This is a genomic window from Pacificoceanicola algae, from assembly GCF_049341065.1.
Taxonomy (GTDB): Bacteria; Pseudomonadota; Alphaproteobacteria; order Rhodobacterales; family Rhodobacteraceae; genus Pacificoceanicola.
The window spans coordinates 55,216-166,008 of sequence record NZ_JBMPIX010000008.1 but is presented as its reverse complement, the minus strand read 5'-3'; the positions used below and the strand labels follow the sequence as shown (position 1 = coordinate 166,008).

At 61.2% G+C, this 110,793-nt stretch carries 111 protein-coding genes and 1 tRNA gene (2 of these 112 cut by a window edge); 66 read left to right on the top strand and 46 right to left on the bottom strand.

All coding sequences use genetic code 11. From position 1 onward, the window contains the following. A protein-coding gene (locus ACOYQJ_RS13990; protein ID WP_422906646.1) for a Zn-dependent hydrolase crosses the window boundary here: on the top strand, positions 1-166 show its 3' end. The gene continues 1,037 nt to the left of window position 1, outside the view; the window shows 166 of its 1,203 coding nt (coding positions 1,038-1,203); its start codon lies off the left edge, out of view; it ends in the stop codon at positions 164-166. A gap of 64 nt (positions 167-230) precedes the next feature. Here the strand turns inward: ACOYQJ_RS13990 and ACOYQJ_RS13985 are convergent, their stop codons facing one another. The 4 genes from ACOYQJ_RS13985 to ACOYQJ_RS13970 form a co-directional block, all read right to left on the bottom strand. After that, a complete protein-coding gene (locus tag ACOYQJ_RS13985) occupies positions 231-926 on the bottom strand; it encodes a response regulator transcription factor (RefSeq protein WP_422906645.1) in 696 nt (231 codons plus the stop codon). Then, complete coding sequence (locus ACOYQJ_RS13980; RefSeq protein ID WP_422906644.1) at positions 923-2,809, bottom strand: PAS-domain containing protein; 1,887 nt, start codon at positions 2,807-2,809, stop codon at positions 923-925. Before ACOYQJ_RS13980 ends, ACOYQJ_RS13985 begins: the two co-directional genes overlap by 4 nt. 128 nt (positions 2,810-2,937) lie before the next feature. After that, on the bottom strand, positions 2,938-3,222 hold the full coding sequence (locus ACOYQJ_RS13975) for an NfeD family protein (protein ID WP_422906643.1): 285 nt from the start codon (positions 3,220-3,222) through the stop codon (positions 2,938-2,940). Further along, positions 3,219-4,058 carry an SPFH domain-containing protein gene (locus tag ACOYQJ_RS13970; protein WP_422906695.1) on the bottom strand — a complete coding sequence of 280 codons (840 nt, stop codon included), beginning with the start codon at positions 4,056-4,058 and terminating at the stop codon, positions 3,219-3,221. Before ACOYQJ_RS13970 ends, ACOYQJ_RS13975 begins: the two co-directional genes overlap by 4 nt. A gap of 323 nt (positions 4,059-4,381) precedes the next feature. Between ACOYQJ_RS13970 and ACOYQJ_RS13965 the strand changes: the two genes are divergently transcribed. From ACOYQJ_RS13965 to ACOYQJ_RS13935, 7 genes are all read left to right on the top strand, one after another. Continuing rightward, a complete protein-coding gene (locus ACOYQJ_RS13965; protein ID WP_422906694.1) occupies positions 4,382-6,346 on the top strand; it encodes an AMP-binding protein in 1,965 nt (654 codons plus the stop codon). A gap of 166 nt (positions 6,347-6,512) precedes the next feature. Beyond that, positions 6,513-7,268 carry an ABC transporter ATP-binding protein gene (locus ACOYQJ_RS13960; protein ID WP_422906693.1) on the top strand — a complete coding sequence of 252 codons (756 nt, stop codon included), beginning with the start codon at positions 6,513-6,515 and terminating at the stop codon, positions 7,266-7,268. A gap of 91 nt (positions 7,269-7,359) precedes the next feature. Continuing rightward, positions 7,360-8,313, top strand: a complete 954-nt coding sequence (locus ACOYQJ_RS13955; protein ID WP_422906642.1) for a branched-chain amino acid ABC transporter permease — start codon at positions 7,360-7,362, stop codon at positions 8,311-8,313. A gap of 110 nt (positions 8,314-8,423) precedes the next feature. Then, entirely contained in the window at positions 8,424-8,669 is a 246-nt protein-coding gene (locus ACOYQJ_RS13950; RefSeq protein ID WP_422906641.1) for a hypothetical protein, read from the top strand. 74 nt (positions 8,670-8,743) lie between these two features. Beyond that, on the top strand, positions 8,744-9,820 hold the full coding sequence (locus ACOYQJ_RS13945; RefSeq protein ID WP_422906640.1) for a branched-chain amino acid ABC transporter permease: 1,077 nt from the start codon (positions 8,744-8,746) through the stop codon (positions 9,818-9,820). Positions 9,821-9,878: 58 nt separating this feature from the next. Next, positions 9,879-11,171 carry an ABC transporter substrate-binding protein gene (locus ACOYQJ_RS13940; RefSeq protein ID WP_422906639.1) on the top strand — a complete coding sequence of 431 codons (1,293 nt, stop codon included), beginning with the start codon at positions 9,879-9,881 and terminating at the stop codon, positions 11,169-11,171. A 104-nt stretch (positions 11,172-11,275) separates the two neighbouring features. Then, positions 11,276-12,100, top strand: coding sequence for an ABC transporter ATP-binding protein (locus tag ACOYQJ_RS13935; protein WP_422906638.1), 825 nt, complete (start codon positions 11,276-11,278; stop codon positions 12,098-12,100). Between the two features lie 56 nt (positions 12,101-12,156). Here ACOYQJ_RS13935 and ACOYQJ_RS13930 read toward each other — a convergent pair whose 3' ends face one another. Next, positions 12,157-12,975: a hypothetical protein gene (locus ACOYQJ_RS13930; RefSeq protein ID WP_422906637.1), complete on the bottom strand. Its 819-nt coding sequence runs from the start codon at positions 12,973-12,975 to the stop codon at positions 12,157-12,159. Between the two features lie 104 nt (positions 12,976-13,079). Between ACOYQJ_RS13930 and ACOYQJ_RS13925 the strand changes: the two genes are divergently transcribed. Beyond that, a complete protein-coding gene (locus ACOYQJ_RS13925) occupies positions 13,080-14,252 on the top strand; it encodes a phenylacetate--CoA ligase family protein (RefSeq protein WP_422906636.1) in 1,173 nt (390 codons plus the stop codon). A 161-nt stretch (positions 14,253-14,413) separates the two neighbouring features. Next, a complete protein-coding gene (locus ACOYQJ_RS13920) occupies positions 14,414-16,093 on the top strand; it encodes a peptidoglycan-binding domain-containing protein (RefSeq protein WP_422906635.1) in 1,680 nt (559 codons plus the stop codon). A gap of 145 nt (positions 16,094-16,238) precedes the next feature. Here the strand turns inward: ACOYQJ_RS13920 and ykgO are convergent, their stop codons facing one another. After that, positions 16,239-16,364, bottom strand: coding sequence for a type B 50S ribosomal protein L36 (ykgO, locus tag ACOYQJ_RS13915; protein WP_007792261.1), 126 nt, complete (start codon positions 16,362-16,364; stop codon positions 16,239-16,241). Positions 16,365-16,457: 93 nt separating this feature from the next. Beyond that, positions 16,458-16,532 (bottom strand) — tRNA-Val (locus tag ACOYQJ_RS13910). 271 nt (positions 16,533-16,803) lie between these two features. Here ACOYQJ_RS13910 and ACOYQJ_RS13905 point away from each other — a divergent pair. Continuing rightward, positions 16,804-17,664 carry an N-formylglutamate amidohydrolase gene (locus ACOYQJ_RS13905; protein WP_422906634.1) on the top strand — a complete coding sequence of 287 codons (861 nt, stop codon included), beginning with the start codon at positions 16,804-16,806 and terminating at the stop codon, positions 17,662-17,664. Position 17,665: 1 nt separating this feature from the next. Here ACOYQJ_RS13905 and lpxK read toward each other — a convergent pair whose 3' ends face one another. The 7 genes from lpxK to rbfA all read right to left on the bottom strand — a co-directional run bounded on the left by lpxK (position 17,666) and on the right by rbfA (position 23,596). After that, positions 17,666-18,658, bottom strand: coding sequence for a tetraacyldisaccharide 4'-kinase (gene lpxK / locus ACOYQJ_RS13900; protein WP_422906633.1), 993 nt, complete (start codon positions 18,656-18,658; stop codon positions 17,666-17,668). Then, entirely contained in the window at positions 18,658-19,872 is a 1,215-nt protein-coding gene (locus ACOYQJ_RS13895; RefSeq protein WP_422906632.1) for a 3-deoxy-D-manno-octulosonic acid transferase, read from the bottom strand. The genes lpxK and ACOYQJ_RS13895 overlap by 1 nt, the downstream gene beginning before the upstream one ends. 3 nt (positions 19,873-19,875) lie before the next feature. After that, positions 19,876-20,115 (bottom strand): DUF4170 domain-containing protein, encoded by a 240-nt coding sequence (locus tag ACOYQJ_RS13890; RefSeq protein ID WP_422906631.1) that lies wholly within the window; start codon positions 20,113-20,115, stop codon positions 19,876-19,878. 91 nt (positions 20,116-20,206) lie between these two features. Then, complete coding sequence (locus ACOYQJ_RS13885) at positions 20,207-20,980, bottom strand: inositol monophosphatase family protein (protein ID WP_422906630.1); 774 nt, start codon at positions 20,978-20,980, stop codon at positions 20,207-20,209. Continuing rightward, positions 20,967-22,313 carry a TldD/PmbA family protein gene (locus ACOYQJ_RS13880; RefSeq protein ID WP_422906629.1) on the bottom strand — a complete coding sequence of 449 codons (1,347 nt, stop codon included), beginning with the start codon at positions 22,311-22,313 and terminating at the stop codon, positions 20,967-20,969. The genes ACOYQJ_RS13885 and ACOYQJ_RS13880 overlap by 14 nt, the downstream gene beginning before the upstream one ends. A 141-nt stretch (positions 22,314-22,454) precedes the next feature. Then, the gene (locus ACOYQJ_RS13875) at positions 22,455-23,201 is read right to left on the bottom strand and encodes a phosphodiester glycosidase family protein (RefSeq protein WP_422906628.1); all 747 of its coding nucleotides are present in this window, start codon (positions 23,199-23,201) and stop codon (positions 22,455-22,457) included. Beyond that, positions 23,201-23,596 (bottom strand): 30S ribosome-binding factor RbfA, encoded by a 396-nt coding sequence (gene rbfA, locus ACOYQJ_RS13870; protein WP_422906627.1) that lies wholly within the window; start codon positions 23,594-23,596, stop codon positions 23,201-23,203. The genes ACOYQJ_RS13875 and rbfA overlap by 1 nt, the downstream gene beginning before the upstream one ends. 88 nt (positions 23,597-23,684) lie before the next feature. Here rbfA and dapB point away from each other — a divergent pair, with 88 nt between their 5' ends. Beyond that, complete coding sequence (dapB, locus tag ACOYQJ_RS13865; protein ID WP_422906626.1) at positions 23,685-24,497, top strand: 4-hydroxy-tetrahydrodipicolinate reductase; 813 nt, start codon at positions 23,685-23,687, stop codon at positions 24,495-24,497. Positions 24,498-24,543: 46 nt separating this feature from the next. On the opposite strand, the gene ACOYQJ_RS13860 is transcribed toward dapB, so the two are convergent. After that, positions 24,544-24,726: a DUF1674 domain-containing protein gene (locus ACOYQJ_RS13860; protein WP_422906625.1), complete on the bottom strand. Its 183-nt coding sequence runs from the start codon at positions 24,724-24,726 to the stop codon at positions 24,544-24,546. An 87-nt stretch (positions 24,727-24,813) separates the two neighbouring features. Here ACOYQJ_RS13860 and ACOYQJ_RS13855 point away from each other — a divergent pair, with 87 nt between their 5' ends. The 8 genes from ACOYQJ_RS13855 (at position 24,814) to ACOYQJ_RS13820 (ending at position 34,751) form a co-directional block, all read left to right on the top strand. Further along, positions 24,814-26,067, top strand: a complete 1,254-nt coding sequence (locus ACOYQJ_RS13855) for an RsmB/NOP family class I SAM-dependent RNA methyltransferase (RefSeq protein WP_422906624.1) — start codon at positions 24,814-24,816, stop codon at positions 26,065-26,067. A 149-nt stretch (positions 26,068-26,216) separates the two neighbouring features. Further along, the gene (locus tag ACOYQJ_RS13850) at positions 26,217-27,965 is read left to right on the top strand and encodes a heparinase II/III family protein (RefSeq protein WP_422906623.1); all 1,749 of its coding nucleotides are present in this window, start codon (positions 26,217-26,219) and stop codon (positions 27,963-27,965) included. Positions 27,966-27,992: 27 nt separating this feature from the next. Beyond that, positions 27,993-29,582: a bifunctional phosphoribosylaminoimidazolecarboxamide formyltransferase/IMP cyclohydrolase gene (gene purH / locus ACOYQJ_RS13845; protein WP_422906622.1), complete on the top strand. Its 1,590-nt coding sequence runs from the start codon at positions 27,993-27,995 to the stop codon at positions 29,580-29,582. 66 nt (positions 29,583-29,648) lie between these two features. Further along, on the top strand, positions 29,649-30,806 hold the full coding sequence (locus ACOYQJ_RS13840; protein ID WP_422906621.1) for a serine hydrolase: 1,158 nt from the start codon (positions 29,649-29,651) through the stop codon (positions 30,804-30,806). Positions 30,807-30,925: 119 nt separating this feature from the next. Next, entirely contained in the window at positions 30,926-31,405 is a 480-nt protein-coding gene (gene lspA / locus ACOYQJ_RS13835; protein WP_422906692.1) for a signal peptidase II, read from the top strand. A 52-nt stretch (positions 31,406-31,457) separates the two neighbouring features. Continuing rightward, entirely contained in the window at positions 31,458-31,976 is a 519-nt protein-coding gene (locus ACOYQJ_RS13830; protein WP_422906620.1) for a DUF3035 domain-containing protein, read from the top strand. Positions 31,977-32,088: 112 nt separating this feature from the next. Further along, positions 32,089-33,438, top strand: a complete 1,350-nt coding sequence (locus ACOYQJ_RS13825) for a M16 family metallopeptidase (RefSeq protein WP_422906619.1) — start codon at positions 32,089-32,091, stop codon at positions 33,436-33,438. Continuing rightward, positions 33,435-34,751, top strand: a complete 1,317-nt coding sequence (locus ACOYQJ_RS13820) for a M16 family metallopeptidase (RefSeq protein ID WP_422906618.1) — start codon at positions 33,435-33,437, stop codon at positions 34,749-34,751. Before ACOYQJ_RS13825 ends, ACOYQJ_RS13820 begins: the two co-directional genes overlap by 4 nt. 85 nt (positions 34,752-34,836) lie before the next feature. On the opposite strand, the gene dapA is transcribed toward ACOYQJ_RS13820, so the two are convergent. Then, complete coding sequence (dapA, locus tag ACOYQJ_RS13815; RefSeq protein WP_422906617.1) at positions 34,837-35,712, bottom strand: 4-hydroxy-tetrahydrodipicolinate synthase; 876 nt, start codon at positions 35,710-35,712, stop codon at positions 34,837-34,839. 142 nt (positions 35,713-35,854) lie between these two features. On the opposite strand from dapA, the gene ACOYQJ_RS13810 reads away from it, so the two are divergent. Further along, entirely contained in the window at positions 35,855-37,819 is a 1,965-nt protein-coding gene (locus ACOYQJ_RS13810; RefSeq protein WP_422906616.1) for a lytic transglycosylase domain-containing protein, read from the top strand. Positions 37,820-37,823: 4 nt separating this feature from the next. Here ACOYQJ_RS13810 and ACOYQJ_RS13805 read toward each other — a convergent pair whose 3' ends face one another. After that, a complete protein-coding gene (locus tag ACOYQJ_RS13805) occupies positions 37,824-38,696 on the bottom strand; it encodes a DMT family transporter (protein WP_422906615.1) in 873 nt (290 codons plus the stop codon). A gap of 1 nt (position 38,697) precedes the next feature. Further along, positions 38,698-39,363: a tRNA (5-methylaminomethyl-2-thiouridine)(34)-methyltransferase MnmC2 gene (mnmC2, locus tag ACOYQJ_RS13800; protein ID WP_422906614.1), complete on the bottom strand. Its 666-nt coding sequence runs from the start codon at positions 39,361-39,363 to the stop codon at positions 38,698-38,700. Between the two features lie 49 nt (positions 39,364-39,412). Between mnmC2 and ACOYQJ_RS13795 the strand changes: the two genes are divergently transcribed. Beyond that, positions 39,413-40,456 (top strand): NAD(P)/FAD-dependent oxidoreductase, encoded by a 1,044-nt coding sequence (locus ACOYQJ_RS13795; RefSeq protein WP_422906613.1) that lies wholly within the window; start codon positions 39,413-39,415, stop codon positions 40,454-40,456. On the opposite strand, the gene uvrC is transcribed toward ACOYQJ_RS13795, so the two are convergent. The 10 genes from uvrC to ubiA all read right to left on the bottom strand — a co-directional run bounded on the left by uvrC (position 40,453) and on the right by ubiA (position 50,241). After that, positions 40,453-42,315, bottom strand: coding sequence for an excinuclease ABC subunit UvrC (gene uvrC, locus ACOYQJ_RS13790; RefSeq protein ID WP_422906612.1), 1,863 nt, complete (start codon positions 42,313-42,315; stop codon positions 40,453-40,455). The genes ACOYQJ_RS13795 and uvrC overlap by 4 nt on opposite strands. Positions 42,316-42,613: 298 nt before the next feature. Continuing rightward, a complete protein-coding gene (locus tag ACOYQJ_RS13785; RefSeq protein WP_422906611.1) occupies positions 42,614-43,405 on the bottom strand; it encodes an SDR family oxidoreductase in 792 nt (263 codons plus the stop codon). An 8-nt stretch (positions 43,406-43,413) separates the two neighbouring features. Then, on the bottom strand, positions 43,414-44,364 hold the full coding sequence (locus ACOYQJ_RS13780; protein WP_422906610.1) for a calcium/sodium antiporter: 951 nt from the start codon (positions 44,362-44,364) through the stop codon (positions 43,414-43,416). Between the two features lies 1 nt (position 44,365). Beyond that, positions 44,366-44,545: a hypothetical protein gene (locus ACOYQJ_RS13775; protein WP_422906609.1), complete on the bottom strand. Its 180-nt coding sequence runs from the start codon at positions 44,543-44,545 to the stop codon at positions 44,366-44,368. Position 44,546: 1 nt separating this feature from the next. Beyond that, positions 44,547-45,344, bottom strand: a complete 798-nt coding sequence (locus tag ACOYQJ_RS13770) for a S49 family peptidase (RefSeq protein ID WP_422906608.1) — start codon at positions 45,342-45,344, stop codon at positions 44,547-44,549. Positions 45,345-45,493: 149 nt separating this feature from the next. Next, complete coding sequence (locus tag ACOYQJ_RS13765) at positions 45,494-45,937, bottom strand: MaoC family dehydratase (protein ID WP_422906607.1); 444 nt, start codon at positions 45,935-45,937, stop codon at positions 45,494-45,496. A gap of 102 nt (positions 45,938-46,039) precedes the next feature. Further along, positions 46,040-46,912 carry a TIGR01459 family HAD-type hydrolase gene (locus tag ACOYQJ_RS13760; protein ID WP_422906606.1) on the bottom strand — a complete coding sequence of 291 codons (873 nt, stop codon included), beginning with the start codon at positions 46,910-46,912 and terminating at the stop codon, positions 46,040-46,042. An 82-nt stretch (positions 46,913-46,994) separates the two neighbouring features. Continuing rightward, on the bottom strand, positions 46,995-47,324 hold the full coding sequence (locus ACOYQJ_RS13755) for a hypothetical protein (RefSeq protein ID WP_422906605.1): 330 nt from the start codon (positions 47,322-47,324) through the stop codon (positions 46,995-46,997). After that, positions 47,317-49,215, bottom strand: a complete 1,899-nt coding sequence (locus ACOYQJ_RS13750; protein WP_422906604.1) for an OmpA family protein — start codon at positions 49,213-49,215, stop codon at positions 47,317-47,319. Before ACOYQJ_RS13750 ends, ACOYQJ_RS13755 begins: the two co-directional genes overlap by 8 nt. Positions 49,216-49,275: 60 nt before the next feature. Continuing rightward, positions 49,276-50,241, bottom strand: coding sequence for a 4-hydroxybenzoate octaprenyltransferase (gene ubiA, locus ACOYQJ_RS13745; protein WP_422906603.1), 966 nt, complete (start codon positions 50,239-50,241; stop codon positions 49,276-49,278). A gap of 12 nt (positions 50,242-50,253) precedes the next feature. On the opposite strand from ubiA, the gene ACOYQJ_RS13740 reads away from it, so the two are divergent. The 3 genes from ACOYQJ_RS13740 (at position 50,254) to ACOYQJ_RS13730 (ending at position 52,929) form a co-directional block, all read left to right on the top strand. Then, positions 50,254-50,973 (top strand): 16S rRNA (uracil(1498)-N(3))-methyltransferase, encoded by a 720-nt coding sequence (locus tag ACOYQJ_RS13740; protein WP_422906602.1) that lies wholly within the window; start codon positions 50,254-50,256, stop codon positions 50,971-50,973. Beyond that, positions 50,970-51,494, top strand: a complete 525-nt coding sequence (locus ACOYQJ_RS13735) for a hypothetical protein (protein ID WP_422906601.1) — start codon at positions 50,970-50,972, stop codon at positions 51,492-51,494. Before ACOYQJ_RS13740 ends, ACOYQJ_RS13735 begins: the two co-directional genes overlap by 4 nt. Positions 51,495-51,558: 64 nt before the next feature. Continuing rightward, positions 51,559-52,929, top strand: coding sequence for a glutamate--cysteine ligase (locus ACOYQJ_RS13730; protein ID WP_422906600.1), 1,371 nt, complete (start codon positions 51,559-51,561; stop codon positions 52,927-52,929). Here ACOYQJ_RS13730 and ACOYQJ_RS13725 read toward each other — a convergent pair. From ACOYQJ_RS13725 to ACOYQJ_RS13710, 4 genes are all read right to left on the bottom strand, one after another. After that, on the bottom strand, positions 52,926-53,486 hold the full coding sequence (locus tag ACOYQJ_RS13725) for a DUF805 domain-containing protein (protein WP_422906599.1): 561 nt from the start codon (positions 53,484-53,486) through the stop codon (positions 52,926-52,928). The two genes, ACOYQJ_RS13730 and ACOYQJ_RS13725, sit on opposite strands and share 4 nt — an antisense overlap. Positions 53,487-53,624: 138 nt before the next feature. Beyond that, a complete protein-coding gene (locus ACOYQJ_RS13720; protein WP_422906598.1) occupies positions 53,625-55,199 on the bottom strand; it encodes a gamma-glutamyltransferase family protein in 1,575 nt (524 codons plus the stop codon). Positions 55,200-55,743: 544 nt separating this feature from the next. Then, complete coding sequence (locus ACOYQJ_RS13715) at positions 55,744-56,199, bottom strand: ATP-binding protein (protein ID WP_422906597.1); 456 nt, start codon at positions 56,197-56,199, stop codon at positions 55,744-55,746. Between the two features lie 26 nt (positions 56,200-56,225). Further along, on the bottom strand, positions 56,226-56,561 hold the full coding sequence (locus ACOYQJ_RS13710) for an STAS domain-containing protein (RefSeq protein WP_422906596.1): 336 nt from the start codon (positions 56,559-56,561) through the stop codon (positions 56,226-56,228). A gap of 93 nt (positions 56,562-56,654) precedes the next feature. On the opposite strand from ACOYQJ_RS13710, the gene ACOYQJ_RS13705 reads away from it, so the two are divergent. From ACOYQJ_RS13705 to ACOYQJ_RS13675, 7 genes are all read left to right on the top strand, one after another. Further along, positions 56,655-57,827: an acetyl-CoA C-acyltransferase gene (locus tag ACOYQJ_RS13705; RefSeq protein ID WP_422906595.1), complete on the top strand. Its 1,173-nt coding sequence runs from the start codon at positions 56,655-56,657 to the stop codon at positions 57,825-57,827. 261 nt (positions 57,828-58,088) lie between these two features. Further along, the gene (locus ACOYQJ_RS13700) at positions 58,089-58,652 is read left to right on the top strand and encodes a helix-turn-helix domain-containing protein (protein WP_422906594.1); all 564 of its coding nucleotides are present in this window, start codon (positions 58,089-58,091) and stop codon (positions 58,650-58,652) included. A gap of 1 nt (position 58,653) precedes the next feature. Next, entirely contained in the window at positions 58,654-59,280 is a 627-nt protein-coding gene (locus tag ACOYQJ_RS13695; protein WP_422906593.1) for a LysE family translocator, read from the top strand. Then, positions 59,277-59,645, top strand: coding sequence for a GFA family protein (locus ACOYQJ_RS13690; protein WP_422906592.1), 369 nt, complete (start codon positions 59,277-59,279; stop codon positions 59,643-59,645). Before ACOYQJ_RS13695 ends, ACOYQJ_RS13690 begins: the two co-directional genes overlap by 4 nt. 2 nt (positions 59,646-59,647) lie before the next feature. Next, positions 59,648-60,547: a homocysteine S-methyltransferase family protein gene (locus ACOYQJ_RS13685; protein ID WP_422906591.1), complete on the top strand. Its 900-nt coding sequence runs from the start codon at positions 59,648-59,650 to the stop codon at positions 60,545-60,547. Between the two features lie 93 nt (positions 60,548-60,640). Beyond that, positions 60,641-63,088, top strand: coding sequence for a GcvT family protein (locus tag ACOYQJ_RS13680; RefSeq protein ID WP_422906590.1), 2,448 nt, complete (start codon positions 60,641-60,643; stop codon positions 63,086-63,088). A 47-nt stretch (positions 63,089-63,135) separates the two neighbouring features. Then, on the top strand, positions 63,136-63,783 hold the full coding sequence (locus ACOYQJ_RS13675; protein ID WP_422906589.1) for an RluA family pseudouridine synthase: 648 nt from the start codon (positions 63,136-63,138) through the stop codon (positions 63,781-63,783). A gap of 160 nt (positions 63,784-63,943) precedes the next feature. Here the strand turns inward: ACOYQJ_RS13675 and ACOYQJ_RS13670 are convergent, their stop codons facing one another. Next, positions 63,944-65,383 (bottom strand): aldehyde dehydrogenase family protein, encoded by a 1,440-nt coding sequence (locus ACOYQJ_RS13670; RefSeq protein WP_422906588.1) that lies wholly within the window; start codon positions 65,381-65,383, stop codon positions 63,944-63,946. Positions 65,384-65,562: 179 nt separating this feature from the next. Between ACOYQJ_RS13670 and ACOYQJ_RS13665 the strand changes: the two genes are divergently transcribed. From ACOYQJ_RS13665 to ACOYQJ_RS13640, 6 genes are all read left to right on the top strand, one after another. Further along, on the top strand, positions 65,563-66,216 hold the full coding sequence (locus ACOYQJ_RS13665; protein ID WP_422906587.1) for a peroxiredoxin: 654 nt from the start codon (positions 65,563-65,565) through the stop codon (positions 66,214-66,216). A gap of 147 nt (positions 66,217-66,363) precedes the next feature. After that, positions 66,364-67,401, top strand: a complete 1,038-nt coding sequence (locus ACOYQJ_RS13660) for a succinylglutamate desuccinylase/aspartoacylase family protein (RefSeq protein ID WP_422906586.1) — start codon at positions 66,364-66,366, stop codon at positions 67,399-67,401. 111 nt (positions 67,402-67,512) lie between these two features. After that, positions 67,513-68,301 (top strand): exodeoxyribonuclease III, encoded by a 789-nt coding sequence (locus tag ACOYQJ_RS13655; RefSeq protein ID WP_422906585.1) that lies wholly within the window; start codon positions 67,513-67,515, stop codon positions 68,299-68,301. Positions 68,302-68,478: 177 nt separating this feature from the next. Further along, on the top strand, positions 68,479-69,390 hold the full coding sequence (gene trxA, locus ACOYQJ_RS13650) for a thioredoxin (protein ID WP_422906584.1): 912 nt from the start codon (positions 68,479-68,481) through the stop codon (positions 69,388-69,390). A gap of 27 nt (positions 69,391-69,417) precedes the next feature. Beyond that, positions 69,418-70,059 carry an LON peptidase substrate-binding domain-containing protein gene (locus ACOYQJ_RS13645; protein WP_422906583.1) on the top strand — a complete coding sequence of 214 codons (642 nt, stop codon included), beginning with the start codon at positions 69,418-69,420 and terminating at the stop codon, positions 70,057-70,059. Next, positions 70,056-70,238, top strand: a complete 183-nt coding sequence (locus ACOYQJ_RS13640; protein WP_422906582.1) for a Trm112 family protein — start codon at positions 70,056-70,058, stop codon at positions 70,236-70,238. Before ACOYQJ_RS13645 ends, ACOYQJ_RS13640 begins: the two co-directional genes overlap by 4 nt. Before the next feature lie 144 nt (positions 70,239-70,382). Here the strand turns inward: ACOYQJ_RS13640 and ACOYQJ_RS13635 are convergent, their stop codons facing one another. Beyond that, positions 70,383-71,351, bottom strand: a complete 969-nt coding sequence (locus ACOYQJ_RS13635) for a threonine ammonia-lyase (protein WP_422906581.1) — start codon at positions 71,349-71,351, stop codon at positions 70,383-70,385. An 86-nt stretch (positions 71,352-71,437) separates the two neighbouring features. Here ACOYQJ_RS13635 and ACOYQJ_RS13630 point away from each other — a divergent pair, with 86 nt between their 5' ends. The 4 genes from ACOYQJ_RS13630 to rpsO all read left to right on the top strand — a co-directional run bounded on the left by ACOYQJ_RS13630 (position 71,438) and on the right by rpsO (position 73,950). Then, the gene (locus ACOYQJ_RS13630) at positions 71,438-71,959 is read left to right on the top strand and encodes a DUF1643 domain-containing protein (protein WP_422906580.1); all 522 of its coding nucleotides are present in this window, start codon (positions 71,438-71,440) and stop codon (positions 71,957-71,959) included. Next, positions 71,946-72,248 carry a DUF5665 domain-containing protein gene (locus tag ACOYQJ_RS13625; protein ID WP_422906579.1) on the top strand — a complete coding sequence of 101 codons (303 nt, stop codon included), beginning with the start codon at positions 71,946-71,948 and terminating at the stop codon, positions 72,246-72,248. The genes ACOYQJ_RS13630 and ACOYQJ_RS13625 overlap by 14 nt, the downstream gene beginning before the upstream one ends. Before the next feature lie 77 nt (positions 72,249-72,325). After that, positions 72,326-73,474, top strand: coding sequence for a calcium-binding protein (locus tag ACOYQJ_RS13620; RefSeq protein WP_422906578.1), 1,149 nt, complete (start codon positions 72,326-72,328; stop codon positions 73,472-73,474). 206 nt (positions 73,475-73,680) lie between these two features. Then, positions 73,681-73,950, top strand: coding sequence for a 30S ribosomal protein S15 (rpsO, locus tag ACOYQJ_RS13615; RefSeq protein ID WP_422906577.1), 270 nt, complete (start codon positions 73,681-73,683; stop codon positions 73,948-73,950). Between the two features lie 80 nt (positions 73,951-74,030). On the opposite strand, the gene ACOYQJ_RS13610 is transcribed toward rpsO, so the two are convergent. Both ACOYQJ_RS13610 and ACOYQJ_RS13605 read right to left on the bottom strand, forming a co-directional pair. Continuing rightward, a complete protein-coding gene (locus tag ACOYQJ_RS13610) occupies positions 74,031-74,489 on the bottom strand; it encodes a hypothetical protein (RefSeq protein WP_422906576.1) in 459 nt (152 codons plus the stop codon). A gap of 65 nt (positions 74,490-74,554) precedes the next feature. Further along, entirely contained in the window at positions 74,555-75,802 is a 1,248-nt protein-coding gene (locus ACOYQJ_RS13605) for a cation:proton antiporter (RefSeq protein ID WP_422906575.1), read from the bottom strand. Between the two features lie 362 nt (positions 75,803-76,164). Here ACOYQJ_RS13605 and pnp point away from each other — a divergent pair, with 362 nt between their 5' ends. Further along, positions 76,165-78,309, top strand: a complete 2,145-nt coding sequence (pnp, locus tag ACOYQJ_RS13600) for a polyribonucleotide nucleotidyltransferase (protein ID WP_422906574.1) — start codon at positions 76,165-76,167, stop codon at positions 78,307-78,309. 244 nt (positions 78,310-78,553) lie between these two features. Further along, complete coding sequence (locus ACOYQJ_RS13595) at positions 78,554-78,904, top strand: YigZ family protein (RefSeq protein WP_422906573.1); 351 nt, start codon at positions 78,554-78,556, stop codon at positions 78,902-78,904. Between the two features lie 286 nt (positions 78,905-79,190). Here the strand turns inward: ACOYQJ_RS13595 and ACOYQJ_RS13590 are convergent, their stop codons facing one another. Further along, positions 79,191-79,877, bottom strand: coding sequence for a response regulator transcription factor (locus tag ACOYQJ_RS13590; protein WP_422906572.1), 687 nt, complete (start codon positions 79,875-79,877; stop codon positions 79,191-79,193). A 146-nt stretch (positions 79,878-80,023) separates the two neighbouring features. Here ACOYQJ_RS13590 and ribA point away from each other — a divergent pair, with 146 nt between their 5' ends. Next, positions 80,024-81,106: a GTP cyclohydrolase II gene (gene ribA / locus ACOYQJ_RS13585; RefSeq protein ID WP_422906571.1), complete on the top strand. Its 1,083-nt coding sequence runs from the start codon at positions 80,024-80,026 to the stop codon at positions 81,104-81,106. Between the two features lie 11 nt (positions 81,107-81,117). Further along, the gene (locus ACOYQJ_RS13580) at positions 81,118-81,624 is read left to right on the top strand and encodes a L,D-transpeptidase family protein (RefSeq protein ID WP_422906570.1); all 507 of its coding nucleotides are present in this window, start codon (positions 81,118-81,120) and stop codon (positions 81,622-81,624) included. Between the two features lie 47 nt (positions 81,625-81,671). On the opposite strand, the gene ACOYQJ_RS13575 is transcribed toward ACOYQJ_RS13580, so the two are convergent. The 3 genes from ACOYQJ_RS13575 to ACOYQJ_RS13565 all read right to left on the bottom strand — a co-directional run bounded on the left by ACOYQJ_RS13575 (position 81,672) and on the right by ACOYQJ_RS13565 (position 84,742). Further along, a complete protein-coding gene (locus tag ACOYQJ_RS13575) occupies positions 81,672-82,316 on the bottom strand; it encodes a GntR family transcriptional regulator (RefSeq protein WP_422906569.1) in 645 nt (214 codons plus the stop codon). Continuing rightward, positions 82,313-83,473, bottom strand: coding sequence for an acetylornithine deacetylase (gene argE, locus ACOYQJ_RS13570; RefSeq protein WP_422906568.1), 1,161 nt, complete (start codon positions 83,471-83,473; stop codon positions 82,313-82,315). Before argE ends, ACOYQJ_RS13575 begins: the two co-directional genes overlap by 4 nt. A gap of 72 nt (positions 83,474-83,545) precedes the next feature. After that, on the bottom strand, positions 83,546-84,742 hold the full coding sequence (locus ACOYQJ_RS13565) for a M24 family metallopeptidase (protein ID WP_422906567.1): 1,197 nt from the start codon (positions 84,740-84,742) through the stop codon (positions 83,546-83,548). A 376-nt stretch (positions 84,743-85,118) separates the two neighbouring features. Here ACOYQJ_RS13565 and ACOYQJ_RS13560 point away from each other — a divergent pair, with 376 nt between their 5' ends. The 7 genes from ACOYQJ_RS13560 (at position 85,119) to ACOYQJ_RS13530 (ending at position 93,373) form a co-directional block, all read left to right on the top strand. After that, positions 85,119-86,219 (top strand): ABC transporter ATP-binding protein, encoded by a 1,101-nt coding sequence (locus ACOYQJ_RS13560; protein ID WP_422906566.1) that lies wholly within the window; start codon positions 85,119-85,121, stop codon positions 86,217-86,219. Between the two features lie 123 nt (positions 86,220-86,342). Next, entirely contained in the window at positions 86,343-87,458 is a 1,116-nt protein-coding gene (locus ACOYQJ_RS13555; protein ID WP_422906565.1) for an extracellular solute-binding protein, read from the top strand. Positions 87,459-87,554: 96 nt separating this feature from the next. Continuing rightward, entirely contained in the window at positions 87,555-87,842 is a 288-nt protein-coding gene (locus ACOYQJ_RS13550; RefSeq protein ID WP_422906564.1) for a DUF1330 domain-containing protein, read from the top strand. Positions 87,843-87,845: 3 nt separating this feature from the next. Further along, positions 87,846-89,480, top strand: a complete 1,635-nt coding sequence (locus ACOYQJ_RS13545) for an ABC transporter permease (RefSeq protein ID WP_422906563.1) — start codon at positions 87,846-87,848, stop codon at positions 89,478-89,480. A 4-nt stretch (positions 89,481-89,484) separates the two neighbouring features. Then, positions 89,485-90,669, top strand: a complete 1,185-nt coding sequence (locus ACOYQJ_RS13540) for an ABC transporter permease (protein WP_422906562.1) — start codon at positions 89,485-89,487, stop codon at positions 90,667-90,669. A 115-nt stretch (positions 90,670-90,784) separates the two neighbouring features. Continuing rightward, positions 90,785-92,035 carry a PAS domain-containing protein gene (locus tag ACOYQJ_RS13535; RefSeq protein ID WP_422906561.1) on the top strand — a complete coding sequence of 417 codons (1,251 nt, stop codon included), beginning with the start codon at positions 90,785-90,787 and terminating at the stop codon, positions 92,033-92,035. 90 nt (positions 92,036-92,125) lie between these two features. Then, complete coding sequence (locus ACOYQJ_RS13530) at positions 92,126-93,373, top strand: PAS domain-containing protein (protein ID WP_422906560.1); 1,248 nt, start codon at positions 92,126-92,128, stop codon at positions 93,371-93,373. 63 nt (positions 93,374-93,436) lie between these two features. On the opposite strand, the gene ACOYQJ_RS13525 is transcribed toward ACOYQJ_RS13530, so the two are convergent. Then, complete coding sequence (locus ACOYQJ_RS13525) at positions 93,437-94,309, bottom strand: branched-chain amino acid aminotransferase (protein ID WP_422906559.1); 873 nt, start codon at positions 94,307-94,309, stop codon at positions 93,437-93,439. A 157-nt stretch (positions 94,310-94,466) separates the two neighbouring features. Here ACOYQJ_RS13525 and ACOYQJ_RS13520 point away from each other — a divergent pair, with 157 nt between their 5' ends. The 6 genes from ACOYQJ_RS13520 to dxs all read left to right on the top strand — a co-directional run bounded on the left by ACOYQJ_RS13520 (position 94,467) and on the right by dxs (position 99,710). Then, positions 94,467-94,979: a MarR family winged helix-turn-helix transcriptional regulator gene (locus tag ACOYQJ_RS13520; RefSeq protein WP_422906558.1), complete on the top strand. Its 513-nt coding sequence runs from the start codon at positions 94,467-94,469 to the stop codon at positions 94,977-94,979. After that, positions 94,976-95,677, top strand: a complete 702-nt coding sequence (locus tag ACOYQJ_RS13515; RefSeq protein ID WP_422906557.1) for a response regulator — start codon at positions 94,976-94,978, stop codon at positions 95,675-95,677. The genes ACOYQJ_RS13520 and ACOYQJ_RS13515 overlap by 4 nt, the downstream gene beginning before the upstream one ends. 69 nt (positions 95,678-95,746) lie before the next feature. Beyond that, entirely contained in the window at positions 95,747-96,670 is a 924-nt protein-coding gene (locus ACOYQJ_RS13510; RefSeq protein ID WP_422906556.1) for a histone deacetylase family protein, read from the top strand. Continuing rightward, a complete protein-coding gene (locus tag ACOYQJ_RS13505; protein ID WP_422906555.1) occupies positions 96,667-96,909 on the top strand; it encodes an exodeoxyribonuclease VII small subunit in 243 nt (80 codons plus the stop codon). Before ACOYQJ_RS13510 ends, ACOYQJ_RS13505 begins: the two co-directional genes overlap by 4 nt. Beyond that, positions 96,863-97,768, top strand: a complete 906-nt coding sequence (locus tag ACOYQJ_RS13500; protein ID WP_422906554.1) for a polyprenyl synthetase family protein — start codon at positions 96,863-96,865, stop codon at positions 97,766-97,768. The genes ACOYQJ_RS13505 and ACOYQJ_RS13500 overlap by 47 nt, the downstream gene beginning before the upstream one ends. Positions 97,769-97,784: 16 nt before the next feature. Continuing rightward, a complete protein-coding gene (gene dxs, locus ACOYQJ_RS13495; protein WP_422906553.1) occupies positions 97,785-99,710 on the top strand; it encodes a 1-deoxy-D-xylulose-5-phosphate synthase in 1,926 nt (641 codons plus the stop codon). A 2-nt stretch (positions 99,711-99,712) separates the two neighbouring features. On the opposite strand, the gene ACOYQJ_RS13490 is transcribed toward dxs, so the two are convergent. Together ACOYQJ_RS13490 and ACOYQJ_RS13485 are read right to left on the bottom strand one after the other, a co-directional pair. Then, positions 99,713-100,315, bottom strand: coding sequence for an exopolysaccharide biosynthesis protein (locus ACOYQJ_RS13490; RefSeq protein ID WP_422906552.1), 603 nt, complete (start codon positions 100,313-100,315; stop codon positions 99,713-99,715). 7 nt (positions 100,316-100,322) lie between these two features. Then, positions 100,323-101,180, bottom strand: coding sequence for an SDR family oxidoreductase (locus ACOYQJ_RS13485; RefSeq protein WP_422906551.1), 858 nt, complete (start codon positions 101,178-101,180; stop codon positions 100,323-100,325). A gap of 90 nt (positions 101,181-101,270) precedes the next feature. Here ACOYQJ_RS13485 and ACOYQJ_RS13480 point away from each other — a divergent pair, with 90 nt between their 5' ends. Both ACOYQJ_RS13480 and ACOYQJ_RS13475 read left to right on the top strand, forming a co-directional pair. Further along, positions 101,271-101,897 carry a class I SAM-dependent DNA methyltransferase gene (locus tag ACOYQJ_RS13480; protein WP_422906550.1) on the top strand — a complete coding sequence of 209 codons (627 nt, stop codon included), beginning with the start codon at positions 101,271-101,273 and terminating at the stop codon, positions 101,895-101,897. A gap of 88 nt (positions 101,898-101,985) precedes the next feature. After that, positions 101,986-102,462: a transglycosylase SLT domain-containing protein gene (locus ACOYQJ_RS13475; RefSeq protein WP_422906549.1), complete on the top strand. Its 477-nt coding sequence runs from the start codon at positions 101,986-101,988 to the stop codon at positions 102,460-102,462. A gap of 2 nt (positions 102,463-102,464) precedes the next feature. Here the strand turns inward: ACOYQJ_RS13475 and ACOYQJ_RS13470 are convergent, their stop codons facing one another. After that, positions 102,465-103,223, bottom strand: a complete 759-nt coding sequence (locus ACOYQJ_RS13470) for a class II aldolase and adducin N-terminal domain-containing protein (RefSeq protein ID WP_422906548.1) — start codon at positions 103,221-103,223, stop codon at positions 102,465-102,467. Positions 103,224-103,330: 107 nt separating this feature from the next. On the opposite strand from ACOYQJ_RS13470, the gene ACOYQJ_RS13465 reads away from it, so the two are divergent. The 3 genes from ACOYQJ_RS13465 (at position 103,331) to ACOYQJ_RS13455 (ending at position 106,370) form a co-directional block, all read left to right on the top strand. Continuing rightward, positions 103,331-104,389: an Ldh family oxidoreductase gene (locus ACOYQJ_RS13465; protein ID WP_422906547.1), complete on the top strand. Its 1,059-nt coding sequence runs from the start codon at positions 103,331-103,333 to the stop codon at positions 104,387-104,389. Between the two features lie 110 nt (positions 104,390-104,499). Beyond that, the gene (locus ACOYQJ_RS13460; RefSeq protein ID WP_422906691.1) at positions 104,500-105,951 is read left to right on the top strand and encodes an AMP nucleosidase; all 1,452 of its coding nucleotides are present in this window, start codon (positions 104,500-104,502) and stop codon (positions 105,949-105,951) included. 131 nt (positions 105,952-106,082) lie between these two features. Next, positions 106,083-106,370 (top strand): HU family DNA-binding protein, encoded by a 288-nt coding sequence (locus tag ACOYQJ_RS13455; protein WP_422906546.1) that lies wholly within the window; start codon positions 106,083-106,085, stop codon positions 106,368-106,370. A 132-nt stretch (positions 106,371-106,502) separates the two neighbouring features. Here ACOYQJ_RS13455 and ACOYQJ_RS13450 read toward each other — a convergent pair whose 3' ends face one another. Both ACOYQJ_RS13450 and ACOYQJ_RS13445 read right to left on the bottom strand, forming a co-directional pair. After that, positions 106,503-107,201, bottom strand: a complete 699-nt coding sequence (locus ACOYQJ_RS13450; RefSeq protein WP_422906545.1) for a GNAT family N-acetyltransferase — start codon at positions 107,199-107,201, stop codon at positions 106,503-106,505. Next, on the bottom strand, positions 107,188-108,576 hold the full coding sequence (locus ACOYQJ_RS13445) for an aminotransferase family protein (RefSeq protein WP_422906544.1): 1,389 nt from the start codon (positions 108,574-108,576) through the stop codon (positions 107,188-107,190). Before ACOYQJ_RS13445 ends, ACOYQJ_RS13450 begins: the two co-directional genes overlap by 14 nt. 375 nt (positions 108,577-108,951) lie before the next feature. On the opposite strand from ACOYQJ_RS13445, the gene ACOYQJ_RS13440 reads away from it, so the two are divergent. Beyond that, on the top strand, positions 108,952-109,959 hold the full coding sequence (locus tag ACOYQJ_RS13440) for a taurine ABC transporter substrate-binding protein (RefSeq protein WP_422906543.1): 1,008 nt from the start codon (positions 108,952-108,954) through the stop codon (positions 109,957-109,959). Positions 109,960-110,065: 106 nt separating this feature from the next. Beyond that, positions 110,066-110,793 carry the 5' portion of a taurine ABC transporter ATP-binding protein gene (locus ACOYQJ_RS13435; RefSeq protein ID WP_422906542.1) on the top strand. Its footprint extends 79 nt past the window's final position, so only the first 728 of its 807 coding nucleotides appear in the window; its start codon is at positions 110,066-110,068; its stop codon lies off the right edge, out of view.

Below are 110,793 nucleotides of genomic sequence, written 5' to 3'. Positions count from 1 at the left end.
CGCGTTGCACGATGCGTCGAACATGGCCCGGCTGATGCCCGCGGCGATGCTCTTTGTACCCTCAATCGGCGGGATCAGCCACGACTTTGCCGAAGACACCGCGGAGCCTGATCTGGTGAGCGGCCTGAATGTTCTGGCGCGGGCGGTCGCGCGGATCGGCGCATGAAAACGCGGATTGATCCGAAGCGTCTTATCGGGCGCTGCTTGGCTGCACGGAAGGTTTTTGTCACTCAGATCCAGGCAACATCGCCCAGAAAGATATAGCCCGCGCCGTAGATGGTTTTGATCAGGCGCGGGTTCTTGGGGTCTTCGCGCAGCTTGGTGCGCAGGCGCGAGATCCGGACATCCATCGCCCGGTCAAAGCTTTCGCCCGCCGCGCCGCCCAGACTTTCCTGCATCTGGGCGCGGGTGATCAGACGTTTGGGACTTTCGAGGAACAGGCGCAGCACCTCGCCTTCGGCATGGCTGAACGGGGTTTCGGCGCCGGTCTCGTCCTCCAGCGCGTAGCGGTTGAAATGCGCGGTCCAGCCGTTGAAACGCGCAGTATTGCTGGTGGCCGCCTGTTTCGGGCCGCGCAGCCGGGCGCGGACACGGGCGACGACCTCGGCGGGATCGAAAGGTTTGATGATGTAGTCATCCGCGCCCAGTTCCAGCCCGGTCACCCGGTCCTGCACCTGCGCGCGCCCCGAGATGATGATCACCGTCGCGCCCTGTTCCAGCGCAAGCCGGTGCACAAGGCTCAGCCCGTCGCGGTCAGGCAGGCCCAGATCCACAAGGCAGACATCGGGGGTGGTGCGGCGCAGGGCGGCCTCGAATTCGGTCGCGCGGGCAAAGGTCAGGGTGCGAAAGCCGGCTTCGGTCAAGGCCTCTGAAAGCATCTCGCGGATTGCCGGTTCATCATCGAGGATGGTGACGAGGGCGCTCATTCGGGGGGCCTTTCTTGCCCCAAAAAGGCAGTAAGATCTTCTGTGGCAAAGGGTTTGGGCAGCACCGGCACGCGGGCGCGGGCAGCGGCGTGGTGCGGGTGGTCGGGCGGCAGCGAAGTCATCAGGCGCAGCGGGATGCCCTTGAGATGGTCGATCAGGTCCAACCCGGTTTCCTCGCCCTCAAGCGAGATGTCTGACAGCACAAGGGCAAGGTCAGGCAGCCCCTCGGCCAATGTACGGGCCTCGGTGACCGAGGCGGCCTCGACCACGGCAAAGCCCAGATCGATCAGCATTTCACGCACGCTGGCGCGCAGGTCGTCGCTGTCTTCGACCAGCAGGACTAGGCTGTTGTCTGGCAACTCGTCCGCGGGGCGCAGCGGCAGACGCAGAGTGACCCGAGCGCCCGCGGCGGTGTTCGACAGGCGCACCGAGCCGCCTGCGAGCTTGGTCATGTCATAGACCATGGCCAGCCCAAGGCCCGAGCCTTCGCCGCCTTTGGTGGTAAAGAACGGGTCCAGCCCGTGATCCAGCGCCTTGTCGGAAAAACCGGGGCCGGTATCGGTGACGGTGATTTGCAGCCACGTTGATTGCAGGTCTTGTGTGGACAGATGAATGGCGCCGGTCTCGCCGCAGGCATCGCGGGCGTTCAGGATCAGGTTCAGCAACGCGTCCTGAAGCAATCCGGCGTCTGCCATGAAGGCGCCCTCGGTGCGGTTGTCGATCGTCAGCTTGATGCCATCTGGCAGAGAAGGCGTAGCGAGAGTTGCAAGGTCGTGCAGGAAAGGGTCCAGCGCCACGGGTTTGGGTTGCCAACTGCGTTGGCTGGTGATGTCGGCGATCCGGTTCAGAAGGTCTCCTCCGCGCCGCGCGGCTTGCAAGGTGGCGCTGATCAGGGGCGCGGCATCGGTGCTGGGGGCCATCCGGGAGAGTTTTGACTGCATGCCCAGAATGATCGTCAGCAGGTTGGAAAAATCATGTGCCATGCCGCTGATAAGTTGCGCAGCCATCTCGCGACGGCGCGTCTGTTGCAGCGCGGCCCGGGTCTGGGTTTCCTCGGTGACGTCCTGGCTCATGATATAGACACCGGGTTCCAGCGGGTCGGGTGTAAAGGCCGCCCGGATGCGCCGCGAGGAGGATTCGTCGGTGAATTCAAAGGTGCTTTGCTGGCCTTTATAGGCCGCCTCAAGGTGCGGTTTGACCCGGGCATAGGCCTGCGGCCCCAGCGTTTCCGAGATATGCAGCCCAAGGATGTGCGACGGCCGCCCCGGCATCACCACCGACAGTCGCCGGTTTGAAAATGTATAGCGCCCCGTGGCATCGACGCGGGCGATGTGGGCGGGCATCATTTCGGTTGTGGTGCGGGTGCGGGCTTCGATCTCTTGCAGTTCGCGCCGGGCCTCTTTGAGGGCGGCGTTGGTGGCGGCGAGCTGGCGGTTGGTGGCCGAGAGTTCCTCGGAGCGCTTGAGCACCTCTTCGGAGAGCAGTTCCGAGCGGGTGCGCAGCAATTGCTCCTGCGTTTTCACATCGGTGATGTCGGTATAGACGGTGACCCAACCGCCCTGCGGCAGCGGCGCGCCTTCGACGCTGATGGTGCGGCCATTGGCACGCGTGCGCTCCATGTAATGTGGCTGGAAGGCACGGGCGATTTCGACGCGGTCGCGGACAAAGCTTTCCGGATCGTCGACGGGTCCGTATTCACCGCGGCTGGTGAGGTGCCGGATGGTGTCCTCGAAATGCGCGCCTGGGGTGGTGTGACTGGCGGGCAGGTCGAACATCTCGGCGAAACGGGCGTTGCAGACGGCGAGGCGCAGATCGCTGTCGTAGATGGTCAGCGCTTGCTGGATCAGGTTCAGGCCTGCTTGGGTCAGGGCGGTTGTGCTCATGGCGCGGAAAGTAAACGCGCCGAGACGGCTTTACCAGAGCACGGATCGTAAAGGGCCGGGGAGGGGCGTAGCTTGTCCTGACGGACGTCGCCCCGCCCGCCCCGGCCATCCCTTTGCGGATACTGACGTCAGTCGTTTATATCGCGGTCCCATATCTTCACCTGACCACGTCGCACGCCCACGGCCTTGCGCAGGATCAGCCAGCCGATCAGCGAAAGGACCGCGAAATAGACCAGCAAGCGTGGCAGGCTGGCGCCGAGCCAGACCGCAAACCCGCCGCCGAACAACAGCGTCAGCCCGGTCAGGCCCGCGCCCAGTGCAAATCCCAGAAACAGGAAGGCCGGCACCAGCATTTCCAGAATGCCCAAGGCCAGCGCAGCCGCGATCCAGACCCACCAGAGCGCCCACATCAACCGCGCCCCTTCAGCATACGGAAGGCATCGCCAAAGGCTTCGAGCGCCTGAGCCGGCACCACGATGGTGTGCTGGCCCGTCCCCGAACCCAGCGTGTTCAGCGCCTCGACCTGTTTGAGCGCAACCTGATACTGCGCCGCCTCTATGCCGTTTTCGGCAATCGCCTTGGCGACGACCCCAGTGGCATAGGCTTCGGCGTCGGCCTGAACGCGCCGCGCCTTGGCGGCCTGTTCGGCGGCATAAAGTTCGGCATCGGCGTTCAGTTCCACGGCGCGTTTGCTGCCCTCGGCACGTGTCACTTGCGCCCGCCGTTCGCGCTCTGCATTCAATTGCTGCAGCATCGCGTCGCGCGTGGCCTGGTCCAGGTTGACGTCGAGGATTTCCGCGCGTGTCACCTCGATCCCCCAATCATCCACGGCGTCCTCGACGCTGAGCTTGATGGTCTGGATCAATTGGGCGCGGTTGGCCTGTACCTCGTCCAGATCCATTTGGCCGATATTCGCACGCACGATCCCTGCCACCGTTGTTGCGATGGCCGCGTCTACATCCCGAATCCGGTAGACTGTCTTTTCCGGCTCGATGATCCTGTAGAAGACCGAGGTGTCCACCTGCACCAACACGTTGTCGCGGGTGATCGCGTCCTGCGAGGCGGTCGGCAACTGGCGTTCCAGGATCGAAATCTTGTGCGCCACCTTGTCAAGAAACGGCACGATGAAATTGATCCCCGGACCAAGCACCGAGCGCAGGCGCCCAAACCGTTCGACAACGTGTTTCTCCGACTGCGGTACGATCCGCACACCAAGCCAGATTGCCACCAGGATAAAGACCGCCAGCATAAGCGCCGGAAGGTTATCCTGACCAATCGACTGAATTATTTCCTCGAAATTCATAACCATACCTCTGAGACCTATTTTGTCAGCTTATGTCGGGGCGCGGGGGTGCGCAAATGGCAAGGAGGCCGCAGCGGTCTTCGCCCGGAGGAATGCGGTCTGTAACAATTCGTAAGAATTGGGAAATGTTCAGGAAAAAGTTGACCGCCAGCCTCGCGCTTGACCAAATAGGTGACAGAATCGCGAAACAGCGGTCAGGCCTCGTTTCAGAAGGCCAAACACAAGAAGATGTCGGCTTCCGGCATTTGGGAGGAAAAGCTTTGGCGCATATGTCCAAGGGCGTGGAGGGTCTACGCTCGATCCCTGCTTTGTTGCAGCGCAATGTCCGAGAATTCGGTGGCAGCCCGGCCTATCGGGAAAAGGAATATGGCATCTGGCAAAGCTGGAGATGGGCGGAGACGGAGCAAGAGATCGAAGCGCTGGCGCTGGGTCTGCTGAACCTTGGCGTGAACGAAGGCGATTACATCGCTATCATTGGTCGCAACCGCCCAACATTGTACTGGTCGATGGTCGCGGCGCAGATGTGCCGGGCGATCCCGGTGCCACTTTATCAGGACGCGGTCGCCGAAGAGATGGAGTATGTGCTGGGCCATTGCGGCGCACGCTTTGTCATCGCCGCGGATCAGGAGCAGGTCGACAAGGTCATCGAAATTCAGGACGATCTGCACCAGTTCGAACATATGATCTATGTCGATCCGCGCGGGATGCGGAAGTACGACCATTCGCATCTGCATCAGTACAGTCATGTTCAGGATCAGGGCCGCGCGGCAAGGGATGAGTTCAGCAAGGAACTGGAGCGCCGCCGCTCGGATCTGGATTACGATGATACCTGCGTGATGCTCTATACCTCGGGCACCACGGGCAAACCCAAAGGGGTGGTTCTGTCGAACCGCAACATCATCGAAAGCGCCAAGTCCGCGTCGGAGTTCGACAACCTGCAACTGGACGATGAGGTGCTGGCCTATCTGCCGATGGCCTGGGTCGGGGATTTCATTTTCTCTATCGGGCAAGCCTATTGGACAGGTTTCTGCGTGAATTGCCCCGAGAGCACCGAAACCCTTTTGACCGATTTGCGCGAGATCGCTCCGAGTTATTACTTTGCGCCGCCAAGGGTGTTCGAGACCCAGCTGACCTCGATCATGATCCGGATGGAGGATGCCAGCCCGCTCAAGCGGCGGCTGTTCAAGACCTTCATGGATCATGCGCGCCGCGTTGGCCCGGCCATTCTGGACGGCAAACCGGTGAGCTTCATGGACCGGATGAAATACGCGCTGGGCGAATTCATGGTTTATGGGCCGCTCAAGAATGCCATGGGCTTTTCCAAGGTGCGGGTGGGCTATACCGCTGGTGAGGCGATTGGCCCGGAGATCTTTGATTTCTACCGCTCGCTCGGGATCAATCTGAAGCAACTCTACGGCCAGACGGAGGCTTCGGTTTTCATCACGGTGCAGCCGGATGGCGAAGTTCGGTCCGACACGGTGGGTGTTCCTGCACCCGGCGTTGAGATCCGCATCGCCGAGAATGGTGAGGTGTTCTATCGCTCGCCCGGAACGTTCGTGGAGTACTACAAAAACCCCGAGTCGACGGCGGATACCAAGGATGCCGAGGGTTGGGTGGCGACCGGCGATGCCGGGTTCTTCGAGGAAAGCTCGGGGCACTTGCGGATCATCGACCGGGCCAAGGACGTCGGGCAGATGGCGGACGGGTCGATGTTCGCGCCCAAGTACGTTGAGAACAAACTGAAGTTCTATCCCAACATTCTTGAGGCGGTGGTGTTTGGCGCCGGGCGCGACCGCTGCGTCGCCTTCATCAACATTGACCTGACGGCGGTGGGCAACTGGGCTGAGCGAAACAACATCGCCTATGGCTCGTATCAGGAATTGGCGCAGCATCCGCAGGTGCTGGACACCATCCAGAGCCATATCGAAGAGGTGAACGAAAGCGTCGCGCAGGACGAGATCCTGTCGGGCTGCCAGATCCATCGGTTCCTTGTGTTGCACAAGGAGTTGGACGCCGATGACGGCGAGATGACGCGGACGCGGAAAGTGAAGCGCAAGGTGATCGCGGAGAAGTTCGAAGACCTTGTAACGGCGCTCTATGACGGGTCGGACAGCGTCTATACCGAGACGGAAGTGACCTATGAAGACGGGCGGAAGGGCGCGATCAAGGCAACGCTGGTGCTGCGCGATGCCAAAGTCTGGCCAATCGCACCGCGTGCGGTGGCTGCGGAATGACGGCTGCGCGGCGCTCGTTCTGCGAACATCGCCCCGCCCACCGTCCCATGGGGCGCGGTGGCAGTGCGTCGCAGCAAATTTTCAATGAGACCAAGATGGGGACAGGGGCGTGAAAGACACCGAAGGATATGTCACCGCCGACGGGCGCCAGATTGGCGGCGTTCTGATGGAGTTGAAGAATATCACTCTGAAATTCGGCGGGGTGACAGCGATCAGCGATATCTCGTTCGATATCCACGAGGGGGAAATCAGGGCGATCATCGGGCCAAACGGCGCGGGCAAGTCGTCCATGCTCAACATCATCAGCGGGTTTTACACGCCGACAATTGGGGAACTTTGGTACAAGGGCTCCAAGCGCCCGCCGATGAAGCCTTATGAGGTTGCCCGGATGGGGGTGGCGCGGACCTTTCAGAACATCGCCCTGTTCGAGGGGATGACGGTTCTGGACAACGTCATGACCGGGCGCCTGACTCATATGCACGCCGGAATCGCCGCCCAGGCCATGTGGTTTGGCAAGGCCCGCCGCGAAGAGATGGAGAACCGGGAGATCGTTGAAAAGGTCATTGATTTCCTTGAGATCCAGAGCATCCGCAAGACCCCGGTTGGACGGCTGCCCTATGGGTTGAAAAAACGGGTGGAACTGGCGCGGGCACTGGCCGCCGAGCCGAGCATCCTGCTGCTGGATGAACCCATGGCGGGGATGAACGTCGAGGAAAAAGAGGACATGAGCCGCTTTATCCTTGATGTAAACGACGAATTTGGCACGACGATCTGCCTGATCGAACACGACATGGGCGTGGTCATGGACCTGTCCGATCGCGTCGTGGTGATGGATTACGGCAAGAAGATCGGGGATGGCGCGCCCGATGAGGTACGCAACAACCAGGATGTCATCGACGCCTATCTGGGGGTGGCGCATTGAAACACTTTGACCAGCCCGTCGCGGGCCTGACCCGCGGCCTCCACGTCAACCATGAGGCCCCGGTTCAAGCCCGGGGCGGGGAGAGCAGGATATGCTGAACGACATCTTTATCGCGCCCTTTGTGGACATGTTCGCAGCGCCGGACTTTCTTTTGCAAGTTCTGTGGGAGGGGCTGGTTTCCGGCATCCTTTATGCGCTGATCGCGCTGGGGTTCGTGCTGATTTTCCGCTCGTCCCGGATTTTCAACTTTGCGCAGGGGATCATGGTGGTTTTTGCGGCGCTGACGCTTGTCGGGCTGCATGCCTACGGGGTTCCGGCGTGGATTTCCGTCGTGCTGACGCTGGGGGTGATGTTCCTTTTGGCGGTTTCGATCGAGCGGGTGGTCCTGCGGCCTTTGGTCGGCCAGCCCGATATCATCCTGTTCATGGCGACCATCGGGATCACGCTGTTCCTGATTGGTCTGGGCGAGATCATTTTCGGCGGCGAAAACAAGGTGATGATCACCGAAGAGCTGGGCATTCCCACGGGCAGCCTTGTGCTGGAGCCTTGGGGCGGTCTGCTGATCCTTGAGCAAAAGGACATGACGGCGGTGGCCGTGGCGGCGCTGCTGGTGGCCGGTCTGCTGTTGTTCCTGAACCGCACACGCATGGGCCGGGCGATCCGCGCCTTGGGCGACGATCATCAAGCGGCCTTGTCTGTCGGGATTTCCCTGCAAACCGTCTGGGTGCTGGTCTGGTTCATCGCCGGGATCATCGCGCTGGTCACGGGCATTGCCTGGGGCGCGCGGGCCGGGGTGTCCTTTGCGCTGGAAGTGATCGCCTACAAGGCTCTGCCGGTGCTGATGTTGGGCGGCCTGGAATCGATCACCGGCGCCATCATCGGTGGTCTGATGATCGGCATTCTGGAAAAACTGTTCGAGATCTACTGGGGACAGCCGCTGTTGGGCGGCAATACCGAGACATGGTTCGCCTTCGTGCTGGCGCTGATCGTGCTGCTGTTCCGTCCGCAAGGGCTGTTTGGGGAAAAGATCATCGAGAGAGTCTAGCGAGCCCGTCGGGGGCACTGGCCGAAACGGCCTAAGCCTTCGGCGGGGAGATTTGGGGCCCAAGGGAATACGAGGCGCGCAAGCAAGAGCGCTGGAGGGGAAAACGGAAAATGCCAAAGCTGATTGCGATACTGAACGTGGTGGCCTGGTCGGGCTTCTGGGCCTTTGGCTATCTCGCGCTGACCACAGACCCCGAGGCTTCGGGGCGGATGGTGACGGCATTGATCATGGCGGTGGTCGGGGCCGGGCTGGGACTTTGGGCCTGGTTCTGGATCGTGCGGCACAGTGAACAAATCGGCTATGCGCCGGCGCCCAAGCGCGCCCGGCCGGTCGAAGACGATGAGGTTGCAGGCTGAGGTCTGCCGAATAGTGGGACACGGCGCCAAGCGGGTGAAATTCCTGCCGCGCCCGAAAGGAAAGAAACCGACGGATGCTGTACAGGACTGCCGGACAATTCAAGACAAGCTATGAGGCGGATCAGGCGCTGTTCCCGGTCAAGCAGGATGCCTTTCTGCTGGGGGTGATCCTGTTGTTTGCTGTGGTGATCTTTCCGCTCACGGCGAGCGAGTTCACCTTTCAGACGCTGCTGATCCCGATCCTGATCTATTCGCTGACCGCTTTGGGGCTGAACATCCTGACTGGCTTTGCCGGGCAGCTTTCGCTGGGGACGGCGGCCTTTATGGGGGTCGGGGCCTATGCCTGCTACAAGATGATCACGCTGATGCCCTGGATGAACCCGGTGATCGCGATCCTTCTTTCCGGGATTTTCAGTGCCGGGGTTGGCGTTGCCTTTGGCATCCCTTCGCTGCGGATCAAGGGCTTTTATCTGGCGATTGCCACGCTGGCGGCGCAGTTCTTTCTGGTCTGGCTGTTCGAGAAATGGGCCTGGCTTTACAACTACAACGCGTCCGGCGCCATTCAGGTGCCGAACCTTGAGATGTTCGGCACCTATGTCGCCGGGCCGCAGGCGAACTCGATCGTGCAGTATTACGTGGTGTTGTTCATCGTGGCGCTTCTGACCTGGGTGTGCATCAACCTCACGCGCGGCACTTTGGGGCGGACGTGGAAGGCGACGCGCGATATGGACATCGCCGCCGAGCTGATCGGCATCAACCTGATGAAATCCAAGCTGACCGCCTTTGCCGTGTCGTCTTATGTCATCGGAGTGTCCGGCGCGCTGTTCGTCTTTATGTGGCGCGGCGCGGCCGAGCCCAACCTGTTCGACATCCCGCTGTCCTTCCGTATCCTGTTCATCGCCATCATCGGGGGGCTTGGGTCGATCCTTGGAAACTATCTGGGGGCGATCCTGATTGTCGGTCTGCCGGTGGTGCTGAACCTGTTGCCCGAAGCCTTGGGCATCCCCATCAGCTCGTCTCTTGTCGAGCATCTGAATATCATGATCGTTGGCTCTCTGATCGTCTTTTTCCTGATCGTCGAGCCGCATGGACTGGCGCAGCTTTGGCGGCTGATCCGCGAGAAACTGATTATCTGGCCGTTCCCGCACTAAGGCGCGGCCCAATACCAAGAACCCGAAGTGACACCGAAATTCTCAGGGAGGAGATAATATGAAACACTTCACTAAACTGGCAGCTGCCGCGATCGTGGCGGGTGTGACTGCCGGCGCCGCGATGGCGCAGGAGCTTTACACGCCGAACCTTGCCTACCGGACCGGCCCCTTTGCGGCCACGGGTATTCCGCTGATGAACGGTCAGGCTGACTATCTGAACATGCTGAACGCCCGCGATGGCGGTGTTGGCGGCATCCCGGTAAATGGCGAGGAATGCGAGACTGGCTATTCCACCGAAAAGGGCGTGGAATGCTATGAAAAGACCAAAGGTCGGTCGATCGTGACCCAGCCGTGGTCCACTGGCATCACGCTGCAGGTGCTGCCCAAGACCAACGTGGACATGATCCCGATCCTTGCGCCGGGCTATGGCTTTAGCCCGATGATGGACGGCAAGACCTTCCAGTGGGCCTATAATGCGCCTGCCGGGTACTGGGATGCCGCCGACATGATCATCCAGTACATCGAAGGTCAGGGCGACCTGAACGGCAAGAAGATTGCCTTCCTGCACCTTGACCACCCCTTCGGCAAGGAACCTCTGCCGGTTCTGGAAGCCGCTGCCGAAGCCAAGGGCTTTGAGCTGTTGCCGATCCCGGTTGGCCTGAAGGAAATGCAGAACCAGTCCGCGCAGTGGCTTCAGATCCGCCGCGAGCGTCCTGACTATGTCATCATGTGGGGCTGGGGCGCGATGAACGCCGGCGCCATCACCGAAGCCGTGAAGACCAAGTTCCCAATGGAAAACATGCTGGGTGTCTGGTGGTCCGGCCATGATGCCGACCTGAAGATCGTCGGCGACGCTGGCAAAGGCTACAAGTCGATCAGCTGGTCGTTCCCGAACATGGATGCGCCGGTCATGGCAGACATCAAGAAGCACGTTGTGGATGCCGGCAACTCCAAATCCAACGAGGAAGAGATGCAGGGCGTGTTCTACGGTCGCGGTATCGTGATTTCCGCGATCCTTGCCGAGGGCATCTCGGTTGCGCAGGCGCATTTCGACACCGCCGAGATCAACGCCGAACAACTGCGCTGGGGTCTGGAAAACATCAACATGACCGAGGCGCGGATTTCCGAGCTTGGTCTTGATGGCATGGTTCCGCCCTTCGCGACATCCTGCTCCAACCACACCGGCCACTCGGGCGGCTGGATGCTGGAATGGGATGGCTCCAAATTCGTCAAGGTCAGCGATCTTCTGACAGCGAATGTCGAGAGCTACAAAGCGCTCGCAGAGGCCAAGGCGGCTGAGTACGCCGAGGCCAATGCCCCTTGGCCGGTCAATGAGGCCTGCGACGGCTAAGCGCTGTATTCTTCACCGGCGGCGCGGGACGTCGCCGGTGGATTTTGGGTATTTGGAACAAGATGAAGACAGGGGCCCGGCGCCTCTGAGCCAAGGGAAACGCGATGCTGGATGCTGCCAAGAGTGATCAGACCTTGCTTGAGGTCAACAATGTCGAGGTGATCTACAACCACGTGATCCTTGTGTTGAAAGGTGTTTCGCTGTCGGTCAAACAGGGCGGGATCACCGCGCTGCTGGGCGGCAACGGGGCGGGCAAGACGACCACGTTGAAGGCGATTTCCAATCTGCTGCACTCCGAGCGTGGCGAGGTGACCAAAGGCTCGATCATGTACAAGGGCGAACGGGTGCAGGATCTCGATCCGGCATCGCTGGTCAAGAAAGGCGTCATTCAGGTCATGGAAGGGCGGCATTGCTTCGAGCATCTGACCGTCGAGGAAAACCTGATGACCGGCGCCTATACACGGCGCGATGGCAAGGGTGCCGTCGAGGCCGACCTTGAGATGGTATATAACTACTTTCCGCGCCTCAAAGAGCGCCGGAAAAGTCAGGCTGGCTATACCTCGGGCGGGGAACAGCAGATGTGCGCCATCGGGCGCGCCCTGATGAGCCGCCCGGAAATGGTTCTGCTGGACGAACCCAGCATGGGGCTTGCGCCGCAACTGGTCGAGCAGATTTTCGAGATCGTGAAATCAGTGAATGAGAACGAAGGCGTGTCCTTCCTTCTGGCCGAGCAGAACACCAACGTGGCACTGCGCTACGCCCACATGGGCTATATTCTGGAGAACGGCCGCGTCGTGATGGACGGACCGGCAGCCGAGCTGCGCGAGAACCCGGACGTCAAGGAATTCTATCTGGGCATGTCGGATGAAGGGCGAAAGTCGTTCCGCGACGTGCGCAGCTACCGGCGGCGGAAAAGATGGCTGGCGTGATCGCGGCGGGGCAGAGGGCAAACAGAATTTTCAGCGAAAACCCCGTTCACCTTGGCTCATGCCATCTGCAGCCGCATTTCTTCGATCCGGGCCAGGGCTTCTTCCCGCGTGTTGCGGATATTGGGCCGGAAGTCCTGAGTGCTGGCGCGGCGGCGGATTTCCTCTTCGGTTTCCGAGCCGGGGGCAAAGCGGACCGAGCCAAGCGAATGCGCGATGTTCAGCGTTTTGCCACGGTGGGCGTAGGCCACCCAAGCGGCGGGCTCGATTTGGCACCCATCGAGGTCGATCAGGAAAAACCATTTGTCCGCGCCGCTGTCGGCGATCCGAGTTTCGATGTGGTCGTAAAAATCGTTCACGTCGCGGGAATGGAAAAAGGTGAAATGCGAGAAATCCACCTCCATGATCTGCGCGACCTCGTCAAATCCGATGCGCCGAACGAAATCCGCCAACGTGTAGTTCGGATCGTGCTGCACTCTTTTGCGCCGCTTCGAGGGCAGGGTGCCAAGGCGCGCCAGTGCATCGCTGCGGTTGGTGAAAAGGTTCGGATCAAAGCGTTCGGTCCGCGCGTCGCGGGTGATTTGCGCCGCTGTTTCGGGCGAGGCGTCAAAGCGGACAGATCCCATGGAGTGCGCCATGTTCAGCGCCCGTCCCCGTCGGGCGTAATCGACCCAGGCGCTGGGGTCGATGCGCATTCCGTTCAGGTTCACCAGAAAGAACCATTGTTCTTCGCCGGTCTGGGCGATCTTGTCTTCGATCCGGTCGTAAAAGCGGTTGACGGTCGGGCTGTTCTCAAAGTGGAAGTCGGAAAAGTCGACCTCCATGATCTGGCTTTGGTCATCGAACCGAATGCGCGGATCGAATTCGCTAACTGGCATTGGGGGGCCTCCTATCCTCCGGCGTTGCGACAACCTATGCGGGCAAAAGCGCCCCGACCTTGTTTCAGATCAAAGCGCCTGCATTCAGGCGGACGGAGTGCGGTATGACGACCTATTTCGACGACTTGGAAACCCAAACCCAGGATGCCCGCGAGGCGGCGCAACTGGAGGGGCTGAACGCGCAATTGGCCAAGTATGGGCAGGATCCGGTCGAGACCCTCGCCGATCTGGCCGCTTTGCCGGTCTTGCGCAAGGCGGACCTGTCTCGGCGGCAGGCCGAACAGCCGCCCTTTGGCGGGTTGCCGGTGTCGAATATCGCGCATGTCTTCCAAAGCCCGGGGCCGATTTATGAGCCGGGCGGCTCCAGCCACGACTGGTGGCGCATGGGGCGGTTTCTGAATGCCTGCGGGATCGGACCGGGGGATATTGTCCAGAACTGCTTTGGCTATCATCTGACACCGGCCGGCATGATCTTTGAGAATGGCGCGCGGGCTGTCGGCGCAGCGGTCTTGCCAGCGGGCACCGGCCAGACCGAGCTTCAGGTGCGGGCGGCCAAGGACATTGGTGTCACGGCCTATGCGGGCACGCCGGATTATCTCAAGATCATCCTTGAGAAGGCCGATGAGATGGGCGTTGCGCTGGCCATCACCCGCGCGGCTGTGGGTGGAGGTGCGTTGTTCCCCAGCCTGCGCGCCTATTATCAAGAGCGCGGTATCGCCTGTCTGCAATGTTACGCCACCGCAGATCTGGGCAACATCGCCTATGAGACCCCGGCGATGGAAGGAATGATCGTCGATGAACACGTCATCGTCGAGATCGTCACCCCCGGCACCGGAGACCCCGTTGCCCCCGGCGAGGTGGGCGAGGTTGTGGTCACCACGCTGAACCCCGACTACCCGCTGATCCGCTTTGCCACCGGCGATCTGAGCGCGGTGATGGAGGGCACCAGCCCCTGCGGGCGCACCAACATGCGCATCAAGGGATGGATGGGGCGGGCCGATCAGACCACCAAGATCAAGGGTATGTTCGTGCGCCCAGAACAGGTTGCGCAATTGGTGGCCAAACACGACGGCATCTCGCGCGCCCGCGTCGTCGCCAGCCGCGAGGGTGAGATGGACGTGATGACCGTGCGAATCGAATCCGAAGCACAGGATGCATCACAGTTCGAAGGCCTGGTCGCCGAGGTTCTCAAGCTGAAGGGCCGGGTTGAACTGGTCCCGGTCGGCGGTTTGCCGCGCGATGGCTTGGTGATCGAGGACATGCGCAGTTACGACTGAGCTTTCCCCTTGTTCTGACAGGGTCTGTCCTTACGCTTTGCAGGCGCGATGCGATAACCACAGTCTGGTTTTCGGATAACATCGCGCGATATGGCAAAGACCCAAAGCGGCGCGCATCGCAAGGATGCGCCGACACGGCTTTGGTTCAAGGAGGACTTTGTATGCGGTTCATGTCTCTGGCTCTTGCAGGGCTTATGGTGGCGGCGGGCGGTGCCCAGGCGGCGGGCGATGCGCTGGTCATCGGAAATTCGCGCTATGGTGCCGTGCAAAGCTTTTTCGGAGCCAAACGGGTTATCGCGGCGGCTGACAATCTGCGCGACGCGGGGCTTGACGTGACCGAGGTCAGCGATGCGGATGCTCAGACAATGGACCGGGCCTTTGCCACGTTTGTCGATGGGCTCGCGCCCGGTGATAACCCGCTGATCGTGGTGCTGGCCGGGGCCTTTCTGCATGGCCCGGGGGGCGCATATCTTTTGCCGGTGGACAACAGGCCCAATACCGATGCGGCCAGCGTTTTGACACGCGCCTTTCCTCTGGATGCCGCGCTTGCGGTGCTGGCACAGGCGCCGGGGCGCGCCTTTCTGGTGCTGGGAGAGACAGCCAACGAGGTCGAGGCTGGCCCCTATCTGGAACCCGGTCTTGGCAATCTTCAGGTGCCGCAGGGGGTTACAGTCATCCGGGGTCTGGCGCCGGATGTGGCGGCCTATGCGACCCGCGACATGACCCGGCCAAATGCCAGGCTGGTACAGGCGGCTCAAGCCTATGAGTTGCAGATCGAAGGGTTTGATCCGCCTTGGCAGGTTGTCCTGCGCAACAGCGATATAAAGCCGCCCCAGCCCGGCAAGACGCCGGATCAGGACACTGCCCCCAGGGCGACCGAACAGGCCGACAACACCGCTTGGCGGCTTGCCCAGCAGGCAGACAGCGCCGAGGGCTACCAGACCTATCTTGAGGGCTTTCCCAAAGGGCTGCACGCCTCGGCGGCGCGGCAACGATTGGCGGCGATCCGGGCCGAACCCTATTATGCGGCGCGGCGCGACGAAGAGGCGCTGGGGCTGTCGCGCAATGCCCGCCGGGACATTCAACGCGATCTGTCGCTGCTGGGCTACAACACGCGCGGCATAGACGGCATCTTTGGCCCCGGGACACGCGGGGCGATCAAGCAGTGGCAGGGCGATCTTGGGCTGCCTGTCTCCAGCTATCTGGACCGGTCGCAAATTGGCCGGTTGGACGATGCTGCCCGCGCGAAGGCCGCAGAACTGGAGGCCGAGGCGGAAAGACGCGCGCTTGAGCTTGAGCGCCAGGACAATCAACTTTGGCGTCGCGTTAACGGGCAGGGGGACGAGACCGGGCTGCGCCGATACCTTGAGCAGTTCCCCGATGGCCTGCACTCGGATGAAGCGCGGCGTTTGATCGCCCAGATCGAAGAGCGTCGCGCCGGCTCTGCCGCCGTGCAGGACAGGCGGGCTTGGGACCGGGCGCGCGAGACTGACACCATCGCCGCCTATCGCCAGTACCTGTCCGAGCGCCCTGGTGGGGCCTTTGCCAATCAGGCAGCGGCCCGAATCGAAGATCTGAACCGCGAAGAATCGGAGGCGCGCGCTGTGGCCCGTGCCCGGGCCGAGGAAGAGGCGTTGAGCCTGAACCCGGTGGCGATGCGTCTGGCCGAGGCGCGGCTCAAGCAGTTGAAGCTGAAACCCGGAACAGTGGACGGAAAGTTCGACAAGAATACCCGCCGCGCGATTCGCGAATACCAACGTACCCGGGGGCTGCCAGTGACCGGTTACATGGATGAAAAGACCGTCGTGCGGCTGCTGGCTGACAGTATTCTGGGGCGGTAGCAACGTCGGGGGCTTTGCCCCCCCCGCAAGCCTTCCTTGGACGCGCTGTGTTCAGGGGGGCGGGTGTTGCGAAAATTCGGGTTGATTGAAAAGAAAAAGGCCACCCGTTGGGGTGGCCTTTTGAACAACTGTCGTTGCGCGGGTCTCAGCCCTGACGGGCTTTGAAACGGCGCTGCGTTTTGTTGATCACGTAAACGCGGCCCTTACGGCGCACAACGCGGCAATCGCGATGGCGCTTCTTGAGCGAGCGGAGTGAGTTAGCGACCTTCATGGTGGTCTCTCCTCTGTTCGTCGCGGCGCGCGAGCGCCATGCGGTTTGTTTGCCTTGCCTCCGGGCCTGACGACCCGGCGACGGTGAATTCCATGGTGGGCGATACTGGGATCGAACCAGTGACCCCTTCGATGTCAACGAAGTGCTCTACCGCTGAGCTAATCACCCATCTTATGGCCTGCGCTGCCCTTTACGCCCCCTTTTCGGTGAGGTCCACCAAAAAATGGGGCGCGGAAGACCGCGCCGGTGGACGGGTCTATAAAAGGAGTCGAAACGGGGATCAAGGGCTTTCGGCACACAATGAATCCCCATGACTGCACTTTGCGTTTGATTTGTCCCGGAACATGCTGCCTCATAGGGGGACGCGGCAGGTGGGCATCGGTTCAGGTGCTTCATACAAAACGAAAACTGCCGTTAAAAATTGCGACAAGGACCCTGAATGCCAAAGCTTTCCTTCCTCTTGAATGAGCCTGACGTGACGACCTCTTGTGTGGTCTTTGCCTCGCCGCATTCGGGGCGGGAGTATTCGTGGGATTTTCTGAGCAGCAGCGTTCTGGACGAACATGTGATCCGCTCGTCCGAGGATGCCTATGTGGATCGGCTGTTTGATTGCGCCCCGCAGTTCGGAGCCCCCTTGCTGAGGGCAGGCGCGCCGCGTGCCTATGTGGATCTCAATCGCGCGCTGGACGAACTGGACCCGGCCCTGATCGAAGGGGTGCGCCGGGGCGGGCACAACCCGCGTGTGGCAAGCGGCCTTGGCGTGGTGCCGCGCGTTGTGGCCGGGGGCCGGGCGATATACCGCGGCAAGCTGCCCAAGGCAGAAGCCGACAGGCGGTTGCAGCAGATCTGGAAGCCCTACCACGCGAGACTTCAGGGCCTGCTGGATTTCGCGCATGACAGTTTCGGCGAGGCGATTCTGATTGATTGCCACTCGATGCCGCGCGAGGCGTTGGATAGCACGGTGCGCGCCGGATCGCCGCGCCCCGAGATCGTCATCGGGGATCGTTTTGGCGCCTCGGCCAGTGGCGAGATCGTCGAGCGGGTCGAGGCGGCCTTTGCGGCAGCGGGTCTCAAGGTGGCGCGCAACGCACCCTTTGCCGGAGCCTTCACGACGCAGCACTATGGGCGTCCGTCACGCGGCCAGCACGCCATCCAGATCGAGATCGACCGTGCGATCTATATGGACGAAGCGACAATTCGTCCGAATCAGGATTTCAACACGTTCCGCAGGGTCCTGCGCGGGGTCATCGCGGAAATCGCCGCCATCGGCTATCGCGATCAGAGCATGGCAGCGGAGTAATCTAGCCAAAGATCCGATCCAAAGCGGCATTCAACGGGGCCGGGTCGGCGATCTCTAACCGGACAGGCAGCGTCAGCACCTTTTGCCGAAACTCGGGCGGCAGGCGCACCGCGTCCTTTTCGGTGGTGACCAGCTGCGCGCCAAGCGCCTTTGCATCGTTTTCCAGACGGGACAGCAGCGCCGGTGTCAGCGGCTGATGATCGTCCAGCGCCTCAAAACGTTTCAGATCGGCACCGAGGCCGCGCAGCGTGGCAAAGAACTTTTCCGGGTGGCCGATGCCCGCGAAGGCAAGCGTGGGAAGCCCCTCCCAATCCATCCCGGTTTGCAGCGGAGCAAGGTGCCCCGTCATGTGGGGCAGGGTGATCTGCGGGCTCCAGGCTTCGTAAAAGCGGCTTTGCGCGCTGTCCGGACCAATCGAGATCAACAGGTCGGCGCGGGCTAACCCAGTGCTGACAGGTTCGCGCAGCGGGCCAGCGGGCAGGCAGCGTCCGTTGCCGAACCCCGCCACCGCGTCGACAACGATCAGCGACAAAGCCTTGGGCAGCGAGGGGTTCTGAAACCCGTCGTCCATGATCAGGACGGTCGCACCTGCCGCTTCGGCGGCGCGAGCGCCTTCGGCCCGGTCCTTGGCGACCCAAGTGGGGGTGAAGGCGGCGATCAGCAACGGCTCGTCCCCGACATCTTCTGCACCATGGGCTTGCGGATCGACCTGTATGGGGCCGCTGATGCGCCCGCCATACCCGCGCGATATGACGTGCGGGGTGATGCCGCGCGCCATCAGCATCTGGACCAGAGCGATGACGGTGGGCGTTTTGCCGGTGCCGCCCGCGTTGATATTGCCAACGCAGATGACAGGTGCGCTGGGGGCGAAGCCGGGCGGCTGAGATACCCGGCGCGCGGTCGCCCAAGCGGTCAGCGACGCAAGAGGGGCCAGCAGTATTGCAAGCAGATCTGGCCGATCAGGCGGCGTGAACCAGAAGCGGGGCGGGCGCATCAGGGTGTCTCCTGCGCGTCGATCCGATCAAAGACCTCGGCGGTGACGGAATCGATCAGCTCGGCCCCGGATGACACGACATCCCAGCCCGCATGCGCCATCGTTGCCGCCTGATCCGGTGCGACAAGATGTGAAACCGCAGTTGCCAGCGAATCGGTGTCGCGGACGATGCGGGCGGCGCCTGCCTCGACCAGTTTGGAATAGGACGACAGGTGCCGCCCGACGTTTGGCCCGTAAAGGATTGCCGTGCCAAGCGCCGCAGCCTCGTAGGGATCGCTGCCGCCGTGGCCCGGGACGAGCGAGCCGCCAAGAAAGGCCAGCGGCGCAAGTCGATACCAAAGGCCCAGCTCCTCTGGCCCTTCGATCAACAGAACGTGGGTGTTTTCATCCGGCGACTCGCCGTTGTCCCATAGGCACAGGCGCATCTGTTCAGCCTTGGCGATGCTGGTGATGGTCTCAAAGTCTGCGGCGTCGTTTGGCACCAGAATCAGCAACAGGCGGTGGGCAAGGCGCATGGCGCGGCGATGGGCGCGCAACACGTCCGCCGCCTCTTCCGGGCGGGTCCTCGCCGAAAGCCAGACGGGCCGCCCCGCCAATGCGGCCGTCACCTCTTCGAGCTGCGGGTCAGGGCAGTCCAGCGGCGTGCCGGTGTCGAGGAAGGGGCCAGCCAATCGCAAACGATCCGCGCCGATCCCGTGACGCCGCAGCATGCGCCGCGTGCTTTCGCTGCGAATGTGGATCAGGTCGAACAGGGCCAACGTGGCATTTGTCGGATCGGGCAGCCAGCGCGGAACCCGGCTGCGCCAAGTGTCCTCGGGTGTTGTCAAGGCGATCATATAGGCGCCCGCATCGCTGACCGCGTGCAGCAAGGCCGGGCTCAGATCGGTCCCGGCCCAAAGGCAAAAGTCAGGGCGCAGATCTTGCGCGAACTTCTCGCACTCGGAGGCGCGTTCGGCTGGCAGCGTGACATGCGCCATTCCCGGCGATGGTTCGGCATCGCCGGACAGGATGAACTGGAGTTCCGGGCGTTGCTGCGCCATGCGGGCGAAAAGATGGGCCAATGCGCGTCCGGCGTCGCGGCCCTGCGCATGCCCCCAGACCAGCGGGCCGGGCCTGCGCTTGGGCCAGTCGTTGTCAGAGCCATTGCTGCCAAGGGCGGCGCTGCTGCGCGCATAGGCCATATAGGCCTGAAGGCTCAGCGCGCGGGGGGCCAAGGCCTAGCCGAGTTCTTCGGTCGAAGAAACCTCGGTCTCTTCGTCGCGAAGGCGATGCAGATGCGCGATGTAATAGCGCATATGGGCGTTATCCACGGTACGCTGCGCAGCCGCTTTCCACGCGTTGTAGGCCGCTTGGTAGTTGGGGAAGATGCCGACGATATCGAGGTCATCCACGTCGCGGAACACGGGTTTCGCCGGATCGACCAATTCGCCGCCGAAAACAAGGTGAAGTCTTTGCATTGTGGCTCCTTTTTCGTGCCAAAGCTGCGCCGCGCAGCCTAGCGGATGCGCCTGCGGGGTCAAGCATAGCCGCTGCCCTTTCAGGGCTGGTTTACAGCAGCTGGTCCAGCAGCGCGGCATGCAGTCGCGGATTGGCTGCCAGCACGCCATCGGTCTGCGGAACGGCGTTGTTGAAGCGCAAGGGCGCGCCGCGCCGGTCACTGACCCTGGCGCCCGCTTCGGCAAGGATCAGAGCGCCAGCGGCGATGTCCCATTCCCAAGACGGGCGAAAGGTGAACATGGCGTCATAGCGGCCCTCGGCCACAAGGCTCAGCCGGTAGGCCAGCGAGGGGCGATGGCTGCGTTTGAGATTGGGCACGCCACGCGGCCAATGCCGGGCGTCAAGGCTGGGGCGGGTGGCTAGCACGGTGGCCTTGCCCAGATCGGTGTGGCGCCCGACGCTGATCGGTTTGCCGTTCAGCCGCGCACCGCCGCCCTGCGACGCGCTGTACAGCTTGTCGCGTGCGGGCAGAAAGACCACGGCGGCCGTCACCTCGCGGTCTTGTACAACGGCAAGCGCATGCGCCCAGGTTTCCGAGCCTTCGATGAAGGAGCGGGTTCCGTCGATCGGATCGACGATGAACAAGGTTTCGCTGGTCACGCGATCGGCGCTGTCGGCGCTTTCCTCGGAGAGCCACCCATACTCCGGGCGGGCGCGGCGCAGACGGTCTTCGAGCAGGGCGTTAACGGCCAGATCGGCTTTGGTCACCGGGCCTGCGTTGTCGTCTTTGTGACGCACATCGAGATCGCCGCCGACATGGCTGAGGGCTTCCTTGCCAGCGGCCTTGGCAGCTTCGATCAGAAGCGTCAGATCACTCGCCGGCAAGGGTCAGACCTTCGACAAGCAACGAGGGCACAACGCGCGACAGCCAAGGGCGAGCGTCGTTGGCGGGGATCATGGACCTCAGCATATCCCGCAGGTTGCCCGCGATGGTCACGCCGGACACCGGGCCTTTGACTTCGCCGTTTTCGACCCAAAGGCCCGCGGCGCCGCGCGAATAATCCCCAGTGTTGGGGTTGATCGTGGCGCCGATCATCGAGGTGACCAGAAGACCGGTGCCCATGGCCTTGATCAGATCGTCGCGGCTTTGATCGCCTTGCGTCAGTTCAAGGTTCCAAGTGGTGGGCGACGGACCCAATCCGGCGCTGCGCGCGGCGTTGCCGGTGGGGGCGAGGCCCAGCTTGCGAGCGTTGGCAAGGTCCAGAGTCCAGCCGGTCAAAACGCCCTTGTCGATCACTGCGCGCCGCTGGGTCGGCAGGCCTTCGGCATCAAAGGGGCGCGAGGCGGCGGCGCGGGGGCGAAAGGGATCTTCGAGCAACGAGAGCGTTTCGGGCAGGATCTGCTCGCCCATCGCCTCGCGCAGCCAGCTTGCGCCGCGCGCCACGGCAGCGCCGTTCACAGCGGCCATCAGATGACCAATCAGAGAGGCCGCAATACGTTCGTCAAACAGCACCGGATAGGCGCCGGTCTTGGGTTTGGTGGGGTTCAGTCGGGCTAGCGCGCGGTCGGCTGCGCTTTGGCCGATCTCTTCGGGTGTGCGGAGTTCATCCTGAAAGGTGCGGCTGTCGCCATCGTAGTCGCGCTCCATCCCAAGGCCAGTGCCGGCGATGGCAACACAGGACGTGCTGCGCGAGGTGCGGGCATAGCCGCCCTCGAAACCGTTGGTCGCGGCCATCCAGACCTGCCGCGCGCTATAGGCGGCGCTAGCGGACTGGACCTGCGTGATGCCTGCTTTTGCCAAGGCCGCGGCCTCGGCGCGGCGGGCGTCGTCTTCGAGCGTGCCGGGGGCGGGTTCGGGCGCCGGGTCCGACAGTTCCAGCGCGTCGATGTCCCAGTTTTGCGCCAGTTGGCCGGGGGCCGCGATCCCGGCATAGGGATCCTCGGGGGCCTCTTTGGCCATCGCGACGGCGCGCGTTGCCATAGCCTCGATCGTGCTGTCGGAGGTGTCGGAGGCTGAAACGATGGCGCTGCGCTGTCCGACAAAGACCCGAAGGCCGATATCGCTGCCTTCGGCGCGTTCGGCCTGCTCCAACTGCCCGGCGCGCACGTCGATGGACAGGGCGGTGCCTGCAACGGCGATGGCGTCTGCGCTATCGGCCCCGGCCTTGCGGGCGGCGGTCAAAAGCGATTGGGTCAGGTCTTGCGGTGACTTGGGCATGGGCGCTCCGGGGCTTGGGTCGGTTTGTCCGAGGTAGGCCGCTCGGGCGTCTGGTGCAAGGGGCAGCCGGTGGCACGCAGGCCAAAACGTGGCCGCCAGGGATCAGTCCTTTGGAGTATTCGCGACAAGACGAAAGGCGCGTCAGGGTGTTTTCTCGACGACGGCGACGATGGGGCCCATCGGGCGGCCAAGGTCCGAGCGGCCAAGCTGGGCCGCATGAAGCCGTGAGACATTGCCGTCAAAGAAAAGCGCGTTGGGCAGGCCCAGCTCGTCGCGGAACAGACGGGCGAATTCGTGGAAGGTGACCGGGGTTTCCGAAATCACAAAAACCGCGCGTTTGCCATCCTCAGAGGTGCCAACACCGTTGCGGACATATCGCGAGGTGCTGTCCGGCAGAAACCGCGGGTGCAATTCGCCGTCGATCACCAGCATCGGGCCGGATTGCGTGGCGTACCGGCACTCCGGCCGCTGTTCGAGATAATCGCGGGTTTCGATCACAACTGCCGCGTCATCCTGAATGCAAAGCAGCCCGTTTGGCAGCAGCCCAAAGTTGCCGGGACCGGGGGTAGAGATCACCCGCATCTCTTCGGTGCCGTCCTCGATATAGTGGCCCACCGGCGAGCGGTCATCGTGGTACATGCCCGCGTTCATCGCAAAGGGCAGGGTCTTGCCCTGTGTCCCAAGCGCGGTTTCCAGCGCCGAAAAATGGCCGTAGGGCTGGCCGTTTTCGGCCCGCAGGAACAACCGCAGCTCCTCGGTTTCGGGATGTACCTCGCAGACCGTGTAACGGCTATCGTCAAAGCTGCGCGCTGCGCAGGTCACGGCCCGGGCCTCGGGCGCGATCAGCGCCAGACCCAAAGCCGTAAGGGCAAGGGCTGGCAGGCGCATCACTTGTCCAGATCGCGGCGCACCGCGTCTTGTGACATCAGGCGGCGATGTTCGTCCAGCTGATCAAAGGTGTCATCGAGGCGGAAATGCAGCTGCGGGGTATGCTTCAGTTTCATGCCCTTGGACAGCAGGTGCCGCAATTCGCCCCGGTGTTTGTGCAGCAGCTCGAACATGTCTTCTTCGCCCTTGCCGCCAAGCGGCACCACATAGGCTGTTGCAATGCGCAGGTCGGGCGAGACACGGACTTCGCCGACGGTGATCGTCATGCGGTTAAGATCCGGATCATGGATCTCAGCCCGCGAAAGGATTTCGGAGAGGCGCCTGCGGAGCAATTCGCCAACGCGAAGTTGTCGTTGCGATTGACCGGGGCCGTCTGGGATTCTGTTCTTTGCCATGGGGCAGATGTACGCCTTGCACTCTGCTTTGCCAAGCGGCGCGGGGCGGGTTATGGAAGCGGGAAATCGCAAGAATGGAGAAAAGCCGATGACCGATCAGCCGGGCGTTGTTGTCACAGGGGTTTCGGGCCGGATGGGCCAGATGCTGGTGAAAGAAATTTTAGCCAGTGATCGCCTGAAACTGGCGGGCGGTCTGGAGCGCGCCGGCCACGACTGGATCGGCCGCGATCTGGGCGAATGCATGGGCGGCGCGCCTTTGGGTGTTCTGGTCAGCGATGACCCGCTTGAGGCCTTTGCCCGCGCGCAGGCGGTGATTGATTTCACCGCGCCTGCGGCGACTGTGGGTTTTGCGGAACTGGCGGCGCAGGCACGGGCGGTGCATGTGATCGGCACCACCGGGCTGAGCGAGGATGATCTGGCCAAGATCCACAAGGCGGCGCATCACGCGGTGATCGTGCGCGCCGGCAACATGAGCCTTGGGGTCAACCTGTTGACCAAGGTGACACGGCAGGTTGCGGCGGCCTTGGACGAAGATTGGGACATCGAGATCGTCGAAGCGCACCACAATCAGAAGGTCGATGCGCCTTCGGGAACGGCCTTGATGCTGGGCGAAGCGGCCGCCGAAGGGCGCGGCGTCACGCTCGACGAGGTGTCGGACCGTGGCCGCGACGGGATCACCGGGGCGCGCAAGCGCGGCGACATCGGCTTTCACGCCATTCGCGGCGGTGATGTGGTCGGCGAACACGAGGTGATCTTTGCCAGCCCCGGCGAGCGGATCGTGATCAAGCATATCGCGTCAGACCGGGCCTTGTTTGCCAGGGGCGCGCTGCGGGCGGCGCTATGGGGGCAGGACAAGGCGCCGGGCGAATATGACATGCTCGATGTGCTCGGGTTGAACTGAGGCGCCCACGCCTGCAGCTTAACGCAATTGCGCAGCAGCGGGGCGCTTAAAAATCGATCGCGATGCCCTTTTTCTCCCAATCGCCATAGCGGGCGGGATCGGGGCCATCGCGGCCGCCAAGCTCTTTGGGCAGCGCTTTTGCCTCGGCTTCGGCCTTTTGGCGGCGCTCGTCCGCTTCGGCAAGGGCACGCTGGGCGGCAGGGGGCAGGTCTTTGATGCTCTCAGACATTGGCTTTTCCTTGATCTGAGGGGTTGATATACGCTTGCCCAGCCCCGGGGCAAGCTTTCGCCCCGCATCCCCGTCCCCGGAGACCCCATGACGCATGCTTTCAGCCCGGCCCGTAAGGGTGCTGTTCAAATTCTGACGCAGGTTTTGGGCGAAGCCCGCCCCTTGGGCGAGGCGGTCACCAAGCTGGATAGGCTGGAGCCCGCAGATCGGGCCGCCGCGCAACGGTTGGCCACCGAGGTGTTGCGCGGGCTGGAACGGGCGGACCGGGTGCTCAAGCCGCACTTGCGCAAGGCGCCGGGGCTGGTGGTGTTGAACACGCTGCGGCTGGGTACGGTCGAATTGTGCAGCGGCGGGGCGGCGCATGGGGTGGTGAACGATCTGGTCAATTTGGTTGGCGCGGGCAAGCGGACAGCGCAGTTCAAGGGGTTGGTCAACGCGGTGCTGCGCAAAGTGGCCGCCAATGGCCCAGAGGAATGGGCCAAGCTGCGCGTGCCGCGCCTGCCCAAATGGCTGCGCGCGCCGCTGGTCGAGGCCTGGGGGCCGCAACCCGTGGCAGCGATGGAGCGGGCGCAGTTCGCAGGGGCGCCGCTGGATCTGACGGCCAAGGGCGACGCTGCCGCGCTGGTCGAAGCGGTCGGCGGGGTGCTTTTGCCCACCGGGTCGGTACGTCTGCCGGGGGGGCAGGTCAGCGCGCTGGCGGGCTATGAGGCGGGCGATTTTTGGGTGCAGGACGCTGCGGCGGCACTGCCTGCCAGGCTTTTGGGTGATGTCGCCGGGCAAAAGGTGCTGGATATGTGCGCCGCGCCGGGGGGCAAGACGTTGCAACTGGCGGCGGCGGGGGCAGATGTAACCGCGCTGGATCTGTCGGCGGCTCGGTTGGAACGGGTTCAGGAAAATCTGACGCGGACCGGGCTGAAGGCGAAACTGGTCGAGGGCGATGCTTTGGAACATGAGGGGCAATATGACGCAATCTTGCTGGATGCGCCTTGCTCGGCCACCGGCACGATCCGCCGCCATCCGGATCTGCCGCACATCCACCACGGCGAAAAGATCGGCGAGCTGATTGGTCTGCAAGAGGCAATGTTGAGCCACGCCATCAGTCTGCTCAAACCCGGCGGGCGGCTGGTCTATGCCACCTGTTCGCTGATCCCGGATGAAGGCGAATGCCAGATCGATGAAGCGCTGAAAACGCTTGAGGGCATCGAGATTGTTGAACCGCAGGCCGATTGGATTGAAGACGGCTGGCGCTCGGACGAAGGCGGGCTGCGGTTGAGGCCGGATTTCTGGCCCGACCTCGGGGGTATGGACGGCTTTTACATGGCGCTTTTGCGCAAGTCTTAAGCCTGCAAGTCCGACTCAGGTGCCATTTCCCGCTTTCGGCGCACAAAGCAAGGTGACTTCGCCGCGCCTTCGCGGTATCTTTGCCTCCAAGAACAGCCCCAAAAGGGGCGTGACGCGGCCGAGCAGTCGCCAAAACATGAGGCAGTGAGATGTCCGAGGGGCGGAACTGGCGTGCCAAGCAGGCGCGCTTTCTCAATCGTTTGCATGCCCGGGTGGCGGCACGTGCACGTCCGGCGACGGGCTTTGTATCGCAACCAGAACCCCGGACCATTGGCTATTTCGCGCGCGGGCGGCAGATGATCGCCGGAAACCTGATGTTTTCGGGCCACCTGCTTGAGGTGCAGGGCGCGATGATTTGGGATCTCGACCTGCCCGACGAGGCCTTTGCCGAGGCGCTTCACGGCTTTGGCTGGCTTGACGATCTGGCAGCGGTGGGCGATGCCAAGGCCCGGGCGTTGGCGCAGGATTGGCTGTGGGGCTGGATCAAACGTTATGGCAATGGCACCGGGCCGGGCTGGTCGCCGGAATTGACCGGTCGGCGGGTGATCCGCTGGGTGCATCACGCGCTGTTCCTGCTGCGCGGCATGGGCGCCCCCGAAGCGGAGGCGTATTACAAGGCGCTGGCGGCGCAGACGACCTTTCTGTCACGGCGCTGGCAGGCGGCCAGTCCCGGTTTGCCCCGGTTCGAGGCGCTGACCGGGCTGCTGTATTGCGGGCTGTCGATCGAGGGGATGGAGGCGCGGGCGGAACCGGCGCGCATCGCCTTGGCCGCCGAATGCGCGCGGCAGGTGGACGAACAGGGCGGCATTCCCACCCGCAACCCCGAAGAATTGCTGGAAGTCTTCACTCTGCTCACATGGGCGCAGGCCGCCTTGGAAGAGGTGCACAAGACACCCGAGCCCGCGCATCTGGCGGCAATTGCCAAGATCGCGCCGACGCTGCGGGCGCTGCGCCATGCGGACGGTGGTTTGGCGCGGTTTCACGGCGGCGGGCGGGGGCTTGACGGGCGGTTGGATCAGGCGCTTGCGGCTTCGGGCAGCAAGAAGCGTCAGACCAAGGGGCTGGCCATGGGCTATGCCCGGATCTCGGCGGCGCGCAGCACGGTGATCGTTGACGCAGCGCCGCCGCCCGATGGCAAAGCCTCGGCGCAGGCGCATGCCTCGACCCTTGCATTCGAGCTGACCTCGGGACGCAGGCCATTGATCGTCAATTGCGGATCGGGTGCCGATTTCGGCGCTGACTGGCGGCGGGCAGGGCGGGCAACGCCTTCGCATTCGACGCTGTGCCTTCAGGGCTATTCCAGTTCGCGCCTCGCGCCGGGGCGCTGGATCGGCGCCTCGCGACGCGAGCTTTTGGAAGACACCCCGCGTCATGTGCCCGTTCAGATGGATCATCAGGCCAATTACATCAGGATGGAGGCGGGACACGATGGCTATGTCCGGCTTCAGGGCCTGACCCACGCGCGGTCCATCGAACTGAGCCTTGATGGGCGCGAAGTGAAGGGCGAAGATTATCTGGTGGCCTTGGACGGCGCCGCCAACAAGCGCTTTGATCGGGCGATGGATGCGGTCAAGTTGGGTGGTCTGCCGTATGACATCCGCTTTCATTTGCACCCCGAAGTCGATGTGGCGCTGGATATGGGCGGTAGCGCGGTGTCCATGGCGCTGCGGTCGGGCGAAATCTGGGTTTTCCGGTTTTCCGGCAAGGCAGAACTGGACATCGAACCTTCGGTTTACCTTGAAAAAGGGCGCATGCGACCACGCGCGACAAAACAAATCGTTTTATCCGGGCGCGCAATGGACTATGCGACCCGCATCCGCTGGTCCTTGGCCAAAGCGCAGGAGACGGCCACCGTCGTGCGCGATCTGGCGATGGACGAGGAAGAGATGTCGATTTGATCTAAACCCCAAGGGGACACTGCTGCTATGTCTGACCTTCATCCCGTGCGCCGCGCGCTGATTTCCGTTTCCGATAAGACCGGTCTGACCGATCTGGCCAAGGCCCTCGCCGATCGCGGCGTCGAGATTCTGTCCACCGGCGGGTCGGCCAAGGCAATCCGTGACGCGGGGATCGCCGTGCGCGATGTGGCCGATGTCACCGGTTTCCCCGAGATGATGGATGGCCGCGTCAAGACGCTGCACCCCAAGGTGCACGGTGGCCTTCTGGCGCTGCGCGACAACGACGAACATGTCGCGGCGATGCAGGAACACGGCATCGGCGAGATCGATTTGCTGGTGGTCAACCTTTACCCCTTCGAAGCGGCCTTGGCCCGCGGCGCCGACTACGATGAGATGATCGAGAACATCGACATCGGCGGCCCTGCAATGATCCGCGCGGCAGCCAAGAACCACGCTTTTGTCAGCACGGTGGTGGACGTCGAGGATTACGGCCCGCTTCTGGCGGAGCTGGACGCCAACGACGGCCAGACCTCATATGCCTTCCGCCAGCGACTGGCACAGATCGCCTATGCCCGTACCGGCGCTTATGATGCGGCGGTCAGCACATGGATGGCCAGCGCCATCGGTGAGACGACCCCGCGCCGCCGCGTCTTTGCCGGAACATTGGCGCAAAGCCTGCGCTACGGCGAAAACCCGCATCAGGGCGCCGCCTTCTATGTCGATGGGTCGGACCGTCCCGGCGTGGCCGTGGCGCAGCAGATTCAGGGCAAGGAACTGAGCTACAATAACATCAACGACACCGACGCCGCCTTCGAACTGGTGTCGGAGTTTTTGCCCGCCGATGGGTTTGCCTGCGCGATCATCAAGCACGCCAACCCCTGCGGCGTTGCCAAGGGCGCGACCTTGAAAGATGCCTACCAGAAGGCCTTTGATTGCGACCGCACCAGCGCCTTTGGTGGGATCGTGGCACTGAACAGCAAGCTGGATGTCGAAACCGCCGAGGCGATCTGCGAAATCTTCACCGAGGTGGTCATCGCCCCGGCAGCAGATGACGCCGCGCGCGATGTCTTTGCCAGGAAAAAGAACCTGCGCCTGCTGGTGGCGCCGGGCCTTGCCAATACTGCCGAGGCGGGGCTGGCCTATCGTCAGGTGTCCGGCGGGATGCTGGTGCAGGACAAGGACAACGGTCAGATGTCGCTGGACGATCTGAAGGTGGTGACAAAGAAAGCCCCTACGAAAGAGCAGATGCGCGACCTCCTGTTCGCGTGGAAAGTCGCCAAGCACGTCAAGTCCAACGCCATCGTCTACGTCAAGGATGGCGCCACCGTCGGCGTTGGTGCGGGCCAGATGAGCCGCGTGGACAGCGCGCTGATCGCTGCCAAAAAGGCCGAACGCATGGCCGAGGCACTTGAGTTGCCGGAACCGTTGACCATCGGCTCGGCCGTAGCCTCGGATGCCTTCTTTCCCTTCGCGGACGGCTTGATGGAGGCAGAGGCCGCCGGGGCGACCTGCGTGATCCAGCCCGGCGGATCAATGCGCGACGACGAGGTGATCAAGGCCGCCGACGAAGCTGGTTTGGCCATGGTTTTCACCGGTATGCGTCACTTCCGTCACTGACCGCATGCGCTTCGCTCTTGCAGGATGACTTCCCCAAGGTCATTCTGTCTAAAAAAGGGGCAAGGCATGTTTAGGCAGTTGAAGAGTCAGGCTATTGGGGCCGTTCTGGGCATTTGCCTGAGCGGTCCCGTGTTTGCACAAAACGCCGATGAAGTTCTGCGAAATCTCATTCTTGGCGGCGCCCATGCCCAGGATTTCGCCCCGACCTTTCTGGCGCAGATTCCCATCGAAAGCGTGCAGGATGTTATCGATCAGGTCCACGCCCTGATCGGCGAGCCGCTGGTGGTCGAGGCCTCGGATGGGCAGTTCTACATCGAAACCAAAACGCACCGCGCCGCTGGCAAGTTGATATTGGACGAAAACCAGAAGATTTCGACGCTGTGGTTCGACGCTCCGGAACCGATTCCGCAGGACATGGAAACGGCTCTGATGCAGTTCAATGACCTCGCCGACAAGGTCTCGTGGTTGGTGCTGCGCGATGGGCAGGTCCTGAGCGAACGTGCGGCGAACACACCTATGGCGGTGGCCTCGGCCTTTAAGCTGGGGGTGCTTTCGGTGCTGGCGCAAGACGTCAAGATGGGGGTGCGCAACTGGAATGATGTTGTGCAGCTTGAGGCGCGCCACAAATCCCTGCCGACCGGCGAGTTGCAGAACCTGCCCGATGGCTCGCCTGTCACCCTGCATACGGCGGCCGCGCTGATGATCTCGATCTCGGACAACACCGCCACCGATCTGCTGATCGACGTGCTTGGCCGGGATCGCGTCTCTGCTGCGCTTGGGCTTGAGACACTTTTGACCACACGCGAATTCTTTGCGCTCAAGCTGGACGAGGCCGCGCAGGCCGACTGGCTGGCCGCCGATACGCCCGAAGCCAAAGCCGAGATCGCCGCCAAGGCCGCGCAGAACCTGCCTGCCTCATCCGTCGTGCCGCCTTATGTGCCCGGTCTCGAGTGGGAGGTGCCTGTCAGTCACCTTTGCGCCTTGATCGGGCCATTGGCTGACCTGCCACTGATGGAAATGGGGCCGGGTTTGGCCGAGCCGGACAATTGGGCGCGAGTCGCCTACAAGGGCGGATCGGAACCGGGCGTCATCAATTTCACCACAGCCTTGCTGGACGATGTCGGGCGCGAGGTCTGCGTGTCCGTGACCTTGAACAACAACGGGTCCATCGACATGCTGGCCGCGGGCTCAGCCTATCGCGGGGTTCTGGCGGTTTTGCGCTAGGCTGTGCAATCAATTGACTGCCGCGCGCAGAAGGCCGGTTTTCAATTGCGATTCCGGGCTGTAAACCACGCTGAAGACTGAAAGCAGGCAAGGCGCAGGCAGTGGCAAAACGACAATCCATGCAGGGAATCGGGCTGGTCGGAGCTGTGGCCATTCTGGTGTTCCTGATCGATCAGGTCACAAAGATCTGGGTCGTGCATGTCATGGACCTTGCCACGCGCCTGACGATCGAAGTGTTTCCACCCTATCTGAACTTTCGCATGGCCTGGAACTATGGCGTCAACTTTGGCCTTTTGTCCGGCGAAGCCCCTGCGACGCGCTGGATCCTGATCTCTGTCGCACTGGGGATTGTACTTTTCGTATTGGTCTGGATGCGCCGTGATCCGCCGGGACGTATGGGCCTGATCTCGGCCGGGTTTTTGATTGGCGGGGCCTTAGGTAATGTCGTGGACCGTTTGCTGTACGGCGCGGTCGCCGATTTTCTGAACATGTCGTGTTGCGGTTTGAACAATCCCTTTGCCTTCAACGTCGCGGATGTCGCGATTTTTGTCGGGGCGCTTGGGCTGGTTCTGTTCCCAAACGATAAAAAGGGCGCGTGACGCCGCTGTTCATATGCGCTAAGGCTATGAACAATTGGACTTGGAGGTAGCGATGCGGGCTGCGCATCTTGTGGGATTACTGGCGCTTATCGGGCTTTCGGCCTGTGGATTGGGCAATCGGGACATCACCCTGCACAACCTCAAGACCAACAGTGGCAAACCCGAAGAGTTTGCCATCGTTCCGAACAAACCGCTTTCGGAACCAGAAAGCTATTCAGCGCTTCCCGCGCCGACGCCGGGCGGTGCGAACCGTACGGATCAGACGCCCTTGAAAGATGCCGTCGCCGCATTGGGTGGCCGCCCTGAGCGTCTGGATGTGGGCACCGGAGTACCCGCAGCCGACACCGCGATCATCAGCCGCGCCAGCCGTTTTGGCCGCGATGGCACCATTCGTCAGCAACTGGCCTCTGAAGATCTGGATTTCCGCAAGCGGCGCTCGCTTTTTACCTGGAGCATTGTGCCGACGGACGAATATTATCGCGCCTACCGGCGTCAGGCTCTGGACCCCTATGCTTGGCTTGAACGGTTCCGCCGCGCCGGTGCGCAAACACCCGCGGCCCCTCCTCAATAATTTGCGTTTCTGGCAAATCCGGGGCTTTGCCGATCACGGCATCGTCATGGAAGCTTGAACTTAATCAAATGCGTCGTAGGTTTCCCCTAACCATAACTCGAAGGGATCTGCGATGCCTCGGCTAGCCTTATCACTTGTATTGACGGTTTTCGCGGCTTTGCCTGTTTGGGCGCAAGACCTGCCGGATCAGGTCACGTCCTATACGCTGAAAAACGGCATGGACGTCGTCGTGATCGAAGACCACAGGGCCCCGGTTGCGGTGCAGATGGTCTGGTATCGTGCCGGATCGGCGGATGAGCCGCGCGGCCGGTCAGGCATTGCCCATTTTCTTGAACATCTGTTGTTCAAAGGCACGGAAAAGCTCGAACCTGGTGAATTTTCCAAGGTTGTCGCGGCCAATGGCGGCACCGACAACGCCTTTACCAGCAGCGATTATACTGCCTACTATCAACGTGTTGCGGTCGATCGCCTTGACCTGATGATGGAGATGGAGTCGGACCGGATGGTCAATCTCCAACTCTCGCCCGAGGATATCGCGACCGAACGCGAGGTGATCATCGAAGAGCGCAATCAACGCGTCGAAAACGATCCCGGCTCGCTTTTTCGCGAACAACGTCAGGCGGCGCTATACATGAACCACCCTTATGGCACGCCGATCATCGGTTGGCGCCACGAGATGGAAAGTCTGGAGCTGGAAGACGCGCTTGGCTATTACCGCCAGTTCTATGCGCCCAACAACGCGATCCTGATCGTCGCGGGCGATGTGCAGCCCGATGAGGTGCTGGCGCTGGCCAAAAAGCATTACGAGCCGATCCCCGCGAACCCCAATCTGGAACCGCGCATGCGGGCGCAAGAACCGCGCCATCTGGCCGAACAGCGCATGATCTTTCGCGACCCTCGCGTCGCGCAGCCCTATGTGATGCGCAGCTACCTCGCGCCCGAGCGCGATTCGGCGGCTCAGGAAAAGGCCGCGGCCCTTGTCATGCTGTCCGAGGTGCTGGGCGGTGGGCAAACTTCGGTTCTGACGCAAAAACTGCAATTCGACAGCCAGATCGCGGTCTATACCAGCGCGTTTTACGACGCGACCTCGCTTGATGACACCAGTTTTGGCCTGATCGTCGTGCCCGCCGAGGGGGTCAGCCTTGAAGAGGCCGAGGCCGCCATGGACAAGGCCATCGCCGAATTCATGCAAGAGGGGGTGGATGCTGACGCCTTGGCGCGGATCAAGTTCCAGTTGAAGGCGCAGCAGATCTACGAACGCGACAACGTCCAGCAACTGGCGCGCAAATACGGCGGGGCGCTGACCTCGGGATTGACGATCGAGGATGTGCAGGCCTGGCCTGACGTGCTGCAGGCGGTGACCGAAGAGGACATTCTGCAAGCTGCCCGCGAAGTGTTCGATCGCAAGAAATCAGTGACCGGTTATCTGATGGATGCCGAAGAAGGGGAGGTGACCCAATGAGCCGCCTGATCGCAATTCTGGCGTTGGTTTTCAGCGCGGTCACGGCTCAGGCCGAGGTCAACATCCAAGATGTGGAAAGCCCCGGGGGCTTCAAGGCCTGGTTGGTCGAAGAGCCGTCTATCCCCTTCGTGTCGATTGAGCTCAGCTTTCGCGGCGGGGCATCGTTGGACGCGCCGGGCAAGAGGGGCGCAACCAATCTGATGGTCGCCTTGCTCGAAGAGGGCGCGGGAGATCTGGATGCGCAGGGCTTTACCCAAGCGGCCGAAGGAATGGCCGCGCAGTTCGAATATGATGTCAGTGACGACGTGCTGACAGTGTCGGCCCGAATCCTGACGGAAAACCGCGATGAGGCCGTGGCACTGTTGCGCGAGTCGCTGATCAATCCGCGCTTTGACCCCGATGCGATTGAACGGGTGCGCGCGCAGGTGCTTTCCTCGATCCGGTCGGACCTGCGCGACCCCGATTCGATTTCCAGCGTGACCTGGGACAAGATGGTCTTTGGCGATCATCCTTATGGCTCGGCCTATGATGGCACGGTCGAAAGCGTTTCTGCGCTGACCCGCGAGGATATTCAGGCGGCCCATAAGGCAACGATGGCAAAGGACCGGGTCTTTGTCGCGGCGGCGGGCGATATCTCGGCCGAGGAATTGGGCGCCTTGATGGATACGCTGCTGTCCGATCTGCCGGACACCGGCGCCCCGCAACCCGAAGACGTACAGGTGCAAACCAAAGCGGGCGTCACCGTGGTGCCATTCGAGACACCGCAATCGGTGGCGATTTTCGGCCATGAGGGTATCGCACGCGATGATCCCGATTTCTTTGCGGCCTATGTGATGAACGTTGTTCTGGGGGGCGGCGGCTTTGAGGCGCGGCTGATGAACGAGGTGCGCGAAAAGCGCGGCCTGACCTACGGTGTGTATTCCTACCTTGTGCCCAAGGAACACGCGGCGCTTTATCTGGGGCGCGTTGCCTCGGCCAACAATCGCATTGCCGAGGCGGTGGATGTGATCCGCGATGTCTGGACCGGCGTGGCAGAACAGGGCGTGACGCAGGACGAACTGGACCGCGCCAAGACCTATCTGACCGGCGGCTACCCACTGCGGTTTGACGGGAATGGACGGATCGCCGGAATTTTGGTCGGGATGCAACTAGAGGGGCTGAGCCCGGACTACGTGAACACCCGCAACGCAAGCATCGAGGCGGTAACCCTGGAAGATGTGAAGCGTGTCGCAGCGCGTATTCTCAAGCCCGAGGCGCTGCACTTTGTGGTGGTCGGACAGCCCGAGGGGCTGGAGACGACGCTCGGCCAGTAGTTTTGGGCTGACTGGCGATCATAGAGAAAGGGCGGGATTTTCCCCGCCCTTTATTGTGTATGAACCCGCGTTTCCGCCAGACTGTTCAGTTCAAAAGCCCGGCGTGTCGCAACCCGGCATCCAGCAGCTCGCGCGTTGGCTGGGTCACTGGCATGAGCGGCAGGCGGGTGTCTTCGGAACACAGCCCCAGACGTGACATGGCGTATTTTGCACCATTCAACCCCGGCTCGGTAAAGATTGCGCTGTGCAGCGGCATCAGGCGGTCTTGCAGCGTCAACGCCTTGGCATAGTCGCCCTCAAGGCAGGCGAGCTGAAGCTCAGAGCACAGGCGCGGCGCGACGTTCGCGGTGACCGAGATGCAGCCAACCCCGCCTTGGGCGTTAAACCCGTGCGCCGTGGCATCTTCGCCCGAAAGCTGGATGAAATCCGGCCCGCAGGTGATGCGCTGGGCGCAGACACGCGCCAGATCGCCGGTGGCGTCCTTGACACCGATGATGCGCGGCAGCTTCGAAAGCTCGCCCATGGTGGCCGCGCTCATATCGACAACAGACCGGCCCGGAATGTTGTAGATGATGATCGGAATCTCGGCGCAGTCATGCACGGCCTTGAAATGCGCGATCAGCCCGGCCTGAGTCGGCTTGTTGTAATAGGGCGTCACAACCAGCGCCGCATCGGCACCAACCTTGGCGGCATATTGCGTGAAGCGCACGGCTTCGTCCGTGTTGTTCGACCCGGCCCCGGCGATCACCGGAATCCGGCCCGCGGCAGCCTCGACCACGCAGGCGATGACTGCCTCGTGTTCCTTGTGCGTCAGGGTCGGGCTTTCGCCGGTTGTGCCCACCGGAACCAACCCGTGCGAACCTTCGGTGACGTGCCACTCGACCAGGCGTTTGAGCGTGTCGAAATCCACCGCGCCGTCCTTGAACGGCGTGACCAGTGCAGGCATCGAACCCTTGAACATGACACGCTCTCCTATATTGGTTTCGTCACTTCGCAATTCAGAGGAAATCCGCCGACCCAAAGAGATTGTGAGTTGAAGGGGCCGCTGCGCGCGATATCCTCAAATCGCGTCTATTCCTTTTTAACACGGAAATTGCAAGCTCATGTCGCGCCTTCTGGCCTGCCTTCTCTTCCTTTTTACCTGCTTTTCCGCACCTGGCCCCGCTTTGGCTCAAGACAGCGGGCAGGCGTTGGCCCGTGCGCTGGTGGCCATGCGTGACGGGAATTGGGCCAAGGCCCGGATCGAAGCACGCGGCGACGGGCAAGAGGCACTGGATGTGATTCTGTGGCATGCGCTGCGGGCGGGGCGCGGCGATGTGGCCGAAGTGCTGGATTTTCTGAACCGCAATCCCGATTGGCCGGGTTTGCCCTATCTGCGCGAGAAAAGCGAAATCGCCATTTCCGAGGCTGACACTTCCGTGGTGCGTGCGTTTTTCGAAAATGACACGCCGCAGACCGGGTCTGGCGTTCTGGCGCTTGCACGCGCGCACATGCAAGACGGCGAAGAGGGCGCCGCCGAGGCGGACGTCGTGCTGGCTTGGCGCACCCTGCCGCTGAGCGCGGATGAGCGCCGCGTGTTTCTTGAAAACTGGCGCGTCCTGTTGATGGACCACCATGTGGCGCGTCTGGACATGGCGCTGTGGAAAGGCTGGAGCAGCAATGCCAGCGCCATGGTGCCCTTGGTCGATGAGGGCTGGCAAAAGCTGGCAGAGGCGCGATTGGCGCTGCGCGGCAGCGAAGCCGGGGTCGACGGCAAGATCGCCGCCGTACCGGAAGAGCTGGCCGATCATCCGGGGTTGGCCTTCGAACGCTTCCTCTGGCGGGTGCGCAAAGGCCGCGACGCCGAGGCGATCGACTTGCTTCTTGCGCAATCCACCAGTGCGGAAAAACTGGGTGAACCCTGGGCTTGGGCCCGGGCGCGCCGCGATCTTGCGCGCGAACGGATGCGCGACGGCGCGGTCCTTGAAGCCTATCGCATCGCCTCAAGTCATTTTCTGGTCGAGGGATCGGATTTCGCCGATCTCGAATGGCTCTCGGGCTATCTGGCGCTGCGCTATCTGCAACGCCCCGATCTGGCGGAAATCCACTTCAAACGCTTCCGCGAGGCCGTCTGGACCCCGATCTCGGTTGGCCGCGCCGGCTATTGGCTGGGCCGCACCTATGACGAATTGGGCAAGCCCGAGGAGGCCGCTGCAGCCTATGCCGAAGGTGCCAAGTACCAGACATCATTCTACGGTATTCTGGCTGCCGAGCGCGCTGGCATTGCGCCCGATCCGACCTTGGCAGGCACCGAGTCCTTTCCCGACTGGCAGACGGCAGAATTCACCAAGTCATCGGTTTTCCGGGCGGCTGTCTTGCTGATGGCCGCTGGCGAGGCCTCGTTGGCCGAGCGTTTCCTGACCCACCTCGCCGAAGGCCTGGACCGCGTCGGCATGGGGCAATTGGGCCAGATGCTGGACGAACTGAAACGGCCGCACATTCAGGTCATGCTGGGTAAGCGGGCGGCGCAATTCGGGATCGAATTGCCAGGGCCGTATTTCGCACTTCACCCCAAGATCGTGGACACCAATTTCCCGGTACCAAAGGAACTGGTCCTCGCCATCGCGCGGCGCGAGTCCGAGTTTGATCCGGGCGTGATTTCCGGCGCAGGGGCGCGCGGCTTCATGCAGCTGATGCCGGGGACAGCGCGCGATGTATCGGGCGTTCTGGATCTGGAGTATGACGCTGACAAGCTGCTGTCCGATCCGTCCTACAATGCAACACTGGGGGCCGCCTATCTGGCTGATATGGCCGGTCGGTTTGACGGTAACGCGGTGATGATGGCGGCGGGCTACAACGCCGGGCCGGGGCGTCCGAACCAATGGATGCAACGTTATGGAGATCCGCGCAAAGGCGAGGTGGATGTCATCGATTGGATCGAATTCATTCCCTTTGACGAAACCCGGAACTATGTCATGCGCGTCACCGAAAGCCTGCCCGTCTATCGCGCCCGGCTTGGCCTTCCGCCGCATCCTGTGCCTTTCAGCGAAGAGTTGACCGGCAGCACGTTGCAGGCGACCACCGACTGACCCGCTATCTGGCTTCGACCTGTCGCGCCCGCCAGAGGGTAAACAGCCCGGCCATTACGATCAGCGCAACGCCAAGCGCCACGTTCAAACGGATGCTTTCACCGAACACCACGATCCCCAGCGCGCTGGCAAAGACCAGTTGCAGATAAGCAAAGGGCTGTACCGCGCTGGCCTCGGCCACTTCGTAGACGCGGATCAGCGTATAGTGCCCTGCTGCCCCGGTCAGGCAAAGCAGTGCCATCCAGCCCCAGTCCGGCGCGCTCATCGGTTGCCAGAACCACATGCCGATGGCGGTCGAAATCACCATGCCCACCGTGCCCGTGTAAAAGAACGAGGTTGCCGCCGTATCGGACCGCGCCACATAGCGCGTCAAAAGCCCGTAAAGCGCGAACATGAAGGCCGCCAGCAGCGGGATGGCAGCATAAGGTGAAAACACCCCGCCCGAGGGTTGCAGGATAATGATCACTCCGACAAAGCCGATCCCGATGGCCGCCCACCGGCGCCAGCCGACCCTTTCACCCAGCACAGGGCCGGACAGGGCGGCGACAAGCAACGGGTAGCAGGCAAAGACCGCGTGGCTTTCGACCAAACCCAGAAACACGAAGCCGACCACCATGACGTTGATTTCCACCGCCAAAAGCGCACCGCGAAAGGCTTGCACCCATGGCATCCCGCTTTTCGCGGCGATCCGCAGACCTCCTGCTTGCCTTTTCGCGATGGCCATGACGAATGCGGCAAAGAACCAATAGCGGATCATCACCACCATCATGGTGTTGTATTCCCCGGCCAGATGGCGCGAAAGCCCGTCCTGCATTGCAAAGATGAAGGTTGTCAGCACCATCAGCCAAATCCCCAAGGGGATATTCTGCTCTTTCATCTCAGGCCTTCCGCGCTTGGGTCATGTGACGTTTGCGGCCATAGCCGGTCAGGCGGGTAACTTCAAACCCCGCCTCGGCCAGCGCCCGCCTGACGTGGCCTGCGGCGGTATAGGTGGCGGCGGTTCCCTGTGCGGCGGTGTGATCCGCAACCGCTTGCATCAAGTCCGGCGCCCACAGTTCGGGGTTCTTGGCCGGGGAAAAGCCGTCCAGAAACCATGCGTCAGCCAGACCTTCCCATGCGGGCAGAGTTGCGCGGGCATCGCCTTCGATCATCTGAAAGTGCAGATCCGGCAGTATGATTTCGCGGGCGTCCTTTTGCCAGTAGGGGGCCAGATCTTTGGCCACGCCCGCGACCTCGGGGAAGGCCGCTTGCGCGCGGATCATTTCCCCCGCGGCAAGGGGGAAAGCCTCAAAACTGGTAAAGCGCAGCTGCCCGGCAATCCCGGCGTCGCGCCACAGCTGCAGCGCCGCCAGCAGGTTCATCCCGGTTCCAAAGCCCAATTCGGCAATATGGAAACCATCGCGAAACCGGGCGGGCAGGTCATTGCCCTGCAAGAACACATGGCGCGTCTCGGCCAGACCGTTTTCCAACGAGAAATACGGGTCATCAAAACGGGTCGAGACGGGAACCTCTCCCCGCCACTCAAGCGTGCTCTGGTCTGCCATGGAGTTTTTCCTTAGGACATGGGCCAAGTGATGGCGGGAGGCTTCGGGAATGGCAAGCGTGGATGTGACGGTGCGCGGCGCGGGAGCCTTTGGCCTGTCGGTGGCCTGGGTCTGCGCGCAGGCGGGCGCTCGGGTGCGGGTGGTTGACCCTTTCGGACCGGGGGCCGGATCGTCAGGCGGGATCGTTGGCGCGTTGGCGCCGCACGTCCCGGAAAACTGGAACCCCAAGAAGGCCTTTCAGCTTGAGAGCCTGCTTTTGGCAGACAGCTTTTGGGCGGGGGTCGAAGCGGCGGGTGGCGTATCTGCCGGCTATGGCCGCCTTGGACGGTTGCAGCCGATCATGGACGACAACGGCCTTGCATTGGCCAAGGCGCGGGCGATCGGCGCCGAGCAGCTGTGGCAAGGCTGCGCTGTCTGGGAGGTGATCGAGGCGGGACAGGCGGGTGCTTTCGCCCCGTCCAGTCCGACCGGCTTGCTGGTCCGCGATACGCTGAGCGGCCGGATGCATCCGCGCCGCGCCTGCGCTGCTCTGGTGGCTGCCCTGACAGCCATCGGCGCCGAGATCACCACCGAGGCCCCGGATGAAGGCGCCGTGGTCTGGGCAACCGGATGGCGGGGGCTGTTGGACTTGAACGAGGCTTTTGGCCGCAAGGTTGGCGATGGCGTCAAAGGACAGGCGGTTCTGTTGCGCCATGAGGCACATGAGGCACCGCAGTTATTTGTCGGCGGGTTGCATATCGTGCCACATGCGGATGGCACCGTGGCCATCGGGTCGACCTCCGAGCGCGACTTCGACGATCCCACGGGCGTCGATGAGCAGGCCGACAGCCTGATCGAACGCGCCTGGCAGGCGCTGCCCGCGCTGCATGGCGCCGAGGTGATACAACGCTGGGCCGGGGTGCGCCCGCGCGCCAAAAGCCGCGCGCCTTTGCTGGGCGCATGGCCGGGGCGGGCCGGGCATTTCATCGCCAATGGCGGATTCAAGATCGGCTTTGGCATGGCACCCAAGGTGGCGCAGGTCATGGCGGATCTGGTGCTGGACGGGCGCGACGCCATCCCAGATGGCTTTCGCGTCGACGAATTGTTGGCCTAGCCCTTTTCGTGGAAAAAGGCATAGATCCGTTCGGCAAGCGACTCTGATACTCCGTCCACGGCCTTCAGGTCCGCCAGATTGGCACGGCCGACCGCCTTGGCCGAGCCGAAATGCGCGAGCAGCGCCCGTTTGCGCGCCCCGCCGACGCCGGAAATCTCGTCCAGTGGGTTCTTCATGTTGGACTTGGCGCGCTTGGCGCGGTGGGTGCCGATGGCAAAGCGGTGTGCCTCGTCGCGCAGGCGTTGCACGAAATAGAGCACCGGATCGTTGTGGCGCAGCGCAAAGGGGCGCTGGCCGCTGCGGTGAAATTCCTCTTTGCCCGCGTCCCGGTCGACGCCCTTTGCCACCCCGACAAATGGCAGATCGTCAATGCCGTGGTCAAGCATGATCTCGGCCACGGCCGAGATTTGCCCGGCGCCGCCATCGATCAGCATCAGGTCGGGCCAAAGCCCCTTGTCGCGATCCGGGTCTTCCTTGAGCAGACGTTTCAGGCGCCGGTTCAGCACCTCTTTCATCATGCCGAAATCGTCGCCCGGTGTCAGATCATCGCCCTTGATGTTGAACTTGCGGTACTGGTTTTTCATGAAGCCTTCGGGGCCAGCGCAGATCATCGCGCCGACGGCATTGGTGCCCTGAATGTGGCTGTTGTCATAGACTTCGATCCGCTGTGGCGGGGCGTCCAGATCAAAGGCTTCGGCCAGACCGCGCAGCAACTTGGCCTGTGTCGCGGTTTCCGACATCCGCCGGGCAAGGCTTTCGCGGGCATTGCGCGTCGCGCTGTCCACCAGTTCGGCCTTTTCCCCGCGCATAGGCACAGTGATGTCGACCTTGCGGCCAAGCTTGTCGCTGAGGGCCTGTACCATCAGGTCGTCATTCTCGATGCCGTGGGACAGCAGCAGCAGGCGCGGCGGTTCTTTCTGGTCGTAGAACTGGCCAATAAAGGCCTCCATGACCTCGGCTGCGCTGACATCTTCGCCGACACGCGGATAGAAATCCCGGTTGCCCCAGTTCTGGTTGGCCCGGATAAAAAAGACCTGCACGCAGGCCTGCCCATTTTCCAGATGCAGGGCGATGATATCGGCCTCGGCCACCGTTTGCGGGTTGATCCCCTGAGCGGTCTGGACCTGCGTCAATGCGCGGATGCGATCACGCAGCGCGGCGGCGCGTTCGAATTCCATCGCCTCCGAGGCTTCGGCCATCTGCGCGGCCAGAGTTTCCTGTATCTGGGTCGACTTGCCCGACAGAAACCGCTGGGCATCCTTCACATTGGCGGCGTAATCCTCTTCGCTGATCTTGCCGACACAGGGCGCGGTGCAGCGCTTGATCTGATGTTGTAGGCAGGGGCGCGTGCGGGTTTCGAACATCGAATCCGTGCAGTTGCGCAACTGGAACCCCTTTTGCAGCTGGCTCAGCACCCGATTCACCGCACCCGCGCTGGCGAAGGGGCCGTAATAGCTGCCGCCCTCTTTCTTGGCGCCGCGATGTTTCTTGATCTGCGGATAGGCGTGATCGGTCACCAGAATGTTGGGAAAGCTCTTGTCGTCGCGCAGCAGCACGTTGAATTTCGGCTTGAGCTGCTTGATCAGGTTCTGTTCCAGAAGCAGCGCTTCGGTTTCCGTCCGGGTGGTCAGAAACATCATCGAAACGGTTTCCGAGATCATCCGCTCGATCCGCCGCGAATGCCCCGAAGGGCGCGCGTAGTTGGACACCCGGTTGCGCAGATTGCGCGCCTTGCCGACGTACAGCACCCGCGATTGTTCATCCAGCATCCGGTAGACGCCGGGACTGCTGTCCAGCGTTTTCAGATAGTCCTGAATGACCTCGTGTCCCTTGCGGACGGGGGGCGTGGCGTCGTTCATAGGTGACCCTGGGTTACTTTCTGATTCTGGTTTCTGGCTGCAATGCGGGGCCTATCGAAGCAAGCTATATAACATCCACCGTTTCTGTGGATAACTCTGTAGGCAAATTCCGGGTATACCAAATTTTCTCTTGTTTATATGGCACTTCAGGAAATTGCACATTTTTTAGGCAATTCATTAAGTCGTTGAAACTAAGCAATAAAAAACTTAAAGCATCGCAAGTCATTGAGATTCTTAAGAATTTTGTAACGCTTTTGTAACCTTTCTTAAGGCGGTGCAAAACTTGCACGGGTAATGCCTATTCAACGCCGGAAACGTCCGGAGTTTCCCATGCCAGATGCTGCCCGCCATCGACGCATAGTAGTTGACCAGTGACTGCGGGGGCGTCCAGAAAGTAGCTCAGAGCGGCGGTGATATCCTCGGGGTTGGCGCCCCGTTCAAGGATAGTGGCCGCGCGCTGGCGCGAGAATTGATCATCATCCTGATGCGCCCCTTTCAGCGTTGGGCCGGGGCCGATTGCGTTGACCCGTGCACGGGGCGCGAGTGCCTGCGCGGCGGTTTGGGTCAGCGCCCAAAGACCCATCTTGGCAAGCGTGTAGCTGGAAAAATGGGGGGTCAGTTTGCGCACGCGTTGGTCGATCATATTGATCACGAGACCTTGGGCGAGGGGTTCATCGCGATCGTCGCATTCCGGCATGGGCAGCTGCGCGGCCAGGGCCTGGATCAGCACAAACGGCGCGCGCAGGTTGCTTTCCATGTGCCGGTCCCAACTGTCTCGCGTGGCGTTGTGTAGAGTGTCGCGCTCAAAGATCGAGGCGTTGTTGATCAACAAGGTGATCGGACCGCCAAGCGCTTTGGTCGCGCGTGGAAAAAGCGTCTGGGTTTGCGCTTCGTCCAGAAGGTCTGCCTGCAGGGCCACGGCCTTGCGACCCAGCGCCTCGATTTCGGCCACGGTGTCCTGCGCGGCGCCTTCGGATCCGGCATAATGCACGGCCACGTCATATCCACGCTCGGCCAGATACAGCGACATGGCGCGGCCTAGCCGCTTTGCGGCGCCGGTGACGAGGGCTCTTTTAGGAGAAAGGGTCATGGGGGTCCTCAGACGTTCAACACGACCAAGACATAGAGCACATAAAGCGCTGACAAGACCACGCCCCAGATACGGGTCAGATCGCGCCCCCAAAAGACGAAGGGGATCAGGATCACCGAGGACCCAAGCATCACCCAAAGGTCAAAGTGCAGGAAGGCCGCATCGACCGGCATGGGTTTGATCAGGGCAGCAACACCGATGATGGCCAGCAGGTTGAACAGGTTCGAGCCGATCACGTTGCCGATTGCCACGTCGGCCTGACGGCGGATCGCGGCCATGACGGTTGTGGCCAATTCAGGAAGCGAGGTGCCGATCGCCACTAATGTCAGGCCGATCACGGTGTCCGGCACGCCGTACATCAAGGCAATTTCGCGGGCGCTGTCGACCAGAAGGCTGGCACCGAGTGGCAGCCCGATCAGACCCAGCACCAAAAAGACGCCAATTTTCCACCACGGCATGTCCGGGTCAGCGCCTTCGGGTTCTTCCAGGTCCTCATCAATCACACCTTCGCGGCGGTGAGCCAGTGCGTCGCGCACGGCGACCCAAAGGAACCCCGCCAATACTGTCAGCAGAACCAGGGCGGCAAATCGGTCAAAGACCCCGCGAAACGCCAGCGCAATGAATAGCACGGTCGCGCCCAGCATCTGCACATAGCTTTTCTTGGTGTTGCACTCGGACGTGTGCATCACGGCGATCAGGGCGGGAATGCCAAGTACCAACAGCACGTTGGCGGTGTTCGATCCGACGACATTGCCAAGAGCAATGCCTGGAACACCCTCTAGCGCAGCCTGTATCGAGATCAGCAATTCGGGCGCCGAAGTGCCAAAGGCGACGATTGTCAGGCTGACGATCAACGCCGGGATGCCGACGCGCAGGCTCAGGTTCACGGCGCCTTTGACCAAGGCATCGCCGGCCAGAAGCAGTATCACCAATCCAAGGGTGGCATAAACAAAGACCATGTCAGCCCTTCTTGTTGCGTTTGTCTTTGCCACACGGGCAGGGGCCTTTGCCAATCCGGAAACGGCCGCAGGCGCTGCATCGCGCCTTGTCCAGACGATCCTGACCGGGCAGGCGCAATTTGCCAAACATTGCCAGAACGCCCATGAAGATCAGGAAGAGAAAGACGATTTTGACGATCACGTCACAGACCAAATCGCGCGAATTCCGCGCGTTCCTCAATCTCGCTCAGAGCGCCTTGGGCGACTGACATGCCAAAGCGCGGGAACAATGGTTTTTTCTGCTCAAAGCGGCGGAAATTCACCTTGTCGCCAAAGCGTTCTTTCATTTTCGGCACCAGATGGCCAACGCCATCTGCAAGGCCTTGATCGACGGCGTGGCGACCGATCCAGATTTCCCCGGTGAACAGGTCCGGATTTTCGGCGAGCTTGCCTTCGCGGACGGATTTCACATGGCCGATGAAGTTTTCATGCAACTGTCCCAGAAGCCTGTCGAGCCGCGCGACATCTTCCTCGGTTTCGGGTTTGAAAGGGTCCATCATCGACTTGGACTTACCCGCCGTATGAACCCGGCGTTCGATCCCCTGCCGTTGCAGAAAGACATGTGCGCCGAAACTGGCCGAAATCACTCCGATCGACCCCAGGATCGAGCTTTCGTCGGCCCAGATCTCATCCGCTGCCGAGGCCAGCCAATAGCCGCCCGACGCCGCAACGTCTTCGACAAAGGCAAAGACCGGAACCTCGTTTTCCTTGGCCAAGCGACGGATCCGCGCGCCGATCAAAGAAGATTGCACAGGCGAGCCACCGGGGGAGTTGATTTCCAACGCAACCGCGGCGGGTTTGCCTTTGGTGAACGCCTTTTCCAGCATCGAAGCAGTGTTTCGGTCGTTGATCGAGCCGCGCCCCCCCATGCCGATGGCGCCCTGCAGGCGCACAACGGAAACGGTCGGGTGGGATTTTACAAAGGGGATCCAGCGTTTCATGCAGCGTGATGTAGATTGCGTGGAGGGGTGGTACAAGGCCGCGCCGCAAAGAAGCTGTGCTTGTGGCGCAGCGGCACAGGATATGTGCACATGAAAAGGCCCGCCGGATCAACAGACCGGACGGGCCAAGCGCGGGAGTGGGGCGCTTTTCAGTCGAACTTGCGCGATGGGGCAAGAACTTTGGCCTCGCCAATCAGGACTTTCTTGCCATCGACCGAGCAATGGCAATCCAGCGTCACGCGGCGTTTGCCGTGGTCGATGTCGACCACCTTGACCTCGGCATAGACCATGTCGCCGGGGCGGACGGGGGCGAGGAACTTCAACGTCTGGCCCATGTAGACGGTGCCATGGCCGGGCAGTTGTTCGCCAATCACCGCCGAGATCAGGCCAGCGGTCAGCATCCCGTGGGCAATCCGACCTTCAAAGATCGTGTCTTGCGCGTAATCGTCATCAAGATGAACAGGGTTCCGGTCGGTCGAGATCTGCGCGAACATCTCGATATCCTGATCGGTCACCTGTTTGCGCAGGTGCCGCGTCATGCCCATTTCGATATCTTCGATGCAGATCGTGCCGCGTGGCAGATTGTCCAACATCTCGCCCTCCTTGATCTTTCGCGCGGTAATAAACGCACGCGAATCCGCGCTATTTGGTAATTTTATTACTTTGCAAGCGCAGAAAAATCAAGGGGAAAATACCTAGGCCAAAGTCCCCATTGCAAATGTCGGATTTATCATTTCCTTTTCGATATAACCGTTTAGCGCATCCGGGTCGGGTGCATGCGTCGTTTTGGTCTCGGAACGGGCCAGCCCGCCAGTGATGAAAAGGGAATCAATATCCTCGCCCATGGCGCCGCGAATGTCGGTCGCCGGGCCGTCACCGATGGCCAGAATGCCAGCGTCCTGCACGCCCTTGCGGTGTTCGGACAGGCGGCGACGGGCCAGGTCATAGATCGGCGGATAGGGCTTGCCGAAATACAGGCTTTCGCCGCCCATTTCCGTATACAGTTGCGCCACGGCGCCCGCGCAATATTCGCGGCGCTCGCCCCGGTCCACGACGATATCTGGGTTGGCGCAAAGCAGCTTGATACCCTTTTGCTTGGCATACAGAAACTGCGGGCGGTAGACATCCGGCGAGGCGTGCGGGTCTTCGGGGCCGCAGCAGATAATGCCCTCGGCCTCTTCAAAGGAAACTCGGGTAATGTCGACAGGGTTGTCCAGCAATTTCAGCGGCTCAAAGAAGGACAGGTCGTGCGGCTGGCCCATGAACCAGACCTTTTGCCCAACCGCCCCCTGAAACATCGCGGCGCGGGCGCTGTCGCCCGAGGTGGCAATATCGTCGTAGGCCTCTTTGGGTACCTCGAAATAATCCAGTTGCTTGGCCACCTCGTGGCGCGACCGCGGAGCGTTGGTGACAAGGATCACGGCACCGCCACGGGCGCGATAAGCGGCCAGCGCCTCGACCGCCGAGGGGATCGCCTTGACCCCGTTGTGCACGCAGCCCCAAAGGTCGACGAAAAGCGCCTCGTAGCGGTCCGAGATGTCAGCGAGTGCGTTGATGATCTGGGTCATGGCCGTCCTGTCCTGTCGTTTGCCCATCTATGAGCATAAGCGGGCAGGATTGGCCAGAGGTCCCTGGTTTGGGGTGCGGGCCTTAGCCGGCCTGGTTCATGCGCTCGACATACAGGCGCATTTCCTCGGCCTCCTGACGAGCTTCGCGCAGACCGTCCATCGCGGCGGAAAGCTCGGCTTCGGTCTGGGCAAGCTGGTTGGTCAGCTCGGCTTCGCGCTGTTGCAGGTAGGTGATCGCCTGATCGCGAGTTTCCTCGGCTTCGTGCAATTCCTGGCTCATGCGTTCCAGTTGATCGACGTCAGCCTGCGAAACCCGGCTGAACCGATGCACCAGCCAATTTGCGAACCAGCCAAGGCAGAACGCCACAAAGAGGATGATGGCAGTTGCAATGATGAATTCGGTTCTATTCATCCCCGGTTCCTTCTGCGGGCGCTGCTCCGGCGCCATTGTCTTGTTCCACCTGCTCGAGGGTGGTTGTGACTTCTTCGATCGGCTCCGGTCTCAGAAGCTTGAATTCAATACGGCGATTCGCCTCGCGGCCATCTTCGGTGCCATTGTCCGCAATCGGCTGCGTTTCGCCATAACCCTTTACGCTATAGGATGCCACAGGAACCAGACGTGTTCGCAGCGCTTCCAGAACCGATTGCGCGCGGTCACGGCTAAGCTCTTCGTTCATCGACTCGCGGCCCTGACTGTCAGTGTGACCGCCAACCTCGATCGGGATGTCGCCGCATTTCTTCAGCAGGTCGGCCAGTTCATCCAGGATATCCTTCGCCGAGGCGTCCAGCGTGGCGCTGCTGGGTTCAAAGGTAATCTTGCGATCACCGATGATTTCGACGATTTGCGCCTCGCACTCCTCCGGGGTGGGAATGCCCAGCGATGCGTCGTATTTCTTGAGGTATTCGACCTTGATATCAAAGGTCGCCTCGTCGCCCAGCTTGGCCGCCAGAAGGCGCGCGATTTCAGCGCTGGCCTCGGTGTTGCCGGTCTTGCCAGAGACTTTGACATTGTCGGGCGTCACGGTGACGACGCCATTGACCAGTTGCCCCAATACTTCGATCCCGGCCAAGGTCCGCACGGCCCAATCGCCGGGCAAGGTTTCGTCCACACGGGCCGCCGTATAAACCGAGTTCGATCCAAAACGCGCCCGGGCAAAGCTGTCGACGGTCTGCCGCGCGATTTCGCTCGAAAGGCGACCGCGCAGTTGCACTTCGCCTTCGGGGCTGAGGGTGGCGACAAATTCCGGTGGTCCCTGATCCGCGGCATCGGGTTTCTTTGGAAGGGTCGCATGCAAGGCAAACACTTCGGGCAGCGAGGATTCAACCTCGCCGACGATGCGGTCGAACAGGGTTTGATCGGTCCCTTCCAACGCGACAAGATTGATATCGGCATTGGTGATGGTCACAGAGCCGCCGCCCAATTCGTGCAGTTTGGAAATGACGATCTCTGCGGCATCGGCCCAGCGGCGCGATGGCACGCCAAGGCCAAGCGTGCAGGTCGATTTACCTTCGAGGCCGGTGCGGGCGGCTGCGCGCAGAATGCGATCGCGGGCCTCTTCGCTATCGGCCGAGCAGGCGTCAAAACGCGGCTCTCCGTTTTCGATGACGAAACGCAGGGTAAAAGGTGTAATCACCGGGCGCGGCGCCGTCAGTTCCAGTGCCAGCCGCAAGTCGTCCGGTTTGCGCCGGGCCAGCGCGGTTTCAAGCCGCTGTTTTGCCTCGCCGCTTTCGGTCATGGCCTTGATCGACACGCGTTCGGCATCCACCGAGATTTGCGACCGTGGCAGGTCGCGAAGCGCGGAGGTGGCATAACGCAGGGCAGCATCCCAGCCATCCGGCGCGGGATAATCCGCCGCATCCAGCAGGTCGGACACTTCGGTGGTGCCGGCGATTTCGCGGAACTGTGCCAGCAGATCTTCGCGGTCGGTCTCGGCGGGGATCAGGCCGATCACCGATATCCCCGCGTCATTGCGCAGAATCTCGACCGAGAAATAAGGCGGGGCGAAATCGTCAGCTTCTTCGATCAGCATCTGGTCGATGACGCGGGCGGCATCGACGACTCGTCCGGCGGTGCTGAGGGCCTGAAAGCGTGTCGCTTCGTCCGGCGCGGTGCCGATCAGAAAGACCTGAAGCCCGTTTGTGTCGACCTCGGCCCATGTCAGGCCTTCACGGTCCAATTCGTTCAGAACGCCCGACTTTGAGGCATTCTCGATCATTCCAACCGAGAAATTTGCAGTAATTAGGCTGATAAGCGCCGCAGCGAAAAACGTTCCGACGATCGTAAAAAGTGAGGAAAGGCGCATTGGCGCTTTGCATCCTTTGTTGATTATCAGTGTGATACGCAAGCAGGGCGGGATGCGCAATCACACCAATGCCGCGATGGCGAAAAACAGCACAGGGATCAGTCCGGCATCTCGGTTGGCGCGAAACAATTCCAATAAACGGTCGGCATCGTCCATCTTGAGGCGCCGCATTTGCCACAGCATATGCCAGCCCATCGCCCAAGGGCCGCAAAGCAGGATCACCAGTCGCAGGATTTCCCCATCCGGAATCGCCAGAACAATGGCCGCGCCCATGAGGGCGACACAGACAACCATGAACCGGGCCAGCCATTTGGGCGTGTCGTCCCCGAACAGGCGCGCGGTGGATTTCACGCCGATCAGCGCGTCGTCTTCCTTGTCTTGATGGGCGTAGATCGTGTCGTAGAACAGCGTCCAGGACATGCCCGCAAGGTATAGGGACACGGCAGGCAGGCCGAGACTGCCGGAATGCGCGGTCCAGACCAACAAGGCCCCCCAGTTGAAGGCGATGCCCAGAAAAATCTGCGGCCACCATGTGAACCGCTTGGCAAAGGGGTAGATCGCCACCGGAACCAGTGCCAGCACGCCAAGGGCGATCGCGGCGGGGGGAAAGGTGATCAATATGCAAAAAGCGATCAGGCATTGCACGACCGCCCATGCCAACGCCTGTTTCGTCGTGACTTGCCCCGAGGGGATCGGTCGCGAGGCGGTGCGGTCCACCGAGCCGTCGATATCGCGATCGGTGATGTCGTTCCACGTACAGCCCGCGCCGCGCATCAGAATCGCGCCAATCCCGCACCCGGCAAAGATCCAGGCGTCAAACAGGCTGGCCTGACCATCCGCGACCATCGCCAGAAACAACCCCCACCAGCACGGCAACAACAGCAGCCAAGTTCCGATAGGCCGGTCAGCGCGGCTGAGCCGCAGATAGGGGCGGGTCCATTCGGGTGCGCGATGGTCCACCCAGTTGCCGCGCACCGCGTCGCGAACTTGGCCTTGGGCCTCTGGTGTCTTGGATGTGCCAGTCATATGTTGCGCCTCATGAATGCAAAGGTCCGCCTTTATGTAGAGCACCCTCTGGGGGAGGGACAACCGCTGCCGCTGTCGCGGGAGCAGGCGCATTACCTTTTCGGCGTGATGCGGCTGACGCGGGGCGACGTCGTGGCACTGTTCAACGGCCGCGATGGCGAATGGCAGGCCGAAGTGACCGAGGCTGGCAAGAAGGGCGGGACTTTGACCTGTCTGCGCCAGTCGGCGCCGTTGATGCTTCCGCCCGATCTGTGGCTTTGCTTCGCGCCGATCAAAAAGGCCCGCACCGATTTCATCGTTGAAAAGGCGACCGAGATGGGCGCACGGCGGATTGTCCCGGTGGGAACCGAGTACACCAATTCCGAACGCATCCGGCAGGATCGCCTGCAAGCCCACGCCATCGAGGCCGCCGAACAATGCTGTGGCACCTTTGTGCCCGAGGTCGCCGATCTGACCCGGCTGGATCGCCTTCTGTCTGATTGGCCGGAAGACCGACAATTGATGTTCTGCGACGAAAGCGCCGTTGGGCAGACCCTTTCCCTGCAGGGGTCGGCAGGCCCTTGGGCGATTCTCATCGGTCCCGAGGGCGGCTTTAGCCCGGCGGAGCGTGAGCGCCTGCGCGCCTTGCCCTTTGCCCGCCCGGTGGCCCTTGGCCCGCGCATCTTGCGGGCGGATACGGCGGCGGTGGCCGCGCTGGCGTTGTGGCAAACCACCTTTGGAGACTGGGTATGATCCGCCCCGAAGCCACGGCCGTCATCGGCCGCTTCCGCGAGGCGCTGGTTGGCGCGGGGGTGCTGGTGGTTGGGGTCTACTGGGGGTTTTTCACCGGCGGCGGGCTGTTGCATTGGCTTGGCTACGCTGTCTGCCTGATCGGAGTGGCGCTGGTGATCACGGGTCTTCAACAGGCGCGTTTCCGACAGGGCAGCGGGGGGCCGGGAATCGTTCAGGTGATCGAGGGACGGATCACCTATTTCGGCCCGCTGTCCGGGGGCGTTGCGGACATCGACGCGCTGTCTGCCCTGACGTTGGACCCGTCGGCAAAACCTGCGCACTGGCGACTTGATCAACCGGGGCAGCCGCCGCTGATGATTCCGATCAATGCAGAAGGCTCCGAATCCCTGTTCGACGCCTTCGCGCATTTGCCGGGGATCCGCACGGAGTTCATGTTGCGCGAGCTTGAGCGAGGTCCTGCACATCCAGTTGTGATCTGGCGCGCAGGCTCTGCGCAGCCCTTGGGGCGCCGCTTGCATTGACACCCGGAAATTTTCCGACCAAGGCTTAATTCCCTACGCGTCAGGACTTTATCGGAGCAGCCACATGTCAATCCCCCAATCCGGCGGCGGGCCGATTGAAAGCCGTGATCAGATGATCGAATACCTCGCCTCGGGCTGCAAACCCAAAGAGGACTGGCGGATCGGCACCGAGCACGAGAAGTTCGGCTATTGCAAAGACACGCTGAAACCGCTGCCCTACGAAGGCGAGCGGTCCATCAAGGCGGTGCTTGAGGGGCTGCGCGACCGCTTTGGCTGGACGCCGGTTCTGGAAGGCGGCCATTTGATCGGGCTGGAAAAGGACGGTGCGAACGTCAGCCTTGAACCAGGCGGCGCGCTGGAACTTTCGGGTGCCCCGCTCGAGACCATCCACCAGACTTGCGACGAGGTGAATGAACACCTGCGCGAGGTCAAGGAAATCGCCGACAAGATCGGCGTGGGTTTCATCGGCCTTGGTGCTGCGCCAATCTGGAAGCATGAGGAAATGCCGCTCATGCCCAAGGGGCGATACCAGTTGATGAACGACTACATGCAAAAAGTCGGCACCATGGGCACCGCCATGATGCGCCGGACCTGTACGGTTCAGGTGAACCTCGATTTCGGGTCCGAGGCAGACATGGTGCAAAAGATGCGTGTTGCGCTGGCCTTGCAGCCGGTTGCGACAGCGCTGTTTGCCAATTCGCCGTTTTTCGAGGGCAAACCCAACGGCCACAAAAGCTGGCGTGCGCTGATCTGGCGCAATCTGGATGAGGCGCGCACCGGGATGCTGCCCTTTGTGTTCGACGAAGGCTTTGGGTTCGAGGCCTGGGTGGATTACGTGCTCGATGTGCCGATGTATTTCGTCTACCGGGATGGCAAGTATATCAATGCCTTGGGCATGTCGTTCCGCGATTTTCTGAAGGGCGAATTGCCCGCGCTGCCCGGTGAAACGCCGACCCTTTCGGACTGGGCGGACCATCTGACCACGGTCTTCCCCGAGGCGCGCTTGAAGAAATACATCGAGATGCGCGGCGCCGATGGTGGCCCGTGGCGGCGGTTGTGCGCCTTGCCTGCGCTTTGGGTCGGGCTGTGCTATGATCAGGGCGCTCTGGATGCCGCTTGGGATCTGGCCAAGGGGTGGGATGCCGAAACCCGCGAAGGTCTGCGGGTCGCGGCCTCGGTCGATGGGCTTCAGGCGCAGGTGAACGGGGTCAAGATGCACGACCTCGCGCGCGAGGTTGTGGCCATTGCGGAGCAGGGCCTGAAAGCCCGGGCCTGTCCGGGCGCCGGAGGCCTCGTGCCCGACGAGACCCACTTTCTGAACGCGCTCAAGGAAAGCGTCGAGACAGGCAAGGTAGCTGCGGACGAGTTGCTGGATCACTACAATGGCGATTGGGGCGGCGATTTGACCAAGATCTACGCCGCCTACAGCTATTAAGCGCCTTCGCCCAAAACGCGGCTGCGGTAATAATCGCTGATCTCTGCCCGGCGCTGTTCGACCATGGCGGGCGACGGTTCGGCATCGGCGTTCACAAGGTAAGCGTAGCTGGCAAAAGCGTTGTGCTTTTGCTTGCCCGGCGTTCCGTCCGGTGCAACCGAAACCATACGACCAGAGGGATGGCGCGGCTCACCCCATTTGTTCTTTTCCGGTTCGGAAGGCGCCACAAGGAAGTAGCCGAACATCGGCGCACCAACGACGGGCAGCATCAAGACGGCGATCTTGAACGACGACCGACCCGAATCGTGGAAGCGCCGCATGGTCAACGTCAGGGTGGGCACCGTGAGTAGAAATAACAGCCAAGGGGTCATCATCCCGGAGAAGCCGATTTCGTCAAAGCCGTGGACGTAAACGCTCCAGATATCCATGCTGATGCTGACGCAGTAGATCAGGAACTGGGCCAGAAATACCCACCAGTATTCTGCGCGAGTGGCGCGACCGGTGATGTTGAAGGCTCTGAAAATAAACGACTCAAAGGCTGCGATAGGTCCGAACATGTGCCTCTCCGGGTTTTGTTAACCAGAAGTTGTACGATGTCCGGGGCCAAAATGGGGCAGACGCGGGGCAAGCGTTGGGCGTTTGTCCGCGGGCCAAAAAAGACGCGCGGGCTTTTACTCAAATGGGTTTGGAACGGCTCAGTAACCGATGGCGCAACCATCCTTGCGCGGGTCAGAGGCGCCTTCCAACACGCCGTTTTCATGCAGAACAATGGCCTGAGCGCCGCCCAGCGGCGCATAGGGCGTTTCAATCTCGTGACCCATGTCGGCGAGCTTGGCCGCGACCTCGGGCGCATAGCCGCGTTCAAGCTGCAATTTGCCCTTCTCGGCAAAGCTGCGCGGGGCATCCAAGGCCTCTTGGGCGTGCATGCCGTAATCGGTCATATTGCTGACCACGCGGGCATGACCGTTGGGCTGGTACTGGCCGCCCATCACGCCAAAGGGCATGGTCACGCGTCCGCCATCACGCATCATCGCGGGGATGATGGTGTGCATCGGACGCTTGCCGCCTTGCATCTCGTTCGGATGGCCCTCGGACAGGCTGAACCCGGCGCCGCGGTTCTGGAACAGAATGCCGAATTTCTCGGAGGCAAGCCCCGAGCCAAAGCCGTGGAAGATCGAGTAGATCAGCGAAACTGACATGCGGTCCTTATCGACCACGGTGATATAGATCGTGTCCTTGTGGACCGCTTCCGAGATCTCGGTGGCCGAGGCCATGGCGCGATTCGGATTGATCAGCCCAGCCAACTTCTGCGCGGTTACCATGCTGGTCAAATACTCCAGCCGATCCATGCTATGCGGATCTGAAAGGAACCTGTAGCGCGCATCATAGGCAAGTTTGGCAGCCTCCGCCTCAAGGTGGGCGCGCTGAGCGCCAAAGGGCTCAAGGCTGGCCAGATCGAACTGCGACAGGATGTTGAGAAGCAGTTGCGCGATGATTCCCTGTCCGTTGGGCGGATGCTCCAGCAACTCGCGTCCGCGATAGTCGGAACTGACCGGATCGCCGATGGTGCAGGCGGTATCCGCGAAATCCTCAAGCGTGTGAAGACCGCCCTGGGCGCGCAACGAGGCGACCATGTCTTCGGCGACTTCGCCTTCGTAAAACCCGCTGCGCCCGTCGCGTGCGATGCGTTTCAGCGCTGCGGCCTGTGCGGGCAGGGCAAAAAGATCGCCGGGCATGGGAATGGCGCCGGGCTGGAAATGCTTGACGGCATGGCCTTGCAGAGTAGGCGCGTCCTTGGCCCAGTCGAAAGCCACGCGTGGGGCGATGGGCACTCCGCGCTCCATATAGTGAATCGCCGGGGCAAGGCTGTCCGCCAGACCCAGTTTGCCCCACCGCGCTGACATGGTGCAGAAGGCATCAATCGCGCCGGGGATGGTCACCGCGTCGGGCGTGTTCAGTGGAACGGTTTGCAACCCCTTGTCGCGCAAAGCTGCCGCGCTGGCTGCCTTTGGTGCGCGCCCCGAGCCGTTGACGGCGATGACATCGTCGCCTCCGGCGGGCGAGATCAGCGCAAAGCAGTCGCCGCCGATTCCGGTCATTTGCGGTTCGGCCAAGCCAAGCAGAACAGCGCCCGCAATAGCCGCATCCACCGCGTTTCCGCCCCGGCGCAGGATGTCCACGGCGGCATTCGCCGCCAGCGGATGCGAGGTTGCACAAATGCCATTGGTGGCAAAAACCGCCGAACGGCCGGGCTGGTGGAAATCACGCATGTATGGGGCTCCTCCCAAAGATTATGCAGCATGCAAAGGGCGATACGGATAACGTGTCGACCAATACGCTTCGCAATTTTTCCGGCAGGATAAGACTGGGCGCGGCGGCGTCAATGGGGTCGGCGATTTTGGGTAAAGTACCTCGGCGCCGCGCACTGGGTGGGGGCTATTAACGCGCGACGCCGAGGGAAGCTTTATGCAGCTACAGGATCATGATTGACGTCAGAAGGCGGCGGAAATGTGAAAGCTCAGAGGAAATTGCAGGGCTCTCCCGCAGTGCTTGGGATGGCCGCAGGGAAATGCGCAGCGGCGCAGGAAGCCTGTGCGATGCGATTGAAAAAACACGAGGGGAGGAAGTTCCTCGGCGCCACGCACTGGGTGGGGGCTGTTAGGACGTGACGCCGAGGGAAGCTATATGCAGCTACAAGGCCAGTTATGCTGATACTTTCTGGCCCGAATGTGGCGGGTTCTGGGTCTTTTGGAGATTGGCCGAAACGGCGGTGTTGGGAGATGGAACTGAAGCACTTGTCACGGCTTCCAGACGTCAGAGCCCTTCGCCGAGAGCCATGCTGAAGGTCAGATAATTCACGCCGTCCTTGCGCCGATAGCGCAAATCTTCCGTCATGCTGCGGATGAGGAACCAGCCGAATCCCCCCTCGGGCAGATCCTGAACGGGAACGTCCAGCTCGCCAAGTTTTCCATTTGGCAGGGAGCCGTTTGGCATTGTACGACCGCCATCTTCGATCTGCGCACTCAGACGCCCTTTGTCGAGAGACAGGCAGAGGCGGATTTCACCATCGCTGCGGTCTTCATAGGCGTGCTCGACAATATTGTTCAGCGCTTCAGCCAAAACCAGCTCGCAGAGCCCCAAGGCTTCGCAACTTGGACCCAGGCGCACCAAATCTTCGCGTGCCGCGGTCAAGGTGTCGCGCACAGCTTCAGGACGGCTGGCAAGGACGTAGCACAACGACGTGCCGCCCTGTCTATCGACCGGCTGCATCAGCAGGCCTCCAATCTCGGGCTGGGTCAGATGGCGCTTTGCGTGGCGCTTTCGACGCTGTCGTGAATCGCAAAGATCGAATCCATTCGCGTCATTCGGAACACTTTGTCCACAGTCGGCGTCAAGGCGGCAAGCTCAAGCTTGCGCCCGTCGGGCATCAGTTTCATCGCCGCGACGATTGCGCCCAGACCGCTGGAATCAATGAAATCCACCCGCGCAAGATTCAGCACGACCCGGCCGTCGGCATCCACCACGGCCTCTCGCATCTGATCCTTGAATTGAATGGCTACGGCTGCATCAATGCGATTTGCCTCGACGGTGATAACGTCGAGTGTTTCGCGGGAATCGGTTGTTAACTTCATGGCTGCCTCACACATGCTCTTTGACAGGCACCCTAGACGGCAATCCTTACCATTCTGTATGCAGGGGACAGGCAAGTTTTGAAGGGATACCTTATGAAAGACGTCGTCATCACCGGAGCGGCCCGCACCCCAATGGGGGGCTTCCAGGGCGTTTTCGAAAATGTGCCCGCCGCAACCCTGGGCGGGGCGTCTATTGCCGCAGCCTTGGAACAGGCGGGCAATCCGGCGGTAGACGAACTGCTCATGGGCTGCGTTCTGCCTGCGGGGCAGGGGCAGGCGCCAGCGCGGCAAGCCGGATTTGCTGCCGGGCTGGGCGAAGAGGTGCCTGCGACCACGCTGAACAAAATGTGCGGTTCGGGGATGAAAGCGGCGATGATGGCCTGGGACAGGCTTGCGCTGGGACAGGCGACCACGATGGTCGCGGGCGGCATGGAATCGATGACCGGCGCGCCTTATCTTTTGCCCAAGATGCGCGGCGGCGCCCGCATCGGGCACGGTCAGGTGATCGACCATATGTTCCTTGATGGTCTGGAGGACGCCTATGACAAAGGGCGCCTGATGGGCACCTTTGCCGAAGACTGCGCCGAGGCTTTCCAATTTACCCGCGAAGCTCAGGACCAATATGCGCTGGCCTCGCTCTCGAACGCGCTGGACGCCGAACGCTCGGGCGCTTTCGAGAATGAGATCTGCGCCGTCAGACTGCATACCCGCACCGGTGAGGAAATCATCACCCGCGATGAGCAGCCCGGCAAGGCGCGTCCGGAAAAGATACCGATGCTCAAGCCAGCGTTTCGCAAGAATGGAACGGTTACGGCGGCGAATTCTTCGTCCATCTCGGATGGCGCAGCGGCACTGGTCATGACCACGCTGGACGCGGCTGTGGCCTCCGGGGCGATCCCGCGGGCGCGTATTCTGGGGCACGCCAGCCATGCGCAAGCCCCTGCGTTGTTCCCCACGGCTCCGGTGCCCGCTGCGAAAAAGCTGTTGGCCAGCATCGGGTGGTCCAAATCCGACGTCGACCTTTGGGAAGTAAACGAAGCCTTTGCCGTTGTGCCCATGGCCTTCATGAAGGAAATGGGTCTGTCCCGCGATGTCATGAACGTCAACGGCGGCGCCTGTGCTTTGGGCCATCCGATCGGCGCTTCGGGCGCGCGTATCATCGTCACACTGCTGAACGCCCTCGAAAAGCGCGGTCTCAGGCGCGGTGTTGCGGCCATCTGCATCGGCGGCGGAGAAGGGACAGCCATCGCAATCGAGCGCCTGTAGCTCTGTTTGCCTGCCTTCGGATGCGGGGGCAGGCACGACGCCATCGCCGTCGGACCTTATCCTGTCGGTGCGAATGCACGGTCGACAGAGGACTTTGCGAGCGCTCCCTCAGGATGGGAAGCCCCGTTCTTTTTTGGATGGCTCCCGGAGCCAAACCCGAGCCGCCGAAAAATCATGCGGTCTGGTGAAAAAATCTCTTGAAATTTCACACATCTACGTCATCGTGAAAATCAGACGAAAATTTTCACCGTTGCGCGCCTCATGACCCAACCCGCTTCCAGAACCCTCGGCGCAGATCTGCGCGCCATCCGCCGGATGCGCGGCCTGACTCTTCAAGTTATGGCCGCGCGGCTGGACCGCTCTGTCGGCTGGCTCAGCCAGGTTGAGCGCGACCTTTCCGAGCCGTCGATCACCGACCTGCGCCACATCGCCGCCGCGCTGGATATTCCGGTCTCGTCACTGTTTGGCCGCGCCGAAACCCTGCCCGAAGAAGAAGGGCTGATCGTGCGCAAAACTGCCCGACGACCGATCGGATCCGGGCAGGCCGGGCTGGTCGAGGAACTTCTGTCGCCCGATCTGACCGATGATTTCGAAATGGTGCATTGTACCTTTGAGCCGCGCTCTCGCATCGGCGAGCCGGTTTCGCGTCCGACTCAAGAGGTTGGCTACATGATTTCGGGTCAGCTTGATCTGATCATCGCCGGGCGACACTTTGCCTTGGCGCCCGGCGACAGCTTTCGCATTCGCGGCGAGACCTTTGAATGGATCAACCCCCATGATGTGCCCGCGCAGGTGATCTGGGTCATCGCGCCCCCGGTGTACTGAGATGAGCATTGACGCCTGGATCATCTTTGCCAGTTTCTGGGTGCTCTTTGTCACCTCGCCGGGGCCGAACGCGGTGAATTGCATCCAGAACGGCATGAGTTTTGGCCTGCGCAGGGCGCTTTGGGGCGTGCTTGGTATCCTGACACAAGCGCTTTTGTTCCTGACCCTTTCGGCGGCAGGGATCACTGCTCTGATCGCGGCCTCGGCCACGGGGTTTTTGCTGGCCAAGATCGTTGGCGCGCTGGTTTTGATTTGGCTGGGGGTGCGCAACTGGCGCCGCGCCAAAATGGTGGTCCGCGAAGATCCGGCCCCCTCGCGCCACATCTATTCGCGCGCCTTCATGATCGCCACGATCAATCCCAAATCGGTCGCGGGGTACCTTGCCGCCTTTTCGCAATTCGTCCAGACCGACACGCCCATCGGCCCGCAAATGTGGGTGATCGTGCCGACCGCGCTGACCCTGACGGCAGCCAGTTACACCACCTATACCGCGCTGGGCGCAATCCTTGGCCGCGCCGCACTGTCGGCGGTCGCCAATACCACGATCCGCCGCGTGTTGGCGGCCTGTTTTATCCTCTATGGTCTGGCGCTGGCTGCCACGGCCCTGCCAAAAGGAACATTCGCATGAAGGGAAGCTGCGCCTGCGGCACAATCCGGTTTGATGTCCATGGCACGCCGCAAGGCGCCTCGTGCTGTCATTGTACGCAATGCCGCAAGATGTCGGGCCATGTCTGGGCTTCCGCCTATCTGCCACGGGATCAGATCTCGCTTCACGGTCCGGTCAAATGGGTGGCCCTTTCAGACAAGGCACAGCGCGGCATTTGCCCGGACTGCGGTGCTTTTCTGTTCTGGAAGGCGCATGACGAGGATACAGTCAGCTTTGCTCTTGGTGCCCTTGATGGCCCAACGGATCTGACCCTGACCAAACACATCTTTACCGCTGACAAAGGCGATTACTATGACATCGCCGACGGCCTGCCACAAAGGGACTGAACATGACGAAACCGCAGATTACCCTGCTTGATGGTGGCATGGGGCAAGAGCTTGTTCATCGCTCGGGCGATGCTGCCACGCCGCTTTGGTCGACGCAGGTGATGATAGATCATCCCGGCCTCGTGGCGCAGGTGCACACCGATTATTTTGACGCGGGCGCGACCGTTGCGACGACCAACACCTACGCCATCCTGCGCGACCGGCTGGACCGTGTCGGCCTTGAGGATCGCTTTGAAGATCTGCAGCTCGCCGCCCTGCAAGAAGCTCAGGCTGCCCGCAATGAATTCGGATCCGGGCGGATTGCCGGATCCATTGGTCCGCTGCGCGCCAGCTATCGCCCCGACATCCACCCGCCTGTTCAGGAGGCCATGCCGCTTTACGCCGAGATTGCCCGCCTGCAGGCGCCACATGTCGATCTGCTTCTGATCGAAACGGTATCCTCGCTGACCCACGCGCTGTCCGCGCTGAACGCCATCAAGGATATGGGCAAGCCGGTCTGGCTGTCAGTCACCCTCGATGATGAGGACGGCAGCCGCCTGCGCTCGGGCGAATTGGTCGAGGATATCCTGCCGATCGCCCAAGACGGCGCCGCCGCGCTGCTGGCCAATTGCTCTGCGCCCGAAGCCATGCCTGCCGCGCTGGAGATCTTTGCGCGCGGAACACTGCCCTTTGGCGCCTATGCCAATGCCTTCACCATGATCACCAATGACTTCCTCAAGGACGCCCCCACGGTCGACGCCCTGTCCGCGCGCAATGATCTTGGCCCCGACGCCTACGCGACCCAGGCCCTGAGCTGGATCGACATGGGCGCCACTATCCTTGGTGGTTGCTGCGAAACCGGCCCGGCTCATATCGCTGAAATCGCCCGGCGGCTCCGCGCTCAGGGCCATACGATTATCTGACCCGGCGTTTCACTGGTCCATAAATATCCCGGGGGAAGGCTCGCAGAGCCTTGGGGGCAGCGCCCCCACTACTCCAGCAGCAAAGGCACGACGATGACAGCTATTCCGAAACACGCCCGCGCCCTGATCATCGGTGGCGGAGTCATTGGCTGCTCGGTGGCCTATCACCTGACCAAGCTCGGTTGGAGCGAAGTGGTCCTGCTGGAACGCAAGCGTCTGACCTCGGGGACCACATGGCATGCCGCAGGTCTGATCGCGCAGCTTCGGGCCACAGCGAATATGACCAAGCTGGCGAAATACAGTCAGGAACTCTACGGCAACCTCGAAGAGGAAACCGGGCTGGCCACCGGCTTTCGCCGCACAGGCTCCATGACCGTTGCCCTTAGGGATGAGCGCCACGAGGAACTGCGCCGTCAAGCCGCCATGGCCCGCGCTTTTGGCGTCGAGATCGAAGAGATCGGCACCGACGAGATCATTTCCAAGTACCCCCACCTCAATCCCGATGGCGTTGTCGGTGGGGTCTATCTTCCCAAAGACGGGCAGGGCGATCCGGGCAATATAGCGCAGGCCATGGCCAAAGGCGCTCGCAATCGCGGCGCGGTGGTTCTGGAAGGGGTTCGGGCCACCCAAGCGGTCAAATCTGGCGGCCATGTCAGCGCTGTCCGCTACTCTACAGAAGCCGGTGAGCAGGGCACAATCACTTGCGATCACGTCGTCAATTGCGCGGGCATGTGGGGGCGAGATCTGGGCGAGATGCTCGGCGCGCCAGTGCCTTTGCAGGCCTGCGAACATTTCTACATCGTCTCAGAGCCGATTCCGGGTCTTCAGTCCCTTCCTGTGCTGCGTGTTCCGGATGAGTGCGCCTATTACAAAGAGGATGCGGGCAAGATCATGCTGGGCGCCTTTGAGCCAAAGGCCAAGCCATGGGCGCTAAACGGTATTCCTGCAGACTTCGAATTTGACCAACTGCCCGAGGATTTCGACCACTTCGAGCCGATCCTCGCCGCCGCCGTGAACCGGATGCCGATGCTTGAAAGCGCGGGCATCCACACGTTTTTCAATGGTCCCGAAAGCTTTACCCCCGACAACGCCTATTACCTTGGACTGGCGCCGGAAACAGCGAATGTCTGGGTCGCCGCCGGGTTCAACTCGATCGGGATTCAATCTGCGGGTGGCGCGGGCATGGCGCTGGCACAATGGATGCAGGACGGTGAAAAGCCCTTTGATCTGGGCGACGTGGATATTTCCCGCGCGCAGCCCTTCCAACGCAACCGCCGTTATCTGGCCGAACGCGCCAGCGAAACTTTGGGTCTGCTCTATGCCGATCACTTCCCCTATCGCCAGAAGGCGACAGCGCGCGGGGTCCGGCGGTCGCCCTTCCATGCGCAACTGGCGCAAAAGGGCGCGGTCTTTGGGGAACTGGCCGGATGGGAGCGCGCAAATTGGTTTGCCTCACCAGACCAGACGCCGGACTATGCCTACAGCTGGCGGCGCCAGAAATGGTTTGACAACCGGGCCGCAGAACACAAGGCGATCCGTGAAAATGTCGGGCTTTATGACATGTCCTCCTTCGGGAAGCTTCGGGTCGAAGGGCGTGATGCGGCGGCCTTCCTGAACTTTGTTTGCGGCAACGACGTAGACGTGGCGCCGGGGCGCATCGTCTACACCCAGTTCCTCAACGCGCGCGGCGGAATCGAGGCGGATGTGACCGTCACCCGCCTGTCGGAAACCGCCTATCTGGTCGTCACTCCCGCCGCGACGCGCGTCGCGGACGAGGCTTGGATGCGCCGCCTGATCGGCGATCAGGTCGTCGTCATCACCGATGTGACAGCAGGCGAAGGCGTTCTGGCCGTCATGGGCCCCAAAGCCCGCGCCTTGCTGCAAGCCGTCTCTCCCGCAGATTTTTCAAACGCGACAAACCCCTTTGGCACAGCCCAGGAGATTGAGATCGGTCTGGGCATTGCCCGCGTGCACCGTGTTTCCTACGTCGGAGAGCTGGGCTGGGAGATTTACGCCCCTGCCGATATGGCCGCCCATGTCTTTGAGACGCTGGCCGAGGCCGGGCAAGACTTTGGCCTGACCTATTGCGGGCTACACGCGATGGATTCCTGCCGCATCGAAAAAGCCTTTCGGCATTTCGGGCACGATATCACCTGCGAAGATCATGTGCTTGAAGCCGGGCTCGGATTTGCGGTCAAGACCGACAAAGCCGGTTTTCTGGGGCGCGACGCGGTACTTGCCAAACGTGACGCGGGGCTTGACCGCCGATTGGTGCAGTTCCTTCTGCAAGACCCAGAGCCGATGCTTTATCACAACGAGCCGATCCTGCGGGACGGGCAGATCGTTGGGCACCTGACCTCGGGCAGCTATGGTCATCATCTGGGCGCGGCCGTTGGGCTGGGCTATGTGCCCTGTTCGGGGGAAAGCGCGGCAGCGGTGCTGGCGTCCAGTTACGAGATCGACGTGGCGGGCACACGCGTTTCTGCCAAAGCCTCGCTTCAGCCACTCTATGATCCGAAGTCCGAGCGCGCCCGGGGCTAAGTGGACGCGCCCTTGCGGGCAGCGCGCGCTTCTGCGAAACCGCCCGGATGAGCGATACCTATTCCCCGCCGCAGGACGAGATTCCCGTCCTGCACGAAGACAGTGATCTTCTGATCGTCGATAAACCCGCAGGGCTATTGTCCGTGCCGGGCAAAGGGGAAGGGCTTGAGGATTGCTTGCTGACCCGTTTGGAGCGTGCCTTTCCAACGGTACGTCTGGTGCATCGTCTGGATCGTGACACTTCGGGGGTGATGGTCTTTGCTATGACGGCCCATGCACAAAAGCATCTCGGCCAGCAGTTCGAGGCGCGCAAGGTCAAGAAAACCTATCTTGCCCGTCTGGCAGGGCGGCTCGAACCGCAACAAGGTACCGTCGATCTGCCGCTGATCGTCGACTGGCCGAACCGGCCGCGCCAGATGGTCTGCCATGAGACGGGAAAACCGTCCATCACTGACTGGAAAGTGCTGAAGTCCTCAGAGGAAGAAACCCGTGTGCGGCTTTTCCCGCACACTGGGCGCAGTCATCAGCTGCGGGTGCACATGCTGGCGTTGGGCCACCCAATTCTGGGCGATGCGCTCTATGCGCCAGAAACCGCATCAGACTATCCCCGCATGATGCTGCACGCGGAAGAACTGCGCATCAACCACCCCGAGAACGGCCGTGGGATGAAGTTCCGGGCCAAGCCGCCATACTGACCGTCGATTAGGGGCGCTGCCCCCGCCGCCCTACGGGCGTCTCCCCCGGGATATTTGCAGACCAGTGAAGCACAGATCGCGCTTTTGACCTTTCACTGGTCCTTAAATATCCCGGGGGAGGCTCTTTTGAGCCGGGGGCAGCGCCCCCAGCTTCGGTTTGTCATTCTGCGGCCCAGCCCGAGACAGCCTTGACCTCGACAAAGTCATGGATGCCCCAGCCGCCAGCCTCGCGGCCATTGCCCGAGGCTTTCATCCCACCGAAAGGCGCGCCCGCGCCGCGGGACTCGCCGTTCATTTCAACCATGCCAGAGCGCAATTGCCGCGCAAGACGCACCCGCCGCGCGTCGTCCTGTGATTGAACGTAATTGGTCAGGCCATAGGGCGTGTCATTGGCGATCTGCACGGCCTCTTCTTCGGTATCGAACTTGAGGATCGAGAGGACGGGACCAAAGATTTCCTCGCGCGCGATGGTCATGTTATTGGTGACATCAGCAAAAACCGTGGGGCGCACGTAAAACCCCTTGTTCAATCCCTCAGGGCGGCCAAGTCCGCCTGCGACCAGACGGGCGCCTTCGTCGATGCCCTTCTGGATCAGGTCCTGGATCTTGTTCCATTGGGCTTCGTTCACCACAGGGCCGATGTGGCGGCCTTCTTCGGACGCGGGGCCGACGGTGACTTTCGCCGCCACGGCGGCAGCTTCTTCGACGGCGGCGTCGTAGCGCGGGGCTTCGACCAGCATCCGCGACGGGGCGTTACAGCTTTGGCCAGAGTTGTTCATCATGTGCAGGACGCCGCGTTTGACAGCTTTTTCATCGGCATCGGCAAAGACCAGATTGGCGCCCTTGCCGCCCAGCTCCAAGTGCACGCGCTTGAGCGTATCTGCAGCGGTCTTGGAGATCGCGGTGCCTGCGCGGGTGGATCCGGTGAAGCTGACCATATCCACGTCAGGATGTGCGGAAAGTTGTGATCCGACGCCGGCGCCATCGCCGTTGATCAGGTTGAAGACACCCGGGGGCAAATCGGCGGCGTCCATGATCTCGGCAAAGACTACAGCATCGAGGGGCGATTCCTCGGAGGGTTTCAGCACCATGGTATTGCCCGCCACCAGCGCCGCGCCGACCTTGAGCGTGATCTGGTTCATCGGCCAGTTCCAGGGGGTGATCAACGCGCAGACGCCGACGGCCTCGTGAATGATACGATCGTTCGGGGCGTGATCGCCAAGCGGCGCCTCCCAGGGGAAAGACTTGGCGGCGCGGATGAAGTTCTTGAGGTGGAACAGGCCTGCGCCAACCTGGCTGGTGCGCGACAGGTCCATCGGGGCGCCCATTTCCATGCTCATCGCCTGCGCGAGGTCTTCGCCGCGGGCTTTGTAGGCCTCGTATACGCGCTCCAGCGCCTCGATGCGCTGGGCCGGAGGTGTGGCCATCCAGCCGGGCAGGGCGGCCTTGGCGGCGGCCACGGCGGCATTGGTGTCCGCTTCGCCGCCCAGCGAGATCACTGCGCAGGGCTCTTCGGTCGAAGGGTCGATGACGTTATGGTCTGCGCCTGCAATTGGGTTGACCCAAGCGCCATTGATGTAGAATTGTTTCTTCTCGATCATGATGTGCCTCCCATTGGCGATCGGATGGATTCGCAATCCCGACCAAACGGTCGGTCTTTTGCGGCACTCTGTCACCCACAGCAATGAGGTGCAAGTGAGGGCTTTACATCACCAGTTTAGAATATATCTAAACAGGGTAAGTTCAAATCCGAGCGAAAAACACAGGAAAGGATTTTTCCATGGCTCTGCGTATTAACCAAGAAATCCCCAATCTCACCGTGCCCACCGATATGGGCGAGATCACTTTGCACGACTGGATTGGCGACAGCTGGGCGATCCTGTTCTCGCACCCCAAGGACTTCACCCCGGTGTGCACCACCGAATTCGGCGCCGTGGCGCAGTTGGCGGATGAATGGGCCAAGCGCAACACCAAGGTCATGGGGATCTCGGTTGATGGCGTGGCCGAGCACACGGCCTGGAAAGGCGACATTGAAAAAACGTCGGGCGCAGCTGCAGGTTTCCCGATTGTCGCTGACGAAGACCTGACCGTTTCCAAGGCGCTGGATATGCTGCCCGCCGATGCCTATCTGCCCGACGGCCGCACCCCTGCCGACAGCGCCACGGTGCGCTCGGTCTTTATCATCGCGCCGAACAAGAAGGTGCAGTTGATGATGACCTACCCGATGTCCGTTGGCCGCAACTTTGCCGAGGTGCTGCGCGCGCTCGACGGTTTGCAGCGCACCTACGAACAGCCTCTGGCGACCCCGGCCAACTGGGAAGTGGGTCAGGACGTGATCGTCGCCATGTCCTTGAACGACGAACAAGCCAAGGAAAAATTCGGCGAGCTGGATATCAAGCTGCCCTACCTGCGCTTTGCCAAGAACCCGAAGTGATCATCGACACGAATGCCCTTTGAAGGGGAAAGCAGGCGCCTTCGGGCGCCTGTTTTGTGTCCGCACAGTCATGATTTGCGCCCGGGCGGCCTTGCAGTGCCGGGGCAGTTGGTTTCCTAATGGCATGAAATATAAGGAACCCAACCCATGCGCGATGCTTTCCTGATCGGGTCCGAAACGATTGCTCCCGGCACCCGCCAGACGGTTGAGCTGCCGGTTTCGGTGATGTCCGACCACACGCCTGTCACCATGTCGGCGCATGTGGTGCACGGAAAACGCCCGGGGCCGGTGATGTTCGTTTCGGCGGCCATACATGGAGACGAGGTAATCGGCGTCGAGATCGTTCGCCGCCTTCTGCGTGCCGCGCCGGTGCAGCGCTTGTCCGGCACCTTGATCGCGGTGCCCATCGTCAACGCCTTTGGCTTTCTCAACCAGTCGCGGTATCTTCCCGACCGCCGGGATTTGAACCGGGTGTTTCCGGGTCATCCCTTTGGCTCGCTCGCGGCGCGCCTTGCGGATCTGTTCATGACGGAAGTGGTGCTGCGCAGTGACGTGGGGATTGACTTGCACTCGGCTGCCGTAGGCCGCGAAAATCTGCCGCAATTGCGCCTGACGCCCAAGAACCCGCGTCTGACCGAATTGGGCAAGGCCTTTGCCGCCCCGGTCACGCTGATGTCGAAAACCCGCGATGGCTCGCTCCGGCTTGAAGCGGAAAAGGCGGGGGTCGACGTGCTGCTTTACGAAGCGGGCGAGGGTCTGCGCTTTGACGAATTCGCGGCGCGGGCCGGGGTCGCAGGGATTTTGCGTGTCATGGCCAGCCTTGGCATGATCACCTCGCGCGGGGTGCCCAAGCCGCGGGCCCACGGTGTCCTGTGCGATGGCTCTGGCTGGGTGCGGGCCCCGTCCGGCGGGCTGCTGCGGACGCTGAAGGCCAGTGGCGACTGGGTCGAACCGGGCTCGGTGCTGGGGGTGGTGTCTGATCCGTTCGGAGAGCGCGAGGCCGAAGTGCTGGCCGAAAAACCTGGGATCGTCGTCGGGCGGACGAACCTGCCCGTCGTCAACGAGGGCGACGCCTTGTTTCACATCGCAGAGCCCAAGCAACTCAAGGCGGCCGAAGCGGCGGCGGGCGACTTCGATGCCCACCCCGAGGTTGCCCCGCTTTATGACGAGGACGAGATTATCTGACGCAACGTGGCGTGCTGAAACCAAGCCCGTACCAACTTGCGCCGTGATCGGTGGTTGCACCTTCGCGGCGGGCTTGGCACTGTCGCGCGGCTGCAACTCAGGAGTCGCCACATGCCTTTCACCCTTGCCACATGGAACATCAACTCGGTCCGTTTGCGGGCGCCTTTGGTCGAAAAGCTGCTGCGCGAAGAGGGGCCGGATGTGCTGTGCCTGCAAGAGTGCAAGAGCCCGGTCGACAAGATCCCCTTGGAGGGGTTTCAGGCGTTGGGCTATACCCACATGGTTGCGCGCGGGCAAAAGGGCTATAACGGCGTGGCGATCCTGTCAAAACTGCCGATCGAAGACGTTGGGGACAAGGATTTCGCCGCTTTGGGCCACGCGCGGCATGTGGCCGGACGGCTGTCGAATGGCGTGACCATCCACAATTTCTATGTGCCAGCGGGCGGCGACAAACCGGACCGCGCGGTGAATGAGAAATTTGGTCAAAAGCTGGATTACTTGTCCGAGATGCGCGACTGGTTTCATGCGGAAGCGCCGGAAAAGGCTGTTCTTGTCGGGGACCTGAACATCGCCCCGCTGGAAGAGGATGTCTGGGACCACAAGAAGATGCTCAAGGTCGTCAGCCATACTCCGATCGAAGTCGAGGCTTTGGGTGCGGCGCAAGACGCGGGCAAATGGGTCGATGTGACGCGCAAGGATGTGCCCGAGGGCAAGCTCTACTCGTGGTGGTCATACCGCGCGCGCGACTGGGACGAGGCGGACAAGGGCCGGCGGCTTGATCACGTCTGGGCGACGCCGGATATCGCCAACGCGGCGCATTCCAGCCGTGTTCTGCGCGCCGCGCGTGGTTGGGAACAGCCCAGCGATCACGCTCCGGTTTTCGCGACGTTCGACCTGTAAGACAGCCCGGATAGCCCGTCCAAAGGCGTGACCTTGGCGCAGACGGATCGTGTTCCCAAGGCTATTGGCGTCAGAGGATTGGATTGTTCGGCGCCTTTGAATGATGGCGTGCACTTGCATCCCGGCCCCCTCTGCGCCATCTAAGCCCCTAAGGAAACCGCAACGGCGGAGGCGGAAATGCTGGAATTAGGTACAGGGCAGACATCGACAGGTGATCTGGTCAAGGACATCACCGAGGCAGAGTTCATGGCCGAGGTTGTCGAGGCCTCGCAAACGACGCCGATTATCGTGGACTTCTGGGCGCCTTGGTGTGGCCCCTGCAAGACGCTCGGCCCGGCCCTTGAGGCCGCCGTCACCGAGGCACGCGGTGCGGTGCGGATGGTCAAGGTCAACGTCGATGAGGCGCAGATGATCGCCGGCCAGATGCAGATCCAGTCGATCCCCACGGTCTATGCCTTCTGGAAAGGCCAGCCGGTTGACGGCTTTCAAGGCGCATTGCCCGGCTCGGAACTGAAAAATTTCATTGCTCGCGTGGTTCAGGCCTCGGGGGGCGATGCCTCCGGCGGGTTGGACGAGGCGATCGAAGCCGCCGAAGAGATGCTGGAACAGGGCGCGGCGGTGGACGCAGCGCAGACTTTCGCGGCGATCCTGGGCGAAGATCCCAACAACGCCCGCGCTTATGGCGGGCTGGTTCAAGCGCATATTGCGATGGACGATCTCGATCAGGCCGAAGCCATCCTGAACGGCGCCCCGGCAGAAATCTCCAAGGCGCCGGAACTCGAGGCCGCCCACGCCAAACTGGAACTGGCAAAACAGGCCGCCGATGCAGGTCCGATCAGCGATCTGCAGGCCTTGGTCGAAGCCGAGCCGGAAAATCTTCAGGCGCGCTTTGACCTCGCTCAGGCGATGTACGCAGCCGGTGATGCGCAGGGCGCGGTGGATCAGTTGCTGGACCTCTTCCGAAAGGACCGTGAATGGAATGACGGCGCGGCCAAGGCTCAGCTGTTTACTATTTTCGAGGCGCTGAAGGCCAACGATCCTGTCGTGCTGAACGGGCGGCGCAAACTAAGCTCGATGATATTTGCCTGAGGACACCTGCGGGCTAGATCGAAAGTCATGAAAACGATGACCGATCTGCCGGGTGTGATCCCGGTGTTCCCACTGCCCGGGGCGCTGCTCTTGCCGCGCGCACGGCTGCCACTGCATATCTTCGAGCCGCGCTATCTTGCGATGCTCGAAGATAGTCTGAAAACCGACACACGGCTGATCGGCATGGTCCAGCCAAACGAAATGCCAGGCCGCAACGGGACGGGGCTCCACCTGATCGGTTGCGCCGGCCGAGTGACGCAGTTTTCGGAAACCGAGGATGGGCGTTACATGATCACTCTGTCGGGGGTTTCCAGATTCCGCGTGCTTCGCGAAGTTCAGGGCTTTACCCCCTACAGACGCTGCGAAGTCAGCTGGGAAGGGTTCGAGCGGGACCGCGATGACGCGGAACAGGACAAAAGCTTCGACCGCGACCGGTTCATGTCTCTGCTGGAGCGTTATTTTACCGCGCGCGATCTGTCAGCCGATTGGCAGACCCTTCAGGACGCCGAGGACGAATTGCTAGTCAATTCTTTGTCCATGCTGCTGGATTTCTCCCCCGAGGACAAACAAGCGCTGCTCGAAGCGCCATCTCTGGGAACCCGGCGGGAAACACTCGTCACACTGATCGAATATACCCTGAGAGGGGGAGAAAAGGACGTAATGCAATGAGCGATAAAGCCTTTGACCGGCGCATGCTTGAATCTTTGGTCTGCCCGGTCACGCAGAGCAGTCTGGACTATAACGCCGAGCGGCAAGAGCTGGTCAGTCGCGCTGCAGGACTGGCCTTTCCGATCCGCGATGGCATTCCCGTCATGCTGGTTGATGAAGCCCGCAATCTGAACATCTGAGAAAGCCGCCTGACGCTTCATTGGTCCCAAAATATCCCGGGGGAGCGCGCAGCGCGGGGGCAGCGCCCCCTGTCCCGCGCCCAAAGCCGCAGGCGTCGGGCGCGATCAACTGAGCATGGCCGCAGGCCGTGCCCCTCTGGATTACTACACCAACGCCAATGCCCGCGCAAAAACGGCAGCGTCCACATTGCCGCCAGAAATCGTCGCAATCACCGTGTCGCCTTCAAGCTCGGATCCGTGGAATAAAGCGCCGGCAAGCGCCACGGCGCCGCCCGGTTCAGCCACAACTTTCAGGTGACGAAAGGCCAGCGCCATGGCGCGCAGTACCTCGTCGTCGTTGACAACCACGCCCGGGCCACACAGGCGCGATGTGATCGGAAAGGTCAAATCGCCGGGCCTTGGCGTCAGGATCGCGTCGCAAAGCCCACCTGCCTCTTGCGCGTTGCTCAGTTGCTTGCCAGCGCGCAGCGACCTAGCGGTGTCATCGAACCCCTCTGGCTCTGCCGGATGGACGCGCATTCCGGGCGCGCGCGCTTCAAGGGCAAGGGCGATCCCGGCGGTCAGGCCGCCGCCGCCGCAGCACACCAGCACGTCGGCTTGCGTGATGCCCATGCGGGCAGCCTGTTCAGCGATTTCCAACCCGCAAGTCCCCTGCCCGGCGATCACTTCGGGCTCATCATAAGGTTTGATCAAGGTCAGCCCGCGTTCGTCCGACAGCCGCTCTCCAATCTCTTCCCGCGACTCGACACCGCGATCATAAAGCACCACTTCGGCCCCGAGCGCCCGCGTGCCTTCGATCTTGGAGGCCGGGGCGTCCGAGGGCATGATGATCACAGCCGGGGCGTTGTGGGCGCGGGCGGCCATGGCAACGCCTTGCGCATGATTGCCCGAGGAATAGGCAATAACCCCCTTGGCACAAGCCTCTGGAGACAATGCGGAAACCGCCGCCCATCCCCCGCGGAACTTGAAGCTGCCGGTGTGTTGCAGGCATTCGGGTTTGACCAGCACTCGCCGCCCGGCGATTTCGTCCAGCGCGGGGGCGCTCAGCAATGGCGTGCGGCGCGCATGCCCCTTCAGGCGTTCGGCGGCGGCCTCGATCCTTGCGATGTCCATGCGCTGTCCCTTTCCGCGATGCTGCTCGAAGAGGGCGTCAAATTGCCGGGCTTGTCAACGGCTTGCAGCTCCGGCACCTTGCGCCCATGATCGAACGACAGGCGGATCAGGATGGACAGTCCAGCGTGGCGCTCTTCTCGCCCTGCGGCAGCTATCGCTACGGCTTGACCCGTATTTGGGATGTAGCGTTGCCAAGCGTTCTGTTTGTCATGTTGAACCCATCCACGGCTGATGAGTTGCGCAATGATCCGACGATCGAGCGGTGCCAACGCCGAGCCCGAATGCTGAACTGTGGAACGCTGATGATTGCCAACCTTTTTGCCTATCGCGCGACACGCCCGCAGGATCTGAAGCAGATCGATGATCCCGAAGGCCCGGAAAACACCACGCTGTTGGAAGCATGGTCCGGAGCGGCGGACATGACAATAGCGGCTTGGGGGGTGCATGGCGCATACCGGGGGCAGGCGGCCCGCGTGGCGCCTCGTTTGCGCGGTGATGTAAGGCATCTTGGCCTGACAAATGCTGGTCATCCGCGCCATCCGCTTTACGTGCCTTATGCGACACTGCCACAAGACTGGCCTAAGGAGGCACGATATGCAGGTTCCTGAACCGAACCGCTCGGAGCAATTGCACGGCGATTTGAACAGGCTCGCAGATGAAGTGGCGCGGCTGAACAACCACCGCTTCATCAAGGTCCAGAACTCGCTTTACCGGCTGGTTGCCTTTCAATTCATCCGCGGCTTGGCTTTTGGCCTTGGCACGGTGGTCGGCGCCTCGGCGCTGGTGTCGGTGATTGTGTTGTTGCTCAGCCAGGTGGCCTTTGTCCCGATCCTTGGTGATCTTGCCAGCCAGATCATCGAAGAGATCCAGCCGCCGGAGGCGGAAACCACTCGTTAACCCTGTCGCGGGAATTCCGTTGATCGCCTCACGACGATCGGGGATACTGGACATGGTGGATTGCGGGGATTCCGACCATGTTTTTTCTTGCTGGTTTGATGGGTATGATGGTGCTGGGGTCCGTGGCCTTTATCAGCACACCGGTCGCCGAAGAAAGCCTGCCCGATTCCCCGTCTGATGCGCCCACTGGCGGCGATCAGGTCGAAGATGACGTCACCGACGGCACTGGTATTCTGGATTTCGCCATAGACGGCGAAGAGGCGCAGTTGTCGCAGGCTGAGCCTGTCGATGAGCCTGTCGTCATGACAGCGGATGTCGGGATGGAGCAGGATGCTGGCTCATCCGAGATGGAAGAAAATACCCAAAGCGCGATGACGTCGCTCTTCGGTCAAATGGGTCTGATCAACATGCCCGGCCTGATTGAAGAGGGCGGCGAAGGCGACGACGACATGACCGGCTCAGACGCGACCGACCTTCTGGGTGGCGGTGATGGCAACGATCTGATCGACGGCGGTGCTTCGGACGACGAATTGCAGGGCGGCGATGGGGCTGACACGCTGCTCGGGGGTTCCGAGAACGACACGCTGCACGGTGGCGCCGGAGAGGACGTGATGTCCGGCGGCGCAGGTGAGGACGACCTGTTTGGCCATGACGGCGACGACCAAATGGCTGGCGACGCCGGTGATGATGAGCTTTGGGGCGGACTGGGCGACGATTCGATGGACGGTGGCGATGGGGCCGATGCCCTTCTTGGCCGTGAAGGCGGGGATACTCTGGACGGCGGTTTAGGTTCGGACACGCTTTTTGGCGGTTGGGATGATGATCTGTTGAACGGGGTCGAACGCGATGAGGCCGGCCATGACACCGACGATAGTGACTACCTGAATGGCGGCGACGGGGATGATACCCTCATGATCGGCGAGGGTGATTTTGCCTCGGGGGGCAATGGCGCGGATGTGTTGGTGCTGGGCGATTGGATCGTCGATGAGGCCGCCCAGTTGTTGGATTTCGACGCGACCGAAGATCAGATTGTCATCGTTTATGACGACAGCGACCTTGAGGCTGATCCCGATCTGGAATTGCGTGTCAGCGACGATGATCCCGCAATTTCAGAGATTGTGGTCAACGGCACGGTGCTTGGCACTCTGTCTACGGCAAGCGCGCCCTCGGTTGAGGCGATCATGCTGGTGGGCGAAAGCGCGGCCAGCGCCTTGGCGGTTGGCTGACTCCAGACACGGGCGAGGCACATTTTCCATAAAACTGTGCAGGTCAGCTGCTTTGGTGCGCAACCTTGTAAACTATGGCCTTCCCAAGCCGAAGTGAATCGTCTATGAGCGCGCATCCGTCCCCATGGGGCGGTGTTTCTCCATGGGCCTTGCTGGACGACATCCCGGCTTGTGCCATAACCCTTAAAATCCGAAAGGAGATCCCGATGTCGATCACGCCCGAAGAAAAGACCCGCCTGATGAAGGAATTCGCAACCAAAGAAGGCGACACCGGTTCGCCCGAAGTACAGGTTGCCATTCTGACCTCGCGCATCTCGACTCTGACTGAGCATTTCAAGACCCACAAGAAGGACAACCACTCGCGTCGTGGCCTTCTCAAGCTGGTTGCTCTGCGTCGTAAGTTGCTGGACTACACCAAAGCCAAGGATGAGGCCCGTTATCAGGACCTGATCAAGCGCCTCGGCATCCGCCGCTAAAGACTGGCGGGACTGTCCCGCCGGATCAACGGTTTCAGACGCCCGTTCCGAAAGGAGCGGGCGTTTTCCTTTCGGATGCGTCAGGATTCAATGTCCAGATCGGTCAAGACACCTTCAACGGTCATGCGCGCGCTGAGAAGGTGGTCCACGTCAAAGTGGACAAAGTTGAAATCAAGCGAGAGCGTTTCCTGATCCGTGGCCCAGATCGTCGAAAGGCGCAGACAGTCCCAGACATCGCTGGCCGTCACCTGCTCGGGCGTCTTTCCCTGCATCTGCTTGGCCCACGCATCGGGCAGTTCCGTTGCCAACCACGCAGGGACAAAGCCTGCGATCTCTTCGAATTCCGCCACGAAGCGTGTCTTGATGGCCGCGACGTGTCTGGGCAATGCATCAAGGAAAGCGGCCAGCCGCGATAAGGTGTCTGGTGTCAGGTCCATCTCGCTCATATCCAGCGTGACCGGCGCGCTAAGCGGGCCTTTCGCCGGAAGTATGGCATCGCCGTCGTCGAAGATGATCTTGCCAAATGTCTGGGTCTGCACGTCTTTTTCCCTTCTCCACGCATTGGCAGAACAACGCCTGCCCATTTACTGTTGCCATTGAAAATCTAAACCAGATCAGGCTCGCGCCCGACGCGGTTGGCCAGCTGTGCCACAGTCAAACCCTGCACGATGATCGAGAAAACGACGATCACATAAGTCATCGTCAGGATCAGCGGTTTCCATTCGCTGTCTGGCAAGGTCAGGGCCAGCGCGACCGAGATCCCGCCCTTGAGGCCGCCCCAGGTCATGATCGACACGACCCCGGGTGCAAAGGTCTGAAACGGTTTGAGCATGAAAACCGGGACGGCAACGGCGACAAGGCGTCCGACCAGCGCCAGAGCGATGGACAGGACCGAGGTGACCAGCAGGCTCGTGTCGAAGGCTACGGCAAAAACCTCGAACCCGATCAGCAGGAAAAGGACCGCGTTCAGAATCTCGTCAATCAGCATCCAGAAGGCTTCGACGTATTTCCGGGTCTCCGCGCTCATCCCGTGTTTGGCGCCAACGTCGCCGATCAACAGGCCTGCACAAACCGCCATGATGGGCGCCGAAACATGCAGGGCGATGGCCAATTCATAGCCGCCAAAAGCAAGGCCAAGGGTCAGCAGAACCTCGAGCGAGGGGTCATCGATCCGCCGCATGACACGGAACACGAGCCAGCCCAACACCACACCAAGCACCGCACCGCCAAGCGCCTCTTGGGTGAACAGGCGCAAGGCCCCGGCTAAACCGCTGCCATGGGCGTCACCATGCGGAAAGGCCATGCCCAGAAGCACGAGAAAGACCACATATCCAACGCCATCGTTGAACAGACTTTCGCCGGCAATCTGGGTTTCAAGGGATTTCCTGAGATTGGCTTCGCGCAGCACGCCCAGCACGGCCACCGGATCGGTCGGCGATATCAGCGCGCCGAACAACAGTGCGATGAGGATCGGCGCTCCGGTCAGCCAGTGAAAGCCGATGCCGATAACGGCGGTGGACAGGGCGACGCCGACGGTGGCCATCACCAACACTACCGGCCAGACCGCCCGCAGGTCCGAGATTTTGACGTGCAGCGCCCCGGCGAACAGCAGCAGGCCCAGCATCCCTTCAAGCAGTGCGTCGGAAAAATCGATGTCCAGGATCACCGCGCGAATACCGCTGGCGATCTGGACCGAAGGAAACGCCATATCCGCCAAGAGAGCCGCCAGAGAGGTCAGCAAGGCGACCACAAGAATGCCGATCGCAGAGGGCAGTTTCAGGAACAGATAGTTGATGGCCCCAAAGGCGCCAGCCAGGACGATAAGCAGCGAGGTGATCTGAAGAATGTTCATATGGTACAATCCACGTCTGATTTGCATTGTGCTTTACCATGCGGGCACGGCATGTCGCTGGAAAAACAGGAAAATGCGTCAATCTTGCCTGCGGGCACTCTTGCGAAGTGAGCAAGATCCGGCAAATGCCCGCACCGAGGCCCGAAAAGTGGGATTATTTCCGCTGAAAACACTGCAGTGTAGGGCTGCGCGCTGTTTCATTGCTTTCCAAAGGGGTGAAAAACATGTATGGGCCACCCACATCTGAGACGTGACGCACTGGCCCCGGCGCATGGAATGATGAAGGGGTCGGCGGCAATGGGGCCGCCAATCAAACGGGAGACCCGGCAGGGGCCGGGAGCGCTCCCACATAGGATAGACGTATGTTCAAAGAAACGAAGAAGTCGATGCAGTGGGGCGAAGAGACGCTCACACTGGAAACGGGCAAGATTGCCCGTCAGGCCGACGGTACTGTGATCGCCACTCTGGGCGAAACCTCGGTCATGGCGAACGTGACGTTCGCCAAGGAACCGCGCGAAGGGCAGGATTTCTTTCCGCTGACGGTTCACTACCAGGAAAAATACTATGCCGCCGGTAAAGTGCCGGGCGGTTTCTTCAAGCGCGAAGCGCGCCCGACCGAAAAAGAGACGCTGACCGCGCGTCTGATCGACCGTCCGATCCGCCCGCTGTTTGTCCCCGGCTTCAAGAACGAAGTTCTGGTGATGTGTACGGTGTTGAGCCACGATCTGGTCAATGACCCCGACATCGTTGCGATGATCGCCGCCTCGGCTGCGCTGACCATTTCCGGCGCACCGTTCCGTGGCCCGATCGCCGGTGCCCGCGTTGGTTTCGAGGATGGCGAATACGTCCTGAACCCGACCGTCGACGACATGCACATGCTGCGCGACAACCCCGAGCAGCGTCTGGACCTGGTTGTTGCCGGTACCAAAGATGCCGTGATGATGGTCGAATCCGAAGCTTACGAGCTGACCGAAGAGGAAATGCTGGGCGCCGTGATGTTCGCCCACGAGCAGATCCAGCCGGTCGTCGACCTGATCATCGATCTGGCTGAAGATTGCGCGAAAGAGCCGTTCGACTTCCAGGCGCCGGATTATGCCGACCTGTATGAAGCGGTCAAAGCCGCTGGCGAAGAGGCCATGCGCTCCGCTTACGCGATCAGCGACAAACAGCAGCGTGTAGCCGCCGTTTCTGCCGCCAAGGACAGCATCAAAGCCGCTCTGAACGAAGAGCAGCTTGCCGATGCCAACCTCGGCTCGGCCTTGAAAAAGCTGGAGTCGGTTGTTCTGCGCGGTGACGTGGTCAAGAACAAGCGTCGCATCGACGGCCGCGCGCTGGATCAGATCCGCGCCATCGAGTCGGAAACCGGCCTTTTGCCGCGGACCCACGGTTCGGCTCTGTTCACCCGTGGTGAAACGCAGGCGCTGGTCGTGACCACGCTGGGCACCGGTGATGACGAACAGTTCATCGACGCGCTGCATGGCAACTTCAAATCCAACTTCATGCTGCACTACAACTTCCCGCCCTATTCGGTTGGCGAAGTTGGCCGCGTGAGTGGCCCGGGCCGCCGCGAAATCGGTCACGGCAAACTGGCATGGCGCGCCCTTCAGGCCGTTCTGCCCGCCGCGACGGATTTCCCCTACACGCTGCGTCTGGTGTCTGAAATCACCGAGTCCAACGGCTCGTCCTCGATGGCGTCGGTCTGTGGCGGCTCGCTGTCCATGATGGACGCCGGTGTTCCGCTGAAAGCGCCGGTTGCCGGTGTGGCCATGGGCCTCGTGCTGGAAGACGATGGCGATTACGCGATCCTGTCCGACATCCTTGGCGACGAGGATCACCTCGGCGACATGGACTTCAAAGTGGCAGGCACCGAAAAGGGCATCACGTCCCTGCAGATGGACATCAAGGTCGCAGGCATCACGCCCGAGATCATGAAAACCGCTCTGGCTCAGGCCAAAGAGGGCCGTCTGCACATTCTCGGCGAGATGAACAAGGCGCTGTCCAGCGCTGGTGAGTTCAGCGTGCACGCCCCGCGCATCGAGACCATGCAGATCCCGACCGACAAGATCCGTGAAGTGATCGGCTCGGGCGGCAAGGTCATCCGCGAGATCGTGGAAGTGTCCGGCGCGAAGGTCGACATCAATGACGAAGGCATCATCAAGATTGCATCGCCCAACGGCGAGGCCATCAAAAAGGCCTACGACATGATCTATTCGATCGTGGCTGAGCCGGAAGAAGGCAAGGTTTACGACGGCAAGGTTGTGAAGATCGTCGATTTCGGCGCCTTCGTGAACTTCTTTGGCAAGCGTGACGGCCTTGTGCACGTCAGCCAGATCGAAAACCGCCGCCTGAACCATCCGTCGGACGTTCTGAAAGAAGGCCAGGACGTGAAGGTCAAGCTTCTGGGCTTTGACGATCGCGGCAAGGTGCGCCTGTCGATGAAAGTCGTCGATCAAGAAACCGGGGAAGAAATCGTTCCCGAGAACAAGACCAAGGAAGAAGACGCGTAAGTCTCATTCCCTGACTATACCAATGGGCGCCTTTCGGGGCGCCCTTTTTTTGTAAACAATAGGGCATTCCTTACTGGGAAGTTTAGCTATTATTTACCCTTTGCCGTCAAAGTTGATGTCGTCAAAAGGCACGTACTGGTAACGGACTCTGCGTTTACTCACGGGATGCGTCCGAGGGCCCTGGCGGGGATGCCAGGGCCCATTTTCATTGTCCTTTCCGGTTGGCGCGGATAGGCCAAGTCCTATGCTTGTTCTGGAAAACATCATCTCGGATCGTGGGTCGCGTTATGCGGTCTCTGGCGGTTCATGCCAAAGTGAAGCCGAGGCCCGCGCCTTTCTCAAAGAGCTGAAACGCCGCAAGAAATTTGCCAAGGCAACCCATAACACCTGGGCCTGCCTGACGGACACTGCGCCGCTCAAGAACGACGATGGGGAAAGCGGCGCCGGTATGGTGATCCTGCGCATGCTGGAACGCGAAGACCTGCGCAATCACATCATCGTTGTCACCCGATGGTATGGCGGGAAACATCTTGGTGGGGACCGCTTTCGCCATGTTCAGGATGCAGTGCGCCACTACATGGACCAAGCACAATAAGCGTCGGTTTCATTGGTCCATAAATATCCCGGAGCGCGAGGCAGAGCCTCGCATCAAAACCAAACCTGTGCGCCGTAGGCGCTCAATTGGATCATGTTGGGCAAAAAAAGACCCGGGACAAGCCCGGGCCCAGTCCAACAGGGAGGTGCATGCGATAACCCGCACATGCAACGGGTAATTGAATTTATCGAAACCAATCTAAACGTTAGCGTGCAATGCAACTTTGATCTGCGTCAAGGTAACCTTTTACAAACGTGCATCTTTTGGGCCCATTAGAAACAAAAAGTTACGAAACAAGCCGATATCCCCCGGATTCCGTGACCAGAAGCGACGCATTCGAAGGGTTCGGCTCAATCTTTTGCCGCAACCTATAGATGTGCGTCTCAAGCGTGTGCGTGGTGACACCCGCGTTATAACCCCAAACCTCGTGCAGCAGCGTGTCGCGCGGAACCACGCCTTCGGTGGCCCGATACAGGAACTTGAGGATGTTGGTTTCCTTCTCGGTCAGGCGGATTTTGCGGTCATCTTCGGTCACCAGCATCTTCATCGCTGGCTTGAAGGTATAGGGACCAACCGTGAACACGGCGTCTTCGCTTTGCTCGTGCTGGCGCAGCTGGGCGCGGATCCGGGCCAGCAGCACCGGGAATTTGAATGGCTTGGTGACATAGTCATTGGCCCCGGCGTCCAGGCCAAGAATGGTATCGGCATCGCTGTCATGGCCGGTCAGCATGATGATCGGGGCCTTGACGCCTTGCTTGCGCATAAGGCGGCACAACTCGCGCCCGTCGGTATCAGGCAGGCCAACATCAAGGATCACCAGATCGTAGTTCTGTTCCTTGGCGCGGGTCATCGCGCCTGCGCCGTTCTCGGCTTCGAAGACTTCGAAGTCCTCAGTCATGATCAACTGCTCGGCAAGCGCCTCGCGCAGATCGTCGTCATCGTCCACGAGGAGAATGTTTTTCAGCTGTGCCATATCATTGGTCTCCATCTTGCCTTTCCAAGCAGATGTGGACATCTTGCCGGACCGACAAGGATTGCTGCAAGCGTTTCACGGCCTCGTGTATGAGGTGGGGGAATGTTACAGAAATACCGGCCTAATGTTACACTTATGGAGCGCCCATGTCCTTTGCACCGGACCTTTATGAAACCCTGTCGCGGGCGCGGGCTGACCTGCGCATGGGGGTTCCGGTTGTTCTGAGCGGCGCGGACGGGGCGGCTTTGGTTGCCTCGGCCGAGACTTTGGGCGCCGAACGGTTGGCCGGGATGCAGGCATTGGGCGCGGTTGATCTGGCGCTGACCGGACGACGGGCAGAAACGCTCAAGGCGCGGGCCTATGATGGCGATGTCGCGCGGGTCGTGCTACCGGAAGGGGCCTCGATCAGTTGGGTGCATGATCTGGCCGATCCGGCGGATGATCTGGCCAACCCGATGAAAGGCCCACTGTCCACGCGGCGCGACGGCGATGCGGGGCTACACCGTCTGGCCATCGCGCTGTGCAAAACCGCGCGGCTTTTACCTGCCGCGCTTGTGGTTCCGGTGGCGCAGGACTTTGCCACCGAACATGGGCTGGTTCTGTTGCAGGCCGGGCAGGTGGCCCCGGCACTGGATGCCTTGCCCGATTTGCATCACGTGGTTTCGGCCAAGGTGCCATTGCGTGCTGCGGAAAACGCGCGTTTGCATATTTTTCGCCCCGAGGATGGCTCGGACGAACATTACGCCATCGAAGTGGGCCGCCCGGATCGCGAGGCGCCTGTGCTGGCGCGGCTGCACTCGGCCTGTTTCACCGGCGATCTTTTGGGCTCGCTCAAGTGCGATTGCGGGCCGCAACTGAACGCCGCTCTGGCGCAGATGGGGCAAGAGGGCGCAGGCGTACTTTTGTACCTGAACCAAGAGGGGCGCGGGATCGGCCTGGCGAACAAGATGCGCGCTTATTCCTTGCAAGATCAGGGCTTTGACACGGTCGAGGCGAACCACCGGCTTGGCTTCGAGGATGATGAGCGCGATTTCCGTCTTGGCGCGCAGATATTGCGGGAGCTGGGGATTTCTCAGGTGCGGCTGTTGACCAACAACCCCGCAAAGGTGGCGATGATGGCGCGCTGCGGCATCGAGGTGGCCGAACGGGTACCGTTGAAGGTGGGCGAAACACCGCAAAACGCCCGCTATCTGGCGACCAAAGCGCGCAAGTCCGGGCATTTGCTATAAGGGACTCTGCCATGGATATGATCCTGACCCCGGCGGGTCTGCGTTTCGCTGGGCAGATTTGGCCCTGCACAATTGGACGCGGCGGCGTGCGCGGGGACAAGCGGGAAGGCGATGGCGCAACGCCTGTTGGCAGGCACCGGATTGTCGGCATGTTGTATCGTCCGGATCGGATTGCGCCGCCGACGCACTGGGCGCGACCGATCAGACCGGGTGATTTGTGGTCCGATGATGCCGGGGATGCTCGGTACAACACTATGGTGCGTGCGCCCTATGCGCCAAGTCACGAGCGGCTGCGGCGCGCCGATCGGCTGTATGATCTGGTTTTGTTGACCGATTGGAACTGGCCAAAGGCCAAGCCCGGGCAGGGTTCGGCGATCTTTTTGCACCGCTGGCGGCGCGCAGGGTATCCGACCGAAGGCTGCGTGGCTTTTCGCCCGGATCACCTTTTGCAGATCGCGCAACGGATCGCACCGGGAACACGGCTGATCGTACCTGAGACGCTGGATAAATCGAGATAATGGCCCGATGGAAGGGTGCGCGGGCAAGTCCGCGACCTTTTCATCGCTCAAAGCGTTGAGAGTCGGTGAAAGCTCATCGAGATATGGCTGCGGCGGATCAGGGCAGCGGCCTGAAGATCGCCGATATGCAGCGCTTCCCGGGTTTGTTGGATCTCATCCGAGAAAGTGGCGCATTCGCGTTCAAGGTCTAGGCGAGAGATGGATTTCAGCCAAATGCGAGCGGTCAGGAAATACAGCCGCTCGGCGGTGTTTTGCAGGGCCATGTTTTCGGACAGCGACAGACCGAAGGCGTGGTATTCCATATTCAGCTGCGCAAAGGTCTGGGCATCCGGGGCTTGGGCAAGCGCAACACCTTGGGCGGCGAAATCGTCGATCCGGGACAGCATGCTAGGGGTGATTGCCACAGGCGAGAGCGTGCCCACCAGTTGCGCCAATTCCAGCCGCAGCGCGTAAACCTGCGCCATTTCGGTCAATTCCACATCTGTGACCAAGGTGCCGACACCATGGCGAGAAACCACCAATCCTTCGTCCTCGAGCCGGGCAAGGACGCGGCGCAGCGGGGTGCGCGAGGTGCCGAATTCCGCCGCAAGCACTTCTTCGGACAGGCGCGTTCCCGGCGGGTACTCGAGCAGGCAGATGCGGGTCCGCAGCGCGCCATATAACCTTTGAAAGCGGGTGGAGGCTTCGGTCATTGGGTTAGCGACCGCCCAAGGCCGTGCAGCATATCGAGACATTGCTGAAGCTGCTCGCGGGCGATGTATTCGTCGGGTTTATGGGCCTGCACGATAGAGCCGGGGCCGCAGACGACAACGCTCATCCCCATGTGCTGGAACAGGCCTGCCTCGGTGCCAAAGGGAACGACGTCACAGGAATTTCCGCCGGTCAACTGGTGGACAAGGTCGCGGATGGCGTTGTCCTCCATCGGCTCAAGTCCGACGACTTCGCCGATCACCTGCGTCGAGATGTCGGCATAGGGCGAAACCGCGCGCATGGCGGGCAGCAGCTCGGTTTCGATGTATTCGTTGAGCGCGTCCTTGACGAAATTGGCGTCGCCCCATTCGACCGGGCGCATTTCCCATTCCAGTTCGGCCTTGCCGGGGATGACGTTATGAGCCACGCCGCCGGAAAGCCGGCCGATGTTGACCGTGGTCCAGGGCGGATCAAAGCGCGAACCGCGCGGGGCGCGGGTTTTCAGCTCTTCCGCCAGTTCCAGCAGGCGCGCGACATAGCGCACCGCATAGGAGACGGCATTCACGCCCCGGTCGGGGGCTGATCCGTGGCCTTCGAGACCGGTAAAGCGCGTGGTGTATTCGCAGCAGCCCTTATGTCCTTCGATGATCTGCATCGAGGTTGGCTCGCCAATGATGGCCATGGCGGGTTTGATGCCGCTTTCTTGCAGGTGCGGCACCAGTTGGCGTGCGCCTAGACAGCCGACTTCTTCATCATAGGTAAAGCAGAAGTGCACTGGGCGGCGCAGGGTCTGTTCGGCGTAGGCCGGGGCCATCGCAAGAGCGGCGGCGATAAAGCCCTTCATGTCGCAGCTGCCGCGCCCATAGAGCAGCGCATCGCGCGGGGACATGACAAAGGGGTCAAGGCTCCAGTCCTGATCTGCGACGGGAACCACATCGGAATGGCCTGACAGAACCACGCCGCCATCCCCCTCGGGGCCAAGCGTGGCCCAAAGGTTGGCCTTGTCACCGGTGGCGTCACGCTGAACCTCGACGCGGGCGCCGTGATGTTCCAACAGCCCGGCCATGTGGTTGATCATGTCGAGGTTGCTGTCGCTCGACACGGTCGGAAAAGCGATCAGGTCGGCCAGCAGGGTTTCGGTTTCGGGCAGCGTGCTCATCAGGGCGGGTTCGGTGCCTTTCGATTTAGGAGGAAACTTCCGACGGGGATGAAATGAGGAAATAGCGCGCGGCTATTTCTTGACGAACATCTTGCGCGGACGGTCGCAGAAACATTCGGCGGCGCCATCTTCAGTGATCAGGATGGATTCGGTGATTTCTAGCCCCCAGTCTGACATCCACAGGCCGGGCATGAAATGGAAGGTCATGCCCGGTTGCAGGATGGTTTCGTCCTCGGTGCGCAGGCTGACGGTGCGTTCGCCCCAGTCGGGGGGATAGCTGAGGCCGATGGGATAGCCGCAGCGCGCGCCGCGTTCGATACCGGCGCGTTCTAGCGGCGCGGCCAGCGCATTGGCGATGTCACACGCCCGGTTTCCGGCGCGGGCGGCTTCGAGCCCGGCCTCCAGCCCTTCGGCAAGCGCCGCTTCGGCGGCAAGGAAGATGTCGGGCGGATCGCCAAGGAAGATCGTTCGGCAGAGAGGAGCATGGTAGCGGCGATAGCAGCCGGAGATTTCGAAAAAGGTCGCCTCGCCTTTGGCAAAGGGGCGTCCGTCCCACGTCAGATGCGGCGCGGCAGCGTCTGAACCCGAAGGCAGAAGCGGCACGATGGCGGCATAATCGCCCCAGTCGCCATCGACACCAAGGATCGCGTCGCGCTGGATTTCGGCAACCACTTCGTTCTTCGGCACGCCGGGTTCGACCCGTTCAAGCAAGCCGTCGACAATCTTTTCCGAGATGCGCGCCGCCTTGCGCATGAAGGCGATCTCTTCGCTGGATTTGATGCCGCGCTGCCAGTTCACCAAAGCGGTCGCATCGACAAGTGTGGATTTGGGCAGGGCCGCCATCAGCGACAGGTGGGCCTTGGCGGAATAGTAGTAGTTTTCCAGTTCGACGCCGATGCGCGCCTCTTCAAAGCCCATGCCGATCAAGCGCTGGGCGAGATCCTCCATCGGGTGCATTTCGGTATTCTGCACGTAGCTGTCAATATAGCCGATGATGCGGTCATCGCCCATCCAGACGGTCCGCAGGGCGCCGTTGGTGTCCTGATTGCGGCCCCACCAGATCGGGTCGGCGTCGTGGAACACGATAACGCCCTGATGCACGTAAAAGGACCAGCCATCGTATCCGGTCAGCCAAGCCATGTTCGACGGGTCAGTGACAAAGAGCACCTCGATCCCGGCTTTGTCCATGGCGGCTCGGGTCAGCGCAAGACGACGTTCGTACTCGGCCTCGGTAAAGGGAATGTCCTTTGTGAATCGATATTGGCGCATCGGGCTCTCCTGTTCGTCCGGGGCCAGCTAAGCATTTGTGTACAACTGGGCCTGCCTGAAAACGACAAAGGTCGCCGAAAATCGGCTCAAATGCCTTTTTTCCGAGCATGCTATACTTGAGCGACGTACATTTTTTGCGCGTCAGGGGCGATTTTTGACGATCAATGAGGGGAATTGGGCAGGCAAATGATCCGAATACCTCGCCCCTTTGACCAATTTGACCTGCAAAGTGTCGCTTTTGTGACCATATTTCCCGGAATCGGCCCCATTCTCTATGGGGTAGGGCTAGACGGTTGCAACCGAGCGCCGCACACGCTTTAGTTTGAACACATGATACAGCGGAGCCAATCCGCGACAACAAAACAGGGAGCCGCTCTTGGCCGAACAAGGGAACGAAGACGCCTTCGTTGCATTCGAACGCGTGCAAAAGAGCTATGACGGCGAAACGCTCGTCGTCAAGGATCTGAACCTGTCAATGCCCAAGGGCGAGTTTCTGACGATGCTCGGACCCTCTGGTTCTGGCAAGACAACTTGTCTGATGATGCTGGCAGGGTTCGAAACCGCCACCCACGGCGAGATCAAGCTGGACGGTGTGTCGATCAACAATATCCCGCCGCACAAACGCGGCATCGGGATGGTGTTTCAGAACTACGCGCTTTTCCCGCATATGACCGTTGCCGAGAACCTCGCCTTTCCGCTTGAGGTGCGCAAGATCGGTAAGTCGGATCGCGAGGCCAAGGTCAAGCGCGCGCTGGACATGGTGCAGATGGGCGCCTTTGGCGGCCGCCGCCCGGCGCAGCTTTCGGGCGGTCAGCAGCAACGGATCGCCTTGGCGCGTGCCTTGGTGTTCGAACCTGAGCTGGTTTTGATGGACGAACCGCTGGGCGCGCTGGACAAGCAGCTGCGCGAACACATGCAGTTCGAGATCACCAAGCTGGCACATAATCTGGGCATCACCACGGTTTACGTGACGCACGACCAGACCGAGGCGCTGACCATGTCGGACCGTGTCGCGGTCTTTGACGATGGTCGTATTCAGCAGCTCGATCCGCCGGACACGCTGTACGAAAAGCCGCAGAACTCTTTCGTTGCGCAGTTCATCGGCGAGAATAACACGCTGGAAGGTGTGATTACCGAGATCAAGGGCGAAGCCTGCGTGGTCAAACTTGACGATGGTCAGGTGATCGACGCGGTGCCGATCAACGTCACGAAGGTCGGCGAAAAGACCCGCGTGTCGATCCGGCCCGAGCGTGTCGAATTCAACAAGGACCGTCTGAAAGAAGGCGCCCATACCATCAAGGCCGAAGTCCTTGAGTTCATCTACATGGGCGACATTTTCCGCACGCGTCTGCGTGTGGCGGGCAATGATTTCGTGATCAAAACGCGGAATGCGCCGGATCAGGTAAGGCTTGAGCCGGGCACAGTGATCGAGATCGGCTGGTTGCCGGAAGATTGCCGCGCGTTGGATGCGACCTAAGGTTAAAGGCATTGCTGCGTGTCGCTCGGGGATGATCGACGCGCGGACAAGTCGAGGGGTCGGACGTTCGAACCCGTAACCCGACCTCCTCTTTCAAACGGGTAGTTTACTAGGGAGTAAGAAATGAAACTCACCAAGACCCTCATGGCGACGACCGCCCTGACAGTCGCGGCAGCAAGCGCTTATGCCGAGAGCCATGGCAATATGGCCGACAGCATGACGCTGGTCAGCTGGGGCGGTGCCTATCAGTCGTCGCAGCAAAAAGCCTATGTGGAGCCCTATCTGGCCGCCAACGAAGGCGTTTCGGCCACTTGGGATGAAAGCTCGAACGAAGCAGTGGCAAAACTGCGCGCAATGAACGAAGCCGGCAATGTGACCTGGGATCTGGTCGATGTCGTGGCCTCGGACGCCATCCGTCTGTGCGACGAAGGCCTGGCGATGGAAATCGACGCCGACGAAGCGCTGGCCGCAGCCCCCGATGGCACGCCGGCTTCTGACGACTTTGGCGATCTGATCGTTTCCGACTGCTTTATCCCGCAGATCGTCTATTCGACGACCTTCGGCTATCGCACCGACATGGTTGGTGACAATCCTCCGACCGACGTCTGCGCCGTGTTCGATCTGGAAACCTATCCGGGCAAGCGCGCACTGGAAAAGCGTCCGATCAACAACATGGAATGGGCGCTGCTCTGTGATGGTGTTGCCAAGGCAGATGTGTACGACGTTCTGGAGACCGAAGAAGGTCAAGAGCAGGCTCTGGCCAAGCTCGACACCATCAAGGACAACGTGATCTGGTGGTCTGCTGGCGCCGACACACCGCAGCTTCTGGCGGATGGCGAAGTCGTGATGGGCTCGACCTACAACGGCCGTTTGTTCAGCGTCATCGAAGAGCAGAAGCAGCCTGTGGCAATGCTTTGGGACGCGCAGGTGTTCGACCTTGACGGCTGGATCGTTCCCGCCGGTCTGCCGGCCGACCGTCTGGCCCGCGTGATGGACTTCCTCAAGTTCGCCACCGACACCCAGCGTCTGGCGGATCAGGCCAAGTACATCTCTTACGGCCCGGCGCGTCAGTCCTCGGCGCCGCTGGTTGGCAAGCACGCAGAGCTTGGCATCGAAATGGCACCGCATATGCCGACCGACCCGGACAACGCCAAGAACACGTTCCTCTATAACTATGAGTTCTGGGCGGACTATCGCGACGACATCGACGCGAAATTCCAGGCCTGGCTGGCTCAGTAAGGGCTGGTGCGTGGCGGGCGAAAGCCCGCCAAATGCCGAATGAGATTGGTAGGGCGGGGAATTCTCCGCCTTACCCCAAAACTGACGGAGGCGGTCATGCCCAAAGGCTATATCATCGGCCATATCACGGTGAACGATCCCGAGGCCTACAAGGAATACATCGAGCGCGATACGCCGATCCTTGAAAGCTTTGGCGCGAAGTTCATCGTCCGGGGCGGCCAGTCCGAGACCGTCGAAGGCGAGACGCAGAGCCGTCACGTCGTCATCGAATTCCCAGATTACGAGTCGGCCAAGCGGGCCTACAACGACCCTGCCTATCAGGAAGTCGCCGAGATCCGCCGCCGCACCGCAACCAGCACAATCCTACTTGTGGAAGGCGCCTGATCCATGAGCGACGCAACAGATACCGGCCCTGTCCTTGCCGCTGACGGCACCCCGCTCAAGCGCAGCCTGAACCGCGCGCTCCGGCGCCAGAAAATGCGGGCGCTGATGCTGATCGCGCCTTTGCTGCTGTTCGTGCTGGTCACCTTTATCGCACCCATCGTCGATATGCTTTGGCGCTCGGTTGAAAACCAGATCGTCTCGGAAACGCTGCCGCGCACGACCAAGGCGCTTGCCGACTATGATGCGAAAAGCAACGAGTTGCCTCGCGATGCAGTCTTTGAAGCCGCCTATTACGACATCTTCATCGCCGCTGAGGCGAAGCTGCACACGCGGCTTGGATCGCGGCTGAACTATGAGATGACTGGTGCGTCCTCGCTGTTCCGCAAGTCGGGCCGCGGGTTGGACGACATTGGCGAAGTGTATCAGAAGCAGTTCAAGAAGCTCGACAAGAACTGGGATGAGGCCGAGCCTTGGGCGCAGTTGATGGGCGATCCGGATTGGCTGTCTGCGCAGGCAGACTGGCAGAAGGGGCAGAAACAGCCAACCTTCAAGCTGCGCGACGGCATCGTCGATGTGCTGCCGATCACGGCCGATCAGTACAGGACTTTTGCCTTGTTCCAGCAGACCGACGAAGGCAAAAGTCCGCTGAACGAAGAACCTTGGACCGCGGTGCACACGGCCCTGTACCAGGACCTCGCGGCGCATGATCTGTCCGGATACACTGGCCCGCAAGCCGAAATGCTGAAGGCGGCAGATGCCTTGGTGGACAGCCCCGATTTCAAGACGGTCGATTTCAAGGAGACCTTCGGGGACATCGACAAGGACTGGCTGACACCGGAAATCTGGCACACCATCAAGATCTACAGCCCGAACTTTACCAGCGGTTATTTCCTGAACGCGGTGGACATGGAGAAAACGCCGGATGGCGCCGGGTTCCGCGATGAGGATGAGCGTATCTATGGACTGCTGTTCAAGCGGACGATGTTCATGTCCATGGTGATCACCATCAGCTGTATCCTGCTGGCCTATCCCATCTCTTACCTGCTGTCGACGCTTCCGGCGCGGACTTCCAACCTGTTGATGATCCTTGTTCTTTTGCCATTCTGGACCTCGCTTTTGGTGCGTACCTCGGCGTGGAAGGTGATGTTGCAACAACAAGGTGTGATCAACGATGTTCTGGTCTGGCTAGGGCTTGTGGCGGATGATGCGCGCCTGACAATGATCAACAACCAGTTTGGTACGATCGTCGCGATGACTCACATCCTGCTGCCCTTCATGATTCTGCCGATGTATTCGGTCATGTCGACAATCCCGACGACCTATGTGCGTGCGGCAAAATCGCTGGGCGCCACCAACTGGACGACCTTCTGGCGGGTCTATTTCCCGCAATCGGTGCCGGGGATCGGGGCGGGTAGTATTCTCGTCTTCATCCTGTCCATCGGTTATTACATCACGCCCGAGATTGTCGGCGGCACCACCGGTACATTCATCTCGAACCGGATCGCCTATCACATCTCGTCCAGCCTCAACTGGGGTCTGGCGGCGGCACTGGGGACCATCCTTCTGGCGGTCGTGCTGTTGCTCTACTGGGCTTACGACAAGATCGTCGGCATTGATAACGTGAAGCTGGGGGGCTGAGATCATGGCTGTCGAAACACAAGCAATCAAACGGCCAATCAGCTTTGCGGCCCCGGTCATCGGGGCGGCAGGCGCCTTTGCCGGGATCTTTGTCGGCGCGGCCAACGGATCGAGCCTTATGGGGATCGTGCTGGGTTTCATCATACTGGCAGCCATCGCCTTTGTGGTGCTGACACTCTTGCCGGATGAGATGGAGAAAAGCGTGCGTTGGGGCCTTGTTGCCCTGATGGGCGCGGCGGGTTTATTGCTGGGAGGGTTGCCGGGCCTCGTGGTCGGCGTGCTCTTTGGCTGGGTCTTTGGCTGGTTTATCTACTGGCTCGGCATGGGGCGCTATCGCGTGCCGCTGCCGCCTTACCTGACCGCCGGTCAAGTGATGTGGCACTACAGTTTCCGGGTGATATGCGGGGCGATTTTTGTCTTTCTGATCACCCCGATCCTTGTGGTCATGCCGCTCAGCTTCAACGCCGAGAACTTCTTTACCTTCACGCCGGAAATGCTGCGCTTCGACCCCGCCGGGTACAGCCTCAAGCATTACCGCGATTTCTTCACTTCGTCGGACTGGCAGCAAGCGCTGCGCAACTCTTTGATCATTGCGCCGATGGCGACGGTTCTGTCTGTCAGCTTCGGGACATTGGCGGCCATTGGTCTGAGTTCTGAGCACGTGCCCTTCCGCCGTGCGATCATGGCGATCCTGATCTCTCCGATGATCGTGCCGCTGATCATTTCGGCGGCGGGCATGTACTTCTTCTACAGCCGGATTGGACTGCAGGGGACGCTGGCCGGTGTTGTGCTTGCGCATGCGGCATTGGGCATTCCTTTCGTGATCATTACCGTAACCGCGACACTTGTCGGTTTTGACCGATCACTGACGCGGGCGGCGGCAAACATGGGCGCGGACCCTGTGACCACCTTCTTCCGGGTGCAAATGCCGCTGATCTTGCCGGGGGTGATCTCTGGCGGGTTGTTCGCCTTTATCACCTCGTTTGACGAAGTGGTCGTGGTGATTTTTGTCGGCTCGGCAAACCAACAAACCTTGCCATGGCAGATGTTTACAGGTTTGCGCGAACAGATCAGCCCGACCATTCTGGCGGTTGCGACGATCCTTGTGGGGATCTCGATCGCGCTGCTTACGACGCTGGAATTGCTGCGTCGCCGCTCGGAACGCTTGCGCGGGATGAGCCCCGGGTAGAGCGCCAAACCCGGATAATTCCCCGCGAATTGGATTGAGTTCGCGGGGGCCATTTCACCGTTTGTTAAAGCGCTTGACCCACCTTCCCAACTAGCAAAGTTGCTCGGGGGGTCACATGACCGAACTAAGTCCAGAATTCGCCGCTGAGGCGCATAGAACCACCAAAGGCGAAGTCGCCTTTACGCCGAACGAAATGTTCTATTCGCGTACCGATAAACGTGGTGTCATCGTTGCGGGGAACACTGTTTTCCAAAGGTTGGCAGGGTACGATTGGGATGAACTGATCGGGGCGCCGCACAAAATTATCAGACACGAGGACATGCCACGCGGTGTGTTCCAGTACATGTGGTCGCGGATTCAAAGCGACGAACCGATTGGTTGCTATGTGAAGAACCGGGCAAAGGACGGGCGCTATTATTGGGTGTTTGCCTTGGTGTCGCCCACCCAGAACGGGTATCTCTCGACCCGTTTGAAACCGACCAGCCCGCTGCTTAAAAAGGTCGAAGGCATTTATGCCGAACTGCTGCGCCGTGAGCAGCAAGAAGGTCTCAGCCCGTCCGATAGTGCTGACGTGATGATTGAAATGCTGAAGGCCGAAGGGTTTTCCAGCTATGCCGGTTTCCAGGCAACCGCGCTGGCCACCGAATGCGAGGCGCGGTATCGCCACATAGGAAAGTCGATGGAGACCACCCAGACGCGGTTTCTTGAGATGTCAAAAGCGATTTCGGAAGTGGCCGGAGAGACAGCCGGCATGACCGAGGCTTTTCTTGCCATTCGCACTGTTCCAATGAACATGAGCATCATTGCCTCGCGGCTTGAAAACGCCGGTGGACCGATCAGTGCGATTTCGGTGAACTATTCCCAGATGCTTGAGGAGATGTCCTCTTGGGTTTCGACCTTTGTTGATGGTGAGAAATGCGTGTTTGCAAAGATGCGAGCTGCGATTTTTGAGGGGCAATTCCTGAGCTTCGCACGGTCGCTTCAACTGGAAATGCAGTCTGATTTTGCAGATCAATCCGCCAATTGCCCCGAGTGTCTTGATCTGCCGGAAGAGCGCAGTCGCTTGGAGGCCAGGGCGGCGGATTTCCATAAAAAGGCTGTCACTTCACTGCAAAATGTTGAAGTCGAGGCGCGCCGCTTTGCACGAAGCGTTCTTGACATGAAACGCTATGTGACCGGGCTCAGTTCCACCCGAATGATGTGCAAGATCGAAAGCGCGTCACTTGCGGAATCGGGGACGGAACTTGCCGGAATCGTGGACCAGTTGGACGATGGTCAGAACGAGATCGAAGCCCGTCTTGCCCGGATCGTCGAGTTGAACGCGGTTATTCAGGGCAGCACGGCGATGCTCAGATCGCTTTTCTGAAGGAAGTTGGTGGACGGTAGGATATCGTTCACCATTTTCTAAGGGTTCCGGGGGATGTTCTGATCAAAGGCATGGTCGAGGACATAGAAAATGACCGAACTCAATCACGAGTTTTCAGCCGCCGCCAATGTGTCGGCGAGCGAAGCGCTGTTTCATCTGACAGAGGTATTCTATTCGCGTACCGATACCCGAGGTGTCATTCGGTGCGGGAACTCGGTGTTCCACAGGGTATCGGGCTTTGAATGGGACGAGCTTCTGGGCGCACCGCACAAGATTGTTCGGCACCCCGATATGCCAAAGGGCGTGTTTCAGCTGTTTTGGGATCAGCTGAAAGCTGGCAAACCGATTGGCGCCTACGTGAAGAACCGGGCAAAGAACGGCCGGTATTACTGGGTCTTTGCCTTGGCCTCGCCTATTGAGGGGGGGTACATTTCGATCAGGATCAAACCGAGCAGCGACCTGCTGCAAAAGGTTTCGGCCATCTACGAACGGCTGTTGCAGCGCGAACAAAGCGAAGGGCTAAGCCCTGCCAAAAGCGCCGAGTGCCTTTTGGAGATGCTCGAGGACATCGGCTTTTCTAACTACGAAGCGTTTCAATCCACTGCCATCGCGACCGAGCAGCAGGTCCGCGTGCGCCAATTGGGACGCACCCTTTCCCCGCTTCAGCAGCGATTTCTTGAGATGTCGCACGCGATAGATCAGGTGCAAAACGAGGCAACTGAACTGACCGAAGCCTTCAAATCGATCAGGACAGTGCCAATGAACATGCGCATCATAGCCTCGCGTCTTGAAAGCGCAGGCGGGCCGATCAGTGCGATCTCGGTGAACTACAGCCAGATGCTCGAGGATATGTCGACGTGGGTGACGACCTTTGTGGACGGGGACAATTGTGTTTTCGCGCGGATTCGCAATGCGATCCTGAGCAGCCAGTTCCTTGGCTTTGTTTACGGGATCGAAGAGGAAATGGCCGAGCTGCTGCAAACTCTGGATTACAATTACCCTGACAGCTTGGACCTGAAGGCTGAGGCAAATTTGATCGAGGCGCATCGTCGTGCCTATATCAGCGAGACCGCCCGTGCCTTGTCCGATGTCGAACAGGAAGCCAAGCGTTTTGGACGCAGCGTTCTGGATATGAAACGCTATGTGACCGGTCTCAGCTCGACCCGGATGATGTGTAAGATCGAAAGCGCGTCGCTGTCTGATTCAGGTGCAGCGCTGTCCGGCGTTGTCGATCAATTGGACGCTGGACAGAACGAGATAGAAGAACGCCTCAGCCGGGTGGTCGAATTGAACTCGGTCATTCAGTCAAACACCGCGATGCTGCGATCTTTGCTTTAGTTCAAAGAAAAGGGGGCGCTGGTTGTGCCAAGCGCCCCCTTCAGATTTGGCTGAGGATGCCGATCAGCTGCGGACCAGCTTTTCGTAGCTTTCAGCGATCTCGCGGGTCAGCGCGCCGACCTCAAAGGTGAAACCGCCGATCTGCCCGACCGGGGTGACCTCGGCGGCGGTGCCGGTCAGCCAGCATTGCTCAAAGCCTTCCAGCTCCTCCGGCATGATGTGGCGTTCGTGGACGGTGACGCCGCGCTCTTCCAACATGCCGATCACCGTCTGACGGGTCAGGCCATTGAGAAAGCAGTCGGGTTTCGGCGTGTGCACTTCGCCATCCTTGACGAAAAAGATGTTGGCGCCGGTCGCCTCGGCCACATAGCCGCGATAGTCCATGAACAGGGCGTCCGAACAGCCCTTGGCCTCGGCCGCATGTTTGGAGGTGGTGCAGATCATGTAAAGACCAGCCGCCTTGGCATGAACGGGGATGGTCTCGGGTGAGGGGCGCTTCCATTTGGCGATGTCCAGCTTTGCGCCTTTCATCTTTGCGTCGCCGTAATAGCTGCCCCATTCCCAAGCTGCGATTGCCAGGCGGACGGGGTTGCGCGCCGAAGCGACACCCATATCCGGACCCGCGCCGCGCCATGAGACCGCACGAACATAGGCATCGGTCAGCCCGTTCGCCTCCAGCACGGCCTGCTTGGCCGCCTCGATTTCATCGACCGAAAAGGGGATCTGGAAATCAAGCTCGCCTGCGGAAAAGTGCAGCCGCTCCGAGTGCTTGCGCGACAGGAAAATCTTGCCGTTGTACGCCCGCTCGCCCTCGAAGACCGAGCTTGCATAGTGCAGGCCGTGGGTCAGCACATGGACCTGTGCTGCGCGCCAATCCACAAGCTGGCCATCCATCCAGATCTTGCCGTCACGGTCATCATATGCGCCAGTTGCCATAGCATCCTCCTGCCTGCGCTTTTCAAAAGTTGCGTCAAAAACGTCCGAAACGGACATAAAGTTGCGCAAAAACTGAGATTCGCTACCAGTTCCGGCTTGGAATGTCAACAAGGCTGACTTAAACTGCACGGAACAACGAAAGCTGGCGAGGTGGAGTATGTCTGAAGCGCAGAGCAATCAGAATACGGGGGGCGAGACGCTTCTTTATCTGACTGACGAACAGCTGAGGCAAGGCATCGAGGCGATGTTCTTTGCCTATCGGGGGTTTACCGCTGATCCGGACCGCATTCTCGCTACGCTCAGCTATGGGCGCGCGCATCACCGGGCGCTGCATTTCATCCACGGCGCGCCGGGCACGACAGTGAACAATCTTCTGTCGATTCTCGGGGTGACAAAGCAATCTCTGAACCGTGTCTTGCGCACCCTGATCGAGGATGGTCTGGTCGAATCCCGTGTCGGGCGTCAGGACAAGCGCGAAAGACATTTGTACCTGACCGAGGAGGGCATCGCGCTGGAACGGCGTTTGTCCGATGCGCAAAGGGCGCGGATGCGGGCGGCGTATAAACAGGCAGGCCCCGAGGCCGTCGCGGGCTTTCGCAGAGTGCTTGAGGCGATGATGGACCCGGAGATGCGTAGACAGTACCATGGGCTCAGGGAGGGCCGAGGATGAGTGAACCAGATGCGCATCTGCTGATCGTAGACGATGACGAACGGATCCGCGGACTGTTGCAGAAGTTCTTGGTAAGACATGGGTTTCTTGTCAGTGCGGCACGTGACGCGGCCCATGCGCGGCGGCTGTTGCTTGGTTTGGAATTCGATCTTGTGGTGCTGGATGTCATGATGCCGGGCGAGGACGGCGTCAGCCTGACCCGCGGCATTCGCGAAACCAGCTTGACCCCGATCCTTTTGCTGACAGCCAAGGCTGAAACGGAAGACCGCATTGCGGGGCTGGAAGCCGGGGCAGATGATTACTTGGCCAAACCTTTCGAGCCGAAGGAGCTGCTGTTGAGGATCAATGCGATCCTGCGCCGGATGCCTGAGACGACGTTGTCGGAAACCGCGCCCAAACTTCTGACGCTGGGCGAGATCCGCTATGACATCGAGCGGGGCGAGATGTGGCGCGGCGAAGAAATGGTGCGACTGACCGCAACGGAAAACCAGCTGATGCGGATCTTTTCGCGCCTTCCCGGAGAGCCGGTCAGCCGCGCCAAGCTGGTCGAGGATCTGGGCCGCGACAAGGGACAGGCGCAGGAGCGCGCGGTTGATGTGCAGATCACCCGTCTGCGGCGCAAGCTCGAGGCAGACCCCAAGCAGCCGCGCTATCTGCAAACGGTGCGCGGCGCCGGGTATATGCTGGCGCCTGATTGATCGGGCGGTGCTGGTGGCGCAGGCGGATTTGGGTATTTTCGACAAGATGAAGCAGCAAGGGAGCGCTAAATGGCGACGGCTTTGATCACCCATGCGGACTGTCTGGATCATCTCACGCCCGAGGGGCACCCCGAGCAGGTGGCGAGGCTGGAGCATCTCTTGCACGCGTTGCAGGGGCTGGACCTTGTTCGGGTCGGCGCACCGGAGGCAGCGGACAAGGATCTGCTGCTTTGCCATCCGCAGTCCTATATCGACCGGATCGTCGGCGCTGTGCCTGCATCGGGGATCGTCCAGCTGGACGCCGACACATGGATGTCGCCGGGCTCGCTGCGGGCGGCGCGACGCGCAGCCGGGGGCGCTTTGCTGGCGGTGGATATGGTCTTGGGAGGGGACGTGGCGAACGCCTTTTGTGCGACGCGCCCGCCCGGCCACCACGCCGAGACGGAAACTCCTATGGGGTTTTGCCTGTTCGGAAACGCGGCGCTGGCGGCGAAACATGCGTTGGAGCGCCATGGGTTGGAGCGCGTTGCGGTGCTGGATTTTGATGTTCACCATGGCAACGGCACACAAGACCTGCTGTGGGACGAGGCGCGTTCCTTGTTCATCGGCAGCCACCAGATGCCGCTTTGGCCGGGCAGCGGCACTGCGGATGAGCGCGGCGCGCATGACAACATTCTGAATTTACCCTTGGCGCCCCGCTCGGGCGGAACCGAGATGCGCGCGGTTTGGACGCCCGCCTTGCAGCGGCTGCGGGCCTATGAACCTGAGTTGATCATTGTCTCGGCCGGGTTCGACGCGCATCAGGACGACCCTTTGGCGCAGCTCAATTGGACGACCGAGGATTTCCGCTGGATCACCCGGGAAATCTGCACGATTGCTGCGGAAAAAGCGCGCGGTCGTGTGGTCTCTGTGCTTGAGGGCGGTTACGATCTTGCAGCTTTGGCGCAGGCCGCCAAGGTGCATGTTGAGGAATTGATGGAGGCAGGCGCATGAGCGAGACATCAGTCGAGGATATGACATTCGAGCAGGCCATGGCCGAGCTGGAACAAGTGGTGGGCCAGTTGGAGCGCGGCGACGTGGCGCTTGAGGATTCCATCAAGCTGTATGAACGCGGCGCCAAACTGCGCAAGCGCTGCGATGCCAAGCTGAAAGAGGCCGAAGAAAAGGTCGCCGCCATCACGCTGGATGGCGAGGGTCAGCCTTCGGGGGTCAAGCCCTTTGACGCAGGATAAGCTGACGCCCGCGCTGGCGCATGTCCGGCAGCAAGTCCAATCCGAGTTGAACCGGTGGCTCCGCAAGGAGGACGGGCCGGTTTCCGAGGCAATGCTTTATTCCGTTGAGGGCGGCAAATGCCTGCGCGGTTTTCTGGTGCTGGAAGGGGCCAAGGTGAACGGTGTGTCCGCCCCATTGGCCACCCCGGCGGCGGCGGCGGTCGAGTGTATCCACGCCTATTCGCTGGTGCATGACGACATGCCGTGCATGGATGACGATGACACGCGCCGCGGGCGTCCAACCGTGCACAGGGCGTGGGACGAGGGCACCGCGCTGCTGGTCGGCGATGCGCTTCAGGCCTTGGCCTTTGAACTGGTGGCGCATGGGGATTTGCCAGCCGAGGTCCGGTTGGCTCTGTCGGCAAGTTTGGCGCGTGCTTCGGGCGTGCGCGGCATGGTTGGCGGGCAGGCGATGGATATCGCCGCCGAAAGCGCGGAGGCGCCGCTGACCTTGGAGCAAATCACCGCTTTGCAACGGGGCAAGACCGGAGCGCTGATCGAATGGTCTGCCATGGCGGGCGCCAGTATGGCGGGCGCCGATCCCGAGCCGCTGCGCCGCTATGGTCAGGCGCTTGGGCTGGCGTTTCAGATCGCGGACGATGTTCTGGATGTCGAGGGCGATGCCGCGGCCATGGGCAAGGCCGTGGGCAAAGACAGCGATCGCGGCAAGGCGACCTTTGTCAGCCTGCTGGGTCTCGACGGGGCGAAAAGCCGCGCAGAAAGCTTCGTGACTGAGGCCTGTGACGCCTTATCTGTTTATGATGAAAAGGCCGAGTGCTTGCGGCAAACCGCTCGCTTCGTTATCTCGCGTCGAAACTGACGAACCGGAGTCCGCCGTGGCTGACAAACCCGATACACCGCTTTTGGACCGCGTGTCCCTGCCTGCCGATATGAAGCAATTCTCGGATGCGCAGCTGACTCAACTGGCGCAGGAGGTGCGGGCCGAGACGATCCATGCGGTGTCGCAAACCGGCGGGCATCTGGGGGCCGGTCTGGGGGTGGTGGAACTGACGGTTGCCTTGCACGCGGTCTTTGACGCGCCGCGCGACAAGATCATCTGGGACGTCAGCCACCAGTGCTATCCGCACAAGATCCTGACCGGGCGCCGCGACCGGATGAATACCCTGCGTCAGAAGGACGGGCTGTCGGGGTTTACCAAACGCTCGGAAAGCCCCTTTGACCCCTTTGGCGCGGCGCATAGTTCGACCTCGATCAGCGCTGCCTTGGGCTTTGCGGTGGCGCGCGATCTGGGCGGCAATTGCGACACCGGGCATGGCGATGCGATTGCCGTGATCGGGGATGGTTCGATTTCTGCGGGGATGGCCTATGAGGCGCTGAACAACGCAGGTCATCTGGGCAAACGTCTGATCGTGATCCTCAACGATAACGAGATGTCGATTGCGCCGCCGACCGGCGCCATGTCGTCCTACCTGACCCGGCTTTATGCCGAGGCACCGTTTCAGGATCTCAAGGCGGCGGCCAAAGGCGCCGTCAGTTTCCTGCCCGAACCCTTCCGCGAAGGCGCCAAGCGCGCCAAGGAAATGCTCAAGGGCATGACTGTGGGCGGAACGCTGTTCGAAGAGCTGGGCTTCAGCTACCTTGGTCCCATTGATGGCCACGACATGGACCAGTTGTTGCCGGTGCTGCGCACGGTGCGGCAGCGGGCCACCGGGCCGATCCTGATCCATGTCCTGACCAAGAAGGGCAAGGGCTATCGCCACGCCGAACATGCGGCCGACAAGGGCCATGCGCGCGGCAAGTTCGATGTCGCCACCGGCGAGCAGAAAAAGGCGCCGTCAAACGCGCCTTCGTACACCAAGGTTTTTGCCGATGCGCTGCTGCAGCACGCGGCCGAGGATCCGCTGGTTTGCGCCGTAACCGCCGCCATGCCCGATGGCACGGGCCTTGATCTGTTTGCAGAACGCTATCCATCTCGCTGTTTCGACGTCGGTATTGCCGAGCAACACGGCGTTACCTTTTGCGCGGGTCTTGCCGCGGGCGGGATGAAGCCCTTTTGCGCGATGTATTCGACCTTCCTTCAGCGCGGCTATGATCAGGTGGTACATGACGTCGCGATCCAGCGCCTGCCGGTGCGCTTTGCCATCGACCGCGCGGGCTTGGTCGGGGCCGATGGCGCCACTCATGCGGGCAGTTTCGATGTGGCCTATCTGGCGAACCTGCCGGGATTCGTCGTCATGGCGGCCGCCGATGAGGCCGAGTTGAAGCATATGGTTGCCACCGCTGCCGCGCATGACCAAGGCCCGATTGCCTTCCGCTATCCGCGCGGCGAAGGCGAGGGCGTCGAGATGCCCGAGCGCGGCGAGGTTCTTGAAATCGGCAAAGGCCGGATGATCCGCGAAGGCAAGGGTGTTGCCATCCTGTCCTTTGGCACGCGTCTGGGCGAAGTGCTGAAGGCCTGCGAGGCGCTTGGCGCGCGCGGAATTACCCCGACGGTGGCGGATGCCCGCTTTGCCAAACCACTGGACCGTGACCTGATCCTGAAACTGGCGGCAGAGCACGAGGCGCTGATCACCATCGAAGAGGGCGCGATTGGCGGCTTTGGTAGCCATGTGGCGCAGCTATTGGCCGAAGAGGGCGTGTTCGATCGCGGGCTCAAGTACCGCTCGATGGTGCTGCCGGATATCTTTATCGATCAGGCCAACCCGCGCGACATGTACACCGTTGCGGGCATGAACGCCGAGGATATCGAGGCCAAGGTGCTGAACGTTCTGGGCGTCAGCGTTATGGACAAACGCGCGTGACCTCAGAACAGACCCGACCAGATTGACAGCAAGGTGATGTAGATCGCCGTTCCCTGCACGTAGCCCGCCACGAGGTAGGCGCCGTCGCGGGTCATCAGGCCAAACATGATCATTGCGACCGCGCCGGCGCCGAAGGATGTCACGAAGGGTACCAGCTCCAGCAGGGGCCACGACAGCGCGATCAAGATCGAGAAGAGAAAGGCGAACGGGCGCATCGGGCCAGCGGTCAGCAGGCGCAGGCGGCCTTTGCTGTGGCGGTCCATCCAGCCTGCCGGGCGGCGCAGCCAATCGATGCCTTTTTGCAACCGACGCGCGGAAATCTTGCGCCGCATGAGAAAGCCCGGCAGCCACAGGTGCGAGCGCCCGAACAACCCCTGAAAAGCACAGGTCATGATGACCAAAGCGCTGAGCGTCGGGGCGGTGGGAATGCCCGAGATCGGTGAGACCATCAGAACCGAGGGCACAAGGATCACCGCCGGAAATGATCGCCCGCCAATCCGCTTCAGCATATCCTGAACCGAGACATAGGTTTCATCGCCCTGCGGCTGTACGGCGTCCAGCAACTCGGTCAGGTTTTCCGGGGCGCCGTCCAAAGGCGAGCTCATGTTGGCCTCAGGCGCTTTCGTCGCGCAACAGCGCAGCAAGACCCGCGCGGTAGTCCGGATACATCAGCTTGATGCCCAGTTCGTGCTTGATACGGCTGTTCGAAACGCGCTTGCTTTCAGAATAAAAGCTGCGGGCCATGGGCGACAGGTCGACCTGTTCAAAGGGGATTTCCGGTGGCACCGGAAGGCCAAGCAATTCGGCGGCATAGGCGATCACGTCCTGCGGCGGCGCAGGGTCGTCGTCGCATAGGTTATAAACCGCGCCGGGGTTGGGCGCTTTGATCGAGGCCTCCAGCACCTGGGCGATATCGTCGACATGGATGCGGCTAAAGACCTGCCCCTGTTTGACAATCCGCCGCGCGGTGCCATTGCGGACCTTGGAAAAGGGTCCGCGTCCGGGGCCATAGATGCCCGCCAGGCGAAAGACGTGCAACGGCAGATGCGGGATGGCGCCCCAGTCGGCTTCAGCTTGAACGCGGGCTTCGCCGCGTTCGGTCGAGGGGGTCAGCGGCGTGGCTTCGTCCACCCAGGCGCCATGGTGGTCGCCGTAAACACCGGTGGTCGACAGGTAGCCTGCCCAATGCAGGTCAGGCGCATAAAGATCGATCTTGTCGCCAAGCAGGCGCAGCGCCGGGTCGCCCTGATCATCCGGCGCGGCAGAGATCAACAAATGCGTCGCCTTTTCAAGCGCAGCTAACACATCGTCCTTGTTCCACAGGACGGGCGTGACCCCTTCGGCGCGCAGATCAACGGCCTTGTCCTTGGACCGCGTGGTTCCAAGGATCGTCCAGCCTTGCGGTTTGAGCCGACGGGCGAGGGCGCGGGCGGAATAGCCGTGGCCGAGGGTGAGAAGCGTTCCGGACATGCCCGGATAAGTGGCCCTCTTGGCGGTGGTTTGCAACCCGCAAGCGCGCAATACTGGCGTTTTCGTTTGACGGTGTTTAGGCTGGAAGGCATGGAAAAGACACCGGGATTGGATGCGGCCTATGGGCTGCAGGGCATCGAGGACAATTTGCAGCTCTATGCGGATTGGGCCAGAACCTATGACAGCAGCTTTGCCAAAAGCATGGATTATGTCCTGCCGATGCATGTGGCACAGGGGTTTCAGACTGAGGGCGGCGCGGCGCCGGTTCTGGACCTTGGTGCCGGAACGGGGCTATGCGGCGCGGCTTTGAAGGCGCTTGGGATCGGGCCGGTTGATGCGGCGGATCTATCCTCGGAAATGCTCGAGGTGGCGGGCGGCAAGGGCATTTACCGCACCCTTTTCACCGGCAATCTGCTGGAGCGGCTGCCGGTTGCGGACGGCGCCTATGCCGGGGCCGTCAGTTCGGGAACCTTCACGCATGGCCACGTCGGGCCAGACGCGCTGGACGAGGTCTGCCGCGTGGTGTCAACGGGCGGTGTGGTATCCCTGTCGATCAACGCCGAGCATTGGACGAAGGCCGGGTATGAGCGCAAGCTGGACGCGATGGGCGGCGAAATCCGCGATCTCAAGCGCCGTGAAGTGCCGATCTATGGCGCCAATGCAAAGGGCGCGCACGCGCAGGATCGCAGCTATATCGTGACCTTCTGCAAGGCGTGATGGGCGGCTGATCGCCGATCCGCGCGCCGGGGACTCGCGCGGGTTAGCGCTTGGGATTACAGCATCCTGAGTTTTTTCGGAGCTGCCAATGTTCGCCCGCCGTGCCTTTTTGCTGAGTCTGCTCAGCTTTCCTGTTGCTTGTGCCGCCCCCAAGCGGCCCGAACCAGCCAAACCCGGCGTCTTTGATCCGCCACTGTATCCCAACGAGACCCCCGAGTTGCGTCGGCTGATCAACAAGTGGTCGGATCACTACGGATTGCCGCGTTCGCTGGTGCATCGCCTTGCGATCCGCGAGAGCACCCATCGCCCATGGGCGCGAAACGGCCCCTATTGGGGCTTGTTCCAGATCCTGCCGCAGACTGCGCGCGGGATGGGCTTCAAGGGAAAGAATTCTGATCTTCTGGATGCCGAAACCAACCTGAAATATGCGCTGAAGTACCTCAAGGGTGCCTATATCGTAGCGGACGGCGATCCGGACGCGGCGATCATGTGGTATGCGCGCGGTTATTATTACGAAGCCAAGCGCAAGGGTCTGCTGGTCAAGACCGGGCTGCGGAAGGGCTAAGCTCAGGTGGCGTAGTTGCTGCCCTCTTCGTCAAGGATCAGGCGCAGCTCTTCGAGGAACCGCGCGTCTTGCGGGACGGGATAGTCCTCGATTTCCTGCGCGGTCTTCTCGGCGATCTCGTCCGAGAGTACGTCAAGCGGCTGGCCGGTTTGCAGGGCGCGGATGTACGTTTCTGCGGCGCGTTCAAAGTAATAGAGGCGGTTGAAGGTTTCGGCCACGCTGTCGCCAATGACCATGACGCCGTGGTTGCCCATCACCATGACCTTTTTCTTCGGATCATCGAACAGCGCGGCGCAGCGGGCACCTTCATCTTCAAAGGCCAGGCCACCATAGCCTTCGTCGATGACGGTGCGGTTGAAGAACATCGCGCAGTTCTGGTCGATCGGCGGCAGGCGCTTGTCCTTGAGCGTCGCGAGGACAGTGGCGTGAATCGAATGCACGTGCATGGCGCAGCGGGCCTGAGGGCAGGCGCGGTGCAAACCGCCGTGCAGGCCCCAAGCCGTGGGATCGGGGGCGTCGGGCCGCTCCATGCTGGCGGGGTCATTGGCATCGATCAGCAAAAGGTCCGAGGCACGGATGCGCGAGAAATGCTTGAGGTTGGGGTTCATCAGGAACTTGGTCCCGTCCTCGTTCACGGACAGGCTGAAGTGGTTCGCCACCCCTTCGTGCATGTTCATGCGGGCGGTCCAGCGGAACGCGGCGGCAAGGTCGCAGCGTTCTTCCCAGTGGTCGATATTGGCGATGGATTGCGGTGCGTTCATGTGGCCCTCCTGATTTTGTCCAAAAGGGTGGCCCGGACGCGGGCACAAGTCAAACAGGACGCGTGAAATTCCATTGACGGGCCATGTTTCCGGTAGGACAAGGTGGCATGACGCAGAAATTTGACAGATCCGAGCTCTTCACGCTCGCAAGCGGGCTGCTGGCCCAGTCGGGGCTAGGCAAGGACAAGGCCGATGTTGTGACCGAATTGCTTGTCCAGACAGATGAAATGGGCGTGACCACGCATGGCGTATCGATGGTGCCCTATTATCTGCCAGAGTTGGCCAGCGGAAATATGACCTCCGAAGGCACCCATGACGTGGTCAGCGACAACAAGGTCGCCATGGTTTGGGACGGCAATTACCTGCCCGGCCATTGGATCATGACACAGGCGCTTGAGGCCTGCATGGCGCGGGCGAGCGATATGGGGATGGCGGCCATGGCGATCCGGCGCAGCCACCATATCGGTTGTCTGTCGACGCTGACGCGGATCGCAGCGCAAAAGGGATTTGTCTGCTATATCGCGACCTCGGACCCCTCGGGAAAATGGGTGGCGCCGTTCGGCGGGGTCGAGCCGCTGCTGACGCCAAACCCTTGGGCCGTGGGCTATCCGGGCAAGGATCATCCTGTGCTGATCGACACCTGTGCCTCGATCACGACGGTGTCCAAGGTGCGCGAGCACATCAACAGCGGGACTGAATTCGCGCATCCCTGGATGCTCGACGCCGAGGGCAATGCGACCACCGATCCCAACGTGGTGAATGCCGAACCTCGCGGGTCCATTCTGCCTGTTGGTGGCGTGGACCATGGGCACAAAGGTTTTGCCATGGGTCTGATGGTCGAAATGTTGACGCAGGCGCTGGCGGCGCATGGTCGGGTCGAAGCGCCGACACGCTGGGGGGCGAATGTCTTCCTGCAGGTTCTCGATCCAGAGGCGTTTGGCGGACTTGAGGGCTTTGTCGCACAGGTCGAGCACTTGAATGAGGCCTGCCGCGCCAGCAAGGCCATTCCCGGGCGCGGCCCGGTCCGTATCCCCGGTGATCGGGCCGCTAAAACCGGTCGGGCTTCGGCGCAAGGCGGGGTTGCCTTGCCTGACGAGGTTCTGACGCGCCTCAGCGCCGTTGCGGCAGAGGCGGGTATGGCTTTGCCGCGCCCGATTACTGACTAGGATCAAAACGGCGCCGCGCTTGCAGCGTTCGCGGCAAACTGTCAACCTGCGGGAAAATCAAAAAAGGAGCGCAGGACATGCAGGATCGGTCGACGGGTTTGGAAGTGGTGATGCCTGAATATGCCGGGCCCGACATGTTCAGCGACCCGAAAGCCGCCGTCGTGCGGCTTTGCGAGTTGTACGATGCGGCGGCGCTTTTCCTTAAAGACCGTTTCCTGCAAGCCATGAGCGAAGGGCACCCCGGCGTGCGCATCCGCGCCTTCTACCCCGAGATTCGCATTACGACGACCAGTTTCGCCAAGGTTGATAGCCGCCTCAGCTTTGGTCATGTGACCGCGCCGGGCAGCTATGCCACCACGGTGACGCGGCCACGGATGTTTCGTCATTACCTTGTGCAACAGCTTGAGCTTTTGATCGGCAACCACGGGGTCGATGTTCAGATCGGCCTGTCCGACACGCCGATCCCGGTGCATTTCGCCGTGGCCAATTTTCCCGAAATCACGGTGCCACAAGAGGGCGCCGCCGAATTCATCCTGCGCGATGTCTTTGATGTTCCTGATCTGGCCAGCACCAATGACGATATCGTCAATGGTGTGGGAGTGCGGGCCGAGGACGGAACCCAACCTTTGGCGCCTTTCACTGCGCAGCGGGTGGATTACTCACTGGCGCGTCTGGCGCATTACACCGCCACCGCGCCAGCACATTTTCAAAACCATGTGCTCTTTACCAACTACCAGTTCTATGTCTCGGAGTTCGAGGCCTATGGGCGGGCGATGCTGGCCGATCCAAACAGCGGTTACACCAGTTTCGTCAGCACCGGAAACGTCGAGATCACCGATGCCGACGGCGAATTGCCGGTGGCAGAGCGTCTGCCGCAGATGCCGACCTACCACCTGAAAAAGCCCGATGGCGCCGGGATCACCTTGGTGAATATCGGCGTGGGCCCCTCGAACGCCAAGACGGCGACCGATCATATCGCGGTGCTGCGGCCGCACGCTTGGCTGATGGTGGGGCATTGCGCGGGACTGCGCAATTCGCAAAGCCTCGGGGATTTCGTGCTGGCCCATGCCTACCTGCGGGAAGACAAGGTGCTGGACGACGATCTTCCGGTCTGGGTGCCCATCCCCGCACTGGCCGAAATTCAGATCGCGCTTGAGCAGGCCGTGGCAAAAGAGACCAAGCTTGAGGGCTATGACCTCAAGCGGGTGATGCGGACCGGCACGGTGGCGAGCGTCGACAACCGCAACTGGGAGTTGCGCGAACACACCGGCCCGGTGCAGCGGCTGTCTCAGTCCCGGGCGATTGCCCTCGACATGGAAAGCGCGACGATTGCGGCCAATGGATTCCGCTTTCGGGTGCCTTACGGAACGCTTCTGTGCGTCAGCGACAAACCCCTGCACGGCGAGTTGAAACTGCCGGGAATGGCCTCGGATTTCTATCAAACACAGGTCGCGCGGCATTTGCGCATAGGGATTCGCGCCATGGAAACCTTGTCCAAAATGCCGCTTGAGCGTATCCACAGTCGGAAATTGCGGTCATTTGAGGAGACGGCCTTCCTCTGACGTTGCGAAAACCGGCCTAAAACCGCAGTTAGTTCATGCAATCGGGCCACTAAGAGTTGTGTTTTGCCGCTATATCCGGTTTTAATGCGCCGCAGAGGCCCAAGTGAGTGGGCAGTGAAGGAGATAAGAAAATGTCCAAGCCGATGACGAAAACCCAACTGGTGGCTGCACTGGCCGAAAAGATGGACAGCGACAAGAAGACCGCAGGCGCGGCTCTGGACGCGATCATCGACATCATCACTTCGGAAGTTGCTGGCGGCGGCGCCGTGACTTTGCCGGGTGTTGGCAAGATCTACTGCCGCGAGCGCCCCGAGCGCATGGTGCGCAACCCCGCCACCGGCGAGCAGTTCAAGAAAGAAGCCGACAAGCAGGTCAAGATGACCATTGCCAAGGCTCTGAAGGACAGCGTCAACGCCTGATCCTGACGAAATTGCATTTGGGAAAGGGTCGCCTTGGGCGGCCCTTTTCCATTTGGAAAATACGCGTCAAAGGATAGTGCGCTTGCCCACCTGTTGCGCGACGTCTCCGCTCAAGCGCGTACCGACCAGTGTTCAGATATCCTGAAGGCGGCGCTTTTGCTGTCCGTCCGACGTGAAATTCGTCGGGGCGAGCCAGTTTTCCAGGCGCGCCTTCAGTGCGGGCCATTCGCTATCAAGGATCGAAAACCACGCGGTGTCGCGGTTGCGTCCCTTGGTAATCGTGGCTTGGCGGAAGGTGCCTTCGTAGGTGAAGCCAAGACGCTCTGCCGCGGCTTTGGACGGGGCATTCAGTGCGTCGCATTTCCATTCGTAGCGGCGATAGCCCAGATCCTCGAAAACGTGGCGCATCATCAGATACATCGCCTCGGTCGCAAGGCGCGTGCGTTGCAGGGCGGGGCTGTACCTGATCCAGCCAACCTCGATAGTGCCGACGGCGGGGGTGATGCGCAGGTAGGAACAAAAGCCCAGAGGCCTGCCATGGGTGTCGCGGACAACGTAGAACAGCGGATCTTCCAGCGCGGCGTGCTGCGTCACCCAGGTTTTGGCATCTTCCAAGCTTTGCCAAGGGCCGATCGGCATATATGTCCAGCCTCGACCGTCCCTGTCCAGGGCCATCGCGTCGAACAGGCCCTCGGCATGCTGGGGCGCCAAGGGCACGAGATCACCGTATTGGCCTTGTAGCAGTGAATGCGGCGGGCGGGGGCGGGGATACTCCCCCTCGACCGGCAGGCCGACGGGGAGCCCCAGTTCGTTCAGCTCACTTGAAGACACGGGTCAGTGCGCCATCGGTCGCCTCAATGATCTGGTCGATGTCATCTTTGGTGGCGATCAGCGCAGGCGAGAAGCACAGCGTATTGTTGTACCCGGGAACCGAGCGGTTGGTTGCGCCGATAATGACACCCTGGCCCATGCAATCGCCAACAACGGCCTGCACCAGCGCCTCGGCGGCAGGGGTGCGGGCGGCGCGGTCACTGACAAGTTCGGCGCCAAGGAACAGGCCTTTGCCGCGCACGTCGCCGATCACCGCGTGCTTGTCTTGCAATTCGCCAAGACGGCCCAGCATGTAGTCGCCCATATCGGTGCAGTTCTGCAAAAGGCCTTCGTCCTCGATGATGCGCATGTTTTCCAAGGCAGCCGCAGGGCCAGCCGTGCAGCCACCAAAGGTAGAGATGTCGCGGAAGTAGTTCATCGGATCGCTGGCGTCGTCCTTGAACATGTCGAACACCGCTTCGGTCGTGGTCAGGCAGGCAATGGCGGCATAGCCACTGGCGACACCTTTGGCCATCGTGACCATGTCGGGTTCGATGCCGTATTGCTGATAGCCGAACCAGCTGCCGGTGCGGCCCACGCCGCAGACCACTTCGTCGATATGCAGGAGGATGTCGTACTTGCGGCAGATGTCCTGAACCTTCTGCCAATAGCCGCTGGGCGGGGTGATGACGCCACCGCCTGCGGTGACGGGTTCAAGGCATAGGGCGCCAACAGTATCGGGGCCTTCGCGCAGGATGACCTGTTCGATCTGATCGGCGGCCCATTCGCCATAATTCTCGGTGGGCGCGCCCTGATCTGCTGCGCGATACTCAAGGCAATGCGGCACACGCACGAAACCGGGGGTAAAGGGGCCATACTGCGCCCCACGCTCGTCCTGACCACCCGCGCTGAGGCAGGCGATGGTGGTGCCGTGGTAATCGCGATCGCGGTACAGGATCTTGTGCTTTTGCCCGCCATAACGCTTGTGCGCGATCTGCCGGACCATCTTGAAGGCTTTCTCATTCGCCTCGGAGCCGGAGTTGCAATAGTAGACCCGCGACTGACCCGGCATCTTCTCGATCAGCTTTTCGGCGAACAGTGCACCGGGGATCGACCCCGCGGCACCGGCGAAATAGTTCATCTTGAGGATCTGGTCATGCACCGCTTTGGCAATCGATTCGCGGCCATAGCCAACATTGACCGTCCAGACGCCGCCGGACACTGCGTCCAGATGTTCCTTGCCCGCCTGGTTCCAGACGCGCATGCCTTTGCCCTCGACGATGATGTTCGGGTCCTTGGTTTCAAAGGTTTTGTGCTGAACCAGATGGTGCCAGACGTGGGCCTTGTCGGCCTCGACCACGTGGCTCAGATCGTTCTGCGAAAGTGTGCCGTCCATGGGGGATCCTCCTGACAGGGCTGGTTTGAGCATAGCTGATCAAAGGCAAATGAGCGATAAAATCGGGCAGCCGATAGGTCCAGATGGGGTATCTCTGTAGGGCCAAAAACCGCCTGACGGCCTTCCGGGAAGGCTGTTGTTCTGGGTGGAAGCTTTATTTTCCAAGGCGTTAAGTTGTTTTGACTTTCCCAAATCGCGGTTTTTGGCTTTGCCAATGAAGCCCTTTGTCCATGAAAAACATTGATCGGTTGCCTGTTTTCCGGTCGGATCAGGGCAGAGCGTTAACAATAGGCGCCGGGACGCGGCAGACCATCGGTCTGCGCTGATATTGCTCTGGCCTGTTTCAGGCAGAGCGCAACAGGGGAGACTTTATTGATGAAACTCAAGACAGCTTTGATGGGGGCCGTTGGCGGATTCGCCATGCTGGCCGGTGCGCAGGCCGCTATGGCAGAAAGCCACGGGGGCCTGACCGTGGGGTATTTCCTCGAATGGCCGATGCCCTTTGAATATGCCAAGGTCGAGGGCATGTACGATGAGGCGCTTGGCACCACCGTCAACTGGGTGAGCTTCGACACCGGTACAGCGATGAGCGCTGCCATGGCCTCTGGCGATGTGCAGTTGAGCGTGTCGCAAGGTGTGCCGCCTTTTGTGGTGGCCACAAGCGCCGGGCAGGATCTTCAGGTGCTGGACGTTGCGGTCAGCTATTCCGACAACGACAACTGCGTTGTGCGCGAAGACCTTGAGATCGACAAGGACAGCGCCGGCGAACTTGCGGGCAAGAAGGTCGCCGTGCCGCTGGGCACCGCGGCGCATTACGGGTTCCTCAAGCAGATGAACCATTTCGGTGTGGACATCAGCGGCATGGAAGTCGTGGACATGGCGCCGCCGGATGGCGCGGCTGCGATCGCTCAGGGCTCGGTCGATATGGCCTGTGGCTGGGGTGGGTCGCTGCGCCGGATGAAAGAGCATGGCAACGTGCTTTTGACCGGCGCCGAGAAGGAAGATCTGGGCATTCTGGTGTTTGACGTGACCTCGGGCCCGTCGGGCTGGGTGGCCGAAAATTCCGATATGGTTGCCAAGTTTCTCGCCGTGACTGCCGAAGCGAACGCCATGTGGGCGGATGAGGCGAACCACGCCAAGATGCTGCCGGTCATCGCCAAGGATGCGGGTATGGACGAAGACGCCACTATGGCGACGATTTCGACCTTCATCTTCCCAACCGTCGAGGAACAGCTTTCGGCCAAATGGCTGGGCGGCGGCGCGCAGGAGTTCATGAAAGGCGTCGCGGATGTCTTTGTTGAAGCAGGCAGCATCGACGCCGCGCTGGACAGCTATACTGAGAACGTGAACACCGGACCGTTGCAAGCTGCATCCGGCATGTAAGATCACGGCCCGCCGGGCTTTTGGGTTCCGGCGGGTCTCAGGCTGAGTCGATTTTTCGCTGAAAGAATTGATCAGCCTCAGGCTCCTTTTGAGAAGAGCGGAGGCCATGAGCGGACTTACCATAGAAAACCTGTCGATGCGCTTCGATCTGCCCAACGGCAGCTCGGTTCAGGCGCTCAAGGATGTGTCGCTGGACATCAAGCAAGGCGAATTGATGAGCGTGCTTGGCCCCTCGGGCTGCGGCAAGACCACTTTGCTGAACATCGTCGCGGGCTTTCTGGCCCCGACCGAGGGCACCCTGACGCTGAATGGCCATCGCGTGACCGGCCCGGATGCCGAACGGGGCATGGTCTTTCAGCAGGGTGCCCTGTTCGAATGGATGGATGTGCGTGCGAACGTCAGTTTCGGGCCGCGCATGGCAGGCAAACGCGAGCAGGAATGGGCGGCGAACGTCGACCACCTTTTGGACGTGGTCGGCCTGCACGACTTCAAGGAAAAGGCGGTTTACGAGCTGTCCGGCGGCATGCAGCAGCGTGTCGCGCTGGCCCGTTGCCTTGCCAATGACCCGGACGTCATATTGATGGACGAACCGCTTGGCGCGCTGGATGCGCTGACCCGCGAAAAGATGCAGAGCCTCGTGCTGAAGCTTTGGAAAGAGACCGGCAAGACGATCATCCTGATCACTCACTCGGTCGAAGAAGCCCTTTTGCTGGGCGAACGCCTGATCGTCATGGCGCCGCGCCCCGGCCGCATTCACCGCGAATACAATCTGCCCTTCGCCGATCTTGGGGTCGGGCAAGACCTGCGTGAAGTCAAGAAACACCCGGACTTTGG

Bases quoted from the DNA above. Each gene is read 5' to 3' on its own strand.
- ACOYQJ_RS13985 (WP_422906645.1), bottom strand. From the start codon at position 926: ATGAGCGCCCTCGTCACCATCCTCGATGATGAACCGGCAATCCGCGAG.
- ACOYQJ_RS13980 (WP_422906644.1), bottom strand. From the start codon at position 2,809: ATGAGCACAACCGCCCTGACCCAAGCAGGCCTGAACCTGATCCAGCAA.
- ACOYQJ_RS13970 (WP_422906695.1), bottom strand. From the start codon at position 4,058: ATGCTGGCGGTCTTTATCCTGGTGGCAATCTGGCTTGGTGTGCGGATC.
- ACOYQJ_RS13965 (WP_422906694.1), top strand. From the start codon at position 4,382: ATGTCCAAGGGCGTGGAGGGTCTACGCTCGATCCCTGCTTTGTTGCAG.
- ACOYQJ_RS13960 (WP_422906693.1), top strand. From the start codon at position 6,513: ATGGAGTTGAAGAATATCACTCTGAAATTCGGCGGGGTGACAGCGATC.
- ACOYQJ_RS13955 (WP_422906642.1), top strand. From the start codon at position 7,360: ATGCTGAACGACATCTTTATCGCGCCCTTTGTGGACATGTTCGCAGCG.
- ACOYQJ_RS13950 (WP_422906641.1), top strand. From the start codon at position 8,424: ATGCCAAAGCTGATTGCGATACTGAACGTGGTGGCCTGGTCGGGCTTC.
- ACOYQJ_RS13945 (WP_422906640.1), top strand. From the start codon at position 8,744: ATGCTGTACAGGACTGCCGGACAATTCAAGACAAGCTATGAGGCGGAT.
- ACOYQJ_RS13940 (WP_422906639.1), top strand. From the start codon at position 9,879: ATGAAACACTTCACTAAACTGGCAGCTGCCGCGATCGTGGCGGGTGTG.
- ACOYQJ_RS13935 (WP_422906638.1), top strand. From the start codon at position 11,276: ATGCTGGATGCTGCCAAGAGTGATCAGACCTTGCTTGAGGTCAACAAT.
- ACOYQJ_RS13930 (WP_422906637.1), bottom strand. From the start codon at position 12,975: ATGCCAGTTAGCGAATTCGATCCGCGCATTCGGTTCGATGACCAAAGC.
- ACOYQJ_RS13925 (WP_422906636.1), top strand. From the start codon at position 13,080: ATGACGACCTATTTCGACGACTTGGAAACCCAAACCCAGGATGCCCGC.
- ACOYQJ_RS13920 (WP_422906635.1), top strand. From the start codon at position 14,414: ATGCGGTTCATGTCTCTGGCTCTTGCAGGGCTTATGGTGGCGGCGGGC.
- ykgO (WP_007792261.1), bottom strand. From the start codon at position 16,364: ATGAAGGTCGCTAACTCACTCCGCTCGCTCAAGAAGCGCCATCGCGAT.
- ACOYQJ_RS13905 (WP_422906634.1), top strand. From the start codon at position 16,804: ATGCCAAAGCTTTCCTTCCTCTTGAATGAGCCTGACGTGACGACCTCT.
- lpxK (WP_422906633.1), bottom strand. From the start codon at position 18,658: ATGCGCCCGCCCCGCTTCTGGTTCACGCCGCCTGATCGGCCAGATCTG.
- ACOYQJ_RS13890 (WP_422906631.1), bottom strand. From the start codon at position 20,115: ATGCAAAGACTTCACCTTGTTTTCGGCGGCGAATTGGTCGATCCGGCG.
- ACOYQJ_RS13880 (WP_422906629.1), bottom strand. From the start codon at position 22,313: ATGCCCAAGTCACCGCAAGACCTGACCCAATCGCTTTTGACCGCCGCC.
- ACOYQJ_RS13875 (WP_422906628.1), bottom strand. From the start codon at position 23,201: ATGCGCCTGCCAGCCCTTGCCCTTACGGCTTTGGGTCTGGCGCTGATC.
- rbfA (WP_422906627.1), bottom strand. From the start codon at position 23,596: ATGGCAAAGAACAGAATCCCAGACGGCCCCGGTCAATCGCAACGACAA.
- dapB (WP_422906626.1), top strand. From the start codon at position 23,685: ATGACCGATCAGCCGGGCGTTGTTGTCACAGGGGTTTCGGGCCGGATG.
- ACOYQJ_RS13860 (WP_422906625.1), bottom strand. From the start codon at position 24,726: ATGTCTGAGAGCATCAAAGACCTGCCCCCTGCCGCCCAGCGTGCCCTT.
- ACOYQJ_RS13855 (WP_422906624.1), top strand. From the start codon at position 24,814: ATGACGCATGCTTTCAGCCCGGCCCGTAAGGGTGCTGTTCAAATTCTG.
- ACOYQJ_RS13850 (WP_422906623.1), top strand. From the start codon at position 26,217: ATGTCCGAGGGGCGGAACTGGCGTGCCAAGCAGGCGCGCTTTCTCAAT.
- purH (WP_422906622.1), top strand. From the start codon at position 27,993: ATGTCTGACCTTCATCCCGTGCGCCGCGCGCTGATTTCCGTTTCCGAT.
- ACOYQJ_RS13840 (WP_422906621.1), top strand. From the start codon at position 29,649: ATGTTTAGGCAGTTGAAGAGTCAGGCTATTGGGGCCGTTCTGGGCATT.
- lspA (WP_422906692.1), top strand. From the start codon at position 30,926: ATGCAGGGAATCGGGCTGGTCGGAGCTGTGGCCATTCTGGTGTTCCTG.
- ACOYQJ_RS13830 (WP_422906620.1), top strand. From the start codon at position 31,458: ATGCGGGCTGCGCATCTTGTGGGATTACTGGCGCTTATCGGGCTTTCG.
- ACOYQJ_RS13825 (WP_422906619.1), top strand. From the start codon at position 32,089: ATGCCTCGGCTAGCCTTATCACTTGTATTGACGGTTTTCGCGGCTTTG.
- ACOYQJ_RS13820 (WP_422906618.1), top strand. From the start codon at position 33,435: ATGAGCCGCCTGATCGCAATTCTGGCGTTGGTTTTCAGCGCGGTCACG.
- dapA (WP_422906617.1), bottom strand. From the start codon at position 35,712: ATGTTCAAGGGTTCGATGCCTGCACTGGTCACGCCGTTCAAGGACGGC.
- ACOYQJ_RS13810 (WP_422906616.1), top strand. From the start codon at position 35,855: ATGTCGCGCCTTCTGGCCTGCCTTCTCTTCCTTTTTACCTGCTTTTCC.
- ACOYQJ_RS13805 (WP_422906615.1), bottom strand. From the start codon at position 38,696: ATGAAAGAGCAGAATATCCCCTTGGGGATTTGGCTGATGGTGCTGACA.
- mnmC2 (WP_422906614.1), bottom strand. From the start codon at position 39,363: ATGGCAGACCAGAGCACGCTTGAGTGGCGGGGAGAGGTTCCCGTCTCG.
- ACOYQJ_RS13795 (WP_422906613.1), top strand. From the start codon at position 39,413: ATGGCAAGCGTGGATGTGACGGTGCGCGGCGCGGGAGCCTTTGGCCTG.
- uvrC (WP_422906612.1), bottom strand. From the start codon at position 42,315: ATGAACGACGCCACGCCCCCCGTCCGCAAGGGACACGAGGTCATTCAG.
- ACOYQJ_RS13785 (WP_422906611.1), bottom strand. From the start codon at position 43,405: ATGACCCTTTCTCCTAAAAGAGCCCTCGTCACCGGCGCCGCAAAGCGG.
- ACOYQJ_RS13780 (WP_422906610.1), bottom strand. From the start codon at position 44,364: ATGGTCTTTGTTTATGCCACCCTTGGATTGGTGATACTGCTTCTGGCC.
- ACOYQJ_RS13770 (WP_422906608.1), bottom strand. From the start codon at position 45,344: ATGAAACGCTGGATCCCCTTTGTAAAATCCCACCCGACCGTTTCCGTT.
- ACOYQJ_RS13765 (WP_422906607.1), bottom strand. From the start codon at position 45,937: ATGTTGGACAATCTGCCACGCGGCACGATCTGCATCGAAGATATCGAA.
- ACOYQJ_RS13760 (WP_422906606.1), bottom strand. From the start codon at position 46,912: ATGACCCAGATCATCAACGCACTCGCTGACATCTCGGACCGCTACGAG.
- ACOYQJ_RS13755 (WP_422906605.1), bottom strand. From the start codon at position 47,324: ATGAATAGAACCGAATTCATCATTGCAACTGCCATCATCCTCTTTGTG.
- ACOYQJ_RS13750 (WP_422906604.1), bottom strand. From the start codon at position 49,215: ATGCGCCTTTCCTCACTTTTTACGATCGTCGGAACGTTTTTCGCTGCG.
- ubiA (WP_422906603.1), bottom strand. From the start codon at position 50,241: ATGACTGGCACATCCAAGACACCAGAGGCCCAAGGCCAAGTTCGCGAC.
- ACOYQJ_RS13740 (WP_422906602.1), top strand. From the start codon at position 50,254: ATGAATGCAAAGGTCCGCCTTTATGTAGAGCACCCTCTGGGGGAGGGA.
- ACOYQJ_RS13735 (WP_422906601.1), top strand. From the start codon at position 50,970: ATGATCCGCCCCGAAGCCACGGCCGTCATCGGCCGCTTCCGCGAGGCG.
- ACOYQJ_RS13730 (WP_422906600.1), top strand. From the start codon at position 51,559: ATGTCAATCCCCCAATCCGGCGGCGGGCCGATTGAAAGCCGTGATCAG.
- ACOYQJ_RS13725 (WP_422906599.1), bottom strand. From the start codon at position 53,486: ATGTTCGGACCTATCGCAGCCTTTGAGTCGTTTATTTTCAGAGCCTTC.
- ACOYQJ_RS13720 (WP_422906598.1), bottom strand. From the start codon at position 55,199: ATGCGTGATTTCCACCAGCCCGGCCGTTCGGCGGTTTTTGCCACCAAT.
- ACOYQJ_RS13715 (WP_422906597.1), bottom strand. From the start codon at position 56,199: ATGCAGCCGGTCGATAGACAGGGCGGCACGTCGTTGTGCTACGTCCTT.
- ACOYQJ_RS13710 (WP_422906596.1), bottom strand. From the start codon at position 56,561: ATGAAGTTAACAACCGATTCCCGCGAAACACTCGACGTTATCACCGTC.
- ACOYQJ_RS13705 (WP_422906595.1), top strand. From the start codon at position 56,655: ATGAAAGACGTCGTCATCACCGGAGCGGCCCGCACCCCAATGGGGGGC.
- ACOYQJ_RS13700 (WP_422906594.1), top strand. From the start codon at position 58,089: ATGACCCAACCCGCTTCCAGAACCCTCGGCGCAGATCTGCGCGCCATC.
- ACOYQJ_RS13695 (WP_422906593.1), top strand. From the start codon at position 58,654: ATGAGCATTGACGCCTGGATCATCTTTGCCAGTTTCTGGGTGCTCTTT.
- ACOYQJ_RS13690 (WP_422906592.1), top strand. From the start codon at position 59,277: ATGAAGGGAAGCTGCGCCTGCGGCACAATCCGGTTTGATGTCCATGGC.
- ACOYQJ_RS13685 (WP_422906591.1), top strand. From the start codon at position 59,648: ATGACGAAACCGCAGATTACCCTGCTTGATGGTGGCATGGGGCAAGAG.
- ACOYQJ_RS13680 (WP_422906590.1), top strand. From the start codon at position 60,641: ATGACAGCTATTCCGAAACACGCCCGCGCCCTGATCATCGGTGGCGGA.
- ACOYQJ_RS13675 (WP_422906589.1), top strand. From the start codon at position 63,136: ATGAGCGATACCTATTCCCCGCCGCAGGACGAGATTCCCGTCCTGCAC.
- ACOYQJ_RS13670 (WP_422906588.1), bottom strand. From the start codon at position 65,383: ATGATCGAGAAGAAACAATTCTACATCAATGGCGCTTGGGTCAACCCA.
- ACOYQJ_RS13665 (WP_422906587.1), top strand. From the start codon at position 65,563: ATGGCTCTGCGTATTAACCAAGAAATCCCCAATCTCACCGTGCCCACC.
- ACOYQJ_RS13660 (WP_422906586.1), top strand. From the start codon at position 66,364: ATGCGCGATGCTTTCCTGATCGGGTCCGAAACGATTGCTCCCGGCACC.
- ACOYQJ_RS13655 (WP_422906585.1), top strand. From the start codon at position 67,513: ATGCCTTTCACCCTTGCCACATGGAACATCAACTCGGTCCGTTTGCGG.
- trxA (WP_422906584.1), top strand. From the start codon at position 68,479: ATGCTGGAATTAGGTACAGGGCAGACATCGACAGGTGATCTGGTCAAG.
- ACOYQJ_RS13645 (WP_422906583.1), top strand. From the start codon at position 69,418: ATGAAAACGATGACCGATCTGCCGGGTGTGATCCCGGTGTTCCCACTG.
- ACOYQJ_RS13640 (WP_422906582.1), top strand. From the start codon at position 70,056: ATGAGCGATAAAGCCTTTGACCGGCGCATGCTTGAATCTTTGGTCTGC.
- ACOYQJ_RS13635 (WP_422906581.1), bottom strand. From the start codon at position 71,351: ATGGACATCGCAAGGATCGAGGCCGCCGCCGAACGCCTGAAGGGGCAT.
- ACOYQJ_RS13630 (WP_422906580.1), top strand. From the start codon at position 71,438: ATGATCGAACGACAGGCGGATCAGGATGGACAGTCCAGCGTGGCGCTC.
- ACOYQJ_RS13625 (WP_422906579.1), top strand. From the start codon at position 71,946: ATGCAGGTTCCTGAACCGAACCGCTCGGAGCAATTGCACGGCGATTTG.
- ACOYQJ_RS13620 (WP_422906578.1), top strand. From the start codon at position 72,326: ATGTTTTTTCTTGCTGGTTTGATGGGTATGATGGTGCTGGGGTCCGTG.
- rpsO (WP_422906577.1), top strand. From the start codon at position 73,681: ATGTCGATCACGCCCGAAGAAAAGACCCGCCTGATGAAGGAATTCGCA.
- ACOYQJ_RS13605 (WP_422906575.1), bottom strand. From the start codon at position 75,802: ATGAACATTCTTCAGATCACCTCGCTGCTTATCGTCCTGGCTGGCGCC.
- pnp (WP_422906574.1), top strand. From the start codon at position 76,165: ATGTTCAAAGAAACGAAGAAGTCGATGCAGTGGGGCGAAGAGACGCTC.
- ACOYQJ_RS13595 (WP_422906573.1), top strand. From the start codon at position 78,554: ATGCTTGTTCTGGAAAACATCATCTCGGATCGTGGGTCGCGTTATGCG.
- ACOYQJ_RS13590 (WP_422906572.1), bottom strand. From the start codon at position 79,877: ATGGCACAGCTGAAAAACATTCTCCTCGTGGACGATGACGACGATCTG.
- ribA (WP_422906571.1), top strand. From the start codon at position 80,024: ATGTCCTTTGCACCGGACCTTTATGAAACCCTGTCGCGGGCGCGGGCT.
- ACOYQJ_RS13580 (WP_422906570.1), top strand. From the start codon at position 81,118: ATGGATATGATCCTGACCCCGGCGGGTCTGCGTTTCGCTGGGCAGATT.
- ACOYQJ_RS13575 (WP_422906569.1), bottom strand. From the start codon at position 82,316: ATGACCGAAGCCTCCACCCGCTTTCAAAGGTTATATGGCGCGCTGCGG.
- argE (WP_422906568.1), bottom strand. From the start codon at position 83,473: ATGAGCACGCTGCCCGAAACCGAAACCCTGCTGGCCGACCTGATCGCT.
- ACOYQJ_RS13565 (WP_422906567.1), bottom strand. From the start codon at position 84,742: ATGCGCCAATATCGATTCACAAAGGACATTCCCTTTACCGAGGCCGAG.
- ACOYQJ_RS13555 (WP_422906565.1), top strand. From the start codon at position 86,343: ATGAAACTCACCAAGACCCTCATGGCGACGACCGCCCTGACAGTCGCG.
- ACOYQJ_RS13550 (WP_422906564.1), top strand. From the start codon at position 87,555: ATGCCCAAAGGCTATATCATCGGCCATATCACGGTGAACGATCCCGAG.
- ACOYQJ_RS13545 (WP_422906563.1), top strand. From the start codon at position 87,846: ATGAGCGACGCAACAGATACCGGCCCTGTCCTTGCCGCTGACGGCACC.
- ACOYQJ_RS13540 (WP_422906562.1), top strand. From the start codon at position 89,485: ATGGCTGTCGAAACACAAGCAATCAAACGGCCAATCAGCTTTGCGGCC.
- ACOYQJ_RS13535 (WP_422906561.1), top strand. From the start codon at position 90,785: ATGACCGAACTAAGTCCAGAATTCGCCGCTGAGGCGCATAGAACCACC.
- ACOYQJ_RS13530 (WP_422906560.1), top strand. From the start codon at position 92,126: ATGACCGAACTCAATCACGAGTTTTCAGCCGCCGCCAATGTGTCGGCG.
- ACOYQJ_RS13525 (WP_422906559.1), bottom strand. From the start codon at position 94,309: ATGGCAACTGGCGCATATGATGACCGTGACGGCAAGATCTGGATGGAT.
- ACOYQJ_RS13520 (WP_422906558.1), top strand. From the start codon at position 94,467: ATGTCTGAAGCGCAGAGCAATCAGAATACGGGGGGCGAGACGCTTCTT.
- ACOYQJ_RS13515 (WP_422906557.1), top strand. From the start codon at position 94,976: ATGAGTGAACCAGATGCGCATCTGCTGATCGTAGACGATGACGAACGG.
- ACOYQJ_RS13510 (WP_422906556.1), top strand. From the start codon at position 95,747: ATGGCGACGGCTTTGATCACCCATGCGGACTGTCTGGATCATCTCACG.
- ACOYQJ_RS13505 (WP_422906555.1), top strand. From the start codon at position 96,667: ATGAGCGAGACATCAGTCGAGGATATGACATTCGAGCAGGCCATGGCC.
- ACOYQJ_RS13500 (WP_422906554.1), top strand. From the start codon at position 96,863: ATGGCGAGGGTCAGCCTTCGGGGGTCAAGCCCTTTGACGCAGGATAAG.
- ACOYQJ_RS13490 (WP_422906552.1), bottom strand. From the start codon at position 100,315: ATGAGCTCGCCTTTGGACGGCGCCCCGGAAAACCTGACCGAGTTGCTG.
- ACOYQJ_RS13485 (WP_422906551.1), bottom strand. From the start codon at position 101,180: ATGTCCGGAACGCTTCTCACCCTCGGCCACGGCTATTCCGCCCGCGCC.
- ACOYQJ_RS13480 (WP_422906550.1), top strand. From the start codon at position 101,271: ATGGAAAAGACACCGGGATTGGATGCGGCCTATGGGCTGCAGGGCATC.
- ACOYQJ_RS13475 (WP_422906549.1), top strand. From the start codon at position 101,986: ATGTTCGCCCGCCGTGCCTTTTTGCTGAGTCTGCTCAGCTTTCCTGTT.
- ACOYQJ_RS13470 (WP_422906548.1), bottom strand. From the start codon at position 103,223: ATGAACGCACCGCAATCCATCGCCAATATCGACCACTGGGAAGAACGC.
- ACOYQJ_RS13465 (WP_422906547.1), top strand. From the start codon at position 103,331: ATGACGCAGAAATTTGACAGATCCGAGCTCTTCACGCTCGCAAGCGGG.
- ACOYQJ_RS13460 (WP_422906691.1), top strand. From the start codon at position 104,500: ATGCCTGAATATGCCGGGCCCGACATGTTCAGCGACCCGAAAGCCGCC.
- ACOYQJ_RS13455 (WP_422906546.1), top strand. From the start codon at position 106,083: ATGTCCAAGCCGATGACGAAAACCCAACTGGTGGCTGCACTGGCCGAA.
- ACOYQJ_RS13445 (WP_422906544.1), bottom strand. From the start codon at position 108,576: ATGGACGGCACACTTTCGCAGAACGATCTGAGCCACGTGGTCGAGGCC.
- ACOYQJ_RS13440 (WP_422906543.1), top strand. From the start codon at position 108,952: ATGAAACTCAAGACAGCTTTGATGGGGGCCGTTGGCGGATTCGCCATG.